Consider the following 115,343-nt stretch of genomic DNA (forward strand, 5'->3'; position numbering starts at 1 on the left):
AGTACCGGTTCCTGGACGCCATGAGCACCCGCCTGCCGGAACTCACCAAACACAGCGACCACGCACTGGTGGTGGGCGACCTCAACGTCGGCCACACCGAGCGTGACATCAAGAACTGGAAGGGCAACGTCAAGAAGGCTGGCTTCCTGCCCGAAGAACGCGCCTACTTTGACCGCTTCTTCGGTGAGGACATCGGCTGGAAAGATGTCCACCGGGGCCTGGCGGGCGACGTCGACGGCCCCTACACCTGGTGGTCACAGCGTGGCCAGGCGTTCGACAACGACACCGGTTGGCGCATTGATTACCACCTGGCAACCCCGGACCTCGCCGCTGCCGCCTTCTCGGCAGTCGTGGACCGGGCGCCCTCGTGGGACACACGCTTCTCTGACCATGCCCCGCTGGTAGTGGACTACCGGCTCTAGATCCTAAGGTTCCAACGAATGACCAGCTCAACCTCACACGGCCGCAAGCGGATCCTCTCCGGCGCCAAGCCCACGGCCGACTCCCTGCACCTGGGCAACTACATCGGCGCGGTCCGCAACTGGGTGGACATGCAATCCGCCTACGACGCCGTGTTCTTTATCCCCGATCTCCACGCCATCACCGTGGACTTCGATCCCGCGGAACTCAGCAACCGCACCCGCGTGGTGGCGGCCCAGTACATTGCTGCCGGCATCGACCCGGACAAGTGCATCTTCTTCGTCCAGTCCCATGTCCCGGAACATGCGCAGCTGGCGTGGGCGCTGAACTGCATCACGGGATTCGGCGAAGCCTCCCGCATGACCCAGTTCAAGGACAAGACCCAAAAGGCCGGCGCCGACGCCGCCACGCTGGGACTGTTCGCCTACCCCACTCTGATGGCTGCCGATATCCTGCTGTACCAGACCGACCTGGTACCGGTAGGGGAGGACCAGCGGCAGCACCTGGAGCTGACCCGGAACCTGGCCCAGCGCTTCAACACGCGCTTCGGCGAGACCTTCACCGTGCCCGAGGCCACTATCCTCAAGGCCAGCGCCAAGATCTACGACCTGCAGAACCCCACCGCCAAGATGTCGAAAACGGGGGAGTCGCCCAACGGGTCCATCCAGCTGCTGGAAGACCCAAAGCTCGCGGCGAAGCGGATCAAGTCAGCCGTCACCGACACCGGCACCGAGATCCGGTTTGACCTCGAGGAAAAGCCGGGCGTCTCCAACCTGCTGACCATCTATTCCTCCCTCACGGGCAAGTCCATAGCGGACCTTGAAGCCGAGTACCAGGGCAAGATGTACGGCCACCTGAAGGTTGACCTCGCCGAGGTGATGGTGGAGTTCATTACGCCGCTTCGGAACCGCACCAACGAGCTGATGGCCGACCCCGCCGAGCTGGACCGGCTCCTGGCCAAGGGTGCAGAGCGTGCCCGCGAAATCGCTTCCGTGACCCTCAGCCAGGTCTACGAACGGATGGGTTTCCTGCCGTCCCTGAGCCTGGCCGGAGTCCGCTAGAGCAATGCCTGCCGCCAGCACTGCCAGCGAAGGAATGAGCGTAGGCGTCATTCTGGGGTTCCCGCCTGCCATCGCCAAGGAACTGCAGCGTTGGCGTGCCTCGTTCGGGGATCCGATGGCCGGGGTGGTACCGGCCCACATCACCCTTGTCACCACCACCCTGACGGACGACTGGGAAGCCACCCGCGAACACGTCCGTAAGGTGGCGCGCAGCCAGTCCCCGTTTATGGTGACCATCTCCGGTACAGGCACGTTCCGGCCGGTCTCCCCGGTGGTGTACATCAACGTTGAAGAGGGCTTCGACGCGTGCGTTGACCTGCACCGGAAACTGCAGACCGGACCGCTCGAGCGGGAGCTGCCCTTCTCCTACCACCCGCACGTCACCATCGCCCATGATGTTGCCCCCGAGAGCCTCGACGAGGCCGAAACGGTGCTTGAAAGTTACCGGGCCACCTTCCCTGTGGTTAGCATGGGACTCTACGAGCACGATGCTGAAGGCATTTGGCAGCTACGGGAAGAGTTGGACTTTGGGACCGAAACTGACGACGACGGCGGGACCGGTGGCACCAAAACAGCAGCGGACGCCGGCGCAAACGGAGCCACCGCTCCCCACTGAGCACGCCCGCCTGAAGCTCGCCGTCATCCAGAAACGGATGGAGTGGGGCAAAGCCAGAAGGTCCGACGGCGGCCCGGTGGCCGGTCTGCTGGCCATGATGCAGTGGCTGCTCGCCAGGCTCAACGCTTTCCGGCCAATGCGCGCCTGGCAGCACTACACTCTCCAGCATGGCCCGCTCATGAGCGCCGGCATCGGCTTCAACATGTTTTTCTCCATCACGGGCCTCCTGGCCACGGGCTTCTCCATTGCCGGCCTGGTGCTCCGCGGCCAGCCTGCCCTGCTGGACACCATCATCAGCAGCGTGGCGCAAAGCGCTCCCGGCCTGCTGAAGGTCGACGGCGGAACGGGCCTGGTGGATCCCAAGGACCTGCTGAACCCGGACGGCCTCGGTTGGGCAGCGGTGATTGCTGCCGCGGTCACGGTGGTCACGTCCCTGGGCTGGATCGCCGGGCTCCGCGACGGCCTCCGCGGGGTGGTGGAACTGCCGCCGCTGAAGATCAACATCATCCTGCTGAAGCTGCGCGACGTCGGCACGCTGCTGCTTTTGGGCGTTGCCCTGGTGATCAGCGCCGGAGCGTCCCTGGTGTTCGGCACGGCCGCCGGCTGGGTCAGCGATTTCCTCCGGCTGGACCCTGCGGTGGCCGGTCCGCTGACCACGCTGATCAAGATCGGTGTGCCGCTGGTCCTGAGCTGGGTCACCGCCGTTGTGATGTTCCGCCTGGCCGGCGGGCTGAAGCTGTCGCGGCGGGCCCTGCTGGAGGGGACCGTCCTGGCCGCTGTGGGCACCACCATCCTGCAGGTGTTCAGCACCGAACTGCTGGCCGGCGCGGGCAGGAACCCGATCCTGGCGCCTTTCGCCATCATCATCGGGCTCCTGATCTGGTTCAACCTTGTCAGTCAGGTCTACCTGGTCGCGGCCGCCTGGTCAGCCGTCCGCGACGGGGACCTCAAGAGCGCTCCTGCCGGACACGAGAAGGGGCTGTGGGGTGCCCGGCACATCCAGCCGGGTAAAACGCCTGTGGAGCACCACAACGGCGCCGCGGTGGCTACTGCGGGGACTGTGCGGCGTCGAGGTACTGGTCGGCCCAGGCAGAAATGATGCGGGCGGCGCGCGCTGCCTGACCCTTGCCGGTCAGCAGGTGGTCGCTGCCTTCAAGGGACACGAAGTTCCGCGGGTGCCGGGCCGTCTGGAAGATGGTGCTGGCATTCTCGATTCCCACCGTGTTGTCGGTGGGGGAGTGCATCACCATCAGCGGCTTGTGCAGCTGGCGGATGCAGTCCGTGAGGTCCGCGTGCTCCAGGTCCTCGACAAAGTGCTTCCTGATCTCCACGCGCTTCCCGCCGAGGTCCACTTCGGCACTGCCTTCGCTGAGGATCTTGTCCAGCGCTGCATCGAACACGTGGGCCACATGCTTGGGGGAGAACGGGGCACCCACGGTTGCGACGGCGTCGAGCTCGGGGATCTGCCGCGCGGCCGAAAGCACTGCGGCACCGCCGAAGGAATGGCCCACCAGCAGGGAGATCGCCTTGCCCTGGGTACGCATGTACTCGGCGGCCTTCACCGTGTCCGCCACCTTGTGGCTGAACGAGCCCTCGGACCAGTGCCCGGCAGATTCACCCAGCCCCAGGTTGTCGAAGCGCAGCATGCCGATCCCGGTGTCTGCCAGGGCTTTGCACATCCGCGAGGCCGAGGGACTGTCCTTGCCCAGCGTGAAGCCGTGCGAAAACACGCCCCAGCCGCGCACCGGCCCTTCCGGAACGTCGATGATGCCGGAGAGCAATTCGCCGGTGGATCCTTCGAAGCTGACTTTTTCGGAGCGGGACATGGGGACCTTTTCGTTTGGTGCCGGTAGGTTGCCGTGAAACCACGGCGGCGCCCCCACCTGGAAGGTGAGAGGCGCCGTCGTCGTACTACTTGTGGTTCCGGTGGTTCTAGATCTTGCGGGAGAGGATTGCCTGCTTGACCTCGGCGATGGCCTGGGTCACCTGGATGCCGCGGGGGCATGCTTCGGAGCAGTTGAAGGTGGTGCGGCAGCGCCACACGCCTTCCTTGTCGTTCAGGATTTCCAGTCGCATGTCGCCGGCATCATCACGGGAATCGAAGATGAAGCGGTGGGCATTGACGATCGCGGCCGGGCCGAAGTACTGGCCATCGGTCCAGAACACGGGGCAGGAGGACGTGCACGCGGCGCACAGGATGCACTTGGTGGTGTCGTCAAAACGCTCACGGTCCTCGGCGGACTGCAGGCGTTCCTTGGTGGGCTCGTGGCCCTTGTTGATCAGGAACGGCATGACCTCGCGGAACGACTGGAAGAACGGCTCCATGTCCACAATCAGGTCCTTCTCCACCGGCAGGCCCTTGATGGGCTCAACGGTGATGGGCTTGGACGTGTCCAGGTCCTTCAGGAGGGTCTTGCAGGCAAGGCGGTTGCGGCCGTTGATGCGCATGGCATCGGAGCCGCAGACGCCGTGGGCGCAGGAGCGGCGGAAGGAAACGCTGCCGTCGATTTCCCACTTGACCTTGTGCAGGGCGTCCAGCACACGGTCGGTGCCGTACATGGTCACCTTGAAGTCATCCCAGGTGGCGTCCTCGGACACCTCAGGGTTGTAGCGGCGCACGCGCAGGGTGACGTCGAATGTGGGGATCTCTCCGCCGCCTCCGACGTGTGCGGGCAGTTCGATCTTTGAGGCTGGCTCAGCAAGTTCGGCGGACATCTTAGTACTTCCTCACCATCGGCTCGTAGCGGGTAAAGACAACCGGTTTGGTGGCGAGGCGGATACCGGCTGTAACTGCGGCATCTGCCGCCGCCGTTCCGTCGGCCGGGGCGTGGTCATCCTTGTACGCCATGGAGTGCTTCATGAATTTTTCGTCGTTGCGGTCCGGGAAGTCCTCGCGGAAGTGTCCGCCGCGGGACTCCTCACGGTGCAGTGCCGCCACGGTCATGACCTTGGCCAGTTCCAGCAGGAAGCCCAGTTCCACGGCTTCGAGCAGGTCCAGGTTGAACCGCTTGCCCTTGTCCTGGACGCTGATGTTCTTGTAGCGCGCCTCGAAGGACTCGATGTCCCGGAGGACCTGGTTCAGGGTGTCAGCCGTGCGGAACACCTGCATGTTGGCGTCCATGGTGTCCTGCAGGTCCTTACGGATCACGGCCACCTTTTCGTCGCCGGTGCCGTTGCGGGCAATGTTCAGCAGCTCGATGGTGTACGCCTCGGGGTCCTCGGGGAGGTCCACGAAGTCAGCCGTCTTGGCGTATTCGGCGGCGGCGACGCCGGCGCGCTTGCCGAACACGTTGATGTCCAGGAGCGAGTTGGTGCCCAGTCGGTTGGAGCCGTGGACCGACACGCAGGCAACTTCACCGGCAGCGTAGAGGCCCGGAACCACGGTGTCGTTGTCCTGCAGGACCTCGGTGGTGATGTTCGTGGGGATGCCGCCCATGGCGTAATGGGCCGTCGGGAAAACGGGGACGGGCTCCGTGTAGGGCTCCACACCGAGGTAGGTGCGGGCGAACTCCGTGATGTCCGGCAGTTTGGCGTCGATGTGCGCCGGCTCCAGGTGGGTCAGGTCCAGGAGGACGTAATCCTTGTTTGGACCACAGCCGCGGCCTTCGCGGACTTCGTTGGCCATGGAGCGGGCCACGATGTCACGGGGTGCCAGGTCCTTGATGGTGGGGGCGTAACGCTCCATAAAGCGCTCACCCTCGGAGTTACGCAGGATGGCGCCCTCACCGCGTGCTGCTTCGGACAGCAGGATGCCCAGGCCGGCAAGGCCTGTCGGGTGGAACTGGAAGAACTCCATATCCTCCAGGGGGATGCCGCGGCGGAACGCGATGCCCATGCCGTCACCGGTGAGGGTGTGTGCGTTGGACGTGGTCTTGAAGACCTTGCCGGCGCCGCCGGAAGCGAAGACCACGGACTTGGCCTGGAAGACGTGCAGTTCACCGGAGGCGAGGTCGTAGGACACAACGCCGGCAACACGCTTCTGCTTGTACGGCGTGCCGTCTTCGCGGACGGCGTCTTCCTCGACCGTCAGCAGGTCCAGGACGTAGTACTCGTTGTAGAACTCGACGTTGTGCTTGACGCAGTTCTGGTAGAGCGTCTGGAGGATCATGTGGCCGGTGCGGTCGGCGGCGTAGCAGGCGCGGCGGACCGGTGCCTTGCCGTGGTCGCGGGTGTGGCCACCGAAGCGGCGCTGGTCGATCCGGCCTTCAGGGGTGCGGTTGAACGGCAGGCCCATCTTCTCAAGGTCCAGCACGGCGTCGATGGCTTCCTTGGCCATGACCTCCGCTGCATCCTGGTCAACCAGGTAGTCGCCGCCCTTGACGGTGTCGAAGGTGTGCCATTCCCAGTTGTCTTCCTCGACGTTGGCAAGGGCCGCACACATGCCACCCTGCGCAGCACCTGTGTGCGAGCGGGTGGGGTAGAGCTTGGTCAGTACTGCTGTGCGCGCGCGCTGACCGGACTCGATCGCGGCGCGCATGCCAGCGCCACCGGCACCGACGATGACGACGTCGTACTTATGGACCTGCATACTTTGGCGCTCTTTCTCTCAAAATTCGCAATAAAACAACGGGCAGGCGTTACCCGCACCGCAAAACACGGTCCGCTGCCCGTAAGCAGCGGAGCATAGGTGGCCTAGGCGGGGCAGAAGCCGCCCGGCAGCGGGACACCGTCAACAACGGGGCACGGGTTGAAAGTGAAGATCACCAGGGTGCCAAGGACGATGATCACGGTGGTGGCCGCGTACAGCACGATCTTGAGCCAGAGACGCGTGGAATCCTTCTCGGCGTAGTCGTTGATGATGGTGCGGACGCCGTTGGTGCCGTGCAGCATGGCCAGCCACAGCATGGCCAGGTCCCAGACCTGCCAGAACGGGTCAGCCCACTTGCCGGCGACGAAACCGAAATCGATGGCGTGGATGCCCTCACCCACCAGGAGGTTGACAAAAAGGTGGCCGAAGATGAGGACTACCAGCACAATGCCGGACAGGCGCATGAACAGCCAGGCCAGCATTTCGAAGTTGCCCCGGCTGCTGCCGGTCCGGCGGTACTGGGGTGAAATCTTGCCGCTGCGCGGGCTGTCAATCGTTGCAGTCATGGCTTAGTGACCTCCAAGGGCAAGGGAAAGGTGGCGAATGGAGAAGCCGACCATCACAACTACCCACAGGGCCAGGACAGTCCACAGCATCTGGCGCTGGTACTTGGCGCCCTTCTTCCAGAAGTCGACGGCGATGATCCGCAGGCCGTTAAAGGCGTGGAAAACAATCGCGGCAACCAGGCCCGTTTCACCCAGGGCCATGAGGGGGTTCTTGTATGCGCCAATAACTGCGGTGTAAGCCTCAGGGGAAACACGCACCAATGAGGTGTCCAGCACATGGACCAACAAGAAGAAAAAGATCACTACACCGGTAATTCGGTGTCCTACCCAGGACCACATGCCTTCACGGCCGCGGTACAAGGTGCCAGCTGGTTTTGTCGGCACTGATAAACCTCCCTGCAACACAGCGGCGCTGGCATGAGATCCACGCGGGGGGAACGCCTGCTGCGAGAGCACTCGTAGCTCGAGCCTAAATCTAGGCTTCGCTCACAGCTTATTCAATTTAGGAACTCCTTGGTGACCCCGCAATGCCCGGATTTTGCTTTTAATTGAGACGAACACCACATGCAGCCGCCTGTGGAGGGGCCCGCGGACGCCCCCAAGCCCGGTGGTGGTGGGTGGTCGGCTAAAGTAGGCCTTGATGAGTACAGACAAAGTGACAAGCCCGGCATCACCCCTTGACCGTTTTATTGCGGTGATTCCGGCAGGCGGAGTGGGGACCCGCCTCTGGCCCCTGTCACGTGCAGCAGCTCCCAAATTCCTTCACGATCTCACTGGTTCAGGCAGTACGTTGCTGCGGGCCACCTACGACCGTCTCGAGCCCCTCGCGGGCCGCCGGGTCCTGGTTGTCACCGGGACGGCCCACCGCGCGGCAGTGTGCCGTCAGTTGCCTGAGATCCAGGACGCCGACCTCGTGCTCGAAAGCGAGCCCAAGGATTCCGGCGCCGCAATCGGACTGGCCGCCGCCATCCTGCATGAGCGGGATCCGGACACCATCATGGGTTCCTTCGCCGCGGACCAGGTGATCAGCCCGGACCACCTGTTCCACGCAGCGGTGCGGGAGGCCATCCATACGGCCGCAGCCGGCAAGATCGTGACCATCGGCATCAAGCCCACGCACCCGTCCACCGGCTTCGGTTATATCCGGGCCGGCCAGGAGCTGCATATCGAGGGTGCCCCCAGTGCGCAGGCAGTGGTGGAGTTTGTGGAGAAGCCGGACGAAGAAGTGGCCCAGCAGTACGTGGACAGTGGCGAGTACGTCTGGAACGCGGGGATGTTCGTGGCTCCGGTGGCCCTGATGCTCAAGCACCTGGAAGCCAACCAGCCCGAGCTGTTCAACGGCCTGCTCGAAATCGCCCGGGCGTGGGACACTCCGGACCGCGACGCCGTCACGGCCCGTGTCTGGCCTACGCTGCCTAAGATTGCCATCGACTATGCGGTGGCCGAACCTGCGGCGGCCGCCGGCGACGTCGCCGTGGTGCCGGGCACATTCGGCTGGGACGACGTCGGGGATTTCGCTTCCGTGGGCAGGCTCAACAGTGCGCGGGAAGTGGACGACGTCACGGTCATCGGTGAGGGCGCGCGTGTGTTCACGGAGAACGCCAGCGGTGTGGTGGTTTCCGACACCAAGCGCGTGATTGCCCTGATCGGTATTAAGGACGTGGTCATTGTGGACACCGGAGATGCCCTGCTGGTGACCACCAAGGAGCACGCCCAGCGGGTCAAGGGCGCTGTTGACGCGCTCAAGGCCAGCGGCGATACCGACGTCCTGTAGCCCCGTCCGTGGTGTCAAGGCGCGGCGCGGGCTGTAACGCTACGCCTCGATGACGCTATTTTGTGGACGCTCGCTAGAGTAAATGAGTGCGTAATTACACTACTGAAGCCGAGCCCACCGCATTGGTGCGGCCATGGCTGGAGCCGCTCCTGCCGGAACTGATCGATTTCCGCAGGGATCTCCATGCGCACCCGGAGCTCTCCTTCAAGGAATTCCGCACCACGGACAAGCTAGTTGAGCGCCTTGAGGCTGCAGGCCTGGCGCCGCGGCGGCTTGAGGGCACCGGCCTGACTGTGGACATCGGCGAAGGACCGATCGCCACGGCCCTGCGCGGCGACATCGACGCATTGCCGATCATCGAGGAAACCGGGCTGCCGTTTGCCTCAAAGAACCATGGCGTGACGCACGCCTGCGGTCATGATGTCCACACCGCCACGATGCTTGGCGTCGCTTTGGTCCTGCAGAACATGCATGAGGAGTCCCCGCTCGGCGGCACCGTCCGGATCATCTTCCAGCCCGCCGAGGAGACCATGCCCGGCGGTGCGCTGTCCTGCATCGAGCAGGGCGTCCTGGATGGCGTGCCGCGCATCTTCGCGCTGCACTGTGACCCGAGGATCGACGTCGGGCGCATCGGCACGCGCATCGGCGCCATTACGTCCGCGTCGGACACCATCAAGATCGAACTCACCGGACGCGGCGGCCACACGTCCCGGCCGCACCTGACAGAGGACCTGGTGTTCGCCCTGGCGCAGATCGCCGTGAATGTTCCGGCCGTGCTCTCCCGCCGGGTGGATGTCCGCAGCGGGGTATCCGTGGTGTGGGGCCAGATCAACGCCGGCTCGGCTCCCAACGCCATCCCCGGCACCGGCTACATGGCCGGCACCATGCGCTGCCTGGACCGCGACGCCTGGCACGATGCCGGCGAACTTCTGGATGAGGTGGTGCAGCAGGTCGCCGCACCCTATGGCGTGGACGTGCACCTGGAACACACCAGGGGAGTGCCGCCGGTGGTGAACTCCGAACACGAGACGGCGCTGATCGAGGCTGCAGCCCGCGCTGAACTCGGTGAGAGTGCTGTCACGCTCACGCCGCAGTCCATGGGCGGGGAGGACTTCGCGTGGTTCCTGGCCGAGCGGCCGGGTGCCATGATGCGCCTGGGCACCAAAACTCCCGGCGGCGAAGAATACGACCTGCACCGCGGTGACTACATCCTGGACGAGCGTGCGCTGGGCCTCGGCATCCAGGTCCTTACCGCCGCGGCCCTGCGGACCATCCGCGACCTCTGACCAACTCCGCCCCGAACGGACACCGCAGGCCCCGCCAAGGGCTCCAGGGTGTCCGTTCGTCGTTAAGAAGCCGCCTCCTTCTCCGCGCCAGGTCAGCGGCGGCATGCGGGATTAAGTTGTGCACAATTGAATTGTGCACTATTGTTGTTGCTATGACTGAAGCTCCCCGCCTGGACCGCCAAGTGTGCTTTGCGCTGTACTCAGCGTCACGGGCCGCTACGGCCGTCTACCGGCCCGTGCTCGAAGACCTCGGCCTGACATATCCGCAGTATCTGGTGATGCTGGTTCTCTGGGAATCGGAACCGAGGGGAGTCAAGGAACTCGGCGAAGAACTGGGGCTGGACTCCGGGACGCTGTCGCCGCTGCTCAAGCGCCTTGAGGCCATGGGGCTCGTCGAGCGCCGACGGTCCGGGGAAGATGAGCGCCGTGTTGTTGTTCATCTGACCCCCACGGGGCGGGCGCTTAGCACCAGGGCCGGCGCGATTCCCCAACGCCTGGCTGACGCCGCCGGACTATCAGGTGAGGAGCTGGAACAGCTCCGCACCACCCTGGAACGGCTCACCCAGGCCCTGCACCGGGCACACTGAACGGTTCCGCTGAGCACGCAAGTTTCCGTAAACCCATATCCAACAGGACGGACCCAACCCATGAAAACTCTCTACACTGCCGAGGCGCTGGCCTCCGGCGAAGGCCGCGACGGCAATGCACGCACCAATGACGGCAAGCTGGATGTGAGCCTGGCCAGCCCCGTTGAGCTGGGCGGCAACGGCAAAGGCACCAATCCGGAGCAGCTCTTCGCGGCCGGCTACGCGGCCTGTTTCCACTCGGCGCTCCGTCTCGTGGGGCGCAAAGAGGGCGCCGACCTGACTGACTCCGCCGTGGCAGCCAAAGTCCACCTCGGCGCCGTGGGCAACGGTTTCGGCCTTGCAGCAGAGCTGGAGATCGCGGTTCCGGCCCTGGATCTCGCCACCGCCGAGGCCCTTGTGGCCAAAGCACACCAGGTCTGCCCCTATTCCAACGCCACCCGCGGAAACATGACCGTAGACATCAAGATCCTGGAGTTCGCCGCATGAGCATCGCCACTGCACTTCCTACGTCCACCCGCGAAATCCGTCTGGCGTCCCGTCCGGCAGGGCGTCCGGTACCCGAAAACTTCCGCCTGGCAGAGTCGGCATTGCCGGAGCTTCAGGACGGCCAGATCCTGGTGCGCAACCTCTACATCTCCGTGGACCCCTACATGCGCGGCCGCATGAACGACGTCAAATCCTACTCGGCGCCGTTCGCGCTGGATGCAGCGCTCGACGGCGGTGCCGTAGGTGAGGTGATCGCGTCCCGGTCCGAAGCGCGGAAGGCGGGGGACGTCGTCGTCCATCAGCTCGGGTGGCGCGAATACGCGGTGCTGGACGCGGATGCCACAACGGTTGCCCGCACGGACCTCGCTCCGGCGTCGGCCTTCCTGGGTGCGCTGGGCATGACCGGCCTGACGGCCTATGCGGGCCTGCTCAAGGTTGGCGAGTTCAAGCCAGGCGATGCAGTGTTCGTCTCCGGGGCCGCCGGGGCTGTTGGTTCACTGGTTGGCCAGATCGCCAAGGCCATGGGCGCCTCCCGCGTTATCGGCAGTGCCGGGACGCCGGAGAAGGTGGCGCGGCTCCTGGAGCTGGGCTTCGACGCTGCCTTCAATTACCGCGACGCGCCTGTCCGCGACCAACTCAAAGCGGCCGCGGACGGCAAAGGCATTGACGTCTACTTCGACAACGTGGGCGGCGAACACCTGGAAGCTGCTTTGGCCGAGCTGAATGTTGGCGGGCATGTGGCCATGTGCGGCGCAATCGCCCAATACAACGCGACCGAGCCCACACCGGCTCCGCGGAACCTTATGCTTGCCATCGGCAAACAGCTGACGCTCCGCGGGTTCCTCGTGGGCGGCCAGCGCCAGCACCGCGCGGAATTTTTCGAGAAGATGTCTGCCTGGCTGGCAGACGGTTCGGTCCGCTATGACGAGACTGTGGTTGACGGTCTGGAGAACGCACCCCGGGCCTTTATGGACCTGCTCGACGGTGCGAACACAGGCAAGATGCTGGTCCGCCTCTAGCGGCAGGATGGCCGCCTGCGGGCGGCCATCTACTCGTTGGTAACAAATTCTCAACAATCTCCGGGAACCGGCGCCGATGTGGTAGCGGATGTGCTGCGGGCCACTAATGTGGGTCCTATCAGTGCGCTTCGGCGCAGTGCTGCGAAGCTATCAGTGAAAACAGAATTTCAGTGTAGAAACGGACACTCATTGAATTCGGGTCGTAGCGCCACTCTCTCCCTGGAGGAAATTTTGAAGAACACTCTGCGCGCAAAGTTCAAGCGTGGTTCACTGTTCGGCGTGGCCTCAGTGGGTGCTACGGCACTTCTGCTGACCGGCTGCGGCGCAGCACCTGAGACCGGCGGCACCGCCACTGAGGCGGCGAGCGACTACACCGGCTGCATCGTCTCTGACTCCGGTGGATTCGACGACCAGTCCTTCAACCAGTCCTCCTATGAAGGGCTCAAGAAGGCCGAGGCGGACCTCGGCATCAAGGTCAACCAGGTCGAGTCCAAAACAAACAATGATTTCGAGCCGAACCTCCGGGCCATGGTTGCGGCCAATTGCGACCTCACCCTGACCATTGGCTTCCTGCTGGGTGACGCCACCAAGGCCCAGGCCGCGGCCAACCCGGAGAGCCACTTCGCCATCGTGGACTTCGCCTACGACCCGCCCATCAGCAACGTCAAGCCCATCATCTATGACACCGCCCAGGCAGCCTTCCTGGCCGGGTATCTCGCTGCAGGCAGCACCAAGACCGGAACGGTGGCCACGTTTGGTGGCATCAAGATCCCCACCGTCACCATCTTTATGGACGGCTATGCCGACGGCGTGAAGTACTACAACGAGCAGAAGGGCACCAACGTGAAGGTCCTGGGCTGGGACAAAGCCTCCCAGGACGGCAGCTTCACCGGTGACTTCGAGAAGCAGGACGTGGGTAAGCAGCTGACCCAGAACTTCCTGGACCAGGGCGCGGACATCGTGATGCCCGTGGCCGGCCCGGTAGGCAAGGGCGCCGGCGCGGCCCTGAACGAAGCGAAGGCTGCCGGCAAGGACGTCAAGCTCATCTGGGTTGACTCCGATGGCTTCCTGACAGCTCCCGAATACAAGGACATCATGCTGTCCTCGGTCATGAAGCTCATGGGCGAGGCCGTGGAGACCGTGGTGAAGGAAGACAAGGAAGGCAAGTTCACCAATACGCCGTACGTCGGCACACTGGCGAACGAGGGCGTCCAGCTGGCACCGTTCCATGGCTTCGACTCCCAGGTCCCGGCTGAACTGAAGTCCGAGCTGGAACAGCTGAAGAAGGACATCGTGGACGGCAAGATCAAGGTCGAGTCTGCGGCAAGCCCCAAGGCGTAGCTCTCCCGCTGAGCGCCACCCCCGGATGGTCATCGACTGGCCGGGCGGTGGCGCTTTTCGTTGGAACGCATACCCCCAGCCCTACCGCCCACCCGGGACTGCAGGCACTAGGCTGTTGCTGCAGCCTCATATCCCGTCCGGTACGGATACGGACGCTTCGAGATTGGTCAGAGTTTTGAAACTTGAACTCAGAGGGATCACCAAACGCTTCGGCACCCTGCTCGCCAACGACCACATAGACGTGGTGGTTGAACCCGGACAGATCCACTGTCTGCTGGGCGAGAACGGGGCCGGCAAATCCACCCTGATGAACGTGCTGTACGGGCTGTACGAGCCCACCGAGGGCGAAATCCTCGTTGACGACAAACCTGTTTCCTTCCGCGGCCCCGGCGACGCCATGGCTGCAGGCATCGGCATGGTGCACCAGCACTTTATGCTCGTGCCGGTCTTCACCGTGGCCGAGAACGTGGCGCTTGGTGCTGAGGCAACCCGGGCCGGGGGCTTCCTCAACCTGGATGACACCCGCCGCAAAATCAAGGAAATCTCGGACCGCTACGGGTTCGACGTCGATCCGGACGCCCTTGTGGAGGACTTGCCGGTTGGCGTCCAGCAACGCGTGGAAATCATCAAGGCCCTGGTCCGCGACGCCAGGGTCCTTATTTTGGATGAGCCCACTGCCGTGCTGACGCCCCAGGAAACCGACGAACTGCTGGACATCATGCGCCAGCTCAAGTCCAACGGCACTTCGATTGTGTTCATCTCGCACAAACTGCGTGAAGTGAAAGCGGTCTCGGACACCATCACCGTGATCCGGCGCGGCAAGGTGGTGGGATCCGCCAGCCCCGGCGACTCCACCACGGCGCTGGCCTCCATGATGGTGGGCCGCGCCGTGAGCCTCACCCTCGACAAGGCCCCTGCCAAACCCCAGGAAAAGACCTTCCAGGTCAAGGACCTCACCGTCATCGCCCCCAACGGCCAGCACACCGTTGACGGCATCAGCTTCGATATTGCCCGTGGCGAGATCCTGGCCGTTGCGGGAGTCCAGGGCAACGGCCAGACCGAACTCACCGAAGCCATCCTCGGGCTGCAGGACCGCGTCCACGGCTCCATCCTTCTGGACAACGTGGAACTTGTTGGCCGCAGCGTGAAGGAGGTCCTGAACGCCGGCGTCGGCTTCGTCCCCGAAGACCGGTCCGTTGATGGTCTGATCGGCACGTTCTCCATTGCCGAAAACCTGGTGCTTGACAGATACGATCAGCCGCCCTTTGCCAAGGGCATCAGCATGAGCCCGGCGAAGGTCCTGGAGAATGCGAAATCCCGGATCGAAGAGTTCGATGTCCGGACACCCTCCGGCCTGCTGGCCGCAGGCACCCTGTCCGGCGGCAACCAGCAAAAGGTGGTCATGGCCAGGGAGCTGTCCCGGCCGCTGCGCCTTTTCATCGCCTCACAGCCCACCCGCGGCGTGGACGTCGGCTCCATCGAATTCCTGCACAAGCGGATCGTTGCTGAACGGGACCAAGGCACACCGGTCATGATCATCTCCACGGAACTGGATGAGGTCATGGAGCTCGCCGACCGGATCGCCGTGCTGTACAAGGGCAAACTGGTGGGCATTGTCCCGGCCGGCACCGGGCGTGATGTCCTGGGCCTGATGATGGCGGGTATCTCCGCGGAGGACGCCGCCGGCCCGGAGCACGCAGGTCCGGGCGCCGTACAGGCCGATATGCCTGCCACTGGCACAGCAGTTCCTACGCCCCCGGCCGACACGAACGCTGCCGCAGACCGTCGCGCAGCCTCCAGCCCCGAAGGAGGCGATCATGCCTGAAGAGCATCACCCTAAGCACGCCGACCAGCCCGCGAAGCCGCACGAACCGAGCGCGGCAGCAGAAGAGACCGCCGCTGTAGTGGCCGTGGATACGGCGGGCGGCGCCATCAGCCCGTCGGCAGTGCCCGCAACGGCCCAAAGCGGAAGGCTCCCCGGCGGACCTGACACGCTGATGCGGAAGATCTTCACCGGCAGCGGCATGGTCTCGGTCCTGGCCGTGCTGCTGGCGCTCATCCTCGGCGGGCTGCTGATTGCTGCTACGGACGAGCGGGTGGCAACCACCTCCGGGTATCTGTTCGCCCGCCCGGCCGATTTCCTTTCCGCCGTGTGGAACGCCGCTACCCGGTCCTACATTGCGCTGTTCCAGGGTTCTGTCTTCAACCCCCGGGGTTCCAGCCTGGCCGTTCAGTTCGCGCCGCTGATGGAAACACTCACTATCGCCACACCGCTCATCACAGCGGGCCTTGGCGTGGCCCTGGCCTTCCGGGCCGGCCTGTTCAACATCGGCGCCCAAGGCCAGATCATCATGGCCGGCATCCTGGCGGCCTGGGTCGGTTTCGCGCTGCACCTTCCGTTGGGACTGCACCTGCTGCTGGTCCTCGTGGCAGGCATCGTGGGCGGCGCCCTCTGGGGTGGCCTGGTGGGGCTCCTGAAAGCCCGGACAGGTGCCCATGAAGTCATCCTGACCATCATGTTCAACTACATCGCGCTCTATTTCCTGCGGTACCTGCTGAACACTCCGGCGTTCCAGCGTCCGGGGGAGTCCAACCCGATTTCGCCCATCCTGGACCCCACCGCTGTCTACCCCCAGATTTTCGGCTCCCAGTACCGCCTGCACCTGGGCTTTATTCTCGCTATCGCGGCCACCGTCCTGGTGTGGTGGCTGCTTAACCGCTCCACTGTGGGCTTTGAATTCCGGGCGGTGGGAGCCAACCCGAACGCCGCCCTGACCGCGGGAATCAACGTTTCCCGGTCCACCATCCTGGTCATGGCCATTGCCGGTGCGCTGGCAGGCATGTCCGGCGTTGCCCAGGTGGCGGGCACGGAAAAGGTCCTGACCGACGGTGTCGCGGCAACGTACGGGTTTGACGCCATTACGGTGGCACTCCTGGGACGTTCGACGCCGTGGGGCACCTTCGCCGCCGGCCTGCTGTTCGGTGCCTTCCGCGCCGGCGCCGTTCAGATGCAGATCCAGACGGGAACCCCCATCGACATCGTCCTGGTGGTCCAGTCGCTGATTGTCCTCTTTATTGCGGCCCCGCCGCTGGTGCGGGCAATCTTTGGGCTGAACCCCCGCCGCAAGAAGCCGGCCAAGGCTGGCAAATCCCAGCAGGCAGCAACCACCGGAGGTGCAGCATGAGCGCAACAGCAACATCGCCCCTGCCGGGACCGGGAACGCCCGGAACAGCGCCCGGGTCCGAGGTCCAGGCAACATCCGGAAAACCGGTGGTCTGGAAGACTCCCGTGATGCTCTCCGCACTCGGAATCGTCGCCTTCGTATTCTTCGGCCTGATGGCTTCGGACCAGACGGCAAAGTTTGGAATCTCCACCGGCGGTGATTTCTTCCAGCTCCCTGCAGTGGAAGTTCCTGCCATGGCGGGAGGCATTGTCCTCTCTGTACTGATGCTTGGACTCGCGGCCTATGCCGTGTACCTGAAGACAAAAAACCGGCCGGTTCCGGCCTGGCTGACCATCACCTTCACGGTATTGTTTGTGGCCGCCTTCCTCATCTGGGTGGTGGGCGGCGCCCGCACGCCGAGCATTTCACTGGCCGGGCTCATCGCCGGGTCGGTCACGCTGGCGGTTCCGCTGGTCTTCGGCTCGCTGTCCGGTGTGCTGTGCGAGAGGGTCGGCGTGGTCAACATCGCCATCGAAGGCCAGCTCCTGGGCGGTGCGTTCACCGCAGCGATCGTCGCCAGCGTCACGCAGAACCCCTTTGTTGGACTGCTCGCAGCCGCTGTTGCCGGTGCGGTGGTGTCCATGGTGCTGGCTGCATTCAGCATCAAGTACCTGGTCAACCAGATCATCGTGGGTGTGGTGCTCAACGTCCTCGTCTCCGGCCTGACGGGCTTCCTGTTCAGCACCGTGATGCAGGAGGACAAGGCCAGGTTCAACTCACCGCCGGGCCTGGAGATCGTCGAGATTCCCGTCCTTTCCAGCATTCCGATCCTCGGTCCCATCCTGTTCAAGCAGTCAGTGGTGGGGTACCTGATGTACGTCGCCGTGATCGTGGTGTGGGTGGGGCTGTTCAAGACCAAGTGGGGCCTCCGGGTGCGTGCCGTCGGCGAACACCCGCAGGCGGCCGACACCATGGGCATCAAGGTTAACGCCACCCGCTTCTGGAACGTGACCCTCGGCGGCGCCATTGCCGGCATCGGCGGATCGTTCTTCACCCTCGTGGCCATCGACAGCTTTACCAAGGAGATCTCCGGCGGACGTGGCTTCATCGCCCTGGCCGCCCTGATCTTCGGGCGGTGGAATCCGATCGGGGCGTTCTTCGCTGCCCTGCTGTTCGGGTTCGCTGACAACCTGCAGAGCATCGTGACCATCATCGGAACGCCCGTGCCCAGCCAGTTCATGGCCATGCTGCCGTACCTGGTGACAGTGCTCGCCGTCGCAGGGCTCGTGGGCAGGTCGCGGCCGCCGGCGGCCAGCGGCATACCGTACGTCAAGGGATGACGCGGGTGGACGCCGAAATCATCGACTGGGATGTGCTCAAGGCCGAGGCAACACGGGCCATGAAGAACGCCTACGCCCCGTATTCGAAGTTCCCGGTGGGGGCCGCGGCCTTCACCGCGGACGGACGGCTGGTGAGCGGCTGCAATGTGGAGAACGCCAGCTATGGCCTCACGCTTTGCGCCGAATGCGCTTTGGTGGGAAACCTGCACATGACCGGCGGCGGCCTTTTGCGTGCTTTTTACTGCGTAAATGCTGCCGGCAACGTGCTGATGCCGTGTGGCCGCTGCCGGCAGCTGCTGTATGAATTCCGCGCTCCGGGCATGGAGCTGATGACCACCCAAGGCATCAAATCGATGGACCAGGTGCTGCCCGACGCCTTTGGTCCCCAACATCTGGAGGGCTCCGGTGACACAGGCAACTGAGGCGTTCGACGCCGTCGACATTATCCGTATCAAGCGTGACCGCGGCGTCCTTAGCCCTGAGCAGATCGATTGGACCATCGACGCGTATACGCGCGGTGCCATCGCGGACGAGCAGATGGCTGCGCTGAACATGGCCATCCTGCTCAACGGCATGGACAGGGCGGAGATCTCCCGGTGGACAGCGGCCATGATCGCTTCGGGGGAACGGATGGACTTCAGCGCACTCCGGCGGCCCGACGGCGGCGTGAAGGCTACCAGCGACAAACACTCCACCGGGGGAGTGGGGGACAAGATCACCCTTCCCCTGGCACCGCTTGTGGCCGTATTCGGCGTGGCCGTCCCGCAGCTGTCCGGCCGGGGCCTTGGCCACACCGGCGGCACCCTGGACAAGCTTGAGTCGATTCCCGGCTGGCGGGCAGACCTGAGCAACGACGAGATGATGGCCCAGCTCCAGGATGTCGGCGCCGTGATCTGTGCTGCCGGGGCCGGACTGGCACCCGCGGACAAGAAGCTCTACGCCCTGCGGGATGTCACCGGCACGGTGGAGGCAATTCCGCTGATCGCCTCCTCCATCATGAGTAAAAAGATCGCCGAGGGCACAGGCTCCCTGGTCCTCGACGTCAAAGTGGGCAGCGGCGCGTTTATGAAGGATGAGGCACGCGCCCGGGAACTGGCTGAGACCATGGTGGCCCTGGGCAAGGACGCAGGCGTTAATACTGTGGCGCTCCTGACCAACATGAACACACCTCTCGGCCTGACAGCCGGAAACGCCATCGAGGTGGAGGAATCCGTGGAAGTCCTGGCCGGCGGCGGACCGGAAGACGTGGTGGAGCTGACCGTCCGCCTGGCCGAGGAGATGCTCGCCTGCGCCGGCGTCCGCGACGCCGATCCCCGCGCCGCGTTGCAGGACGGCCGGGCCATGGACGTGTGGAACCGTATGATCGGGGCCCAGGGCGGCGATCCGCGGGCCAAGCTGCCCGTGGCCAGGGAATCCGAGGTCATCCTGGCACCGGCCGACGGTGTCCTTGTGGAACTGGATGCCATGGCCGTCGGAGTGGCCGCATGGCGCCTGGGGGCCGGCCGGGCCCGCAAGGAGGACGCAGTGCAGCTAGGCGCGGGCGTCCGCCTGCACGCGAAGCCGGGGGCCATGGTCCGCGCCGGCGAACCGCTGATGACATTGCTCACCGACACCCCGGAGAAGTTCGCGCGCGCCAAGGAATCCCTGGAGCACGCGGTGACGATTGCTCCGGAGGGGGCCCGCCCGACACAGCAGCTCATCATCGACCGAATAGCATAGGAAGAATGCAGGCCATCAATGAATTCATCCTCGCTGCCGCCGGACAGCCGTGGGTGCTCCTGCTTGTACTGGCCTGCTGCCTGATCGACGGGTTCTTCCCGCCGATCCCCAGCGAATCCGTGGTGGTCGGCCTGGCCGCCGTGGCCGCCACGGCGGACGTCCCCAACCCCTGGCTGCTGATGCTCGTGGCGGGCCTGGGGGCGTTCTCCGGCGACAACATCGCCTACCTCATCGGACGCCGCGTGGGGACCAGGCGCTGGCACTGGATGCGGGGCCCCCGGATGCAGAGCGCGTTCCGCTGGGCCGGGCATGAATTGAGGAAGCGGCCGGCATCACTGATCCTCGTGGCGCGCTTCATCCCCATCGGGCGGGTGGCCGTTAATCTCACCGCCGGCGTAACCCGCTATCCGCATCTCCGCTTCGTGGGCCTGACGGTCCTCTCCGCCACCCTCTGGGCCTCCTATTCCGTGGGGATCGGACTTTTTTTCGGCCAGTGGTTTGAGAACAACCACTTCCTCGGCGCCGTCATCGCAATCATCTGTGCGGTGGGCCTGGGAATCGTCGTGGACCTGATTATCAACCGCGTCCGGGGCAAAGTTCCGGTTGTGGAGCGGCTGAAGGATCCTGACGCCCAGGGATGAGTTGCGGGCGTAGCGGGCGGCCTCCCGGGCATGGGACACTGAAGGGCGATTAACGTCACTTCCGGCAGCAGCATTTCGTCTAGGAGCAGCACCCGCGTGGAGTTTATTAATGAGGCCGTGCTCCATGCAGCGGGCCAGTGGTGGATCTACCCCGTCCTGCTGATGTTTTTCTTCATTGACGGCTTCGCCATGGTGGTTCCCAGCGAAACGCTGATTGTGGCCCTCGCAGCGTTCTCAAGGCATAGCGGGGAGCCCAATCTGTGGATCCTCGGCGCGACAGCCCTGGTAGGTGCCATCGCCGGAGACAATATGGCCTTTATGCTGGGCCGCAAGATCGGCTTGGAACGCTGGAAATGGATGCGCCGGCCCAAAATCCAGAAAGCCTTCGGCTGGGCACGGTACGAGCTGGACAAGCGCGGTGCCGTCCTGATCTTCACTGCGCGCTACATCCCGTGGGGCCGTGTTGCCGTTAACTATGTGGCCGGCAGCACCGGGTTCGGGCACCGCCGCTTCTTCCTTCTGGACGCTTTCGCCTGCCTCACCTGGGTTGGCTACTCCATCGGCATTGGCCTGCTCGCCAGCTCCTTCCCCTGGCTGCACCACAACCCCCTGCTGAGCGCTGGCATCGCCGTTGTGTTTGCGATCGTGCTCGGCATCCTGATCGACCACCTCCTGCGGATGTGGCACAAGCACCTGGCCCGCAAGGATGCGGAAACCGTGGACGAATGGCTCGACGGCGGACCGGAAGGTGCGCTGCCCGTCCCCGCCACGGGATCACCCCTCCTGGCGGCCGCACCGGCGGATGCCGAGCAGCACGGAAAGTAGCGGCTGGCATAAGCCGCCTGCCGACCCTAAGGTTGGAACGTGACTGAGCCTATTGTTGACGCTGCCCATGCCATCGATTTCGACCTGAAGAGCCTGCCCAAGGTTTCGCTTCACGACCACCTGGACGGTGGTCTGCGTCCCGCCACCATCATCGAACTGGCTGAGGCTGTTGGCCACACGCTCCCGTCCACTGATCCTGTGGCCCTTGGCCAGTGGTTCCGCGAATCCGCCGACTCCGGTTCGCTGGTCAGGTACCTGGAAACCTTCGACCACACCGTCGCCGTAATGCAGACCAAGGAAGGCCTGTTCCGCGTCGCCAAGGAATTTGTCGAGGACCTGGCGGACGACGGCGTGGTGTACGGCGAAGTGCGCTGGGCACCCGAGCAGCACCTCCAGAAGGGGCTCACCTTGGACGAGGCTGTTGAAGCAGTGCAGGAAGGCCTCGAAGCCGGCGTTGACGCCGTGGCCGAGGGCGGCCGCGAAATTCAGGTGGGCCAGCTGATCACCGCCATGCGCCACGCCGACCGCGGCCAGGAAATCGCCGAACTCGCCGTCCGCCACCGCAACCGGGGCGCTGTCGGGTTTGACATCGCCGGCGCCGAGGACGGCTTCCTGCCGTCCCGCTTCAAGGACGCCTTCACCTACCTGGCCCGGCACAACTTCCCCGCGACCGTCCACGCCGGCGAGGCCGCCGGACTCGAAAGCATCCAGTCCGCGCTGGTGGACGGCCGGGCCCTTCGGCTGGGCCACGGCGTCCGCATTGCCGAGGACATCCTGGTGGAGTTCGGCGACGACGATGACACGGACGGCTCCGAGGCAGGGGAAGACAGCATTGGCCTGGTAACCCTCGGCGATCTGTCCAGCTGGGTCCGGGACCGCGGCATCGCCTTGGAGATCTGCCCCTCCTCGAACCTCCAGACCGGTGCCATTGCCGGGTTCGGTGAAGGCATCGAGAGCCACCCCCTGGACATGCTTTACCAGCTGGGCTTCAACGTCACCATCAACACGGACAACCGGCTGATGAGCGGCGTCACCCTGACGGACGAATTCGAGCTCCTCGTGGAAACGTTCGACTACGACCTCGATGACCTGCTGGAGCTCACGCTGAATGCCGCCGAAGCCTCGTTCCTGCCGCTGGAGGAGAAGGAAGCGCTGGTGGAGTACATCAACGACACCTACGCCAACCTTGGCTGACGGGGTTCCCGTCGACAAGGCTCCCGTCGAGCGCCTTATAGAGGTTGTAGCCCGGCTGCGGGAGCACTGCCCCTGGATGGCGGCCCTCACCCATGCCTCGCTGGTGGAGTACCTCCTCGAGGAAGCCTATGAGGTGGCCGAGACCATCGAGACCGGCGCGGATGATGCCGAACTCCGCGGCGAACTGGGCGACGTGCTGCTCCAGGTGGTGCTGCACGCCCGGCTCGCTGAGGAGCGCGGCTCGTTTATGTTCGACGACGTCGCGCGCGGCATCAGCGCCAAGATGGTCCGCCGCAACCCGCACGTGTTCAGGCCTGACGGAACGCTTCAGGACTCTTTCCCGGCCACTGTTGAGGAGATCGTCCGGAAATGGGACGCGGTGAAGAGCTCGGAACGGCCCGAACGGCGGAGCCCCCTTGAAGGGATCCCGGATGCCCTCCCTGCCCTGGCGAAGGCGCAGAAGTTCCTGGACCGTGCCGAAAGATCCCCAACCGCCTCCTCCGCCGGCCAGCCCGGCCAGGAAACCCCGCGGTCGTGGGCCCATCCGCGGTCACCGGAGGGCCCCGACGCAGCTGAGGCCTTCGGGACAGAAGAAGACCTGGGCGACATGCTTCTCGCCGTCGTCGGTTCTGCGCGTGCGCAGGGGTTCGACGCCGAGCGGGCGCTGCGTGGCGCCATCCGGCGGCGGTTCGAGGCCCCATCATGACGTCCGGGTGACGGATAGGGTTCCGTAACGTCCGCCACTCTCGACTACGCTGGTCCCTGACGATGACGTCCCCGCGTTTCCGCTATTTTTCAGTGTTAGATCCACCAAAAATCGCCCACCAAGGAGCACATCCATGGCGCTTATCGATGCCATTCACGCCCGCGAAATCCTCGATTCCCGCGGCAACCCCACCGTAGAAGTTGAAGTACTGCTCTCCGACGGCCAGATCGGCCGCGCAGCAGTCCCCTCCGGCGCCTCCACCGGCGAGCACGAGGCTGTTGAGCTCCGTGACGGCGACAAGGGCCGGTACCTCGGCAAGGGCGTCCAGAAGGCAGTTGACGCTGTCATCGACCAGATCGCTCCTGCCCTGATCGGCTTTGACGCCACGGACCAGCGCAGCATCGACCAGGCCATGATCGACCTGGACGGCACGCCCAACAAGGGCAAGCTCGGCGCCAACGCCATCCTGGGCGTTTCCCTTGCCGTGGCCAACGCAGCCGCCGCGTCCGCGGACCTGCCCCTGTACAAGTACCTCGGCGGCCCCAACGCGCACGTCCTGCCCGTTCCGCTGATGAACATCCTCAACGGCGGTTCCCACGCGGACTCCGACGTCGACATCCAGGAATTCATGATCGTCCCGATCGGCGCGGAGACCTTCTCCGAAGGCCTGCGCTGGGGCGTTGAGGTTTACCACAACCTCAAGTCCGTCCTGCAGGCCAAGGGCCTCTCCACCGGCCTGGGCGACGAGGGCGGCTTCGCGCCGAACCTGCCGTCCAACCGCGCGGCGCTGGACCTGATCCAGGAAGCCATCACGAACGCCGGCTACACCCCGGGCAAGGACATCGCCCTGGCGCTGGACGTCGCCTCCTCCGAGTTCTTCAAGGACGGCGCCTACCAGTTCGAGGGCAAGGCACTGTCCGCCACCGAGATGAGCGCCTACTACGCCGAACTCGTTGCCGACTACCCGCTGGTGTCCATCGAAGACCCGCTGGACGAAAACGACTGGGAGGGCTGGAAGACCCTCACCGACACCATCGGTGACAAGGTCCAGCTGGTGGGCGATGACCTCTTCGTCACCAACCCGTCCATCCTGCAGCGCGGCATCGACACCAAGACGGCCAACTCCCTGCTGGTCAAGGTCAACCAGATCGGTTCGCTGACCGAAACCCTGGACGCCGTTTCCCTGGCCCAGCGTGCCGGCTTCACCACCATCACCTCGCACCGCTCCGGCGAAACCGAGGACACCACCATTGCTGACATCTCCGTTGCCACCAACGCGGGACAGATCAAGACCGGTGCCCCGGCCCGCTCCGAGCGCGTGGCCAAGTACAACCAGCTGCTGCGCATCGAAGAAGAACTCGACGACGCCGCACGCTACGCCGGCCGCAGCGCGTTCCCGCGTTTCAAGGGCTAGTAGCCGCGTAAACCACTGACCGGTGGCTATGGTTGAAAGACCATAGCCACCGGTTTTTGTTTCGGCCTGCTGCTGGCAGGGCACTTGTGCCAGCAGCAGCCATTTGTTTCAGCGCCAGAGTTGCGGTCCGGAGGCAGACCGCACGTTTCAGGAGTGTCATGGCTACCCGCCGTCCCAAAGTTCCCAAGGCCGCTTCCACGCGCAAGTCCGCATCGGACCACGCCGGGGAGGCAGCCGGCACGGCTGACATCATTCGCGCCGACTTTGGCGGGACGCAAAGCGGTGCGGGAATCGGCAGCGCCCACACCAAAGCCACGCCGCCGAGTGGGACCCCGGCCAAGGGCTCGAGGGGCGCGGCAGCCACCAGAGGCACACCGGCGAAAGACCCGCCCGCCGCCAAAGCCCGGGGGAGCGCTTCTGCCGGCGGAACCACAAAAGGCGGGGACGCGCAGGACCACGCCCAGCCAATACCCGCCAAGGCATTCTCCGGACGCATGCTGGCACTCGCTGTCGTCATGATTGCCATCACCATCATGCTCGCTCCCACCGTCAAGATCTTCTTCGACAAACGCGCCGAGCTCGCCGCCCTCAGCGACGATATCGCCGCCCGCCAGGTGGAGGGGGACAGGCTGCGCCAGCAGATCTCGCGCTGGCAGGATCCCAACTATGTGAAACAGCAGGCCCGCGACCGCATTAACATGGTTATGCCGGGCGAAACCGGCTACTGGGTCTTCGGCAGCGAACTGCCGGCCGGAACCGGCAGTAGCCAGAACGCCGCAGCAGCGCAAGACCCCGCCGATCTGCCGTGGGTGGATTCCCTGTGGGAGTCCGTCCGGCGCGCGGCCACAGACTGAACCACCAGAGGAAGGATGGCCGCGCCAGTGGAAGCACGTACGGCACCTGAGCCGGAGAAATCCTGCCAGCCATCAGCACATGATCTTGAAGTACTCAGCAGGCAACTGGGACGGCCGGTGCGCGATGTCGTCGAAATCCCGGCGCGTTGCGTATGCGGCAACCCTTTGGTGGCTGCCACCGCACCGCGGCTGGGGAACGGCACGCCTTTCCCCACCACGTTCTATCTGACCCACCCGGTGATCACCTCTGCAGTCTCGCGGCTTGAAGCTGCCGGGCTGATGAACGAGATGAATGAGCGGCTCACCGCGGATGAGCCGCTGGCCGCTGCCTACCGTGCCGCGCACGAGGACTACCTCGCCGCCCGGGCCGGCATCGGCGAGCGGGCGGGCATAGGGGCGGTCCCGGAAATCGACGGCATCTCCGCCGGAGGCATGCCCACGCGCGTCAAGTGCCTGCATGTACTGGTGGGGCACTCCCTGGCTGCCGGGCCAGGCGTGAACCCCCTGGGCGACGAAGCCATCGCCGGCATCAGCGAATGGTGGACGGCAGACCGCTGCTACTGCGCGGGCGCCTGGGACACTGCCGGGGAAGCACCCTCCCGGGACCTGAGCCGGCACGGACCGCAGGGCCTGCCGGACATCGTGGGCCGTCCCGCCCCGGTCCGCAGAACCGCCGGCGCGCCGGAAGCCGGTTCGTGACCCGCGTCGCCGCCATTGACTGCGGCACCAACTCCATCCGCCTGCTCATCGCCGATGTGGACCGCAGCAACGGGACGGCCAAACTGACCGACGTGGTCCGCGAAATGCGTGTTGTCCGGCTGGGCCAGGGCGTGGATGCCACAGGTGAGCTGGCCCCGGAGGCGCTGGAGCGCACGTTCGCGGCCACGGCCGACTACGCCGCGCTGATCCGCGAACACGGCGCGGAGTCTGTACGTTTTGTGGCCACCTCGGCCAGCAGGGATGCCCGCAACCGCCATGTTTTTGTGGACGGAATCCGGGACCTGCTGGGCGTCGAGCCGGAGGTCATTTCCGGCGACGAAGAGGCCGCCCTGTCCTTCGCAGGGGCAAGCAGCGTCCTGCCTATCCACGACGGCGATCAGGTCCTGGTGGTTGATCTCGGCGGCGGAAGCACTGAGTTCGTCCTCGGCACCCCCAACGGTGTCACAGCCGCCAAGTCGGTGGACATCGGCTGCGTCCGCCTGACGGAACGGCACCTGCACAGCGACCCGCCAACTGCGGAACAGATCGCCGCCGCAGAGGCCGACGTCGACGCCGCCATCACCCGCGCGGGGGTGGACGTTCCGCTGGAACGCGCCACCGCCGTCGTCGGCGTTGCAGGCTCCATTACCACCATTACAGCCCATGCCCTTCGCCTGCCGGAATACTCCCCGGCGGCGATCCATGGAGCTGAACTGCCGATTGCCACCATCACCGCAGCCGCCGCCGACCTCCTGGCCATGACCAGGGCAGAACGTGCCGGCCTGCCGTACATGCACCCGGGCAGGGTGGACGTGATGGGTGCCGGCGGGCTGGTGTGGGGCCGGATCCTGGAGCGGCTGCAGTCACTCAGCGCGGGGCGGATCGTCACAGCCACTGCCAGCGAACACGATATTCTTGATGGTATTGCCCTGAGCCTCAACTGATTCCGGGCATCAGCGCACCAACAGGGGGAGCCGCATGACCAGAGCAACAGCCCGGTTCCACCGGACCGCCTCGGCACTCCTGGCGATGGCCCTCGCAAGCGTCAGCCTGGCCGCCGGACTGGCGTTCGCGCCCGCCGCACAGGCCGACGAGGTACGGGATAAGCAGCACTGGCTGGCTGAGTCCGGAATCACCAAGGCCTGGGAGGTTTCCAAGGGTGCCGGCGTTAAGGTCGCAGTGATCGACAGCGGCGTGGACGCCGGACACCCCGACCTCAAGGGCGCTGTCACCGGGGGTTACGACGCCTCGGGCGCCGGCACGGCCAACGGACAGAAAATCCTTGGCATCAAACCCGAACACGGCACGCTGGTGGCCACCATGCTGGCGGGGCGCGGCCACCAGCCGGCCACCCCGTCGGCTTCACCGAGCCCGTCTGCCTCGCCCGTCGGCCCGGACGGCATTGTGGGGGTGGCACCGGAGGCGGAAATCCTGTCGGTCTCCACCTGGCTGGGTTCGGCCAATCCTGCAGGAAAGAACGATCAGGACCAGATTCCCGAGGCTGTCCGCTGGGCAGTGGACAACGGAGCCAGGGTCATCAACATCTCCCTGGGCAGCACCACTCCGCAGTGGCCCCAAAGCTGGGACGCGGCCTTCCTTTACGCCGAGCAAAAAGACGTTGTGATCGTTGCCGCGGCCGGAAACAGGATAGGCGGCAACCTGCAGGTGGGCGCGCCCGCCACCATTCCCGGCGTCCTGACAGTGGCCGGGCTGGACCGCAAGGGGGCGGCGAGCGTCGACTCATCCTCTCAGGGCATCAGCATCGGTGTGGCGGCGCCGGCGGAGAACCTCCTCGGCGGACTCCCCGGCGGCGGCTATGCCGAATGGGCGGGCACCTCCGGGGCGGCCCCCATCGTGGCCGGCGTTGCGGCCCTGATCAGGTCCAAGTGGCCCGACATGAGCGCCAAACAGGTCATCAACAGGATCGTCAGCACAGCCAAGGACGCCGGCCCTGCGGGAAAGGACCCGCTGTACGGCTTCGGTGTACTCAATGCCGAGGCTGCCCTGAAGGACACTGTCGCAGAAGCGGCAGTCAACCCGCTCGGCTCCATTTCCGACTGGATCCGGGTCCACCGGCGCGGGAACCTGGCCACCCCGGCCCCCGTCCCCAGCTCTGAAGTGGCGAGCGCCATCCCCACGCTGCCCGATCCCACGGTGCCCGTGGCGAAGGCGCCGTCCCAGCGGGACAGCGCCATAGGCGGCGCCGTCGTCATCGGTTCCGCCCTGCTGTTTGTGGCGGTCATCACCGCGGCCGCGTTCCAGCTGCGCAGAGCGGCCCGGGACCCCGGATTAGCGGGCGAAGACCCGGATACCGGAGTCGTCGATACGGTCGAATCCGGCGGCAAACGCAGTTAGTGAAGATTTTCACAAAGTGCTGTACTCTTAAATCATGGCAACCACCCCAGAGCTCCAGGACCGTCCCAGGGTACTCGTCGTCGGCGGCGGGTACGTCGGCCTGTACGTAGCACTCAAACTGCAGAAGAAGATCGCGAATGCCGGTGGCATCGTCACCCTCGTGGATCCACTGCCTTACATGACTTACCAGCCCTTCCTGCCCGAGGTTGCCGGCGGCAACATCGAGGCCCGCCACGCAGTGGTCTCCCACCGCCAGCACCTCAAGCAGACTGAACTTATCCAGGGCAGCGTCACCTCGATCGACCACGCCAACCGCACCGCCGTTGTGGCGCCCGCGGACGGCGGAGGGCACATCGAGATCCCTTACTTTGACATCGTGGTGGCCGCAGGCGCCATCACCCGCACCTTCCCCATCAAGGGACTCGCGGATAAGGGCATCGGCCTGAAAACCATCGAAGAGGCCGTAGCCCTGCGCAACAAGGTCCTCGAGCGGATCGAAGCTGCGTCCACCATCACGGACCCCGCCGCCCGCGCCAAGGCCCTGACCTTCGTTGTGGTGGGTGGCGGCTTCGCCGGCATCGAATGCATCACCGAAATGGAAGACCTGGCCCGCGCCGCGGTCAAGAACAACCCGCGCATCAAACAGGAGGAAGTCCGCTTCGTCCTGGTTGAGGCCATGGGCCGCATCATGCCCGAGGTCACCGCACCCCAGGCCGAATGGGTTGTGGAGCACCTCCGCAGCCGCGGCATCGAGGTCCTGCTGAACACCTCACTGGACAGCGCCGAAGGCAGCCTCAAGCTCATCAACCTCCCGGACAAGACCCTTGCCCAGGAATTCGAAGCGGACACGCTCGTCTGGACTGCCGGTGTACAGGCCAACCCGATGATCCGTTCCTCCGACTTCCCGCTGGAACCGCGCGGCCGCGTCCGCGTCCTGCCGGACCTTCGCATCGCCGGTGATGAAGGCATCATCGAGAACGCCTGGGCCGCCGGCGACATCGCCGCCGTGCCCGACCTCACGGGCAGCGGCCTGCCGGACGGCACCTGCGTCCCGAACGCCCAGCACGCCCTGCGCCAGGCCAAGCGCCTCGCCAAGAACCTTTGGGCTTCCCGCTGGGAGAAGCCGCTGAAGGACTACAAGCACAAGAACCTTGGTGCTGTGGCCGGCTTCGGCGAGTGGAAGGGTGTTGCCAACATCAGCCTCGTCGGCCGCATCGGCCTGAAGGGCCCGCTGGCATGGCTTGCACACCGCGGCTACCACGGCATGGCCATGCCCACGGTGGAGCGCAAGATCCGGGTCATCATGGGCTGGATCCTGGCGTTCTTTATGGGCCGCGACACCACCCAGCTCATCGACCTCGACAACCCGCGCGGCGCCTTCGTCGCTGCTGCCACCCCGGCGCCCAAGCCGGCAGCAGCCCCTGCCCCCGCGGCACCTGAGGTGTCAGCCGCAGCAGCGAAGCCGGGCTCCGCTGCTGCCACCAGCGTGGACCCCAAGCAGGCAGTCACTGCAGACGCCAAGTAGGTTAGCCGCACCTGGGACCTGAGTAGCGCACTCTCTTCTGTAACGCCCGACGGCGGCTGTCCCCTGCGAGGGACGGCCGCCGTTGGCGTCTCCCGGCTCTCTTCGTTTTAGGGCCCGTCTTCCTTTTAGACTGGCAGGATGACTGGCGAAACGAACCTCCAGGCCCTGCTCGCAACGCTGCATCCCGTGCTTCGGGACGGCGAATACGTCTACGTCCTGTGGCCGCACGGCAGGCCGCTGGAGCCGGGGATCCAGGCTGCGGTGCGTGAAGCCGAGGGCCTGACGGTGGTCCTGCCCCGGGCGACCGCGGACAGCCTGGGGCTGCCGTACGACTTTGTGGCAGCCTGGATCACCCTGGAAGTGCACTCTGAACTGGAGGCTGTTGGCCTGACTGCCGCTGTCGGGAAGGCCCTGACGGATGCCAGGATCAGCTGCAACGTGCTGGCAGGCTTCCACCATGATCATCTGCTGGTGCCGGTGGCCGACGCCCCGCGCGCACTCGAAGTCCTCCATGAAGTGTCGGCGGCAAGCCGGGACCAGCCACGGCCCGAGCTGGTGCTCCGGAACGAAACGGCAGCGGACAGGGACAAGATCCTCGCACTGACAGCCGAAGCATTCGCCATCTCTCCCGTCACCGGCCTGCCTGTGGAGGGGGAGCCGATTGAAGTCGAGGTACTTCGGCAACTCTTCGAATGCGCGGAATACCTTCCCGAATTCAGTGTCGTCGCCGTGCTTGATGAGGAAATAGTCGGCCACGTGATCAGCACCCGCGGCTGGGTGGGCGACTACGGGCTCCTGGGGCTCGGGCCCATCGGTGTTACGCCCAGGCTGCAGCGTCACGGGATCGGCAGCGCCCTCATGAACGAGACCATCGCCAGGGCGAATGCGGCGGGGGAGGGCGGCATAGCCCTCCTGGGCAGCCCGGAGTACTACCCGCGGTTTGGCTTTGTCCCGGCAGCATCGTTTGGCGTGCTGCCGCCGGAGGACTCCTGGGGCGAGCACTTCCAGTTGCTTCCGCTGGCGCTCTGGCCAGGCGGGGTTCACGGGACTTTCCGGTATGCCGCACCACTGGCAGGCTGAGGACGGGATACCATTGACCGGGCGCCCCAGTAGCCCAATTGGCAGAGGCAGCGGACTTAAAATCCGCGTGTTGTGGGTTCGAGTCCCACCTGGGGTACACATTTTCCTTTCGGCGCAGTGTTCTCCCCGTGACGCCCGCACGGGATCCAGCATCATCCGGACATGAACGGACCGCAGTTGTCTGTTGATTTCGCATATGCAACGACTGTTATGAGGATGTGACCTCAGTCACTTATATCCGCACCGTATATGCACTAGCTTGAAGTTAAATCAGGAACACCTGATCATCCGCATCAAAGGCCGTTCGCACCTTTCGATCCAGGAGATTGTCAATGATTTCACTCCCCCCGGCGGCACCACGCGTTGCCAAGCTAACCGCTCTCAGCGTAGGTGTCGCCCTGCTGGCCACTGCCTGTGGTGGTACCTCCACCCCGACGGCGACCACGACGACCAAGCCGGCAGGCCTGTCCTGCCCGGCTCCTTCGGAAGGACTGAAGGCGCCGGTGATCCCAGCGTCGGGAAACGTGCCGCCATCGTCAACCACCACTGACACCCCCCTCAAGATCGGCACGCTGCTGCCGACCACCGGCGCGCTGTCCTACCTCGGCCCGCCCGAGATTGCCGGCGTCAGCCTTGCTGTGAAGCAGATCAATGAGGCCGGCGGCGTCCTGGGCAAGCCCATCGAGGTCATCAACCGTGACTCCGGCGACACCACCACCGACGTTGCAACGCAGTCCGTGAACAACCTCCTGAGCGCGGGCGTCAGTGCCATCATCGGCGCTGCCTCCTCGGGTGTTTCCAAGACGGTCATCAACCAGATCACCGGTGCCGGCGTGGTCCAGTTCTCGCCCGCGAACACATCGGTGGACTTCACCAACTGGGATGACAAGGGCCTCTACTGGCGGACAGCCCCTTCAGACGTCCTGCAGGGCTCGGTGCTGGGCAACTACGCAGCCTCCTGCGGCGCCCAGACCATGGGCATGCTGGTGCTGAACGACTCCTACGGCACCGGGCTGAGCACCAAGCTCAAGGAATCCTTTGAGAAGGCCGGCGGCAAGATTGTTGCCGAAGAGCTGTTCAACGAAGGCGATTCGCAGTTCAGCACCCAGGTGGACAAGGTCATCGCCGCCAAGCCGGATGCCATCGCCGTTATCTCCTTTGTCCAGGGCAAGAGCATCATCCCGCTCCTGACCGGCAAGGGCATCAAGGCCGAACAGATCTTCATGGTGGACGGCAACACTGTCGACTACAGCAAGGATTTCGAACCCGGCACACTCACCAAGGCCCACGGCACCATTCCGGGCACCACAGCCGGTGAGGACTTCAAGAAGGAACTGCTGGCTGTTGACCCGGCCCTGAAGGACTTCATCTACGCCGGTGAGAGCTGGGACGCGGCCAACCTCATCGCCCTCGCGGCAGAAGCTGCCAAGAGCACCAAGGGTGTGGACATCGCCAAGCAGCTGCAGGCCGTCTCCAAGGACGGCGAGAAGTGCTTCAGCTTCGCCAGTTGCGTGACGCTGCTGCGGGCGGACAAGGACATTGACTACGATGGCCAGTCCGGTCCGGTAACCTTCGCGGACAGTGGTGACCCGTCTGAGGCAACCATCGGCGTTTACGAGTACAAGGAAGACAACACCATCGCCCTCGTAAAGGAAGAGTTCGGCAAGCTCTAAAGACCGACCCCTCGTGAGGCAAAGGAACCCCGCCCGGATTCATCCGGGCGGGGTTCCTTTGTGCGTGGGCTGTGTGGCTAGCCGACTTCGTCTGCGAGAGTGCCGAGGTACAGCTGGATGACTTTCGGATCCTTCATGAGTTCCCGGCCCGTGCCGGTGTACGCGTCCTTGCCCTGATCCAGGACGTAGCCGCGGTCACAGATCTGCAGGCAGCGCCGGGCGTTCTGTTCCACCATGATTACCGATACGCCGGCCCGGTTGATCTCATGGACGCGGAGGAACGTCTCATCCTGCTTGACGGGGGACAGCCCCGCGGAGGGCTCGTCCAGGAGCAGCACCGCCGGGTCCATCATGAGGGCCCGGCCCATCGCCACCATCTGCCGTTCGCCGCCGGAAAGGGAACCGGCCCGCTGGGCGCGGCGCTTCCCCAGTTCAGGGAAGAGGCTGGTCACGAAGTCGAACCGCTCGGCAAAGGCCTTTGGCCGCTGGTAGATGCCCATCTGCAGGTTTTCCTCGATGCTCAGGGCGGCGAACACGTTGTTGTTCTGGGGGACAAAACCCACGCCCTGGCTGACCAGCTTGTTGGCTTTGAGCCCGGTGATGTCCTTGCCCCGGACAACCACGGTCCCTGAATGAACTTTAACCAGCCCGAACATGGCTTTCAGCAGCGTCGATTTGCCGGCTCCGTTGGGACCGATGATCCCGATCAGCTCGCCCTTCCGGGCCTCGATGCTGCAGCCGTTGAGGATGTTCACGCCGGGAAGGTAGCCGGCCACCAGGTTCTTTACGGTGACTACGGCGTTGTCGGACTGTGCCGGATTCGCGGCGGGGGCTGCGCTGGTTGCGCTCATTTTCCGTCCCTCTCTTCCAGTCGGGCCACATTTTCCGGGGCGATGATCCCGGCGTTTTCTGTGCCGACGATCGATTCTTCATCCGCTTCGAGTTCGGCTTCGAGTTCCTTGATGCCTTCGGCGTCGCCCAGGTCGACGTCGTGATGGGCGCCAAGGTAGGCGTCAATGACGGCGGGATTCTTCATGACCTCGGTGGGCGGGCCTTCGGCGACAATCTTGCCTTCGGCCATCACCACAACCCAGTCGGCGATGTGCCGGACCATGTTCATGTCGTGTTCGACGAACAGGACCGTCATGCCTTCGGATTTGAGGTTCTTGATGTGGTCCAGCAGGGACTGGGTGAGGGCGGGATTCACGCCGGCCATGGGCTCGTCCAGCATCACGAGCTTTGGCCGGACCATCAGGGAACGTGCCATCTCCAGCAGCTTGCGCTGGCCTCCGGAGAGGGAAGCGGCGTAGTCATCCTTCTTGGCGTCGAGCTTGAATTTCTCCAGCAGGACATTGGCCTGCGCGGTGATTTCCTTCTCGCGGCCGCCCCACATGCCCTTGAACAGGGCCTTGGACAGCCGCTCGCCGGGCTGGTCCGCAGCGCCGAGGCGCATGTTCTCCATAACAGTGAGCTTGCCCATGACCTTGGTCAGCTGGAAGGTCCGCACCATGCCCAGCCTGGCGAGCTTGTAGGAGGAGACGCCGGCGATGCTGTGGCCTTCGAACTGCCATTTGCCGGAGTTGGGGCTGTCAAAACCCGTCAGCAGGTTGAATAGCGTGGTCTTGCCGGCGCCGTTGGGTCCAATGAGGGCGGTGATCTTGTGCCGCGGAATTTCGAGGTACTCCACATCCACGGCGTTGATGCCACCGAAGCTGCGGCTGATGTTCTCGGCCACAACGATCGGATCCCGCTTCCTGCAGCCGGGCCCTGTTTCGTCAGCTGCAATGGGCCGGGTGTCGGTCATGAAGTCGACGTTTTCCTGTTTTGATACTGCACTCTGCTCGCTCATGCGAATGCAAGCTCCTTCTTGTTACCGAAGACACCCTGGGGCCTGAAGATCATCAGCAGCATCAGTGCAATACCGACCAGGATGAACCGGAGTTGACCCGCCTGGACGGTGGACAGCCAGGTGATGATTCCCGATTCGATCAGTCCGCTGAGAATGCCCTGGGTCAGTGACAGCACCACCCAGAAGATCATGGCCCCAATGACAGGGCCCAGGACGGTGGCCATGCCGCCGAGCAGGAGGCAGGTCCACAGGAAGAACGTCAGCTCAGTGCCGTAGTTGGCCGGCTGGATGGCACCGCGGGGCAGGGTGAAGATCATTCCGGCCAGGGCGCCCAGGACGCCACCGATGATGAGCGCCTGCATCTTGTAGGCGTACACATTCTTGCCCAGTGACCGGACAGCGTTCTCGTCTTCCCGGATGCCCTTCAGGACCCGGCCCCAGGGGCTGCGCATGAGGAGCCAGATCAGGACGCCCGCCACGATCACCACGACCCACGCCACGATCCGGATGAAGAAGTCGCGGTTGTTCATGCCCAAGGGGTAATCCCCGGGCGGGAAGGGGTTCATGTCGAAGAACCCGCCTTCAAAGGCCGCGAGGCCGTTGGCCGAGCCGGTGACAGCCGTCCAGCCGTTGGTGGTGACCAGGTAGCGGACAATTTCGGCCGCAGCGATGGTCACGATGGCAAGGTAGTCGGCCCGCAGGCGGAGGGTGGGTATGCCGAGGATCAGCGCAAAAATTGCTGCTGCCACCACGGCGATGAGAAGGGCCAGGAAGAAGGGCGCCTTAAAGGTCAGCGTGGAGATGGCGAAACCATAGGCGCCCACGGCCATAAATCCCGCCTGGCCGAAGTTGAGCAGACCGGAGTAGCCGAAGTGCACCGCGAGGCCCAAAGCGGCCAGTGCATACGCGGCGGTAGTAGGGCTGATGAGTTCGCCGAAGGCGTTGGACAGAATAGCTGCAAAATCCATGATTGGTCCTTCCTATCCCACGCGCTCGCGGCGACCCAGGATGCCTTGCGGCCGGATCAGCAGGACGAGGATCATCACGCCCAGCGGGATGACGTATTTGAGGTCTGCCGGGGCACCGAAGACTGTGGTCAGTTCGGTGAAGATGCCCACCACGATGGAGCCGATGAGGGCACCGAAGACGGTCCCGAGGCCGCCCAGTGTGACGCCGGCGAAAATCAGGAGGAGAATCTGTGACCCCATGTTGAAGGAAACACCGGGACGGTAGTACGCCCACAGGATTCCACCCAGAGAGGCGAGGACGCCGCCCACAACCCACACAATGCGGATGACTGCGTCCACGTCGATGCCGGAGGCCGCGGCCAGCGCAGGGTTGTCGGCAACGGCCCGGGTGGCCTTGCCGAGCCGGGTCTTCATCAGGACCAGTCCCACCACCAGGATGACGACGGCACTGATGATGAGGGACCACAGGTTGTTCGGGGAAACGGAGATGGGGCCCAGCTGGATCTCGGCACTTTGCGCTCCCGGAAGCTGCTCGGTGGCTCCGCCGAAGTAGAACAGGATCACATAGCGGGCGGCGAGGGCCAGGCCGATGCTGACGATCATCATCGGGACGAGTCCGGTGCCGCGGCCCCGGAGCGGTTTCCACAGGCCGGCGTCCTGGACGTAGCCCACCAGTCCTCCGCCCAGCAGGGCAAGGATCAGGGTCAGCCAGAACGGCAGGCCCATGGCGTTGAAGGCGAAGACCAGGACGGCTCCAAGGGTGACCATTTCACCGTGCGCAAAGTTGGTCAGGCCCGTGGTGCCGAAGATCAGCGAGAGGCCTACTGCGGCCAGGGCGAGCAGCAGCCCAAAACTCAGGCCTGCAACCAGCCTGTTGGTCAGGTCCTGCGCGAAGTTGCCCTCCTGCACAACAATGCCTGCACCGAAAGTGAAGATGGTGGTTTGGTTTGAGGTCTGGCCGAAGGCGAGTTGCCGCGGGTTTTCCTGACCCTCCGCCAGTGCCACACCTTCCGGAAGCGTGGATTCATCCAGCTCCACTTCATAGGTGCCGGACTTCGGTACTCCGAGAGTCCAGGAGCCATTGGCGTTGGAGGTGGTGGAACCCTCAAATCCTTCACCGGAGACACTGATCTTTACGTCTGGAAGGGGTGCGCCCGCGTTACGCAGAAAACCGCTGATGCTGAATGGAGAGCTTGTGGCCGACGGGGATGGTGCCGGTGACGGGGAAGTGGCCAGTGACGCCGGAGCGACGACGAGCAGGATTGCCAGCACGGAGCCAAAGACGGCCCCTATGATTCTCAGCAATCCCGGCTGCCGCCGGTGCGGCGGGCCTTTGGGTGTACTTCTCAAATTGAAAAACCTCCACTTGGGGGGTGGCCAAGGTGCTCCCTTGCAACCGCTGCAAACGTCACGGGACGGATAGCGCTGGTGTGCAGGTTTTTGGGGCCTGATTGTGATATCCGTCACCGTGTGTGGCCTATGTTACAGCGCGTCAGGGCCAAATTTACGGCTCGGAGAAGCCCGTACGGTCGCGATCGCATAACAACTGCGGCAAGCCCATTGCGTCTTGGCAATGTGTTCGCCAAGAAACTTAAGGTGTTTGCTGGTATTCCTCAGCGGGGCAACAGAGGGGCTGCCGGGTCCGCCAGCCCCGGCAGCTCATCACGGTTGGGTTTCAGCCCTGCGCATGCGGGAACTTATCGGCGCGTAAATGCGTAGATATTGGTAGCGTGGCTAGTAGTCCACGACTCAACCCTTTACTTGGAGGACACCAGCAATGGCACTTGGCGGAAACCCGATCTTCAACGGAAAGAACTTCCGTGGAGCAACGCAGGCACCGCGTGTCCCGCAGGCGCCCTACGGTCAGGCCCAGTACGGCCAGCAGCCCTACGGACAGCAGTCGTTTGGCCGCGCACCCGGCCAGGTCATGGACGGCCAGGCCGGCTACGGCCAGCAGGGCATGACCAGCGAGCAGCTGCAGCAGATGTACAACCAGCCGGCCGCGGGCCCCGCGGACACCGGCCGGATGACCTATGACGACGTCATCGTCAAGACCACAGCCTGCCTTGGCGTGCTGCTGGCAGGCGCGGCTGTGACCCTGTTCGTCAGCATGAGCCTTGCCAGCATGCTGATGATCGTCGGCGCCCTGGGTGGATTTGTCCTTGCCCTGGTGAACACGTTCAAGAAGCAGCCTTCGCCGGCTCTGATCCTTGCCTACGCAGGGCTGGAAGGCCTGTTCCTCGGCGGGCTCACCCGCGTACTGGACCTCGCGTACCCGGGCGTGGGCCTGCAGGCTGTTATTGGCACCCTGTCCGTCTTCGCCGTGACCCTGCTGCTGTTCAAGAGCGGCAAGGTACGTGCCACGCCCAAGGCCATGAAGTTCTTTATGATCGCCTTGATCGGTTACGCCGTCTTCTCCCTGGTCAACCTCGTCATGATGATGACCGGCATGACCACGGAACCGTTCGGCCTGCGCAGCGGCATTATCGGCGTCGTCATTGGCATCCTCGCCATCGGCCTCGCCGCGTTCTCTCTGGTGATGGACTTCACCAGCATCGAAGCCGGCGTCCAGGCCGGTGCCCCGCAGCGCTTCTCCTGGACCGCAGCATTCGGCCTGACGGTCACCCTGGTGTGGCTCTACGTGGAAATCATCCGCGTCCTGGCCATTCTCCGCGGCGAGGACTAGCACCCGCGGCGGCGTCCGCCGTCGTCCGGTTCACATAATCGTCCGGTTCACATAACTGGAAGGGCTCCCACCCGTGCAGCACGCACGGATGGGAGCCCTTTTGGCGTGCCCGCCGGTTAGGAGATGCGCATCGCGCCGGCCGCAGGAGTCACCGTGAAAATCTCCGGGGCCGTGTAGCCGGCTTCCGCGAAAGCGCGTACGACGGCGGCGCGCACCTGCTGCTCGGCCGCCACCGGCGTGAGGGCGATTGCTGCGCCGCCGAAACCGCCGCCGGTCATCCGGGCGCCGATAGCGCCGTTGGCGCGGGAGGTGCTGACGGCCAGGTCCAGTTCCGGGCAGGAGATTTCGAAGTCGTCCCGCATGGAAACATGGCTGGCGTCGAGCAGCGGCCCGATGGCGGCGGGGCCGTCGCTGGCGAGGAGCCCGACCGTCTGCAGTACGCGCTCATCCTCGGTCACCACGTGGCGGACCCGCCGGTAGGTGACCTCATCCAGGAGGCCTTCGGCCCTCGCCAGGTCTGCAACCCGGACATCGCGGAGAGCCTTGACGCCGAGCAGCTCCGCGCCCAGCTCGCAGGAGGCGCGGCGGGACGCGTAGCCGCCGTCGGCATGGGAGTGGGACACCTTGGTGTCGATCACCAGCATCACCAGCCCGGCGGACTCGGCGTCGAAGGGCACCAGTTCGACGCTCTGGTCGCGGCAGTCCAGGAACACCGCGTGTCCTTTGGAGCCGCGGAGGGATGCGGACTGGTCCATGATGCCCGTGGGGGCGCCCACGAAGTCGTTCTCTGCCTGCTGCGTAGCGAGGACCATCTCCTCCGGTCCCAGCCCGGCTCCGGTCAGTTCGTTGAGGGCCGAGATGACGGCACACTCGATGGCGTGCGAGGACGAGAGCCCGGCGCCCAGCGGGACGGTGGAATCGAGCAGCAGGTCCAGGCCGGGGACGGTGATGCCGCGCTGCTGAAGGGCCCAGATCACACCGAGCGGATACTTCGTCCAGCCTTTCGCGGAGGCCGGCTCCAGGCTGCCGGTATCGGTCGTGAACATGCCCTGGTCGCCGTAGGTGGACAGCAGCCTGACCGTGGAGTCCGTCCGGACTGCCACGGCAACCCGCGCGGTCTTGTCGATCGCGAACGGGAGCACAAAGCCCTCGTTGTAATCGGTGTGTTCGCCGATGAGATTGACACGTCCCGGCGCCTGCCAGACGCCGTCGGGAAGCGTGCCGAACTCCCGCTCGAACCGCCCGGCAAGCTCCGCCGCGCTCATGCGTGTGCGCCTTCCGGCTGGGACCGGACGGGGGCAATGCTGCCTGCGGACGCGGGAACGGTCACTGCCCTCAGCCTTTCAGCCACGCTTTCCGGGGTGGTGTCGTTGATAAAGGCGCCCATGGCGGCCTCGGAGCCGGCCAGGTACTTGAGCTTGTCCGCTGCCCGGCGCGGGGACGTCAGCTGCAGGTGCAGATAACCGGCCGGGCGCAGCAGATCGTCCAGGGGGGCCTGGTGCCAGGCCGAGATGTACGGGGTGGGCGTGGGGTAGAACGCGTCGAGCCGCTTGAGCAGGTCCAGGTATACGTGGGCCAGTTCGTCCTTCTCTTCTCCGCTCAGCGCGGCGAGGTCGGGCACCTGGCGGTGGGGGACAAGGTGGATCTCCAGCGGCCACCGGGCGGCGAACGGCACATAGGCGCTGAAATTCTCTCCCTCCATGACCATCCGGCTCCCGTCTTCGCGTTCGGCCTGCAACAGTGATCCTGTCAGCGTCTGCCGGCCATCGGCCCCGTCATAGAATTTCCGGGCCGTCACGCCGAGGGTCTTAGCCCTCGGCGTGACGTAGGGGTACGCGTAGATCTGGCCATGGGGGTGGTGCAGTGTGACGCCGATATCGGCTCCCCGGTTCTCGAAGGGAAACACCTGGCGCACGCCGGGCAGTTTGCTGAGGGCCTCGGTGCGGTGTGCCCATGCCTCCATAACAGTCCGGGCCCGGGCCTCCGTCAGCCCGCTGAACGATCCCGTGTGCTCGGGGGTGAAGGACACCACCTCGCACCGACCGTAAGCGGGACCGGTGGTTCCCCAGGCAGGGGATGCCGGGATGTGCCCGACTGCCGGGCCCAGTGAAGGGAAGCGGTTTTCGAACACCACAACGTCGTAGTCCGGAGCCGGAATCTCGGACGGATTGTCCGCGGTGGTGGGGCAGATAGGGCACTGGTCGGCGGGCGGCAAGTGCGTCCGGCTCTGCCGGTGCGCGGCGACTGCCACCCATTCGTCCGTCAGCGCATCGAAGCGGACTTCGCCCGGCGCCCCCCGCTCGGGGAGCTCCCGGCGGTCGGTGGCGGCAGCTGCGGTGCGGACGGTGCCGGCGAGGGATCCGCCGTCGTCGAAATAGATGAGCTCCCGGCCGTCGGCGAGCCGGGTGCTGGTGATGCCTGTCATGACTGGGTCCTTTGACGTGGATGGTGTTTGCATCGATCATTTCACGTTTCGCTCAAAAAGGAATAGTTTCAAACAAAATGTAACAAGCAGAGTCCCGATGGCAGGACACACCAGGCCCCTGTACGGTGGTGCTCATGACTTTGAGCGCAACCCCGAACGCCAGTGTCCCGTCCGGATTCCAGACCTACGCCACCGGCCGGCAGTACGAACTCCGCAGGGATGATGCGCTGGCCGTCGTGACGGAGCTCGCGGCCGGCCTGCGGCTCTACACCCGGGCAGGGGTGCAGCTGACCGAAACCTATGGCGATGCCGAGATTTCGCCCGGCGCCGCCGGAATCACCCTTGCCCCCTGGGCGAACCGCGTGGAGGACGGGATCTGGTACCTGGACGGCAAGAAGCAGCAGCTGGACATTACCGAGGTCTCGCGGAACAACGCCAGCCATGGGCTGCTCCGCAACTCCGCCTACAGCCTCGTTGACGAGTCGCAGTATTCGGTGACCCTGGAGGCCACAGTGTTCCCCCAGCACGGTTATCCGTTCCTGGTGCGGCACCGGGTGCAGTACCTCCTGGCTGAGGATCTGGGTCTGGAGGTCCGCCAGACGCTGATCAACGATTCCGATGCGCCGGCACCGTTCGTTCTGGGGGCCCACCCTTACGTGCGGCTGGGTGACGCGGACATGGACGACCTCACGCTGACTGTCGCGGCGGGCACCCGGCTTGTAGCGGACGCCCGGCTGATCCCGCGGAGTTCGGAGCCAGTCAGCGGGGACAGTGACCTCCGTGCCGGCCGGCGGGTGGGGGACCTTGACGTGGACGTCGCACTGACGGATCTTGCGTTCGACGGCGGTTCGGCCCGCCACACCCTCAGCGCGCCCGACGGCCGCAGCGTGACCCTGTGGCAGGACGAGTCGTGCAGTTACGTCCATGTCTTCGTGACAACCCAGTTCCCGGGCAGGCCCAAAGCCGTGGCCCTTGAACCCATGACCGGTCCGGCAAACGCCTTCAACTCGGGTGACGGACTGCGATGGCTCCCGGCGGGCGAATCGTTCACCATGACCTGGGGGATCGATGCTAATCTGCGCGATGCCGGGTAGCCGTTTCGCATAAGGCCCATGCCTGCGGAAGTATTAGGCTATGACGCCAGCCGAGGACGCCAATCCATCCACTTCAACCCCGGGCCTGCAGGCACCGGACCCGGTCCGGCCTGCTGAAACGCCCCGTGCTGAATCGCGTGCGCCCCGCATCAAGGCGGACCGGGAGCTTGAGCAGGACATCCCGTACGGGGTCCGTATTGCAGCCTCGTGGGCGTGGCGGATCGGGCTCATCCTGGTGGTGGGGGGAGCGTTGATCTGGCTGCTGAGCCGGATCAGCTTCCTGATCATTCCCGTGATGGTGGCAGCGCTTCTGGCCGGGCTGCTCAGCCCCGTGGTGCGCTGGCTGCGGAGCAAGCGGCTGCCCAACGGCGCCGCGGTAGCCATTACGGTAGTCGGATTCCTTGGCCTGATCGCCGGTGCCCTCGCCCTCGTCGGGCGCCAGTTGGTCTCAGGGTTCGGTGAGCTCTGGTCTCAGGCGCTGGCCGGCGTGAAGCAGGTCCAGGACTGGCTGGCCGACGGGCCGCTGCACCTGACGGCGGACCAGATCGACCAATACCTCAAAGAAGGCACAGCTGCCCTGCAGGAGAACAGCAGCAGTATCCTCAGCGGGGCACTGTCCTTTGGCAGCACTGCAGGCCACTTCGCGGCCGGGCTGGTGCTGGCCCTTTTCATCCTGATTTTTTTCCTGCTCGAGGGCGACAGGATCTGGGCATTCATTGTGCGGCTGCTGCCGAAGAAGGCGCGCGCAGCCACGTTCGGCGCCGGGCGCAAGGGCTGGGCGTCCATGGTCAGCTATGCACGGATCCAGATGTTTGTGGCATTTGTCGACGCCGTGGGCATTGGCGTCGGAGCGGCGATCATCGGTGTCCCGCTGGCGCTGCCACTGAGCGTGCTCGTGTTTATTGGCTCCTTTATTCCGGTGGTGGGTGCCCTGGTGACCGGTGCCATCGCCGTTCTTCTGGCGCTGGTGGCCAACGGCCCGATCAACGCCCTCATCATGCTGGCTATCGTGCTCCTGGTCCAGCAACTGGAGAGCCACATCCTGCAGCCCCTGGTGATGGGCAAGGCCGTATCCCTGCATCCGGTGGCGGTCATCCTCAGTGTGGCGGCAGGTTCATATCTGGCGGGTATTCCCGGGGCGCTGTTTTCCGTGCCCATTCTCGCCGTAGCAAACTCCGCAATTCGCTACATCGCTGCCAGAACGTGGGAACATGAACAAGTGCTGGTAACCCCCGAGGGGCCGGTGACGCTTGGCCCGGATACTGATGGCACCATCAGGGAAGTCCGGTTGCCGGGCGGCAGGTCCATCCGTGGCAAGGACGCCGCAGCCAGCACAGACGCATCCAATCCGGAGGGCCAGGCCTGACCCGTGGGCCGTCCGCCGGAGCCCCATCCACCCAAGGAGAACAGTCCGTGAACACCGTCGAAACCCTTCCCGTCACGCTGGACGATGTCCTGGAGGCGCAGAAGCTGCTCGAGGGGATTATTACGCGGACACCGGTGGAATCCTCGCGGGCCCTCGGCAGCATGGTGGGCGGCGAGGTCTATTTCAAGTGCGAAAACCTGCAGCGGGCCGGTTCCTTCAAGGTCCGCGGTGCCTACGTCCGGATGGCAAGGCTCTCGCCTGAGGAGAAGAAGCGCGGCGTGGTTGCCGCCTCGGCCGGCAACCATGCGCAGGGCGTTGCGGTGGCGGCCAAGGCCCTTGGCATCAAGGCCCGGATCTACATGCCGCTCGGTGTGGCGCTTCCCAAACTGGCCGCCACCCGCAGCCACGGCGCCGAGGTGGTCCTCCACGGCCACAATGTGGATGAGGCCCTCGCCGAGGCGCAGCGCTACGCGGACGAGTCCGGAATGGTTTTTGTCCACCCCTTCGACAATGTTGATGTGGTGTCAGGGCAGGGAACCGTAGGACTGGAGATCCTTGAGCAGATCCCCAACGTGGACACCATCCTGATGGGCGTGGGCGGCGGCGGGCTGTTGGCAGGCGTCGCTGTTGCCATCAAAGCCCGGGCGCGGGAACTGGGCCGTGAAATCAGGATCATCGGCGTCCAGGCCGAAAATGCGGCCGCCTATCCGCCGTCGCTTGCCGCCGACGCCTTGGTTCCGCTGAAGAAAGTCTCCACCATGGCGGACGGCATCGCCGTGGGCCGACCCGGCCAGTTGCCGTTCAGCATCATCCGTGAACTCGTGGATGACGTGGTCACTGTCAGCGAGGACTCCTTGGCGCGTGCGCTGATCTTCCTGCTGGAACGGGCAAAGATGGTGGTGGAGCCGGCAGGCGCCGTGGGGGTCGCGGCCCTGATGGACGGGAAGATCGAAAACCCCGGTACGACGGCCGTGATCCTGTCCGGCGGCAACATCGATCCGATGCTTATGCTCAAGGTCATCCAGCGGGGCCTGTCGGCCGCGGGCCGCTACATGACGGTCCGGATGATGCTCGATGACCGGCCGGGTTCGCTGGCGACCATCGCCCGGATCATTGCCGAGAATGATGCCAACGTCACAGGGCTGGACCATACGCGGGTGGGCGGGTCCATCAGCATGGGCGATGTCTCCATTACCGTGAACCTTGAAACCAAGGGCCATGAACATTGCGAACAGGTTCTCGGCGCGCTCCGCGCCGAGGGTTTTCAGCCGATTGTGGTGCATTAGGAGCAGCCATGCTGGATGCGATAGGGGACGGCCGGCCGGGGAGCAGGGAAAGCACAGCGTCGCGCGCCAAAGGCGGGCTGCTGGTGTCCGGCGGGTTTGTGGTCCTGCTCTTCGTGATCGAAGTGGTCAACATGCTGACCCTGCACGCCCTGAACAGGACATTCGGGCTACGGCCGAGGTCCGCGGACGGGCTCCTGGACATTTTCACGTTTCCGCTGCTTCACGCCAACCTGAACCATCTGCTGTCCAACGCCCTGCCACTGGTCATCTTCGGATTCCTGGTGTTCCTTTCCGGCCTGAGGGTCTTCCTGACGGCTTTGGCGTTCAGCTGGCTGGGCTCGGGGCTGACCGTCTGGCTGATCGGCGACGGCGGGATCACCGTGGGAGCGTCCGGGCTGGTTTTTGGATTGTTCGCCTTCCTCCTGGTCCGTGGCTTCTTCAACCACAGCTGGCGGCAGATTCTCCTCGCCGTTGTGCTGTTTATGGTTTACGGCAGCATCCTGTTGGGAGTGCTGCCCATCATGGGTGGCCTCATCTCCTGGCAGGCCCACTTGGGCGGGGCGGTGGGCGGAGTGGCTGCTGCCCTGTTGTTGCGCCCCAAATACACCAAAACGCCGGTCCCCTGACGGGGGCCGGCGTTGTGGGTTAAGCGGTGAGCGCTGGGCGTCAGCCTGCGTAAGGCTTGGCGGAGAGAATTTCCACCGTGATGTCCTTGCCGTTCGGCGCAGTGTAGCTGAGCGTCTCGCCCTCTTTGTGGCCGACGATTGCGGCGCCGAGGGGTGACTTCTCGCTGAAGACATTCAGATCCGTGTCACCGGCGATTTCGCGCGAACCCAGCAGGAACGTCTCTTCGTCCCCGGCGATCCTGGCAACGACGAGCATGCCGGCCTCGACAATCCCGTCATCGGCCGGGGCTTCCCCGACGTGGGCATCACGCAGAAGCGCCGTCAGCTGGCGGATCCGGGCTTCAATCTTGCCCTGCTCTTCTTTGGCCGCATGGTAGCCGCCATTTTCCTTGAGGTCGCCCTCCTGCCGGGCGGATTCAATCTTCTGGACAATCTCCGCGCGGCCAGCGACGGAAAGGTGGTCCAGCTCTGCCTTCAGGCGGTCAAAAGCTTCCTGGGTGAGCCAGGCTGCAGGCGCGCTGTTGGTGGTAGACACGGACTTCTCCTAATGGTCATACATGCAAAAGACCCCGCCACGCGGCCACTTGTGGAACTCAGTAACCAGCTCAGCGGGGTAAAGGGTATTGATTCATTGTAGTCAATACTGTGGAGATAACCCAACGGGGAAGCGGTGCAGATCACATGCCGTTACTTCGTGCTACCTGGAACCCAGCAGCTGTCCACCACTCCGGAAACGGCCAGCGACTCCGTCCGCACGCTCACGCGCTGCGTAACAGTCCGGCCGCCGTCGGCAGTGTTGTCCGCCTCTCCCGGCGGGATGTCCACGACTTTCCAACCCACCACGGCAAACTTAGAGTCCAGGGCTTTCAGCGCACATTTGACGGCCGAACCCGGGTCCCTGGTGACGGTGAAATCGATCTCGGCCTGGGTGGCGTCGACGGTGCTGTAGCCGATGTCCTTAAACGTCACAGCGGAGACGGCGTTGGATGTGGAGACCCAGGCCATAAAACCCACGCCGACAGCCAGTGCTGCCACGGCGATGCCGCGCTTGGCCGCTCGCGGAAGGGGCTGCTTTTTACTGCCATAACGATTGGCTAGGCTAGTGTCTGCAGGCGGGGACGCGGCGGGTTGATCCTCGGTAGTCACCGGTCCAGTTTAGTTCGGATCGGGACGCTGCTTGTTCCTGGATCATCAAAGCCCGCCCGGGCAACGACAGGCAGCCCGGTTCCGCGCCAACACCGTTCCACCAGGCAGCCAGTTAAGTCGAGCAGCCAGCTACGTCCAGTTAGCCAGTTACGTCCAGTTAGCCAGTTACGTCCAGCAACACGTTAAGTTCGGCAGCCCGTTCGGCCTGTGGCCGCGGCGGCTGCCTCAAAAGAATCAGGAGCCGTCCCCCCATGACAGCGTCCACTCATACACCGGCTCCGCTCCGGCTGCTCGCCGTTCACGCGCACCCGGATGACGAGTCCAGCAAGGGCGCGGCCACCATGGCAATGTACGCGGCCGCCGGCGTCGATGTCATGGTGGCCACCTGCACCGACGGATCCCGCGGCGATATCCAGAACCCTGCGGTGGAAGGTGCAGCCCACCCCAAACGGGACATGGCCGGAGCGCGGCGGCTTGAAATGGAGCAGGCGGCGAAGATCCTTGGCATCACGCAGCGCTGGCTCGGCTTCACGGACTCAGGCCTGCCCGAAGGCGACCCGCTGCCGCCCTTGCCGGCCCGATCGTTCGCCGTCCAGCCGCTGCACCGCGCCGCAGCACCCCTGGTCCGGCTGGTGCGGAGCTTCAAGCCGCACGTGATCATCAGCTATGACGAAAACGGGGGATATCCGCACCCTGACCACATCATGGCCCACCGGGTTGCCGTGGAAGCCTTCGCGGCTGCCGGTGATCCAGAACGCTATCCGGGCGCCGGCCCCGCCTGGGAACCCAGCAAGCTCTACTACGACCGCGCATTCAACCCGGCCCGGTTCCGGGCCCTGCATTTCGCCCTCGAGGAAGCCGGACTGCAGTCCCCGTATGCCGAGCGGCTTGCCGCCTGGCTTGAAACAGACGCCGAAGGCCACACGCCGCCGCCGGGCGGACACCCCACCACCACGCAGATCGACTGCGGTGACTTTTTTGAGGTTCGCGACGACGCTCTCCGCGCGCACTGCACCCAGGTGGATCCGCTGGGGTTCTTCTTCGCGGTTTCTGCTGAGATGCAGCGCCGGGTGTGGCCGTGGGAAGACTACTCGCTGATTGAGTCCCGCGTTCCCGCATCTTTTCCGGAGAAGGACCTCTTCGCCGGGCTAAGATAGAAACGGCCGATTGTTCTATGCCGTGTAGAAATTATGCCGTGTAGAAATGCAGTGGGATGATCCGGGTCCGGCGGACCCGGATGCGGAAACCGTGCGTCGGCTGCCCACCAGTTTCCATAGAAGGTTAAACGTGCATCACTTGCTCCTCGTCCTGTCCGCTACGCCCTCGCCCGTGCCCACGCCCGGCCTGCGTGAGGGTATTACCGAGGACCAGATCACGCCCGGCCTGTGGGGCTTCATCATGACTGCCTTTTTTGTCCTGGCCACCACGCTGCTCATCGTGGACATGGTTCGGCGTATCCGCCGCGTCCGGTACCGGGCGCAGGTTGAAGAGGAACGCCAGGCAGCCGCTGCCGCCGCCGACATTGAAGCCGACGAGGTCCGGCATCCGGCGGAGGACGGCCGGCACAGCATCCAGGACGGCTCGGACACCAACCGGCCGGGCACCAAGGACTAGAAGGGGCCGGGAACCAGCGTTCCACCGGTCCCTCCGCAGACTGTGCACGCACCACTTCCGTAGACTGGGATGGTCGGCAACATTCCCTGCAGCGAGTGACCAGAGGTGCGCGGATGAACAGTGAGCGCCAGAGCCCTCCCGCCGGGGAGCGGGCGGCCGTAGGTGCCGCCAACGTCCTGGGCGCGGAACCGTCCGCCTACCTCCGTCAGCACGCGGACAACCCGGTCCACTGGCAGCCGTTCGGGGATAAGGCATTCGCCGCGGCCGCCGCCCGCGATGTCCCGGTGTTCCTGTCGATCGGCTACGCGGCCTGCCACTGGTGCCACGTGATGGCGCATGAGTCGTTCGAGGATCAGGAAACCGCCGACTACCTGAACGCGCACTTTGTTGCCATCAAGGTGGACCGGGAAGAACGCCCCGACGTGGATGCCGCGTACATGGCGGCCACCCAGGCCATCACCGGCGAGGGCGGCTGGCCGATGTCCGTCTTCCTCACCCCGGACGGCCGGGCCTTCCACGCCGGCACCTACTTCCCGCCCCGCCCCATGCCGGGCCGGCCATCCTTCCGGCAGGTGCTCGAAGCCGTCTGGGAAGCGTGGCTGGAGCGGCGCGACGCTGTGGAAGAGAATGCCGCCGCTCTTGCCCGGAACCTGGGCGACGCCCAGCTCGCGGCGGCGGTCCCGGTTGCCGGTCCGCCGCCTCTGCTTGACCCCGGGCTGCTTCCCGCGGCCGTAGCCTCCCTGGCCCGCTCCGAGGACATGACCGACGGCGGCTTTGGCGCCGCCCCGAAATTCCCGCCGTCGGCGGTGCTCGAGTTCCTCATCAGGCACGCAGCAGTCCCCTCGGACACCGCAGACGCTGCCCGGGACATGGCGGGCCGGACGCTGGCGGCCATGGCACGATCGGCGTTGTTTGACCAGCTGGACGGGGGCTTCGCCCGGTACTCGGTAACCCGGGACTGGTCCGTCCCGCACTTTGAAAAGATGCTGTACGACAATGTCCAGCTGCTTCGCATTTACGTGCACTGGATACGCCTGGGCGGCAATGAGGTGTTCCCGGTGGCGGAAGCTGCCGACGTGGCCGCCCGGACCGGGGTATGGCTGCTGGAGTCCCTTGGGCTCGGCCCGAGCCGCGACGGGAACGGCAACGGCAACGGCGCGCCGAGGGTGGAGGCGCTCGCATCGTCTCTCGACGCCGATTCGGTGGTGAACGGCGAACACCACGAAGGCGCCAGCTACCTGTGGACCGTCGAAGGCCTGCAGGAAGTGCTGGGGACTGCTGACGGGGAAGCTGTTGCCCGGCTGATGAATGTGGGTGGCGAAGGTACCGTGTCCGCGCACGGCTCCCCGCTGCACCCCGCACGGCGCGTGGAGGGCGCCGCCGCGGGGCTGTGGATGAGGGCCCGGCCCGCGCTCCTGGCCGCGCGGAAGCAGCGGCCGCAGCCGGCCCGTGACGACAAGGTAGTGGCGGGCTGGAACGGGCTCGCGGTGGCCGCCCTCGCAGAGGCCGGAGCGGTGCTGGACAGGGAAGACTTCGTCGCCGGGGCCGAGTCGATTGCGGCGTACCTCGAACGTGTCCACTGGCACGCGGGAAGTTCAGTGCTGCTCCGCGTTTCGCATACAGGAACCGCGCGGGGGATTGAAGGGCTGCTCGAGGATTACGCCTTCTGCGCTGACGGCCTGTTTGCCCTCTACTCCGTGACTGGCCGGCAGCGGTGGTACCGCTTCGCCGAGGAGCTGGTGCAGGCTGCCGGCAGCCGGTTTGTGGTGGCCGGCCGCCTGGTGGACACGGCCGGGGGAGACGGCCGGGTCCGGGCCGCCCAGGGTGGCCAGACGGGCCTGGACCCGTTCGACAACGCCACGCCCAGCGGCGCGTCGGCCTTTGCCGGTGCCCTGCTCAGCTACGCTGCGCTCTCCGGATCCGCGGAACACCGCTCGCTCGCCGCCCAGGTACTCGCGCTTTTACCGCCGTTGGCGGAACGCGCGCCGCGGGTGGCGGGCTGGCTCCTGGCGACCGCCCAGGCTGCCCTCGCGGGCCCGGTGGAGGCCGCCGTTGTGGGAGCTCGAGGTCCTGCAAGGACCGCACTGCACCGTGAACTCCTGAACTCCGCCAGTCCCGGCCTGGTGGTGGCTGTGGAGGACGACGACGGACCGGGAGTGCCGCCGTCGGCCGGTCCTCCCCGGGGGGAGCCCGTCCCGCTGCTGGCAGGCAGGCCGGCGGGTCCCGACGGATCACCGTTAGCGTATCTGTGCCGGAACATGGTGTGTGAACGTCCTGTGTCCACGCCGGAGGAGCTGCGGCAGCGGCTCCTGGTGATGACAGGGGAGGACCCCGTCAGCTGAGGACGGCGATAAGGATCGCCGCGAAGTGCGCGCCGAACGCAAGGACCGTCAGGGCGTGGAAAAGTTCGTGGAAGCCGAAGTGCTCATAGCTGAAGTTGGGCTTCTTGAGCGCATAGAACACGGCACCGGTGATGTAGAGGACGCCGCCAACGCAGATCAGGACCGCGGCCGGCAGGCTGGCCGCAAAGAACTCCGGCATGTAGAAAAGTGATCCGCAGCCCAGGGCGATGTAGATGGGCACGTACAGCCAGCGCGGGGCCTCCGTCCACAGCAGCCGGAAGAGGACGCCCAGAATTGCGCCGGACCAGATGACCCATAGCAGCAGGACGGCCTTGGGCCGCTCCAGCAGGGACCATGCCAGGGGTGTGTAGCTCCCGGCGATCACCAGCATGATGTTGGTGTGGTCCAGGCGCTTGAGGACCATCTTTACGCCGGGGGACCAGTTGCCCCGGTGATAAATGGCGCTGATGCCAAAGAGGAGGACCCCGGTGGCGGCGTAGATGGCCGAAGTGATCTTGCGGTCGGTGGTCGGGGCGACGGCTACGAGGATGATGCCGGCCGCGAGGGCGAGCGGGGCAGCCACCGTGTGGATCCAGCCACGCCACTTGGGTTTGATCATCAGGAGTTCGGCCAGCCGGACCGCGGCGTCGTCCACCGGACTCTGGCCGCCGTCCGGTCCGGGTGCGCGGCCGCCGTCGGGGGTCTGGCTTTTCATGCCTCCAGAATATCCTTCGGCGCAGTAAGTTACTCGCAGGTAACACGATGTGACGGTTGATGCGCCGGTCTCCGGCGCGTCCGGACCCCCTGCGGACGGTAGCCTAGGATGTGCAATGCCGTCGGACAGTATGGGAAGTCAGGTGAGTCTCCTCGTGGAGTTGGGCGGGTTCCTTTATGGCTTCTACGAGAGGCGACTGCTCCGCGAGCTGGCCGGGGGACGCATTCCCAAACACATCGGCGTGATGGTGGACGGTAACCGCCGGTGGGCCAAGCAGTTCAACGCGCCCACCAGCCAGGGCCACCAGGCCGGCGCGGACAAGATTCACGAGTTCCTCGGCTGGTGCCAGGAACTCGGCGTCAAAGTCGTCACGCTGTACATGCTGTCCACGGACAACATGAGCCGCTCCAGTGAAGAGCTGGACCTTCTGATGGGCATCATCGCCAACACCCTGGACCGGCTCGACGAGGACGCCGACATTTCAGTGAATGCGATGGGCGCCCCCGAGTTGCTCCCCGATTATCTGGCGGACCGGCTCAACAAGCTGACGGCCCGGACACCGGTTCATGAAAAGATCCATGTCAACGTTGCGGTGGGGTATGGCGGGCGCCGTGAGATCGTCGACGCCGTCCGGGAGCTGCTGCACGACGCCGTCGCCAAGGGCTCGGACATCGCCGCGCTCGCGGACAACCTTTCCGTGGACGATATCTCCCGCTTCCTCTACACCCGGGGCCAGCCCGACCCGGACCTGGTGATCAGGACCTCCGGTGAGCAGAGGCTCTCCGGGTTCCTGATGTGGCAGAGCGCCTACAGCGAGTTCTACTTCTGCGAGGCCCTGTGGCCGGCGTTCCGGAAGGTGGACTTCCTGCGCGCCCTGCGGGACTACGCCGGCAGGCAGCGGCGCTTCGGCACCTGAGCATCGCTGCTCGTGAGGGCGGCACCCGGGCGGGTTCCCGCCGTCGTCCGCGTTCATCTGGAATTCACAAACCGGCAACAGGAATCGCCGATCGCAGATTCGTGAAATTACTGGCGGTGGATTTACGTTGTAATCATCAGCAGGCAAAACCGCCGGCTGTTCGGGGAGGCCAGTACATGGAGCGAACTTTCGCACCGGTTGTATGGGAGGCCGCGTCCGGCCTCCAGGCCGAACCGCCTCACCAATAACACATCCGGGCATGTGCCCGGGGCTGGAGTCGATGTGGCTACTTCTGAACACCTGCCCGAGGTTACCTCCGAGGGACAGAAAGCTACCTCTCGCACCACGCGAGCCACCTCAAAAACCGGTGCAGTCAACAAAACTGCGGCCGGTTTTGCCGTCTCCGGAAGGGAAGCCACCATCAGCAGCTTCGTCATTGACACCTCTGTGCTGCTCTCTGATCCGCGCGCGCTGCTGCGCTTCGCCGAGCACGAAGTTATTGTTCCCATCGTTGTGATCACCGAACTTGAGGGGAAGCGGCACGACCCCGAGCTGGGCTACTTTGCCCGCAAGGCCCTCCGGTTGCTCGATGACCTCCGGGTGAAACATGGCGGCCTCAGCCATCCGATTCCCATCGGGGACGACGGCGGCACCCTGATGGTGGAGCTGAACCATGTTTCCGCTGAGGTGCTTCCGCTGGGGTTCCGCAGCGGTGACAATGACAGCCGCATCCTCGCCGTAGCCAAGAACCTGGCCAACGAGGGCCGGAACGTCACCGTGGTGTCGAAGGACCTGCCCATGCGGGTCAAGGCCTCCGCGATGGGCCTCACGGCCGACGAATACCGCAACGAGCTGGTGAAGGATTCGGGCTGGACGGGCATCGCCGAGGTGGAAGCGACCGAGGACGAGGTCAACACCCTCTACGGGCACGAGCCGGTCTTCATCCCGGCAGCCGCGGAAATGCCGGTCAATACGGGCCTGGTCATCCTCTCCAACCGGGGCTCGGCCCTGGGTAAGGTAGGCGCCGACAAGCAGGTCCGGCTGGTCAAGGGAGACCGCGACGTCTTCGGTCTGCACGGACGCTCGGCCGAACAGCGTCTGGCCATCGACCTGCTGATGGATCCCGCCGTCGGCATCGTTTCCATCGGCGGACGGGCAGGCACGGGCAAATCAGCTCTGGCCCTGTGCGCGGGCCTGGAAGCGGTGCTGGAGCGCCGCGAACACCGTAAGGTGATCGTCTTCCGGCCGCTCTACGCCGTGGGCGGCCAGGAACTCGGCTACCTGCCCGGCTCAGAGTCCGAAAAGATGAACCCCTGGGCGCAGGCGGTCTTCGACACCCTTGGCGCCCTGGTCAGCCAGGAAGTGGTGGAAGAAGTCATGGACCGCGGCATGCTCGAAGTGATGCCCCTGACCCACATCCGCGGACGCTCGCTGCACGACGCCTTCGTGATCGTCGACGAAGCCCAGTCACTGGAGAAGAACGTCCTGCTCACCGTGATGAGCCGCATCGGCCAGAACTCAAAGATCGTCCTGACCCACGACGTTGCCCAGCGCGACAACCTCCGGGTCGGCCGGCACGACGGGATCGCCGCCGTCGTCGAAACCCTGAAAGGACATCCTCTCTTTGGTCACATCACCCTGACCCGCTCCGAACGCTCACCGATCGCAGCCCTGGTCACGGAACTGCTGGAGGGCGCCGAGATCTAGCTCAGCGCCAAGGGCCGTGGCTCCGTTCGTCGGGCCACGGCCCGGCACACGTTAAGCGCCGAGAGACGCCGCTGCGGCTTCGTGGCCTTCGACCTTGAGGGTCCAGTCGGGGCGCTTGAACGTTGCCGGGGTGAGGCGGACTTTCTGGACGTCGACGGCTTTGCCGCCCCAGGACGTGCGCGTGGTGCCGTTGAGTTCGTAGCCGAGGGAGCGGGAGACGCCCAGGGAGGCGGCGTTCCAGGCGGCGGCTTCCGATTCTGCGACCTCGGCGCCGAGCCGGTCGAAGGCGTACAGCGCGACGGCGGCGCGCATTTCCTTGCCGAGCCCCCGGCCGTGGACGGACTGCTTGAGCCAGGATCCGGTGCTGACAGTTTTGAGGATGGCGAACTCCTTGGCACCAATGTCCTGGCAGCCGATGAACTGGCCTTCGTGCCAGATGCCCAGGAGAAGGGTCCAGTCCGCAGGGGTGGCTTGGCCGCGGCAGCGCCAGTACCACTGCGCCATGTTGCTGCCGAGTGTTTCCGCTGGAAGTTCCGTCCACGGGTTGCTGAAGGGGTTCCGCCCGGGATCATGGATGCCACTGGCTGCCGCTGCGACGGCGGCGGGAATGTCGTCGTCGGTGATAGGCCGGAGCACCAGCCGGGGTGTGGTCAGGGTGAGGCCGAAAACCGGCCAGAGTGAAGTCAGCGGGGTCATCAGGGAAGCGTAGCGGACCGCCGGAGCGGCCTGCATGTCAACGGCGCAGGTTAGGCGCGGATATCCCAACTGATGTGGCGCCGGACGTCCGTGAGGTTCATGGACTCCGCCAGGAAGAGATCGTCCAGCATGTACTCGTCGACCGCGATGATTCGAAGCCAGTGTCCGTAATCCGACGTTTCGGATTCCAGAGACTGGCTTGCCACACACACGGCCGTCTCCAGGTCGATCCTCACCCGGTTCCTGCCGGGCTGGCACAGCGGTGCTGCAGAATCAGCGGGGCGGTAGGAGACGGTTGTGTTGACAAGAGCCTCGAGTGCCGGCCGTCCCTCGTGCTCGACCCGCCGGACTTCGCTTATTTCCAGCGGGTTGCTGCCGGGAAATTCCAGGGGGACGGGAGCGTTGCCCGCCAGCTCCACGGGATCGAGTGCAGCCGAAAAGCGGCCGTTTCCGAAGCCCGGTTCGCCGTACGCCGCCTCGGGGCGGCGCCTGACCAGCCCGCCGTCGTCGTAAACGGGCGCCACCAACTGCGGGGGAAGCAGCCACGACTTCCGTGTGGCGCTGATGTAGAGCCCGTCCTTCGAATCGTTGATTCCAGTGGTGCTGTGGAGGACCAGTCCGTCCGAGGTTTCCAGGCGGAGGGCGCCCGGCCTGCGCAGCCACGCGCGAACCAGCGGCGCGTCGGCGTCGGGGGCATCGGTAAATGGTTCGTCCCGGTATTCGAAGCGAAGGCTCTGCCATTTCCAGGGTGAAGACCTGCAAAGATTCCGGAACACCGTGGTCAGGTCCGCGGCCGGTTTGCCGCTGTCCGGATCCGGCCGGCGCCTGGTGTCCCATGTCGACATATCCACAGTGTACGCGTGGGTGCCGCCGCATGGACGGGCGGAATCCAGTAGCATCCGAGGGGTGATCCGACGACTGGACGAACTCTTGGATGTGGCCCCGCTGGCCTTCTGGCTGGTCCTGGCAGCGTGCCTCTATTTTGTCGTGATGGCTGCCCGGCTGACCGTCATCGACGTACGCCACCACCTGTTGCCCAACCGGATCGTTTTCCCGTCCTACGCTGTGGCTGGAGTGCTGCTCGTGACGGCCGCTATCGTCCTCGCTGTGGCCGGTTCCGGGACCCAAGGGGCGGCACTTGAGGGTGGGGCGGAGATCCTGGGCGTGCCCGCACTGCGCATACTCGGCGGGGGAGCGGTCCTCTGGGTCTTCTATTTTGTCCTGCGGCTGGTCTATCCGCCTGGAATGGGATTCGGTGACGTGAAACTGGCCGGTGTTCTGGGGATGTATCTGGGATACCTTGGCTGGGGCCACGTCTTTGCCGGCACCTTTGCAGCCTTCCTGCTGGGTGGACTGTGGTCCATTGCCCTGCTTGCGGCACGGCGCGGCACCCTGAAGTCGTCCATACCTTTCGGCCCTTTTATGCTCGCCGGTGCGGCCGCTGCCATGTTGCTGCCCGCCTGAGGCGTGCATTTTTGCCGGGTTATCCACATAGGCTTTTATCCGCACCCTAATTCTCAGTGCCCCGCAGGATGATGGGGGTATGGAAAGCGCGACGGCGGACGAGGTGTTGGAACCCATCACGGCCTCCACCGTCCCCGCCGCAGTCCGTCCAGATCACGGCGGAGCCGGCGGCGACGAATCCGGGGATGAGGTACTTTTCCCGTCAGATCCTTTACACCGGCGGAAGGACCGTTGCCTGGAACGGTTGGCCGGGATTGCACGGCTGGAGGCCCGGACCGCGGCGGAAAAGGTTCAGGTCATCGCGGAATTAGTCGAAGTCTCCACGGCGTTGGACCCGCCGGCGCAGTCGCCGCAGGAGGCCGCCGCACAGGAAATGGCGTTGGTGGCGGAGGTCGCGTGCGCCCTCACGGTCGGCGAACGGACCGCTTCAACCCTGCTGGCCGAATCGCACACCCTCACCGCTGACTTACCGTTGACCCTCGCCGCCCTGCAGGCCGGGGCAATTTCGTGGCAGCACGCGCGGGTCATGGTGGACGAGGCCACCAACCTTGACCCCTCCGCTGCGAAGGCTCTGGAAGCGCACTTCCTGGACCCCGACGCACCTAACCCTGCCCGTGGCCCCGCCGGGGAACTTGTTCCCTCCCGGTTCCGGCACAAGGCCCGGATCTGGCGGGAACGCCACCACCCGGTCAGCATCGAAAAACGCCATACCCGCTCCGTCGCGGACCGGCGCCTGGAATACCGCCCGGACCGGGACGGCATGGCCTGGCTCTCCGCGTACCTGCCCGCTGACCGGGCCGCCGGGATCTGGAACCGGGCCACAGCCGCGGCCCGGGCGTTGCAGGGCCCGGACGAGGACCGCACCCTGACCCAGATGCGTGCCGATGTCGCCGCCACCCTGCTCCTCGGCGGGGCCGCTGACGATCCCCACGCAGGTGTCCCGTCGCCGCGGGCGCAGGTCCTGATTACCGTGCCCGTCATGTCCCTCCTTGGCGCCACGGACGAACCCGCCATGCTGGACGGGCATGGGCCGATTCCGGTCACCATGGCACGCAGGCTTATTGCCGATGGTGCCGAGTCGTTCCATCGCGTCCTCATCGACCCCCGGGACGGTGCGCCGTTGGAGATCGGGCGGACCAGTTACCGGGTCACCAAAGCCCAACGCCAATGGCTTCGCATGCGCGACGGGAAGTGCCCGTTCCCGGGTTGCAGCAACCCTTCCCTGGACAATGAAGCGGACCATCTTCTCGCGTGGGCCAACGGGGGAACTACCGGCATCAGCAACCTTGCCCAGCCCTGCCCGAAGCACCACAAGCTGCGGCACAGCACCGGCTGGACACCCGGCCCGGCTACCGCGGATCACCCTCCAGGCTGGATCTCACCCACCGGCAGACGCTACGCGAGCGAACGGCCCGACTGGGAACCGCCACATCTGCCGGACGAGTGGATCGCGGACCTTCAGCCGGGCCTTGTCGAAGCAGCGCCACGCCCGGATCCCTAATACGAGGTGTTCTCTGGAGGGCGGATATTGGGCTCGCCGAACATCCAGGCCGGGCGGCCGGACGCGAACAGGGGCGCCGCAACCCCCAAGATCGCGGCGCCCTGCGGGTCAGGCGCCCCTGCGGCTGAGTTGGTACTGCGTGAAACGGGGAGTCAGCTGCCTGCTCCGGTAAACCGGTCAACCTCCTGAGGTCTACCTCCTCCGGTCTACTTCCTCCGGTCTACCTCCTCCGGTCACCGAGGCTGGGAAACCAGTTCGCCGTGGTCGTCCTGTGTAACCTCAGAGCCGGGGCCGGCAGAAGCATCGGGAGTTCCTTTGTGCCCGGGAGCAGAAACCGTCTCAGACTTCCCGGTTAGCATGGCCAGATGCTCTGCCTCCAGCCGGTCGGCTTCCTCTCCGCCCACAGCTTCACCGCGGGCCACCATGCCGGCAGTGTCGGACAGGGGAATCTGCTTGAGGGTGATGGCAAGCAACAGGGCGACGGCGATGAACGGAATAAGGTACCAGAACACCGGCGCCAAGGATTCGGCGTAGGCATTGACCACGGCGTCCCGCAGCTGGTCCGGCAGTTGGCTCAGAGCCTGCGGATCCAGCGAACTGGTGGACTGAGCAGCCTGCTCCGATGACGCCCCGGCACCTGTGAAAGCGCTGGTCAGGGACTCCGAAAGCCTGTTGGTGAAAATGGCACCAAAGACTGCAACGCCCATGGCCGCACCCACTTCACGGAAGTAGTTGTTGGTGCTTGTGGCGGTGCCGATCTGGTCCGCCGGAACGGAGTTCTGCACCACGAGGACCACCACCTGCATGATCAGGCCCAGGCCGGCTCCGAAGATGAACAGTTGGATGCAGATGACCCAAATGGGTGTGGCGGCGGTCAGAGTGGTCATCCAGAGCATGGCGGCCATGGTGAAGGCTGATCCGAGGATGGGGAACATTTTGTACCTGCCGGTTTTGGAGATCCGGATTCCCGAGTAGATGGACGTGCCCATCAGGCCCACCATCATCGGAAGCATCAACAGGCCGGACTCCGCGGCGGAGGTGCCGGACGACATCTGCAGGAACGTGGGGACAAAGGCGATGGCGGAGAACATGCCCAGGCCCAGCGTGAACCCGATGGCCGTGGCATTAACGAAGATCCGGTTCTTGAAAAGGCTCAAGGGAATGATGGGATCCTCGGCGCGGCGCTCCACCATAACGAAGGCGGCGGCCGTGACGATGAGCCCGGCGCCGAATGCCCAGGTGAGCGGTGAATCCCAGCCCTCGTCCTTCTTGCCGCCGAAGTCGGTGAAGAAGATCAGGCAGGTTGTAGCGGCGGACAGGAGCACTACGCCCAGGATGTCGATCCGCTTTTCAGCCTTCTTGTTCGGCAGCGTCAGCGTGAACCACGCAATGGCAAACGCAGCGATGCCGATCGGGATATTGATGTAGAACGCCCATTCCCAGGTCATGTGGTCCACAAAGAAGCCGCCGAGCAGCGGGCCTGCCACGGCCGAGAGGCCGAAGACGGCTCCCAGCGGGCCCATGTACTTGCCGCGGTCCTTTGCGGGAACAATGTCGGCGATGATGGCCTGCGAGAGGATCATCAGGCCGCCGCCGCCCAGGCCCTGGACGGCGCGGAAGATGACGAAGCCCCAGAAATCGGTGGCCAGGGCGCAGCCCACGGAGGCCAGGGTGAACAGGGCGATGGCGACCAGGAAGAGATTCCGCCTGCCCAGGACATCGCCGAACTTGCCGTAGATAGGCATGACGATCGTGGTGGCCAAAAGGTAGGCGGTGGTGATCCATGCCTGGTGCTCCACACCGCCGAGCTTGCCCACAATGGTGGGCATGGCGGTGGAGACGATGGTCTGGTCAAGGCTGGAGAGCAGCATGCCGGCGATCAGCGCCGAGAAGATGATCCAGATCCTTTTCTGGGTCAAAAGCAGCGGTGCGGCCGCCGTTTTGGAACTGACGGGGGTGCTCATGGGCGTCCTTCTGAGGGTGCTGGTTTGTCAAAATGCTGGGAGAAGAGTTGGCTGGCGGCTGAGAAGTTTTCCATCAGCAGCACGGCGTAAGGGCGGGTGTTGCCGTCGGAGAAGTAGGCCATGCTGCTTTTCCGGGCGATAGTGCCCAGCAAGGCAACAGCCATCTGCACAACGGGGTGGTCAGGGGACACGCCCTCACGGCGGGCCACGTCGCGGGCGAACTGCGCTTCCCGTTCCTCGGTGGCACCAATGATGCGGAGCATGAGCTGAGGTTCTTTTTTGATCACTCCGATCAGCTGACGGGTTTCCTCCTCCGAGGCCGCCATATTTTCGGAGAGTTTCAGCGAGAGCCCGATCAGGTCCTGCAACAGGGTGGGGGAGATCTCACCGGACGCGGACGGTGCGCCGCCGGCGATGAAGACCTCGATCACGTCCTGGGGTATTTCGTCGTCCACATGGCCCAGGATGGCGTCTTCCTTCGTGGGGAAGTAATTGAAGAACGTGCGGCGGGAGATTGCTGCCAGTTCGCAGACCTCCTCCACGGTGTAGCCGTTCAGGCCGCGCTCCGCTGTCAGTTTCCGGGCGACGGCGGTTATCGCGGCCCGCGTGGCGGCGCGCTTACGCTCCCGCAGACCGCCTTCGATTTCTGCACTTTCATTCACAGAGTAAACTTTTGCACTAAATCAGAAATAGTGCAAACTTACGTCTGCATCCGGAAGAGGGCGAATCAACACCGGGACCCTTGCCGGGCGCCGCGGCCTTAACGCAAAACGGCCCCCCACCTTCGCGATGAAGGTAGGAGGCCGCCGTCGTAATTAAGGAGCCGGTGGGAACTATGCCTTGTGCGGCGGGCGCGTCATGGACATAACGTCCAGCGCGGTGTCCAGCTGCTCTTCGGTGAGTTCGCCGCGCTCCAGGAAGCCCATGGCCACCACGGTCTCGCGAATGGTCAGGCCCTCAGCCACAGCCTTCTTGGCGATCTTGGCTGCGTTCTCGTAGCCGATGTGCTTGTTCAGCGGTGTGACGATGGACGGTGAGGCTTCTGCCAGGAAGCGGGCGCGCTCCACGTTGGCGGTGATTCCGTCGATCATCTTGTCGGCCATGACGCGGCTGGTGTTGGCCAGCAGGCGCACGGATTCGAGCAGGTTGGCGGCCATGACGGGGATGCCGACGTTCAGTTCGAAGGCGCCGTTGGTGCCGGACCAGGCAATGGCGGTGTCGTTGCCGATGACCTGGGCGCAGACCATGATGGATGCCTCACAGATGACGGGGTTGACCTTGCCCGGCATGATCGAGGAACCGGGCTGCAGATCCGGGATGGCGATTTCGCCGAGGCCGGTGTTGGGGCCGGAGCCCATCCAGCGGAGGTCGTTGTTGATCTTCATAAAGGAGATCGCGATGTTGCGCAGCTGGCTGGAGGCCTCGATGAGGCCGTCGCGGTTGGCCTGGGCCTCGAAGTGGTCGCGGGCCTCGGTGAGGGGGAGCCCGGTGTCGGTGGCCAGCAGTTCGATGACGCGCTCCGGGAAGCCGGCAGGAGTGTTGATACCGGTGCCCACTGCCGTGCCGCCGAGCGGTACCTCGGCAACGCGGGGGAGTGAGGCGTTGATGCGCTCGATGCCGTAGCGCACCTGGGCTGCGTAGCCGCCAAATTCCTGGCCGAGCGTCACCGGGGTGGCGTCCATCAGGTGGGTACGGCCGGACTTGACGACGTCCTTGAACTCAACAGCCTTGCGCTCCAGCGACTCGGCCAGGTAGCCGAGGGCCGGGATGAGGTCGTTGATCAGGGCGGACGTCGCGGCCACGTGGACCGAGGTGGGAAAAACGTCGTTGGACGACTGGGAGGCGTTGACGTGGTCGTTCGGGTGGACAACCTTGTCACTTCCGGCGGCCTTGAGTGCGCGGGTGGCGAGCTCGGCGATGACCTCGTTCGTGTTCATGTTCGAGGAGGTGCCGGAGCCGGTCTGGAAGACGTCGATGGGGAAGTCGCCGTCGTACTTGCCGGCAGCAACCTCATCGGCGGCCTCTGCAATTGCCTTGGCCAGCTCGCCGTCGAGCACTCCAAGTTCTGCGTTGGCCTGGGCAGCCGCCTTCTTGACCCGGGCGAGGGCTTCGATGTGCGCGCGTTCCAGCGTCTTGCCGGAGATGGGGAAGTTCTCAACTGCACGCTGCGTCTGTGCACGGTACAGGGCGTTCACGGGGACGCGGACTTCGCCCATCGTGTCGTGTTCAATGCGGAATTCTTCAGTGGAAGTCATGGGGCTAGCTTAGGACGATGTGCGCCCGGGGCTAAAACCGTGAACCGCATTGCTACGGGGCCCGGTCAGGGGCTGGCTTAGATCTCGCCGATCCCCGAAACCACGTTCGCCCGGCCCTCGGCGAGGCTGTAGGACAAGCCGATCACTGCGGCGCGGCCGTCCTCGATTGCGGCGGAAATCACACGCGAGCTGTCCACGAGGCGCTGGGATGTCTGCTTGACGTGCTCCACCACCATGTCGTTGACCTCATGTTCGTCGTTGCGCAGGGATGTCAGGACCGAGGGGGTAATGCGCTCCACGAGGTCCCGGATGAAGCCTGCCGGCATCTGCCCGGTTTCGACAGCATCCTTTGTGGCGCTCACCGCACCGCAGCTGTCGTGCCCAAGGATGGCGATCAGCGGCACGCCCAGCACGCTGACGCTGTACTCGAGGGAGCCGAGGACAGCGTCGTCAATCACCTGGCCGGCGGTGCGCACCACAAAGGCGTCACCCAGCCCCAGGTCGAAGATGATTTCCGCGGCGAGCCGTGAGTCGGAGCAGCCGAAGATCACAGCAAAGGGATGCTGGTTCTCGACAAGCGAGGAGCGGCGGGACGCGTCCTGGTTCGGGTGCGACGATTCGCCGGCAACGAAGCGTTCGTTGCCTTCGCGCATGCGGCGCCAGGCGAGGGCAGGTGTCAGGTATGTGGCCACTGGCCTACCTTACGGCGCCGGGCTGGCTGACGGTGAAACCGTTACGGCCGGGTTGCTGTCCATGGATCTCACGACGGCGTCTGCCAGGACAGCGAACTCGTCCAGTTGCGCGGTGCCTGTAAGGACAACGGTGGTTCCGCGGTAGTCCAGGATCATGCTCTTCTCGCCTTTTCCGGCGTCACGGAGTTCCCAGGCCTGTCCGCCGGCGTCGCGGGTTCCTGTGACCGGCGCGCTCTTGGTCTGCTGCAGAAGCCACGTGGGGTTGGACTGCCGGGTCTGGATCAGCCCGATGAAGGAGTCCTTCGGGGTGATGTAGCCCACCTCCCACATGGGAACGCCACTGTCGCTTCCGGACTCCCAACGGGCGTAATTTGGCCGGTAGGCGTTTGCGGTGTCGGGCGCGGCGGGTGTGAATCCTGCCACATCGGCGGCGTTCCGGGCTGACGCGCTGACGTCGATGTCCGGGCGGAAGCCGTCGCTCTTGGGGAGCGGGTTCATCAGGACAATGGGCAGGAAAGCGGCAATGCTGACAAGAAGGGCAATGATCATGCCGATCACCGACGCATTGGCGCGCTTGGCGGCGGCAGCCGGGATAACGGGCTTTACGGGAGGGTAATCACCGTTCGGCGCGTCGTGCCTGTCGGGCCCGGAGTCCGAGGGGTCTTGTCCGGCGTTGGTCTTTTCCTGCATTTCACTCACCCCTCTATAGTCGCGCATGCACAGGCCCAACTCACATTCGGCCTTGTGGACCGGTGAGACGGTCCATGTTGCGGGCGGACGTCATGGCGGCGCCCTCGGCTGGCGCCGCGACTATGATCAGTAGCAGAGGAATCATCGCTCGGCTGAATCCGGCTGAACGGGTCCAATGATCGCCACTCGAAGAAGAGGTTCACGTGCCAGCAACGCCTATGACCCAGCAGTACTCCACGCTCTCCCCCTCACTTGCTGTGGGTATTGACGAGCCGGACCGCAACCTTGCCCTTGAGCTCGTCCGCGTCACCGAAGCCGCAGCCATCGCCGGCGGCCACTGGGTCGGTTTCGGCGACAAGAACAAGGCTGACGGCGCCGCTGTCGACGCCATGCGCTCCTTCCTCCACACCGTCCACTTCAACGGCGTTGTGGTCATCGGCGAGGGCGAAAAAGACGAAGCCCCCATGCTGTTCAACGGCGAGCACGTCGGCGACGGCACCGGTCCCGAGTGCGACGTCGCCGTGGACCCGATCGACGGCACGCGCCTCACCGCCCTGGGCATCAACAACGCCCTCGCGGTACTCGCAGTGGCTGAACGCGGCTCCATGTTCGATCCCTCCGCCGTGTTCTACATGGAAAAGCTCGTCACGGGCCCGGAAGCTGCCGACATGGTCGATCTGCGGCTCCCGGTGAAGCAGAACCTGCACCTGATCGCCAAGGCGAAGGGCGTGAAGGTCAACCAGCTCAACGTCATGATCCTGGACCGCGACCGTCACCGTCCGCTGGTCGAGGAGATCCGCGAAGCCGGTGCCCGCACCAAGTTCATCATGGACGGCGACGTCGCCGGCGCCATTGCCGCAGCCCGCTCCGGCACCGGCGTTGACGCCCTCATGGGTATCGGCGGCACGCCTGAAGGCATCGTTGCCGCCTGCGCCATCAAGTCCCTCGGCGGCGTCATCCAGGGCCGGCTGTGGCCCACCAGCGACGACGAGAAGCAGAAGGCCATCGACGCCGGCCACGACCTGGACCGCGTGCTGTCCACCAACGACCTCGTGTCCAGCGACAACTGCTACTTCGCGGCCACGGGCATCACCGACGGCGACCTCCTCAAGGGTGTGCGCTACTCCAAGGACAAGGTCCTGACCCAGTCCATCGTGATGCGCTCCAAGTCCGGCACCATCCGCTTTGTCGACGGCGAGCACCAGGCCAGCAAGTGGGAAGGCTACGCCCGCAAGAACTAGTTCCGGGCATAGCGGAACAACGCCACACCGCTCCGGCGGTGTGGCGTTTTTCGTGCCTGTGCCACGGTGTGCCGGCATCCGGGGGCAGCCGCCGCAGGGCCGGGCACACCAAGGCGTTGGTATAGGGTTGAATTCATGAGTCTTGCCGTTATGCCCTGTACTGACCGCGCCGTCTGGGACGGATACGTTGACCAATTTCAGGGCCATCCGCAGCAACTGTGGGGCTGGGGTGAGACCAAGGGGATGCATGGCTGGTCCGTGGACCGGGTCCTGGTCACCGACGACGAAAACATCCTCGGCTGCGCCCAGTTGCTGATCCGCAAGCTGCCGTTCCCGTTCCGGGCACTCGTGTACGTGCCGCGCGGCCCCATGTGCTCCGCCGACCACGCCACCGCCGTCCTGGAACAGCTAGCAGCGCATGCTTCCAGCCGCCACCGGGGCGTTGCGCTGAGCATCGAGCCTGACTGGGACGCCGAGTCCGCCTTCGCCCCGGCGGTGGCCGCCGCCGGCTTCACCCCGTCCAGCAACACCGTGCTGATCCCCCGGACCCTCATCCTCGACCTGGCCAAGAGCGACGATGAACTCATGGCAGAGATGTCCAAGTCCACACGTGCCAACATCCGCAAAGCCATGCGCAGCGAGGTGGAGTTCCGGAAGGTGCAGACCCCGGCGGAACTGGAACAGGTACTGGGCATCTACCACGAGACGGCGGACCGGGCCGGGTTCGGAATCCACGAGGACCAGTATTACCGCGACATCTTCGCCAACCTGGGCGAGGGGTCACCTATTATCGGAGCCTTCGACGGCGGGCAGCTGCTGGCGTTCGTCTGGCTGTCCCGAAGCGGGGCCACGGCGTTTGAGCTCTACGGCGGCGTCTCAGCCGAGGGGCAGAAGCAGCGCGTGAACTACGGCGTGAAGTGGGCCGCGCTGCAGGCCATGCGCGAGGACGGCTGCGCGCGCTACGACTTCAACGGCCTGCTGAATGACGGCATCTCGGACTTCAAGAAACAGTTCGCCAAGCATGAGAACTTGCTGATGGGCACGTGGGAGAAGCCGCTGTCACCCCTTTACCCCGTGTACGCCCGGGCAATGCCGGCCGCCCGCAAGGGGCTGCAGGCAGCGCGAAAGGCCCTGCCGGCAGCCCGGAGGGGGCTACAGAATGCCCTGCCGGCAGCTCGGAAGGCCCTGCCCGCGGCACGGTCGTTCCTGGGACGGGTCACACAGCGCTAGGCGCCTTTGCCGGCCCCGGTGGTGACCGCGAAAGCAACGGCTGCCTCCGAGGCGCCCGCCACCGGATGCGCGTTGACCGGAGCCTCGGAGGCGGCCAGGAATGCGCTCCCGCCGCGGGCCAGCTTCAGGTCACCCTTGGGGGAGTCCAGGTACACGGCGCCCGAGACCACAAGCACAACGGCGGCCCCTGACTGGGCGATCGGGACCGGTGCGGCGCCGGGGGCCAGCTCGATCCGCTGAAGCTGGAATTCCCGGAACGGCGGGCGGTAGAGTTCCTGACCCAGCGCGGAAAATTCCGGGGTGAGCATCGGCACTGCCACCGACGTGAAGTCGACGGTGCGCAGGAGCTCGGGCACGTCAATGAACTTGGGTGTCAGTCCGCCCCGGAGCACGTTGTCGGAGGAGGCCATGACTTCCACTCCCAGCCCCGAGAGGTAGGCGTGCACTTTGCCCTCGGGCAGGTAGACGGCCTCGCCGGGAGCGAGGGAGATGCGGTTGAGAAGCAGCGAGATCAGGACGCCAGGATCACCCGGGTACTGCTCGTTCAGGCTGACCACCGTGGACAGCTCCGCTTGGTACGGTGCCAGCGGGGCGCCGGAGGCCAAGGCAGCAGCCACCATGGCCGTGGCCTCGGAGACTTTTTCGCCGCCGTTGATCAGCCGTTCAAAGGCGTTCCGGAGGCCGACGCCTTCGTTGGGTGAACCAAGGTCGTCCAGCAACTCGTTGAGCAGAGCCGGCACGTCGCCTTCCACGGGGTCGAAACAACCGGCCACGTGCAGCAGGATCTGCCGTGTGGCCGCCGGCGCACGGAATCCGCACAGTGACTCAAACGGCGTCAGCGCAAGGATCATCTCCGGCTTGTGGTTGTCATCACGGTAATTCCGGTTGGCCGCATCCTGGGCGATACCGGCAGCGTTCTCGCGCGCGAAGCCCTCCTTGGCCTGCTCAATGCTGGGATGAACCTGAAGCGACAGCGGCTGGGCGGCGGCAAGGAGTTTTGTGAGGAACGGCAGCCGCGGCCCAAACTCCGCCAAGGATTCACTGCCCAGGAAATGCTCCGGATCGGAGGAGATCAACGCGTCCAGTGGTGCTTCGGAGCCGTCAGGACGGCGGGCCTTTGACGGGGCGCCGGGGTGTGCACCGATCCACAGCTCGGCTTCCGGGCCGCCGGACCCGGGGCGTCCCAGCAGGCCTGCGATGGCTGTCCTGGAGCCCCAGGCATAGTCGCGAAGGGCGTTTTCAAGTTCGTACACAGCCGGGGTCCATTCCTTTGTATTCAGTCAGGTAAGAGTTCGGTGGGGCGGAGTGGGGCAGCATGCCTACATGGGCGCACATTGGCCGTTGGTGGCCACGAGTTCACGGATAGCTTCCTCATTACCCGCAAGCTTGAGCTCGGTCAGCAGCTCCTCGGTGATCGGCTCGCCGTCGGGCGTTGTAGTCACCGGGGTGAAGTCCGGCGACGGCGCCGGGGTTTGCTGCCCGGGCACGCCTGCGCGAAGGCCCGCAACAGGCCGCAGCGGCCCGGACGCCTGCGGGTGGCCGCCCGCAGCTGATGCCTGCACGATCCCGTCGCCGGTCACACGGTCATCCATCACGCCGTCCTGCGGTGCGGCGGCCTGCGGGCCGGAGGCTGACGCCAGGAGCTGGTCCACCCTGGTGTGGATGACGTCGAAGTCAGGCACCGTCGAGAAGGACGCGTCGAAGTCGGGCGGGCCGATGGTCAGCCGCTTGGCTTCCTGGCCCTTGGCCTTAATGGCGAGGTCCAGGAAGCTGCCGAGCTGGGACGACGAGATGTTGGAATCCACCACTTTGGTGCCTGCGCTGGCGATGTCCTCGAACTTGGACAGCAGCGTCGCCGGGTCGAGCTGCTTCAGCATGGCCTGCTGGACGCACTGCTGACGCTGGATCCGGGCGTAATCGTCGACGTACTCGCGGGACCGTCCGTACCAGAGTGCCTGGTCGCCGTCGAGCGTTTGTTCACCGGCGGGAATCCAGCCCAGGGGCATGCCATGAGTACGCGTCACTTCGTCGAAGTAGCCGCTCATCGGAACCCAGCCGCCGGCCTTGATCCTGATACCGCCCATAGCGTCAATGAGTTTGGCGAAGCCCTCCATGTCCACCAGGACGTAGGCCTGGACGGTCAGGCCCAGGGTCCCTGAGACTGCTTCCAGGGTCGCCTGCGCACCGGGGTCTGCGACGCCGGGGTAGAGGTCAGCGTGCTCATTCGTCACTTCGGTGTTGATGGCATTGATCAGGCACTCATCGCCGCAGTCGTAGCCGTCAGGGTAGATCTCCCGCATGGGCGAGCCTTCGCTGAACTGGGCGTTCTGCAGGTTGCGCGGGACAGAGATGATGGCGGTCTGGCCGGTCTTGGCGTCCACGCTGAGCACGGAAAGGCTGTCCGGGCGGCGGCCGGTGCGGTCGTCGCCCGCATCACCGCCCATCATCAGGAAGTTGTACCGGCCCTCCACGGGGTCGATCGACGGTCCGGCCGAGAAAATATTGCCAATGGCGTTGCGCCCCACGTTCAGCAGGTAGGCCGCGTAACCCAGTGTCCCGCTGCTGAGGACCAGGGCAAGTACGAGGGAAATCACGACGGCGGGACGCGCCCCCGGTGCCAGCAGGACCGGGCGGATCAGTCGCAGGGTGTTGATAAAGAGGAACGCCCACCACAGTGCCAGGGCAACCAGAACCACGATGATGACCAGCGAGGCGTAGGGGTTGGTGATGATGCTGATCAGGAGCGTTCGGTTGAAGACCAGAAGCAGCACGGCCACCACCAGCAGCGCCCATACGCCCAGGGTTACCCGGAGGGCGGTGCGGCCGAGTTTGCGGTCGCCGGCCACAATCTGCGCACTGCCGGGCACCAGAAGTGTCATCAGCAGCAGGACAAAGGCCCGCTTGGTCCGGACGGGGGACGAGGCGCCGGACGGATACCGAACGGGGTCCGTCATGGCCGTGCCGGTGGCGGGGTGCTGAACGCTTCGGGACATATTCCGGTACCCTAGCGGCTGCCCCGGAGAACGCCATTGCCGTCAGCGAAGACTTCACTGACTTTCTGCCTGAGGCTGGCTCCCTTGCGCGTGGCGGCGTCGTTGAGTTCCTGGGCGAAGTCCACAAGGTCCGCGCGGAGTGATGCCGCCAGCCCGTCCGTGCCGGAAGCCAGGATGCGGACAGCAAGCAGGCCGGCATTTCGCGCACCGGCGATGGACACGGTGGCTACCGGAACGCCTGCCGGCATCTGGACGATGGACAGCAGGGAATCCATGCCATCGAGGGTCTTCAGCGGCACCGGAACACCAATGACGGGCAGGGGAGTGACACTGGCGAGCATGCCGGGCAGGTGGGCTGCTCCGCCTGCGCCTGCGATGATCACGCGCAGCCCGCGTTCATGGGCGGTCTGGCCGTACCGGATCATCTCGGTGGGCATCCGGTGCGCGGAGACCACATCTGCTTCAAAAGGTATGCCGAATTCAGCCAGCGCGTCGGCTGCGGCCTCCATGACCGGCCAATCGGAATCTGAACCCATGACCAGCCCAACGATGGGGCCGGTGCCGGTGCCGGTGCCGGTGCCGGTGCCGGTGTGGCCGGGTCCGGGCGTAGTTTCGGTGCTCATGCGTTCTCCTCGGAAATCCGTGCTGGTCCTTCGGCCGGAACCCGGCCGTCGCGGATGGTGTCAGCCACGCGGGTGGCGCGCTGCCGGACCGAGTCCACGTCGCCGGTGGCGTCCCCCACCAGGTTGACGTGGCCAATCTTTCGGCCGGGGCGGACTGACTTGCCGTAGCAGTGAACCTTGGCAGCAGGCTCGAGTGCGAGGGCAGCCGGATAGGCGGAGAACAGGTCCTGGTTATCGCCGCCGAGGAAGTTCTTCATCACCACCACCGGGCCAAGAACGTCGGTGGCACCCAGGGGCAGGTTAAGGACTGCCCGCAAATGCTGCTCGAATTGGCTGGTGACGGAACCGTCCTGCGTCCAGTGGCCGGTGTTGTGCGGCCGCATGGCAAGTTCGTTGATCAGGAAGCCGGTGCCGGTTCCGGGAGTTTCGAAAAGCTCCGCGGCCATGACGCCGGTCACTCCCAGTTCGTGGGCGATCCGCAGGGCAGCGTCTTCGGCGGCCGCAGCCACCTCCAGGGGAAGGCCAAGTGCGGGCGCAATAACTTCATCGCAGACGCCGTCCACCTGGATGGTGTGGACCACTGGCCAGGCCCTCGCTTCACCACCGGGAGTCCGTGCCACCAGGGCCGACAGCTCGCGGCTGAAATCAACCTTGGCTTCGACGAGCAGAGGGTTCATGGCCTCAAACCACTCGGCGGCTTCGGCGGCATCCTCGGCGGAGTCGATGATCCGGACGCCCTTTCCGTCGTACCCGCCGCGGGGCATTTTGAGGACCACCGGCCAGCCGGTCCTGTCGCCGAAGCTCACCAGCCCGGCAACGTCGGAAACAGCTGCCCACGCCGGATTCGGGAGACCCAGGCTGTCGATGGCGGCCCGCATTACCAGTTTGTCCTGCGCGTTGACCAGGGCATCGGGACCCGGCTGGACGTTCACGCCGGCAGCCAGGAGCTCACGCAGGTGGTCCGTGGGGACATGCTCGTGGTCGAACGTCATAACATCCAGGCCGTCCGCGAAGTCGAGGAGGGTTTGGAGGTCTTTGTAGTCACCGACCGGTGACGTGGAGACTGCTGAAACGGCCGAAACATCCTCGGCTTCAGCCAGGACACGCAGTTCAAAACCAAGGGCGGTGGCGGCTGGGGCCATCATGCGCGCGAGCTGGCCGCCGCCAACCACGCCGATTACTGGAAAAGTCACATGTGCCAGCCTACAGAAAAGCTCGCGGTATCCCGGCTTTCGGGCCGCCACGGGGCCCGGAAGCAGGTAATGCGGCCGTCGCGTGACCGGGCGGGAGGGGGCGGTTCGCGGTTTTGGGGGCTAAAATGGCCTCTGGCCGTGTGGCCCACAGAACGGACGGCCATGGAGGGTCATGATTAACTCACTCGCAGATCGTATCCGGGGGCTAGCCTCGCTGTTTTGGCGCGAGGTAGCCAAATTCGGTGCCGTCGGCGGAGTGGCTTTCGTGATCGACAACGGCCTGACGTACTACCTGATGCACGGCCCGATGACGGACAGTGAAGCCAAAGCGCGCTTCGTCGGGGCAAGCATTGCGACTGTTTTCTCATGGATCGCCAACCGGCTGTGGACGTTCCGGCATCGGCGGCAGGCCAACGTGCTGCGCGAATTCCTGATGTTCATTCTCATCAACGGTATCGGGATCGGGATTTCCACCGGTTTCACTGCCCTGGCGAAGTATTCATTCAACGTCACCGACAAAAACATGCTGTTTGCCGCCGGGGTTGTCGGCATCCTGGTCGCAACGGTGGTCCGCTTCTTCGCCTACCGCTTCCTTGTGTTCAATCAGGAACTGGACCAGGAGCCGGAGTTCTCCCACGACCACGAAATCATCGAACTGCACCATCATGAGAAGGCATCGGCTGCGGCCGTGCAGAGCGCGGACCTCCCGGAGAAGGATGCTCCGGACGCCACGCGGCAGCCGTAGCCGGGCGCTGACCCGGGCACTGAGCCGGGCAGCCTCGCAGGCCGGGGTGCGTCCTCTGCAGGGCTACTTTCCCTGGACGCGTTCTGCGGCGAGGAGCTGATCCGTCAGCTGCACGTCGGCGTGGGCCAGGACCACGGAGCCGCCGTTCTGCCAGGCGCCCAGGGAGTTGGCCAGGGCTGCTTCCAGTCCATCTGATGCCGGTACCAGCAGCCTGACTCCTTCATCGTGCTGAGCGGCGAAGCCGGTCAGCAGGCCTTCATGAAGGTGCCGTTGGCCGTCGCTGCCCGCAATGGCGCAGCCCGACGCCGACGGATCCGAATGTGCCATGAAGACATCACCGTGGGAACGCACCTCGGCGGCATAATCGATCACTCCGGCAGGGAGGTCCCCGGGCCACCGCATTGCCAGCGCCGGCAACGCGACGGCGATTACGGCGTCGTACGTTCCCGTTACATTTCCGGGCTTGTCGGTGACGAGCAGGTCCGCCTCGCTCCCGTTAAGGACGGTCTCCATGCCAATCTGCCAGGCAGCCAGGGCCCAGATCAATGATTTCCAGTGCGCGGGGAGATCAAGGCCGAGGCGCATGCCTGGTTCGGCGTCGAGCTCGTCCTGCAGCAGGTTGCCTGTCTTAGCCACCCAGTTGTCCAGGACACGGCCGGAGAGCTCCACCCGCTCGGAGTCGGGGCCGTACCAGGTAAGGCGGGGCGATGTGGAGTGGCCGGAACGAAGGGTGGTCATCAGGTCGATCGCCGGGATGCTCATGGCACTATCTTGCCACGCGGGATACGCGGTTACCGGGGGCGCGGGGAAGCTGCGTGACCGGGCAGGATGCGGCCCGCAGGCACTCGTCGGCCTGTGATGTTACTCACATTGTTTTGTCATCTCATTTGTCTTATTGGCTTCGGCCCTGTATTTTCTGCCGGTATTCCTTAGGCGCAGGGGCTTCCGGGGACGACTGGCCGCAGTGAGGCCTCCGCCGTGCCGGACTGCAGAAAAATTTCCGGGCGTGGCGTGACGGCGTTTCGCCCGAAAGGTTGATTATTATCCCGTCGGCGGCTTGACTCACTGCTAGTTACACACGTGTAATTAGATATCGAAAGCGACTGCATAAATCCCGGCACACAACCGAGTGTCAAAGGGATCCAGCAGTGGCTGAAAACATTCAGGAGGGTCGCCGTGGGGCAAGCAGAGCGTATCCATGAAGATGCCGTCGCCGGCCAGGCAACGGCTAAATACCGCGCACGGGGCGTACCGAGCGACTGGTATGTGGATCCCGCCGATCCTGACGCCGCAGACCGTTACAACCGGGACGTCAAAGACCCCCGCCAGGACCAGGCCACGGCATTCCTGGCGGCACACGAGGCGCTCCTTGACGGCGGGCACGACCCGGATGATGACCATCTGGACCCGCCCATGGAACTGCGCACTTCCGGGCCGGAGACCACTCAGCCGGTGTGGATCGGCTTGCCGTTCAGGCAGGATTTTGACGACGAAGGCGAACTAGGCTGGCAGACTGATGCCTTGTGTGCCCAGACTGATCCGGAAGCCTTTTTCCCGGAGAAGGGCGGATCGACCCGCGACGCGAAGAAAGTCTGCGGAGCATGCAATGTGCGCTCACAGTGCCTCGAATACGCGCTGGCGAACGACGAACGGTTTGGTATTTGGGGTGGCCTTTCCGAGCGTGAACGCCGGCGGCTAAGGAAGCGAGCAATCTAATTCTTCAGGAAGTACATGTCACTGCCGTTGTGGTGTCCCACAACGGCAGTGACTATCTACCCAGAACCCTGGCCGCCCTGGCGGACCAGACCAGGCCCGTCGATTCAGTTATAGGGGTGGACACAGGCTCGCGTGACGACTCCTTGGCCCTGCTGGAGCGGGCCCTGGGAGCCGGGAACGTCCTCAGCTTTCCCCACGGCAGGAGCGGCATGGGGGGTGCCGTACGCGCCGGACTCAGTGCACGGTCGCCCTGGGAAGGCCAGTCCAGCCGCGCAGCGGAGTGGATCTGGCTGCTTCACGATGACGCAGCCCCCGCCCCGGAGGCGCTGGCTGAACTCCTCGGTGCCGTGGAACGCGCACCATCGGTGACGGTCGCCGGCTGCAAGCAATTGGACTGGCACTCCGGACGCCGACTGATCGACGTCGGGCTGTCCACCAGCCGGTGGGCCGAGCGCCTCACCATGATTGACGCCGACGAGCTCGACCAGGGCCAGTACAACGGCCGTACGGACACTTTCGCAGTGAACTCAGCGGGCATGCTGGTCCGGCGCGATATCTGGGAACACCTTCAAGGGTTCGACCCCGCACTTCCCGGCACGGGTGATGACGTCGACTTTTGCTGGCGCAACCGCCTCGCCGGGCACCGCGTAGTGGTTGTTCCCACTGCGCGGATGTTCCATGTGGCCCACCGCCCCCATGCCCAAGGCAACCCCTCGGCCGCCCGCAAGGCGCAGGTCCACCTTCGGCTCAAGCACGCACCGCTCTGGAAGGTTCCCATCCATGCTGTGGGCGCCCTGCTGGGCAGTATCTTCAAGCTCGTCCTGAGCATCGCGGTCAAGGACCCGGGACACGGATTCTCCCAGCTCGTAGCGACGATCGCTGCACTGGGCCGGCCGGCCGCTGTGGCAAAATCCCGGCGGACGGCAGCCAGTACCCGCCGGATCAGGCGTTCGGTCATCAAGAAGCTGCAGACGCCCCGGCGTGACGTCTGGAACCACCGGCGTTCCCTGATGGAGGCCCTCGGTGCAGACAGGTCCACAGCCGACGGCCTGCTGCACGACCCCCTCGCGGACCAGCCCACCGGCGACTCCACCGATGACTTCGCAGCACTGACCACCACCGAACGCGGTTGGGTGGGCGCTGGTGCACTCGCCGCCATCTTCATCGCGGCCGCAGCTTCCGTGACCGCCCTCAGCGGGTTGTTCCGTGCCGAGGCCGTCTCCGGCGGCGGCCTGATACCTGTGTCCGCCACCCTGGGCGAAATCTGGCACCATGCATCCAGCTGGTGGATCAGCCTGGGTGCGGGGCTTCCCGGCAAGGGAGACCCGTTCGGTTACGTGCTGTGGATCCTTGGCGTGTCGGGCGGCGGAGATGCCAACGCGGCCATGTCCTGGCTGCTCCTGCTCGCCGCGCCACTGTCCGGCCTGACAGCCTGGTTTGCCGCCGGCGGTGTGACCACCAGGCGCCGCTTCCGCTTTGCTGCCGCACTGTTCTGGGCTGCCGCTCCGGCGTTGCAGGTGGCCCTCAATCAGGGCCGTGCCGGTGCACTGGTGGCCCACATCATGATCCCGTTGCTGGTCCTGGCCCTCCTGCGCGCCGCGGGATCCGCCGTTGGCCACGGGCGGTTTATCCTTCCGGCCCCGGGTGAGCGACGGTTTACCGAGAAGCCGCCGACGCATCCGGGCGTCAACGGAACACCGTCCTGGACCGCTGCTGCCGCGGCGGGCCTGGCCCTGGCTGTTGTTGCCGCAGCTGCACCCTCGCTGCTGATCCCCGCCGTGGTGCTTATCGTGCTCTGCGGCCTGATGCTGGGACGCCGCGGACGCACAGTCTGGTGGGCCCTGCTGCCCAGTGTGGCCCTCTTCCTTCCCTTTGGACTTTCCGTCATCGACAGGCCGCGGGCGCTCCTCGCCGATCCCGGCGTGCCGCTGGCATTCGAAGCGGCCCCCCTGTGGCAGCAAATCCTGGGCCAGCCCCTGCTGTTCGCACCCGGGGGTGGCCTGTCCGGGCTTCCCTTCTTTAGCGGTGGGGTCATCCCATGGGCACTCGTTCTGGCGCTTCTGGTTGCGGTTCCGGTCCTGGCGCTTGCCGTGGCGGCACTTTTCCTGCCAGGCAAACGCAGCCGGACTGCGCGTGCGCTGTGGGTGGCGGCGCTGGTGGTCCTGGTTGGGGGCTGGCTGGCCGGGCACGTCGCCACCGGCGTCCTTGGAGACGCCCTGGTCACACCGTTCACCGGTCCGGCTGTCTCGGCCGCAGGGTTCGCACTCCTGGCAGCGGCGCTGATCGGCGCCGAGCGGCTGCTTGATGCCGCGGACCGTTCCATGTCGTCGCGCGTCCGGCAAAATGTGATGCTGCGGTCCGCGGTAGCCCTGGGCATGGTGTTGCTGCTGGCAGGCCCCTTGGCCGGCATGGCGGCCTGGTCGGCGCAGAACGTCCTCCGGCCGGCCGCTGCGGCGCAACCGGCCGACGGTTCGGCCGGCCCGCCGCTCGGCACCCCCCGGCTCGTGGAGGCCGGCAACGCCCGCACGCTTCCGGCAACGGCGATCGACCGCGGCACCGGGCCTGAACAGTCACGGACGCTGCTGATCAGTACCAAGGAGAACGGCACCTTTGACGCAGCCCTGATGCGCGGTGCCGGAACAACCCTGGACAGCCTTTCCACCATTGCCGCCGCCCGGAACATCATGGGCGCACCAGGCCAGGAGACAGTCCGGGACGATGACGATGTCACCGCCTCCATCCGCAGCGTTGTGGCCACTCTTGTGGCCGGGCAGGGCGTGGACCCGCGGCCGCTGCTCGAACGCCTGGGTGCCGGATTTGTGGTGCTCCGCTCGGCAGATACCGCCGCCCAGATCACTGCCAGCCGGATGGACGCCGTGCCGGGCCTCGTTGCCGTCGGCCAGACGGATGTTGGCTGGCTGTGGCGGATCACGCCGCTGAACCAGCCTGCGCTCCAGCCTGCTGATGTTGCCCACCGGGTGCGGATTGTGGACCCGGCCGGCGCCACGGTGGCGCTCGTGGCCTCCAAGTACGACGACGTCGACACCACCATTGCGGAAGGGCCGGAGGGCCGGCTTGTGGTGCTCGCGGAGCGGCCGGATCCGGGATGGAGCGCCTGGTATGACGGCCGGAAGCTCACCGCCACGACCTCGGGCTCGGCCCAGGCCTTTACGTTGCCCGCGTCGGCGGGCCAGTTGACCATCCGCTACGACGCCCCGTGGGCACTGTGGGCCGGCATCGCGCAGGCAACGGTGTTCGGACTCACGCTGATGCTCGCCATTCCCATCCCCGCGCGCCGGCCCAACACGGGACTGTCCCGGGACGAGGGATCATTGCGTAAGGAACACCAGAATGCATAAGGACGCTGCCCAGCCCGGACCGGCCGGGTCAGAAACGCCTGCCGCCGGCCCGGAAATGCCTTTGGCACGCACGGGCGCTCCGGCAGCCACAAAACCCGCCGCGGATACGCGTCCTGGGGCGGATCCGCGCACTGCACCCGGCTCCGGTGCGGAAGCGGACACGCCAGCCAAGACGACAGCTGCGATAGCCGCGCCGCCTGCCGGCCGCAAGACCCCTGCCAGGGAACTGCTGGCCGGCCTGGTTTCTGCGGTGGCCATTGTTGCGGCGGCAGGAGGCATCGTCGCGGCTGCGTCCTTTGCCCCCCAACCGGCCGGCAGCCGCAGCATTCCTGCTGTCCTGGCCTCCGTTCCGGCGGGCGCCAGCGTGGGGGTATGTCCGGGACCGGCCCGCCTGCTCGAAGGGACGGAAGCGGGTACGGACCCGCAGTTCAGTCCGGAATCAGCGACGGCCAGGAGCGTCGTCACCGGCGCCGTCCTCAGCGCCCCCGGCGGTGTCCTTCCGGGAAGCGCGCTGTCCGCGCTCAACGGTACGCCCGCCGTCGAAATCGCCAAGGGTGGCGGCCAACCCGGCCAGGAATCCGGCCCCCAGGATGTAAAGGCCGGTGTGCTCAACGGGCACAATGTGGACGGCGCCACCGTCCTGGGCGCCGAGGCCCTGGAAGGCCAGCAGCCCTCCGCGGCCGGTGTTGTGAAATACACGGCCACCGACGGTGACCTCCAGGGTTCCGCGGCAGCCAACTGCCAGCCGCCTGCCAACGACCTGTGGCTCAGCGGTGCCAGCACCACGGTGGGCCGCAGCTCCGTCCTGGTCCTGAGCAATGCCTCCAGTACGCCGGCCACGGTCAGCCTGGAGCTCTTTGGGAATAAGGGGCAGATCCAGGCTCCCGGCAGCCGGGGCCTCCTCGTCGCGCCGGGGACGACCCGCTCCGTTGTCCTTGCCGGCCTGGCGCCGGGGGAGGCGCAGCTGAGCGTGCACGTCCGCAGCGCCGGCGGTCCCGTGGCCGCCGCCATTCAGCAAAGTGTGCTCCGTGGGCTGACGCCCGGCGGTGTGGACTTCATTGGGCCTGGAGCTGCTCCTGCCGCGAGGCAGGTCCTGACCGGAATCGACATCCAGGACGCCGGCGGAATCGCTGCCGTGACCGGCACCGGCGGCTTCGACGACGCCGGACCGGCATTGGCCATCACCGTCCCCGGTCCGTCGGACGCAGTAGTGGAAGTCAAGCTCTTCGGCCGGGATGGGCAAAAGGCCCTGCCCGGCGGCGGTGTTGTGACTGCCAAGGCCGCCGCGGTCACAGAGATTTCGCTGGCCGGTGTCCCGGCCGGCCACTACACCGTGTCCACCAGTTCGGACGTGTCATTTGTGGCCTCGGCACGGGTCACCCGCGGGGTCAGCAGCGACAAGGCCTCCGATGTTGCGTGGGCGGCTTCCGGTACCAGGCTGGGGAGCCAGCACGTCGTCCCGGTGCCGAAGGGGGGAGACAGGACCCTGGTCTTCGGCGTATTGGAGAACCGGGCAACGATCTCCTACAGCCCCGTCACAGCGGACGGCAGGATCCGGCCGGCGGCAACGGCCGATGTCGCGGGCGGCACCACCACGTCGATCAAACTTCCCGAACAGGTGGATGGTTCAGAAGTCGTGGCGTACGTCGTCGCAGCATCAGGGGACGCTGCCTACGGCGCGTTGCTCCTGCAGCAGGAAGGCCGCGAGGATATTTCAACGTTGGCCTTTATGCCGGCAGCGTCAGGACAGGAAAAGGTAGCCGTCACCCTGCGCTACTGAGAGTGCGCGGCGGGTCCGGCCAGGTGCAAATAGCCGGGCCTCAGTTGCCGGGTTCAGTACCTGCGGCGGTAGACCGGATCGAGCGTTTCCGGTGCCACACCGAGCATTTCGGCGGTGTGTTCCACAACAACATCGTGAACGAGGTCCTGCAGCTCCTCCCGGCTACCGCAGCCCTGCTCCACCACCCGGCGGTACAGCGTGATGACCGGGCCTTCCTCCTCCGTGGCGGGAGTGTAGGAGCCCATGGGAGGTGGTGCGGAATTGGCCACCAACTGCTCGAGCTCCGGCGGTATCTCGTCGACGGCGAAGCGTACGCCGTCCAGCGTCTTGCCCCAGATGTCGTGCAGCCGCTGCGCCGAGTCAAGCACCATGTCATCAAAGCGGTCGGATCGTGTCCGGTACCCGGGGTGTGTGGGCAGCACCAGCTCACCCCGGAGGCCGCGGCCGTGGCGGTTCCTGCGGCGCGTCGCGAAGCTTCGGCCCGGTGAAGCCGGTCCCGTTTCGCCGATGCGGGCGTCCGGGTCAGCCAAACGGACCGTAAAAGCGGAATCATGGTTCGATGACTGCATACATTGACTGTAAACCCGGCCGCAGATTTACGCGACACCACCCGGTGAAACGCATCAGGACGCGGCGGCAGCGGCCGCAAATACCCGGAAAAGTCCGTGCGACGGAGTAGTCTGTGATGTCGTGGGAGCTATCCGTGAGTGTTCAAGATCAGCCTGCCGTCAGTCAGCGGTAGCTACTTTGACGTACGTCTATGCCGACTCCACCGCAGTCCTGGGTCCGCTTGCCACCTACGCTGAGCCGCATTGTTACGATTTGTGCGAGCAGCATGCCGGCTCGCTGACGGTTCCACGTGGCTGGGAAGTACTTCGCCTGGCCATGCCCGCCAACCCGCAACAGCCTGGCCCCGACGACCTCCTGGCACTTGCCAACGCGGTCCGGGAAGCGGCGGCGTTGCCCCCTAAGCTGCAGACAACGCAGGCCCAGCGGGCTTCCCATTCGGCGCTGGAGGCGCCTGCCCCGGCGGAAGGCACCCGCCGCGGTCACCTCCGTGTCCTGCGCGAACCTTCCTGACCGGGGCCGTTGCTGACTGCCGTACGCCCGGCCGCCTGCGTCCCCGAACCGTCGGGATACTCATCTGGCGGTAGGCTGGAACCTGCTAATCAGTCAGCCACCGGCGCGAATACGCGCCCTTCCGGGAGCATCAACCATGGCAAAGCTCGACCCTGACCTGTTGTCCGTCCTGCGCTGTCCCGTGACCGGCTCGCCGCTGGTCCAGGAAGGCGACGAGCTTGTATCGACGGCGGCAGGAGATTCCGGCGTGAAGCTCCGCTACCCGATCCAGGACGGGATCCCGCTGCTGCTGCCCCCGGAACTTCTGCAGGCCGCCAACGCAGCCGGCTCCGACCAGCACGATTCGGTGGCTCCGCCTGCCGACGGCACGCGCCCGGCCGGTGCAGCCTAGGCAATTCCGCCAGGCCCCTGCCGTTAGCGGCCGGACCTCACCGGGAGCTTGCCAGCGCAGTTGCCATTCACCACATAACTTCTACGCAGACGCTTTAGCGTCGTTGCCGACATCGGACAGAGCAAAGGAATCCCATGACATTTGACTACAAGGTTGCCGACATTTCGCTGGCCGAAGCCGGCCGCCACCAGATCCGCCTTGCCGAACACGAGATGCCCGGGTTGATGTCCCTCCGCAAGGAGTTTGGCGCCAGCCAGCCGCTGAAGGGTGCGCGGATCGCCGGTTCCCTCCACATGACGGTGCAGACCGCCGTCCTGATCGAGACCCTCACCGCGCTCGGCGCCGAGGTCCGCTGGGCCTCCTGCAACATCTTCTCCACCCAGGACGAAGCCGCCGCCGCCGTGGTGGTGGGCAACGGTACAGTTGAGGACCCGCAGGGCGTGCCGGTGTTTGCCTGGAAGGGCGAAACCCTCGAAGAGTACTGGTGGACGGCCCAGCAGATCCTCACCTGGCCCGGCGCGGATGCTGCTCCGGAGCTGGGCCCGAACCTGATCCTGGATGACGGCGGCGACGCCACCATGCTGGTTCACAAGGGTGTTGACTTCGAGGCAGCCGGTTCTGTGCCGGCAGCAGCCGAGGACGAATCCGAAGAAGGCAGGATCTTCCTGGACGTTCTTCGTGCGTCCCTGCAGGAGGACCCGCAGCGGTGGACCCGCATCGGTTCCCACCTGCGCGGCGTCACCGAGGAAACCACCACCGGTGTGCACCGCCTCTACCAGCTGGCTGAGCAGGGCAAACTGCTGTTCCCGGCCATCAACGTCAACGACTCGGTCACCAAGAGCAAATTCGACAATAAGTACGGTATCCGCCATTCCCTGCCGGACGGCATAAACCGGGCCACAGACGTCCTGATGGGCGGCAAGGTGGCGGTTGTCTGCGGTTACGGCGACGTCGGGAAGGGTGCTGCAGAAGCCTTCCGCGGCCAGGGCTCCCGTGTGATTGTCACCGAAATCGACCCCATTTGCGCACTGCAGGCAGCGATGGACGGCTACCAGGTTGCCAGGCTGGAGTCCGTGCTGGGTGAAGGCCACATCTTCATCACCACCACCGGGAACAAGGACGTCATCATGGCCGAGCACATGGCCGGCATGCGTGACAAGGCCATCGTGGGCAACATCGGCCACTTCGACAACGAAATCGACATGGCCGGCCTGGCCCGCATCCCCGGAGTCAAGAAGGTGGAAATCAAACCCCAGGTGCACGAGTGGGTGTTTGACCAGGGCACGGACGCCGAGAAGTCCATCATCGTCCTGTCCGAGGGGCGCCTGTTGAACCTGGGCAACGCCACCGGCCACCCTTCCTTCGTCATGAGCAACTCCTTCGCGAACCAGACCATCGCGCAGATCGAACTGTGGACCAAGCGGGACCAGCCCGAAGGCGACCGCGAATACAACAACCAGGTCTATGTCCTGCCCAAGATCCTCGACGAAAAGGTGGCCAGGCTGCACCTGGGCGCACTGGATGTCGAGCTGACGGAATTGTCCAAGGAACAGGCCGAGTACCTGGACCTCGACGTCGCAGGCCCGTACAAGCCCGAGCATTATCGTTACTGAGGTGTGACTCCCCGGGCGCGGACCGCGCCCGGGGTTGTTACCTTCAACCATTAAGATCGGACTATGGAGCCTGAAGTAAAGCCACGCCGTATGTCGACCGCCAAGAAGATTCTCGTTGTGGCAGCCGTCTGCGCCTTTGCTGCTGCAGGCGGTGTTTTTGCGGCGGTTGCGCCCGGCTTCGCGCGCGGGGCGCTGGAGTCGGAAGCAGCATCCGCCGTCCGCTCGGCTCCGGGCCTGGCCTCGCCGGTGGTGGCTCCCGTGAAAGTGGACATCACCCCCGCGGACGCCGCCAAACAGGTGAACCCTGCAACCCCGGTTTCAGTCACAGTGGGTAATGGCAGGATTGAGAGCGTCACCCTCACCAGCACCTCCGGTGAGGCGGTCGAGGGCGCGTTCGCGGCTGATGGCAGCAGCTGGACTGCCACGGCCCCGCTGAAGTTCAACACAGAGTACAGCTACACCTATGTGGTCACGGACAGCGCGGGACGCGAAACAACGGCCACGCAGTCGTTCAATACCGTGTCCAGCACGCATGAAGCCGATGCCGCCATCTATCCTCTGGACGGTATGAAGGTAGGTGTGGGGCAGCCCCTGCAGGTTGTCTTCAGTGAGCCCGTGCTCAACCGGGAGGCGGTGGAGAAGGCCATCACCATTACCTCCAGTGCCGGCCAGGCGGGGGCCTTCCACTGGTTCAGCGACACCATGGTCCGCTACCGTCCCGAAGCCTTCTGGGCTGCCAACTCCACCGTCACCATGGACATGAAGCTCTTCGGCGTGGACCTCGGCAACGGCCAGATCGCCAACTTCAACAAGAAGGCGAACATCCGTTTCGGCGACAAGAAGGTGGCCATCGCCGATGCCGCCGCGCACACGTTTACCCTCAGCGTCAATGACCAGGTAGTCAAAACCCTCCCGGTCAGCATGGGGGACAAACGCTTCCCGTCGGCCCGGGGCTACGCGGTGCTGATGGAAAAGAACCGCTACGACCACTTCCGGGCCGCCAGCATCGGGCTCAAGCCCGGCGACCCCGCCTACTACGGCAACGTGGACGTGGAGTACGCCATCCGCCTGACACTCAGCGGCGCCTACATCCACCAGGCACTCGAGTCCGCCTACCCGTTCATCGGAAACACGAACGTCTCCCACGGCTGTATTGGCTTCGCTCCCGACGGCGCCGCCTGGGTCTTTGACAACATGACCACCGGCGACGTCGTTCAAATCATCAACACAGAGGGCGACTACGCGGCCGTCGACGACGGCTACGGGGACTGGAACATCCCTTGGGCCGAGTATGACAACTAGGCCGGTAGGCTCAAGACCAGACACATCGCGCTGCCCGGACCAGAGCCGGCAACGCGGACCTCAACGGAAGTGACGCTGCTGTGAACGACAATTCGCCGACCCCTGCCAAACGCTCGGAGCCGCAGCCGGATCCGGTCCTCGACACCTCATCCGACTCGGACGAACCCGCTTTTTCCTGGATGACGGGTCAACCCGAAAGTCGCGCGGACCGGAAGGCCGCGGAGGCCGCCGCCGAACCTTCCGGGGCGGAGACTTCCGCTGCGGAGCCTGCCAACGCTGAGGCATCCAGCCCTGCATCTTCCAGCCCCGACAGCGCCAGCCACGAACGTTCCACCGCTCAACGTTCTACCGCCGAACCCACCGCCGTGGAACGCGCCGTTGCCGGGCGCCGCGGAGGAGCCGAACGGTCTGGATCCGATTCTGCTGAAACCCAGCGCGCCGCCGTCGGGTCTTCAGGGGCCAGGACCGGGAAGGAAGCTCCCCTCACCGGCGCAGCCCGGCACGAGGCAGCTCCCTTCCATGAACCGCTCCCGACGTCCGCGCTTCAGGTCCGCCCGCCGCAGGACGAAGTGGAGCGCCGCAATGCCGAGCGCGAGAGTGCCGCCAACGCCAAACCTGTTGCGCCGCGTATCTGGCAAGTCCTCCTGGCGCTTTTCTACCCCGTCATTCTCCTGGTGCTCGCCGTGCGCGCCGTGACTAGCCCGCTGTTCCTCTGGGTCGAATACAACAGGCCTGGTTTTCCCGGTGACGGGTACGGCTTCAGCACCGAGGACCGTATGACGTACGGCTCCTACACCGTGGACTACCTCAGCAACTGGGCGGGCCCGCGGTATCTCGGTGACCTCGTCAACCGAAGCGGTGACAGCCTGTTCAAGGACGGCGAAGTCAGCCACATGGCGGACGTGAAGCTCGTTATCCTTTCCGCCTTCGGGGCGGGGGCGCTCCTGATAGTGCTCAGTATCGTGGCCATCGCCTACCTGCGCCGCAAGAGCACGGGTGGCGTGCGCCGGGGCCTGTTCGCCGGATCCATCATTTCCCTGGCCATCATCCTGGCTCTCGCGGCTCTGGCTGTGCTGGGCTGGCAGCAGTTCTTCACCGAATTCCACCGCCTCTTCTTTGCAAGCGGTTCGTGGACCTTCGCCTTGGAAGACACCCTGATCCGGCTCTTCCCCGGTCAGTTCTGGATTGATGCCGGGATCGTGATCGCCGGGCTGGTGCTTCTGGCCTCACTGGTGACCCTGATCCTCACCTGGCCCACACGCCGCCGCCGCGGGCTCGCCAAGGTTGAGAAGGATGCCCCCGGCGTTCCCGCCTAGCTGCCGTACAGCCCGGCGATCTCCGCTTCAAAATCATTGACGACGGCGGCCCTCTTGAGTTTGAGGGAGGGCGTCAGGTGGCCTGATTCTTCCGTCAGTGCTGCGGCCAGGACAGTGAATTTCCGGACGGCCTCAGCATGGGAAACCAGCGTATTCGCCTGGTCCACGGCCGTTTGAATGGACTGCCGAACGCGGGGATCCCGGGCGGCTTCGGGCAGGGACAGGAGCGGCATCTTGTTTTCCTGGCACCAGTTTTCGAGTCCGGCAGGATCCAGGCTGATGAGGGCGGCAACAAACGGCTTCCCGTCGCCCACCACGACCGCATGGTCAACCAGTTGGTGGGCTCGGATTTTCTCCTCAAGCGGACCCGGCGCCACGTTCTTCCCCCCGGCGGTGACGATCAGGTCCTTCTTGCGGCCGGTGATGGTCAGGAAGCCTTCCGGGTCCAGTTCGCCTAGATCCCCGGTGCGGAAAAACCCGTCCACGAAGGCTTCCGCGTTGGCGGCGTCGTTGGCGTGGTATCCCTTGAACACGCCGATGCCTTTCACCAGCACCTCGCCGTCCTCCGCCACCCGGATGGTGGTTCCCGGCAGGGGGATGCCCACGCTTCCCACCCGGGTGCGGGTTAGAGTGTTGGCTGTGCAGGGTGCGGTGGTCTCGGTGAGGCCGTAACCCTCAAGGACCGGTATGCCGGCACCACGGAAGAAGTGCGCGTCGTCGGGTGCCAGTGGGCTGGCCCCGCAAACCATATGCTGCACCCGGCCGCCGAAAAGCTGGCGGATTCTGGAGTACACCAGCCGGTCAAAGAGGGCATGCCTCAGCCGCGACGTGATGCCCGGCCCGTTTCCTTGGCCGCGGGCGGCGCTGTCCTGTTCGGTGGAATAGCGGATGGCGACAGCGGTTGCCGCAGCGAAAATCCTGGATTTACCGGCCACGGCAGCTTTGTGCGCGGCGCCTGCCCGGACCTTCTCGAAAATCCGGGGCACCGCGAGGAGGAAGGTCGGTCTGAACGTGCCCAGAGCCTCCAGCAACGCCGCGGAACTGTTGACATGGCCGAGCGTGGCGCCGGCATGGAGGCACGAAACCTGGACTGCACGGGCAAGCACATGGGCCAGTGGCAGGAACATCAAGGTGCGGGCATGGGGTTGCTTCAGGATCTCCGGCAGGAAAGCCACCACGTTGACGGCCACGAGAGCAAAATTGCCATGGGTGATTTCGCACCCCTTGGGGCGGCCGGTGGTACCCGAGGTGTAGACGAGGGACGCGACGTCGTCCAGTCCGGCGGCCGAGCGGTGGCGTTCCAGTTCGGCGTCCGTCACGCCCGTGCCGGCGGCGGAGAGGCTGGCGAGGTCCGGGGCATCGCCGTCGTAATCCATCCTGACTACGCTGACCAGCCGGTCCCGCAGGAGCGTCGAGCCTTCCACTACACGGGCAATCATGGCCACCTTCTCGCGGTCCTCGGCGAACACATGCCGGGCACCGGCGTCGTGCAGGATCCACTCCACCTGACTGGGCGGCGACGTCTCATAGATCGGCACTGTCACGCCGCCGGCGAACCAGACGGCGAAGTCCACCAGCGTCCACTCATAGCGCGTAGCGGACATCACTGCCACGCTGTCTCCCGGCTCAAGGCCGCCGGCAATGAGCCCCTTGGCCAGGGCGCAGACATCCTGGAGGAATTTGTGCGCCGGAACGTCGGTCCAGCCGTTGGGACCCTTGCGGGCGTAGAGCGGGTGGGCGGTGTTGGCGGCTTCCTGCTGGAGCAGGAGATCGGTGACATTGCTGTCCGGCTCCAGCTCCACCAGGAGTTCAGTGCTTGCTTCTCGCACGGGGGTGTCTCCGTTCCGCTGCCTTCCCGCGGCGTTCAAAGGTCTGATGCAATCCTGCCTTAGATCCAGGACGGCATCCACATCCTGATGCGCCATTCCTGGTACGGGATGGTCTCCGCAGTCCATAACGGGTAGAAAAATGCGGACAGCAGGACCGCCGCAGCTACAAAAAGCGCAACGAGGTAAAGGCCCGACCGCCGGCGCCAGAGCGGCTCGGTTTCCCGGCCCAGGACCAGGCCAAGGCAATAGACCAGGGCGAGGATCAGGAAGGGCTCAAAAGAGACGGCGTAAAAGAAGAACATGGTGCGCTCCGGGTACAGGAACCACGGCAGGTACCCGGCCCCCACACCGGCCAGGATCGCCCCGGCGCGCCAGTCACGGCGTCCGGCCCACCAAAAGAGCAGGACCACCAGGGAGATTGCCGCACTCCACCAGATCACGGGGTTTCCCACGGAGAGGATGGCCGAGGCGCAGCGGGCTGCCTCGCACTCCAGGGTTTCCGGTCCCGGCTGCTGGTAGTAGAACGACGTCGGCCGGCCCATCACCAGCCAGCTCCAGGCACTGGCCTCATACGGGTGTTCCGAGCCCAGGCCCTGATGGAACTTGTAGGCCTCGAGATGGTAGTGCGCCAGCGAGCGGAGCGAGTCAGGCACCCAGCCCCACGTAGAGGAGGGGTTGTCCTGCGCCCAGCGGCGGAAGTAGGCGTCCCCGGAACGGAACCAGCCGGTCCATGTGGCGGTGTAAACCAGGGCAGCGACGGGAACCATACTGGCAAAGGCCGGCAGGCCGTCCTTGATGATTCCGCCGCTGATCCAGCCCCGGATGCCCGCCACCCGGCGCGCGTGCAGGTCCCAGAGGACCGTCAGGAGGCCGAAGACGGCAAGGAAGAACAGGCCGGACCACTTTGTCCCCACGGCCAGCCCCATGCATACGCCGGCGGTGACGCGCCACCAGCGGATCCCCAGCCACGGTCCCGCGAGCAGCTGGCGCCCGGACGGACGTCCCGCCGTCGACGCCGCCGCCAGCCGTGCGAGCCGCGCCGCGAGGCGCCGCCGCCCGTCGTCGCGGTCCAGGAGCAGGGCGCCAAAGGCGGCCAGGAGCCAGAACATCAAAAAGATGTCCAGCAGCGAGGTCCGTGACATCACCAGATGATGGCCGTCGACGGCGAGCAGCAGGCCTGCTGCGGCCGCCAGGGGCAGGGACCGGAACAGCTTGAGGGCGATCAGCGTCAGGAGCAGAATGGACAGGGTGCCCGTCAGGGCCGCGCCGAACCGCCAGCCGAAGGGATTATCCGAGCCGAATAGCCACATGCCCCCCGCGATCATCCATTTGCCCACCGGGGGATGAACCACGTATTCCGGGCTGTCCAGGAGGATGGCCGGGTTGCCTGCATTGAAGGAATCGTTGGCCTTGTCCGGCCACTGGCGCTCATAGCCGCTGACCAGGTAGGAATAGGCGTCTTTGACGTAGTAGGTTTCGTCGAAAACCAGGCTGGGAGGGCTGTCCAGACGGACGAAACGCAGGATGCCGCCGATCACGGAGGTCACAACAGGAACCAGCCAGAACCAGAACTGCAGCGACGGCGGGTAGTGGCGCCAGCTGCGGACGTTGCCGATGAGCCGCTCGCGCAGGGCTGCCGCGGAGAACGCCTCCGCCGGGCGGGCAATCCAGGGGCGGCCGGTCGGGGGAACATGTTCTCTGGCCTCGGCAGGCCGCATCCAGGTCTGCGTCACGTGCCCCATGCTACCTTTTGACGCTTACGCCACCTGCCGGCAGTAGGCTGGTGGGGTGGACCCTAACCCCAGCACCTTTGCCGATTCCAGCCCTGCCGAACCTTCGATTGTGGCTGAGGCGGGGCCGGAGACCGGTGATGACGTCGCAGCAGGAACGGCCGCATCAGGTGCGGTGGCAGCAGGGCCCGGCCGGATCGTCCTGGCGGCCACGCCCATCGGAAACACCGGAGACGCGTCGGCCCGCCTCATCGAACTGCTCGGCACGGCGGACATCGTCGCTGCCGAGGACACCAGGCGCCTGCACCGCCTGGTCCAAAGTCTCGGCGTCACTGTGGCAGGCAGGGTTATCAGCTACCACGAGCACAATGAAGCCACGAAGACAGCGGAGCTGCTGGAGCAGGTCCGTGCGGGCAAAACCCTTGTTATGGTCACCGACGCAGGCATGCCCGCCGTGTCGGACCCGGGCTTCCGGCTGGTGGAGGGTGCTGTAACAGCCGGACTCACAGTGACTGCGGTGCCGGGGCCCTCGGCCGTGTTGACCGCTTTGGCCCTCTCCGGCCTCCCTACGGACCGCTTCTGCTTTGAGGGTTTCCTTCCCCGGAAGGCGGGTGAACGCGCGTCCCGGCTGGCGGACCTCTCCGCCGAGCGGCGCACTATGGTGTTTTTTGAAGCCCCGCACCGCCTGGAGTCCATGCTGCGGGCGCTCCGCGAGCGTTTCGGCGCGGAGCGGCGGATCGCTGTCTGCCGTGAACTGACCAAGACCTACGAGGAAGTCATTCGCGGAACGGTGGGGGAGCTGCTGCTCTGGGCGGAAAACAACGAGGTCCGCGGCGAGATAGCGGTTGTGGTGGGCGGTGCTCCCGAGAAGGCTCCGGGCGCCCCGGAAGACCACGTTGCCGCCGTGAACGAACTGATGGCCCAGGGGATCCGGCTCAAGGAAGCGGTGGCTGCCGTTGCGGAGGACGTCCGGGTGAGTAAGCGCGAGCTGTATTCGGCGGTGCTCGCAGCGCGCTGATGGCAGCGCTGATGTTTGCGCGGCGCGGGGTTGAACAGGGAGTGACCAGGCTTCGCCGCAGGGCATGATGGCAGGTCAGCCCACGCCTGTGCAACTGCACAACCTGGCTTCGGACGCGTGGTGCATCCGGGCGTAGACCGTCGGTTCGGCCCGGCAGTACTGTGAAGGAAATCAGCCAGGGCACGGCCGCTACAGCCCCGTGGTCCTGGGAACGTACTTTACTGACGAGGGAGTCATTGTGACTGTCACTGCCCACACAACTGTTACTGCGGAACGTGAGAGCGGGCTGCTGGCTTCGGTCCCCAGAGGCTTGCTGATCAATGGCGAATGGCGGCCGGCCGCGTCGGGAAAGACGTTCGACGTCGAGGATCCCGCCACCGGAAAGGTGCTGGTGAGCATTGCCGACGCCGGCCCGGAGGATGCCATTGCTGCCCTGGATGCTGCCGCGGCGGCCCAGGAGTCCTGGGCCAAGGTCCCGCCGCGGGAGCGCGGTGAGATCCTGCGCCGGGCCTTTGACCTGGTGACGGAGCGGGCCGAGGATTTTGCCCTGCTCATGACGCTGGAGATGGGGAAGCCGCTCGCCGAGGCCCGGGGCGAGGTCACCTACGGGTCGGAGTTCCTGCGCTGGTTCTCCGAGGAGGCCGTGCGCGCGTTTGGCCGGTATTCCGTATCTCCTGACGGGAAGTCCCGGCTGCTGGTGACGAAGAAGCCGGTGGGCCCGTGCCTGTTGATCACACCCTGGAACTTCCCGCTGGCCATGGCCACCCGCAAGATCGCTCCGGCTGTCGCCGCGGGCTGCACCATGGTGCTGAAGTCTGCGAACCTGACGCCGCTGACCTCGCAGCTCTTCGCTGCGGTCATGATGGAAGCAGGGCTGCCCGCCGGTGTCCTGAACGTCATTCCCACGTCCACGGCCGGTGCCACCACGGGCCCGCTGATCAAGGACCAGCGCCTGCGCAAGCTGTCCTTCACCGGATCCACCGAGGTTGGCCGCCGCCTCCTCGCCGATGCCTCCGAAACCGTGCTGCGGACCTCGATGGAACTCGGCGGCAACGCCCCGTTCGTGGTGTTCGAGGACGCCGACCTGGACGCCGCCGTCGCCGGGGCCATGCTGGCCAAGCTGCGGAACATGGGCGAGGCCTGCACCGCAGCCAACCGGTTCATCGTGCATGAATCGGTGGCGGATGAGTTCGCAGAGAAGTTCGCTGCGAAGATGCGGGAGATGACCACCGCCCGGGGCACTGAGCCCGAATCCAAGGTGGGCCCGCTGATCGATGCAAAGAGCCGGGACAAGGTCCACGAACTCGTCACCGACGCCGTGGCGTCGGGCGCGAAGGCCGTCCTGGGTGGTGCGGCAGCAGAGGGCCCCGGCTACTTCTACCAGCCCACCATTCTCACCGGCGTCACCGAAGGCACCCGGATCCTGTCCGAGGAAATCTTCGGCCCCGTCGCGCCGATCATCACCTTCGGCACCGAGGACGAAGCCGTACGCCTTGCCAACAACACCGAATACGGGCTTGTGGCCTACGTCTTCACCAGGGACCTGAACCGCGGCATCCGGATGGGCGAACGACTGGAGACCGGCATGGTGGGCCTGAATGCCGGCGTCATTTCCAATGCCGCCGCACCTTTCGGCGGCGTCAAGCAGTCCGGACTGGGGCGCGAGGGCGGACTTGAAGGGATCGAGGAGTACCTCTACACCCAGTACATCGGCATCGCGGACCCCTACGCAGGCTGACCGGACCCGGCAGCAGCCCGCTAGCCGCGTCGGGGCCGCACGAAGCCGTCGCGCACTCTCGACCAGGAGCGCGCGGCGGCTTTTGCCGTGCGGCGGGCGAGCCTGCCGGCTGCCTGGAAGGGCGCTGCCAGCAACGCGGCCCACCGGCCCAGGACCGACGCCGGGAGCCAGGTGGCGCGCAACCGCCCCGGAAGCGATGCATTCTCCTGCAGCGACTGCTGCACGGCAGCGATGCGGGGCGCAACGGGCCCGGCCTTCCGCACGCCGGTCACGGGGCGGCCTGCCGGGAGGCCAGCGGGTGCGGGGTTGGCGGCGGGACGGTCGGCGGGCGGGCCGTAGTGGCGGCGTTCGAAGTCGGAAGTCAGCGAGCGGACAGCCTGGTGTGCGGCGTCGTCCAGCCCGCCCGTCCCGCCGAGCACAGACGAGTTCCGGAGCCGCGCCGAGTACGCCCTCGGCGTTTCGCTGGGCTCCGGCGGCAATCCGTAGTCGGTGCCAAGATCGCGGAGTTCAGCCCATGCGAGTGGAACCGAAGCATCTGTGCCCGGAGCGTCCCTGCCCGGATCCGCGCCACGGAGCCGCCGGGCGCGGATCCCTGTCCGGACCAGCCGCGGCGACGCGACGAGGAGCAGGACAAGCAGGACGAGTGCTGTCCCCGCCAGCCACGGCAGGAGAAGCTGCCCCGCGTCGTTGCCGCCACCAGGACCCGGAAGGGGTGCCGGTGTGGCGCTCGGAGCCGGGACGGGCGCCGTGGATTCGGACAGCAGGTCGTCGTTGTTTTCGATGAGGTCGGGGGAGCCCGGGCTCACCGGCTCGGTGGCGTAATCGGGGACCACGCCGCGTGATGGCGTGGGCTCGAACGGCACCCAGCCCAATCCCTGGAAGTAGAGTTCCGGCCACGCGTGCGCGTCACGGGCGTCCACCTCGTACTCGGGCAGCGCACCCTGGCCAGCGAGGGACACCGTCTCGCCGGTGGACCGGCCGGGCGCGTAGCCCACGGCGATGCGGCTGGGGATTCCCTCCAGCCTGGCCATGACGGCCATGGCAGAGGAATAGTGGATACAGTAGCCGCTCTTCTGGCTCAGGAAATCGGCCAGCACCGAAAGCCCGTTCCCGTCATAGCCGCCCTGGACCGGAGACTGCAGTGAGTAGGTGAACTCCCCTGAACGAAGGTACTTCTGGATGGCCATCGCCTTGGCGTAGGCGTTATCGCCGGAAGCAGTCACGGCATCAGCGGTGCTGCGGACGATGTCCGGAACGCCGCCGGGAATCCTGGTGAAGTCGTCTGGAATTCCCCGCACTTCCCGGGACGACTGCTGGAGCATGGTGGCGGTGAGCTTCGGCACTGAGGATGCCACAATGTACTGCTGGCCGCGGGAGCTGGTGTTTCCTCCCTTGACCGCGAGCGTTGCAGGGTCCCACGTCCAGGAGCCGTTGAGCCCGCGGATTGTTTCCGGGGCATAGGGCAGCGGCAGGTACTGGCTGGTGAAACTGCCGGTGTCCACCGCGGTCACTTGGCGCACCTGTTCGTCCGCCGTGATTTCGTAGCCCGGCTGGATCTGTCCCGCCACCGGCCGGCGCTCGCCGTCCCGGTCATCGGGCCCCCAGGTTTCGCCGTCGAAATTGTCCACTGTCACGGTCCGCAGATAGACCGGTGCGGACGCGTTGGTGGCGTAGGTGATGCGACCTGTTCCGGCGGGCGCCCGGAGGCTGTTTCCCAGCGTGATCATGGGATTCAGGCCCGTTGCGTTGCCCCACGGGTTCAGCCGCGAGCCCTGGGGAAACGTTCCGTGGTCGAAGCCCGGGATGGCCAGCGGAACTGCCAGGGTGGCCACCAGGGCAACGGTTCCGGTCAACACGGCCCGGCGCAGGTTGCCGGGCGTCCGGCCGCTGTCAGCGGACGTCCGGGCATCAGGGGCAAACCATTGGCTGCAGGCCAGAATCAGCAAGTATCCCGCTACCGCGGTGCTGAAGCCCCACACCCCTACGCTTTGCGGTTTCACCATTGCCGGGACCACCAGGATGGCCAGCAGGCCCAGCCCGGTTGTGGCCGGCATCCCCAGCGGCACGGCGAGGGCATCAATGAGGATGACGGTCAGGCCAAGGACGGCGCAGGTGACCATAACAATGCCGGCGTTGGGGGCCACCGGGGCCGTCTCGGCCAGTACAGTCTCACTGGCCCTGCGGAGGAACCTGTCCAGTTCAGCCATGGTTGCGCCGGAGGGAATGAACCCGGCGATGCCCGTGCTCCGGAAGAAGGTCAGGGTGAGGATGGCGATCAGGGATGCGAAGCCGCCGGCAGCAACCAGCAGGGGCTGGGCGCGGAGGGCACGAAGTGCCGCAAGTGTCAGGCAGACCACCACTACCGTGGTCAGGACCGGCAGGTACCAGGCCCAGCCACGCAGCACGCCGTTGAGGGACAACGCAGCCCCGGCCACCGACAGGGCGACAGCCCCGGCCATGGCCCACGGGTACGGTCCCGCCCTGTTCCGTGCAGGAGCCTGTCCGGTGCCCCCCGGGGAGGTTGAAGCGGGCCGCGGGTCGCGGGGGGTGCTGCGTTCCGGGGCGAGCGTCATCGTCCCACCCCCGCCCCGCGGCGTACGTCGGCTGCAGCGGTGGCCGGCGCAGCTCCGCCCTCGTCAAAGTGGCTCCAGGCCACAGGAACGGGCACCGAAGCCTGCACGGCAACGGCCCGCCAGCCGCCCCGGCGGAGGGCCTCCAGCGCTTCTTCGGAATCTGCGGGCCTGTCGCACACCATGATGGCGAAGGCGTTTGCCCCGTACCCGGCGGCGGGAGCCAGAGCTTTGGCTTCGGCCGTGGAAATCCTGCCGAGCAGGGCAATGATGGGTCCGCGCATCCGATGGGCTGAGAGCTTGTCCATCAGGTAGTCGTCGAAAACGTCCGGACCGGAGTCCTGGCTGCCGTGCTCCCGCGCGGCGGACCCTTCCCTGGCCCCATGCCGTTCCCGCACGCCGTGATGCGCGCCGGACAGGTGGATGGCGGCCAGGCTCTCGGCGATGGATTGCAGCCCTGACGCCCCGGTGTACTCCTCTGTCTCCGGCTCCGGTGCGGAGGGGGATCGGAGGAAGGCCGGTTCGCCGCGGGGGTCCAGGAGGCGCAGCGCATAGTTCCGTTCCGCGAGGTGAGTGCAGACGGAGATCGCTGCCACCACAGCCCACTCAAACGTACTGCTGACCACGTCGTCGCTGTCCCGGGCCGCCGTCCCCCCGTGACCGGAGCCGGAGCTAGCCGGGAAGGCCACGAACCGCTGGTCCAGGATGACAGTGGCTTCCGGCGTCGTGACCGATTCTTCCTGCCGCACCATCAGCTCACCGTGGCGGGCCGTTGCCGCCCAGTGGACCCGCCGCATGGGGTCTCCCGGCCGGTATTCGCGGGTCATCACATCATCGTCGCTGGGGTTGGCCCGGATACGAGTGGCGGTGATGCCATCGTTGCCGCGGGCGCCGGCGAGCCCCGTCACCGGGAGGTCGACGGCGGCAGGAGTGACTGTGAGGATGTCGCCGTCGTCGATGGCCTGGCGGTGCAGCGACAGGCCGAACGGATCAGTGAACTCTGCTGTCACCGGGCCGATCAGGTACTGCCCCCGTCTGCTGGAACGCAGGTGGTATTCGTATCGGCTGGTCCCGCCCGTGGCCGAGCGTGCCGGAAAACGGAAGGCGGGGGACTGCCCGAACTTCGGCGGCAGCTTTTCCTCCATGATCGCCCGTCCGCCGCCCGCGCCGCTTCGGGCAACCGCCAGCCGGACGGTTGTGGGTGCGGAGGTCTCCACCGGTGTGGGGTTGAACTCGCGGTACACCTGGAAGCGGGGCCTCACGAGCCTGATCCCGGCCAGGGCAACCAGGGGAAGGACGATCAGCAGGACACTGAGGCTCAGGAGGTCCCGGCGTCCCATGATCTGCGCTGCCAGCAGGGAAACCGCCCCCGCAGCCAGGAGCCCCCAGCCGCGCTGGCTGAAGAGGTGCCGGGGAACCCGGTCAAGGAGCGCCACGGAACGGCCCCGCCTAGTGGTTCCGCCGTAACCCGGCCTGCGGGACGGAAGACCGGGCCGGAGTGTTGACAGGCTCCTGGTTCACGGGGAGCCGGGACAGGATTCCCCGGATGACGCTGTGCGGAGTCTCCCCGGCGCCGGCAGCTTTGCGGTCCAGGATGATGCGGTGGGCCAGCACGGACTCCGCCACACCCACCACGTCGTCGGGCAGCACGAAGTCACGGCCGTCCAGGGCTGCCGTCGCTTTGGCGGCCCGGAGCAGCTGAAGCATGGAGCGGGGACTGGCGCCCAGCCGGAGCAGGGGACTTTCGCGCGTGGCCCGGCCCACGGAGACCGTGTATTCCTTCACCGCCTGGGAAACGTAGACCTGCTGCACGGTGGCGATCATGGCCGCGACGTCCGCCGCGGTGACCACGGCAGATACCCTGGCCAGCGGCGAGGTTGCCTGGTGGGTCTCGAGCATTTCGATCTCGGATTCCTTGTCCGGGTAGCCCATGGAGATCCTGGCCATAAAGCGGTCACGCTGGGCCTCCGGCAGGGGGTACGTCCCTTCCATCTCGATCGGGTTCTGGGTGGCCACCACCATAAAAGGCTCATCAAGCCTGTACGAATCTCCGTCTACCGTGACCTGGTGTTCCTCCATGCATTCCAGGAGCGCCGACTGGGTCTTGGCGGAGGCACGGTTGATCTCGTCACCGATGACAATGTTGGCGAAGACGGCGCCCGGGCGGAACTCGAAGAGGCGCGTCGACTGGTTGTAGATCGAGACGCCTGTGACATCGGAGGGCAGCAGGTCAGGGGTGAACTGGATCCGGCTGACCGTGCAGTCAATGGTCCGGGCGAGGCTCTTGGCCAGCAGCGTCTTGCCGACGCCGGGGACGTCTTCAAGCAGGAGGTGACCTTGCGCGAGCAAGACCGTCAGGGCCAGCCGGGCGGCGTCGGATTTTCCGTCGATGACGGTGTTGATGGAGTCCAGGATCCTGCGGCTGGCGGCGTGGAATGACGCCGCGTCCATGGCGGTTGTCCGGTGTCCGTTGAGCTGGCCCACGTGCTCCGAGACGGCGGTGAAGATCCGGCCGGCGGGGGTCACCTCGTTGACGGCGGTGCGGCGGTGGGGGTCCATCTGCAACCTTTCAGCCCGGGGATCACCTGGGACGGGACAGCCGGCCTGCCTTCGCCCGGCGGTGGGCGTTCGCATCTGTTCGTACCAGACTACTAACACAACTGCCCGCGCTGACAGAGAGTTCCTGTAATTCTGCGGGCATTCGGCGACGCTAGGCTGGAAGGATGTGCAATTCGCTGATTCCCGCCGCTTACCGCGCTGCCGGTGCGGAAGCCGAAGCTTCTTCCGGCCGGCAGAAGCGGCCGAATTACCCGCCGGCACCGGAACCGCTGCCGGTCCCCGTGATGGACAACCACACACACTTCGATTTCCCCAACGGCGATAGCCCGGTAGCGATCGGCGAGGCGCTGGATGCCGCCCAGGCTGTTGGCGTGCAGGGGGCGGTCCAGGTGGGTACCGATCTCGAGTCCTCCCGCTTCGCCGTCCAGGCAGTCGATCTGGACACCAGGCTCCTGGGGGCTGTGGCGCTCCACCCCAACGACGCCCCGGAGTACGCGCAACGCGGAGAGCTGGAGGAGGCGCTGGCGGAGATTGAGCGGCTTGCCGCGCATCCGCGAATCCGTGCCATCGGCGAAACGGGCCTGGATTTCTTCCGCACCGAGGGGGAGGGCCTTGCTCACCAGCGCTATTCGTTCCGCCGGCATATCGAGATTGCCAAACGGCTGAACCTCACCCTCCAGATCCACGACCGGGACGCGCACGACGACGTGGTGCAGGTCCTGCGCGAAGAGGGGGCTCCGGAGCGGGTGGTGTTCCACTGCTTCTCCGGTGACGGGGAGCTGGCCAGGATCTGCAACACGGCGGGCTGGAACATGTCGTTCGCCGGAACGCTGACCTTCAAGAACGCCGCGAACCTCCGGGCTGCGCTCGCCGTGGCTGACCCGGCGCTTGTGCTGGTTGAAACCGATGCTCCGTTCCTGACACCCCATCCCCACCGGGGCCGTCCCAACGCCAGTTACATGGTCCCGTACACCGTCCGGGCCATGGCCGAATTGACAGGTACGGACCTCGCGGAGCTCTGCACCACAATCGCCGAAAATACCGTGCGGGCATACGGATCCTGGGACTGACCCGGACCCTCTCCAAGGCATTCCCGGCCATACTTCGTATGCAAGTTTCTTGGCCGCTTTATAACGCTACGGTTACAGTGGGTAACTATTAGCCGGGGTCGGGGAAGGCCTTCGGATAATTTCACTTCACTCTCGGCAGGAAATGGACGAGCTTCACTGCCTCCTGCCTGCAGAGCGAAGTGTGGCGGCGCAACGATGCCCGGAGCTGTCCCCAGGGTCATGCGCCGGCTATTTCACTGCGTTTTTCCCCGTGCCCGGAAGGATCTAAAGTTACGGGCAATCGTGGTCAAGCTCTTCACAACGGACGGCAAGTTCAGTTTTATCAAGATCGGCACCCAACTCGTGGTGCTCTGTGCGCTCGTCGTAGGCCTCGTAGCCTTCGTGGGAAATAACAAAACCGTTACCCTCAACGTCGACGGCAAAGTGACCACTGTCCAGTCCTTCGGCGGCACCGTGGGCCAGGTCGTCAAAAGCGCAAACGTGGAACTGAAAGCCGCCGACCGCGTCTCGCCCTCGGCTGACGTCAAAGTGGAGAACGGCACGGTCATCAACGTCAACATGGCCAAGGCCGTAAAGGTCAGCCTGGACGGTGCGGAGAAAACCGTCAGCACCACGGCTCCGGATGTCGCGGGCCTCGTCACTGAACTCGGAGTGGCCAGCGCCTCCTCGGTTTCCGTACCCAAGGAAGCCCAGCTCGCAGTCGCAGGCTCCTTCGTCTCCATTTCCACCCCCAAGAACATCAGTATTGTTGCTGACGGCAAGGTCTCCACGGCCACCACAACGGCGGGGACCGTCGCGCAGGTGCTCGAAGATGCCGGCATCACCCTCGGCGTCGACGACCGGACGTCCCAGCCCGGCAACGCACATGTGGTGAACAACATGGTTGTCAAGGTCTCCCGCGTGGACACCAGCCAGACCGCCGCCACCAGCGAAGACGTCGCTTTCGAGGTCCTCAAAACGGAAAGCGCCGAACTGCTCAAGGGCGAGACGGAAGTCACCCAGGCCGGCGTCGCCGGAAAGGTCGACAAGACCTTCAAGCTGGTTCTCGTGGACGGCCGCGAGGCCTCACGGACGCTGGTTTCCGAATCCGTTTCTGTCCAGCCCGTGACCGAGAAGGTCACCATTGGCACCAAAGCCAAGCCGGTCGCCGCAGCACCCGCCGCAGCACCTGCGGGAACCAACACCGGCGCCGCGGCTCCGGCAATGATGAACGAAGCCATGTGGGACAAGATCGCGCAGTGCGAGTCCACTGGTAACTGGTCCATCAACTCCGGCAACGGATACTACGGCGGCCTCCAGTTCGACATCCGGACCTGGATCGGCGCGGGCGGCGGAGCGTACGCCCCGAACGCCAGCCTTGCCACCAAAGCCCAGCAGATCGACATCGCCAACCGCGTTTATGCACAGCGTGGCCTGCAGCCGTGGGGCTGTGGCTGGGCCGCTACCAGCTAGCCACCCGCCAGGCACCTGTCTGTGCCGGCGGCAGCTGACCACAGCCGCCAGATCCGCAGGCATCAGTGGCCGGCCCCGGGACACCCGGGGCCGGCCACTGACGTTAACCCGTGATGTCTTTCGCGCAAACAGCCCTCCCCGGGCAACAGTCATGGCCGGAAAGTCGCAGGACCGGCGATGAAACGGGCGGTCGGATAAGGCCGCCGCGATAGGATGCCTAAGTGACTGAACCGACTGCCGCCGCGCCCGCACCCCTCTTCGGCGCCTCCGACATCCGCCGGCTGGCAGAGGAAATTGGCATCCGGCCCACTAAGACACTTGGCCAGAACTTCGTCATCGACGGCAACACCATCCGCCGGATTGTCTCAGTGGCCCGTATCGGATCCGATGAAACGGTGCTGGAAGTGGGGCCCGGCCTAGGTTCGCTCACGCTGGGCCTGCTGGATGCGGCGAAGGCGGTGGTCGCCGTCGAAATCGATCCGGTCCTGGCAGCGAAGCTGCCCGACACCGTACGCTCCTGGCGGCCGGAAGCAGCGGACAACTTCCACCTCGTTCAAGCCGACGCCATGAGGGTGACCTCCCTCCCGGTTGAGCCCACCGCGCTGGTAGCAAACCTTCCCTACAACGTTGCCGTTCCGGTGGTCCTCCACCTGCTCCAGCATTTCCCGAGCCTGCAGCACGGGCTCGTGATGGTCCAGGACGAAGTGGCCGACAGGCTGGCCGCCGGCCCGGGGTCAAAGACCTACGGCGTACCGTCCGTCAAAGCGGCCTGGTACAGCAGCATGCGCAAAGCCGGGGTCATCGGCATGAACGTCTTTTGGCCTGCACCGAAGATCCACTCCGGCCTTGTGGCTTTTACCCGCCGGGAAGCGCCCGTCACAACAGCTACCCGCGAGCAGGTGTTCGCCGTTATTGATGCCGCGTTCGCCCAGCGCCGCAAGACGCTGCGTGCCGCACTGGCAGGCTGGGCCGGCGGAGCGTCCGAGGCCGAACGCTGCCTCGTTGCCGCCGGTGTGGACCCCACGGCCCGGGGCGAAGTGATCGACATCCACGCGTTTGCCCGGATAGCGGAAGCCCGCGAGGCCACGGCATGAGGGCATCCGCCGGCCGGTTTTCCGCAAGGACGGTCCGGGTAAAGGCGCCCGGCAAAGTCAACGTTTCCCTGGATGTGGGACCATTGCGGCCCGACGGCTACCACTCCGTGGCCAGCGTCTACCTCGCGGTGTCACTCTATGAGGAAGTTTCAGCCACCAGCACGCAGACGCCGGGAATCACCCTCAGCATCAGTCCGGAGAGCACGCTCGACCTGGACGATGTGGACATCCCGCTGGACGAAAACAACCTGGCGTACAAAGCCGCGGCCATGATGGCTGATGTCTCAGAACATGCCACCGGCGTCCACCTGGAGATCACCAAGCGCGTCCCCGTGGCCGGCGGGATGGGCGGCGGATCGGCTGATGCCGCCGCCACCCTCCTGGCCTGCGACGCACTCTGGAACAGCGGGCTGTCAAGGGACGAACTGGCACACATCGCCGCTGACCTGGGTGCCGACGTCCCGTTTTCCCTCCTCGGCGGTACGGCCGTCGGACTCGGCGTGGGGGATGAACTCTCGCCGGCGCTCGTCAAGGCCCGGACGGACTGGGTCCTTGTGGCCGCAGACTACGGCCTGCCAACCCCGGAGGTCTTCCGCACGTTGGACCGGCTCCGGGACGCGGAAGGCCTCGAAGCGGCAGAGCCCACGGCCGTTGACCCCAGGATCCTGCAGGCGCTCCGCGGCGGTGATGCCGTGGCCCTCAGCCGGGTACTCGTCAACGACCTCCAGCGGGCGTCCATTGATCTTGCCCCCAAGCTCCGCCATACGCTGGGACGGGGCGAAGCGCTCGGCGCCCTGGCCGGGATCGTCTCCGGTTCCGGACCCACGGTGGCACTGTTGGCCCGCAGTCCGGCCGCAGCCGACAACCTGGCCGAGGACCTGCGGCACTACGGCATGACGGCGTTCCCTGTGCACGGCCCCGTGCATGGCGCCCGCATCATGTCCGATACCCTCCTTTAAGCGACCGTTTCTTTACCCAGCAGCAGAAAGCAGTCCCCTTTGGCACACCTTCTTGGCGGCGAGAACCTCACGGTTTCGTACGCAACGCGCACCGTCCTGGACGGCATCACCCTTGGACTCGAGGAGGGTGACCGGATCGGCATGGTGGGCCGGAACGGTGACGGCAAGTCAACGCTCATGCGCCTGCTGGCCATGCGGTCTACCCCCGACTCCGGCCGGGTGACCAAGCGCAGCGAAGTCAACATCGGCTACCTGGACCAAAGCGACGTGCTCGACGGCGACCTGACCGTCGGTGCCGCGATCGTCGGGGATCAGGCCGATTACGAATGGGCTCGCAACCCCCAGATCCGCGAAGTCATGGGCGGCCTGGTGTCCGACGTCGACTGGCACGCCAATGTCCACGCCCTTTCGGGCGGGCAGAAACGGCGCGTGGCGCTGGCCAAGCTCCTCATCGAGGACCATGACGTGATCATGCTCGATGAGCCCACGAACCACCTCGACGTCGAAGGCGTCGCGTGGCTGTCGCGGCACCTGAAGACCCGCTGGCGCCCCAACCAGGGCGCGTTCCTGGTGGTCACCCACGACCGCTGGTTCCTCGACGAAGTCTGCACCAAGACCTGGGAAATCCACGACGGCATCATGGACCCGTTCGACGGCGGGTACGCCGCCTACGTGCTCGCACGCGCCGAACGGGACCGCGCGGCGAACGTGATGGAAAGCAAACGCCAGCAACTCGTCAAGAAGGAGCTCGCCTGGCTGCGCCGGGGCGCCCCGGCACGCACGGCCAAACCCAAATTCCGCATCGAGGCCGCCAACGCCCTGATCGCCGACGTCCCCGAACCCCGTGACTCGACGGCCCTGAGCAAGATGGCAACCGCCCGGCTCGGCAAGGACGTCCTGGACCTCGAGAACGTATCGCTCGACTTCCTCGGGGGCGACGCCGGCCAAAAGCTGTTCGACAACATCACCCTGCGGCTCGCCCCGGGGGAGCGGCTCGGCCTGGTGGGCGTCAACGGCGCCGGCAAGACCACCTTGCTGAAGCTCCTGAACGGCGAGATCCAGCCGAGCTCCGGCAAGGTCAAGCGCGGCAAGACCGTGGTCACCGCGGTGCTCACCCAGGAAGTCAAAGAGCTCGACGACGTCTCCGACCTGCGCGTCATCGAGGTCATCGAACGCGAGAAACGGTCCTTCAACGTGGGCGGCAAGGAATTCACGGCCGGCCAGCTGGTGGAGCAGCTTGGCTTCACCAACGAAAAGCAATGGACGCCGGTCAAGGACCTCTCCGGCGGTGAGCGCCGCCGCCTCCAGCTGCTGCGCCTGCTGGTGGGCGAACCCAACGTCCTGATGCTCGATGAGCCCACCAACGACCTCGACACCGATACCCTCGCCGCCGTCGAAGACGTCCTGGACGGTTGGCCCGGAACCCTCGTTGTGGTCAGCCACGACCGCTACCTGCTGGAGCGCGTTACCGACCACCAGATGGCGCTCCTGGGCGACGGCAAGATCCGCGCCCTGCCGCGCGGTGTGGACCAGTACCTCGAGCTCCGCGAATCCGCCCTCGCCGGCTCCACCATCACCGGCGGCGGTAACCCCGTGACGGGCGCGAGCGGCAGCGCCACACCGGCCGCCACGGGCTCCTCCGAGGCCGAAAAGCGCGACGCCCGCAAGGCCAAGAACCGCATCGAACGCCAGATGGGCAAACTCGAGCAGGCCGAAAAGAAGATCCACGACCAAATGGTCAAGAGCACGGCCGGCTCCGACTTCGACGCCCTGGCAGAGCAAAACAAGAAGCTCAAGGACCTCGCCGGAGAACGCGAAGCCCTCGAACTTGAGTGGCTCGAAGCCCTGGAAGTCCTCGGCGAGTAAGTACGCAACCACTCAGCCTTCCCCGCGCAGCTCCGGGTCCTTCTGAAGGCCGGTGAGGCCGTTCCAGGCGAGGTTGACCAGGTGGGCGGCAACGGTCTGCTTGTCGGGCTGGCGGCTGTCCTGCCACCACTGGCCGGTCATGGCAACCATGCCGACGAGCATCTGGGCGTACATGGCGCCGTCATCGGCGCTGAGGCCGCGGCGGTCGAATTCGTCGGACAGGATGTGTTCCACGCGGGCGGTGACGTGGGACAGGAGGGTCGAGAACGCGCCTTCCGGCTGGGACGGGGGAGCGTCGCGCATCAGGATGCGGAAGCCCTCGGTGTGGTCTTCGATGTAGGTGAGGAGGGCCAGGGCTGCGCGTTCAACGAGGACACGCGGTTTGGCTTCCTCGGTCAGGGCAGCCGTGATGGCGTCCAGGAGAATGTGGAACTCACAATCCACCACCTGCGTGTACATGCCTTCTTTGGAGCCGAAGTGCTCGTAGATGACGGGTTTGGAAACGCCTGCGCAGGCCGCAATTTCCTCGATTGTGGTTCCGTCGAGTCCGCGTGCGGCGAACAGGCCACGTCCGACGTCGATCAGCTGGCGGCGCCGCTGGACGCTGGTCATCCGTGTCCGGGGTGGGTTGTTACTCACATTTCCATCATGCCCCAGGGCCGGTCACCGGCGCCGTTGAAACGGCCGGATCGGGTGCCGGGCGGGCGGCGTGGACGCCACGATTACTGCTCATGTCGCGGGCTGCCCTGAACCCATGGCAAAATAACTACTTGTGCCTTGGCCTTGCGCCGGTGGCATGGTCCGCCCTGGTGTAATGGCAGCACCCCGGCCTTTGGAGCCGTGGAGTATAGGTTCGAATCCTATGGGCGGAACTGCTGCGCCAAGAGCGTCCAGTAGTATGAACTCGGTGCCCCGCCAGGCCTACGGCAGGACAGGCACCGCGCCCAGCGCCACGCGCAACGAAGCAAGGAGAACCCGTACGTGATCCCCGAGAATACCGGCCCAGCCGCCGTCATAGTTCTGGCAGCAGGCGCCGGTACGCGGATGAAATCCCGTACCCCCAAGATCCTGCATGAGATCGGCGGCCGCTCGATGGTGGGCCACGCCCTCCTCGCGGCCCGCAGCATCAACCCCGGCCGGTTGGCCCTGGTAGTCCGCCATGAGCGCGACCTGGTCGCCGGCCACCTGAACGGGCTCGACCCTGAGGCCCTCATCGTGGACCAGGACGACATTCCCGGCACCGGACGTGCCGTGGAGGTCGCACTGGAAGCCCTCGATGCCCAGGAGAAGCTCGAAGGCACCGTCGTGGTCACCTACGGCGATGTGCCCCTCCTCACGGGGAGCCTTTTGGCAGACCTGGTGGCCACCCACGAACGCGAAGGCAACGCCGTCACGGTGCTCACCGCGCTGCTCGACGACGCCACGGGCTACGGCCGCATCCTCCGCGGCGAAGACGGCTCCGTCACCGGCATCCGCGAACACAAGGACTCCACCGAAGCCGAACGCCTGGTCCGCGAAGTCAACTCCGGCATTTACGCCTTCGACGCCGCAGTCCTTCGCGACGCGCTGGTTCACGTCACCACGGACAACTCGCAGGGCGAAAAGTACCTCACCGACGTGGTGGGCCTCGCCCGCCAGTCGGGCGGCCGGGTTGCCGCCGTCGTCACCGAAGACCGCTGGCAGGTGGAGGGCGCCAATGACCGCGTGCAGCTTGCAGCCCTCGGCGCTGAACTTAACCGCCGGACAGTTGAAGCGTGGATGCGGGCCGGAGTCACCGTTGTTGACCCCGCCACCACCTGGATCGACTCCACGGTCACCTTGGACGAGGATGTCCGTATCCTTCCCAACACGCAGCTGCACGGCACCACCACCGTGGCGAGGGACGCCGTCGTCGGCCCCGACTCCACCCTGACGGATGTCCGCATCAGTGAGGGCGCCAAGGTGACCCGCACACACGGCTCCGGCGCTGTCATCGGCGCGGGAGCCTCCGTCGGCCCCTTTACCTACCTGCGGCCCGGCACTGTGCTCGGCGACACGGGCAAAATCGGTGCGTTCTACGAAACCAAAAACGTCACGATCGGCCGCGGCTCCAAGCTGTCCCACCTCGGCTACGCCGGAGACGCCGAAATCGGCGAGGACACCAATATCGGTTGTGGAAACATCACAGCCAATTACGACGGCGAGAAGAAGCACCGCACGGTGATCGGCTCGGGTGTCCGTACAGGTTCCAACACAGTGTTTGTTGCACCGGTCACCGTGGGGGACGGTGCCTACAGTGGCGCCGGCGCGGTGATCCGCAAGGACGTCCCGGCCGGGGCGCTCGTCCTGTCTGTCGCTGCCCAGCGCAATACCGAGGGCTGGGTTGTTGCCAACCGCCCCGGCTCGCGCTCGGCAGAACTGGCCCAGGCAGCCATGTCAGACTCCTCAAATACCCCAGCATCAACAGAAGAGGGCAAGTAATAATGAGCGAAATTACCGCACACGGCGAGAAGAAGCTGGTGCTTGCCGCCGGGCGGGCGCATCCCGAGCTGGCGCGGGAAATCGCCAAAGAGCTGGGGACCGAACTGCTCCCCATTGATGCCTACGACTTTGCCAACGGGGAAATCTACGTCCGCGCCGGCGAAAGCGTCCGGGGTACCGATGCCTTTGTCATCCAGGCCCACCCGGCGCCGCTGAACAACCACCTGATGGAACAGCTGATCATGATCGATTCGCTGAAGCGGGCATCCGCGAAGCGCATCACGGTGGTCTCGCCTTTCTACCCGTACGCACGGCAGGACAAAAAGGGCCGCGGCCGCGAACCCATTTCCGCCCGGCTGGTGGCAGATCTCTATAAGACTGCCGGCGCCGACCGCATCATGAGCGTTGACCTGCACACCTCGCAGATCCAGGGCTTCTTCGACGGCCCGGTGGACCACCTGATGGCCATCCCCCTCCTGGCGGACTACATCCGGACCCGGGTGTCCGCCGATAACGTCACCGTGGTGTCGCCGGATACCGGCCGCGTCCGCGTCGCCGAGCAGTGGGCCGAGCGCCTGGGCGGGGCGCCGCTGGCGTTTGTGCACAAGAGCCGTGACCTCACCGTTCCCAACCAGGCTGTGTCCAAAACCGTGGTGGGCCAGATCGAGGGCAGGACCTGCGTCCTGATCGATGACATGATCGACACCGGCGGCACCATTTCCGGCGCCGTCCAGGTCCTGAAGAACGCCGGGGCGAAGGACGTCATCATCGCTGCGACCCACGCTGTGTTCTCCGAGCCCGCCGCGCAGCGGCTGGCTGAATCGGGAGCCCGCGAAGTGGTCGTCACCAACACGTTGCCCCTCGGCGCCCACCAGCACTTCCCGCAGCTCACGGTGCTGTCCATCGCGCCGTTGATTGCCCGCGCCATCCACGAAGTGTTCGACGACGGTTCGGTCACCAGCCTGTTCGACGGCAACGCCTGACCCTGATACTTGAGCCTGTCGAATTCGGCAGGCCGGCCAGCGCCGGTTTCAGTAATGGGGACCGGCGCTGGTAAGCTTCTTCACGATACCTTGGCGAGGGAGATCAGTCTCCGTTATCGACTGGGTCTGCATCTCCCTTCGGAAGGGCGCCACATACGGCCGCCCGGCGTTGAAGGTCGTACCAGACCTCCGCCCTTGCTGAACACCATTTATTCTTCCGAGGAGATACACATGTCTGAGCAGAAGCTCGCAGCAGAAGTACGCACCGAATTCGGCAAGGGCTTTGCCCGCCGCGCGCGCATGGCCAACCTGATCCCCGCCGTTATCTACGGCCACGGCGCCGAGCCGATCCACATCACCCTTCCGGCCAAGGCCACCACGCTGGCAGTCCGCACCGCCAACGCCCTGCTGTCCCTGGACGTCAACGGCGAAGAGCACCTGGCCCTGGTCAAGGACGTCCAGCGCGACCCCATCAAGCAGATCATCGAGCACATCGACCTGCTGACCGTCATCAAGGGCGAGAAGGTCACCGTGGACATCCCCGTCCACGTTGTTGGCGAGCTTGCTCCGGGCAACGTCTTCAACCAGGAACTGACCGTCATCTCCCTCGAGGCTGAGGCAACCCACCTGCCCACCGCCGTCGAGGTGAACATCGAAGGCCGCACCGCCGGACAGCACATCCACGCTTCCGACCTGGTTCTGCCGAAGGGCGCCACCCTGCTGGCCGACGCCGACGCACTGGTTGTCAACATCTCCGAGGCCACCGAGGTTTCTGACGAAGAGGCCCAGGCTTCCACTGAAGCCGCAGCCGAGTAATACGGCACAGTAGTCTTCGTGGCCGGGCCCTCCTGGGGTCCGGCCACAGCCATGTCCGGACCACCTTAGGATTGAACAATGACTGACACCTGGCTGATCGTTGGGCTCGGAAACCCCGGGGCCGAATACAGGGGCAACAGGCACAACGTCGGCCAGATGGTTCTGGACGAACTCGCGGGCCGCCTGGGCGGGAACTTTAAAATCCACAAAGCCCGGGCCCAGGTCCTCGAGGGGCGGCTGGGGATTGGCGGTCCCCGCGTGGTGCTGGCCAAGCCGCTGACCTACATGAACGTTTCCGGCGGACCGGTGGCCGGCCTGGCAAATTTCTATGGCATCGGACCGGACCACGTGGTGGCTGTCCATGATGAGATCGACATCCCGTTTAACACGGTAAAGCTGAAATGCGGTGGTGGCGAGGGCGGCCATAACGGACTCAGGGACATCTCCAAGGCAATCGGCACGAAGGACTATCTCAGGGTTCGCGTGGGCGTGGGACGCCCGCCGGGCCGGATGGATACAGCGGATTATGTCTTAAAGGATTTTGGCACCGCCGAACGCAAAGACGTCCCGTTTTTGTTGGATGAGGCCGCTGATGCCGTGGAGATGCTGGTCAGGGAGGGGTTGACCGCCACCCAGCAGAAATTCCACCCCGCAAAAACAGACGTGTAGTAATAGGACTAAAAATGCGGTTTCCCTGTTCACCGTTCGTTGCCAAGGGGTAGTCTTCTTCCTAAGCGGGGGAGCGATGGGGCTTGTTCCCGCTTTAGGGGATGTAGGGGATAAGTTCATGTCAATTGAGCCACTCAGCTGGGGACGTGGGTCACCGCGAAACGACCTTGAGCTGCGGACAGAAGCCGGCGGTACGTCCGAGCCGCAGCGCTGGTCCGTGCCTGCCCGCAGCGCCAACCTTGAAGCCGTCCGTAACGCCATGACCAGCCCCGACTCCCTCGGCGTGGTAGTTACCGGCGGACGCGGTGTTGGAAAATCATCCCTGGCACGGACGGCCGTGTCCGAGCTTGGCCCGGATGTCTGGACGCTGCAATTGCGGTGCGGGTCCACAACCGGTGACACCCCGTACGGATGTCTGGCCTTCCTGCTGGCACGCCTTCCCCAGGCCTACATGGGTTCCCCAACCGCCATTCTGCGGGGCATAACTTCGCTGATCCGCAGTGACGCCGCCGGGCGCCAGTGTGTTATCACCCTGGACACCGCCGGCAGCATCGATGACATGAGCGCCGGCGTGCTGCTCAACATCCTCCTCACGGGCACTGCGCGCATCGTTGCCGTGGCGCCCAGGATCAGCGACCTTCCAGCAGACTTCCATTGGCTGCTCACCGATCGCCGCCTGACTGAGGTGAGGCTGGATAACCTCAACGAGCTGCAGACCCGCCAGGTTCTGCTTTCGCTGCTGGGGCACCGCGTCTCCGCCTCCCTCGTCAGCACCTTTCACACCATGGTGGGCGGAAATCCGCTGCTGCTCAAAGCGCTCGTGGCGGAGCAGCAGCAGTCCGGGAACCTTGTCCTGTCGGATTCGGTCTGGACCCTGCGGGACAAAGTAGTGCTTGACGGAGCGGCGAGCCTTGAGGACATCGTGCGGTCACGCTGGTCCCGGCAGTCTCCCCAGGAGCGCGAAGTCATCGAAATGCTGTCCTGCGCACGGAGCGTGGAGCTGTCCAGGCTGACCGCTGTCTACGGTGCCGGCATCATTGCGGACATGGAAGATGCCGGCCTGCTTGAGATCGATGACTCGGAAAACCGTTGGGTGTCACTCCGGGAAATGTACCTCGGCGACGTCGTCCGGTCCTGGCTGAGCATCACCCGGCGCCGGGAACTGCGGAGCCTGCTCCTGGACGGCCAGGTGCAGGACCCCTCCACCATGACCATCGACGAGCTCATGGCCTTCGCCGCCCTGACCCACGAATGCGAGGCCGAGCTGAGTCCGCCCATGGCGCTGGCTGCAGCCGAAGCCGCCGTCCAGGTCTTTGACCCCCGCTTTGCCCTCAAATACGCCGAGTCGCTGAAACGCACTGACCCGGAATGGGTGCCCGGCCAGCGGCAGAAAGCCGCCGCCTACTTGCTGCTGGACCTCCCCGGGCAGGCCATGGCGGCCCTGGATGACATCTCACAGCCACAGCTGGACACCCTGGAGGCCGACGAATACGCCCAGGTCATTGCAGCCAAATCGCAGGTGATGGTTTGGCTCCCCGAACACGCCCACAGGGTGCCGGCACTGCTGCAGACTGCGCGGGAACGGCTTGGCGCCGAGCCAGGCATCGCAAAGGGCTGGCCCGATCCGCTGGCCGTAGCGGCCAACCGGATCAGCCTCTGCGAATTCGAATATCAGGCCTTTGTGGGCGACTACGCCGCCGCCATCCCGGCCTTGGAAGCCGCCGCCGACCCCGCGCAGAACCCCGATACCTGGTTCCGGATGAACTCAGCCCTGATCCTTATGAGCGCCCTCTCCATGACGGGCCGCGAAATGGACGCCCTGAGCCTGATGCGGCAGCTGGGCGGGCAGATTTCCGACGCCGGCGAGATTGTGGGCCTGCGGGAAAAGTTCACCGGAAGGGCATTCAACGTCCTCCTGACCGCCGGGCAGTGGCGCCGCTGCATCGATCTCCTGAGTCCTCCTCCGGGGCGTGACATCCACCAGCTTCCCTACCGGAGTGCCGCCGCTGAACTGGCAGCGGGCATCGCCTACGCGTACGCCGGGAGGGGTGCGGTAGCACTTGATTCACTGCTTTCAGCCGCAGCCCAGCTGGAGCTGAGGCCGGCCCAGGGCATCCGCCGGGCAGCCTACGCAGCGGTTGCCTTCGCGTATGCCCAGATTGGCAACGCCGGGCAGTCCCGGAAATACCTGGACAAGTTGCAGCGGACCGGGGGCGCCGCAGATCATGCCACGCAAAACATCACGGAGTTCTGCGCTGACATGGCCGGCCGGTGGCTCGGCGACGTCGATGCGGTCACCCGGTTGAAGGAGTCGGCGCGGCGCGACATCGCGGCCGGCAGGTACACGCTTGCCTGGATCAGCCTGCTTGGAGCAACAGTCCACGGTACGGAAGCTGACTTCCGCCTGCTCGAAGAAGTGGCCGGCCACCGCCAAGGCCCTCTAGCGGAAATCTCGCGGCTCATTGCCATCGGGAGCAGGACCCGGGATGCCAAAATTCTTCTCGCCGGCGGAGAGCTTGCCGCCACACTTGAGCTGGACGCCGTTGAGGCCCGCTGCATGGCACTTGCCGTTGACTCCGCACGCCAGGCCGGAGACCCGGCCTCAGCCAGGACCGCCCAGGCCCGGCTTGACGTCCTTGCAGCCACCGTGGCCAGCCTGCCAATCGTGCCGAGCAGCGGCAGCCCCCTCCTGACGAGCAGGGAGCGGCAGATCGCGCGGCTGGCCGGCCGTGGCGCGTCCAACCGCGATATTGCGCTGGACATGGGCGTTTCCGTCCGCACTGTGGAGGGCCACCTTTACCAGGTCTTCACAAAACTGGGAGTAACCTCCAGGGGTGATCTGACTGGACTCGTCTAACGGATACTCACCGAAACCCGGAACCGCACACCGTCCGCTGACAGGCCGTCGGCAGCCGCTGGACCGGATCTGCAACATCATCCGGACCCGCACCAGCCAGGCCGTGTTCCTGATGGCGGGCCCGGGCATTGGCAAGAGCACCCTGATCGAGGCCATTACCGAGCGTCTGTCCGCCGAGATGATCGTTGTCCAGATCCACGGAAGCTCGGCGCTGTCGCGCGTTCCCTTCGGTATCCTGGCGCCCTACACGGCGGAGTTGACCGCAGAAGACTCGGTGTCACCCGTGGCTGTCCTGAGGTCGGTCTGGAGCTACTTCGAGAAGCTCAAAGCAGGCAAAAACACCCCTCTGCTGCTCATGATGGATGACGCCCACCATCTGGATGAGGCGACCGCCGGAATCGTGGCAGACATGATTTCCGCGGGCTGGGCCAGTGTGGTCGCAGCAGGCAGGCCGCGGCCCGGGCTGCCGCAGGCCCTCGCACAGCTCTGGTACGACGGCCTGGCCGATCGCGTGGATCTGCGTCCTCTGAACCGGGAACAGATTGAGGAAGTCCTCGCCCATGCCCTGGACGGCACCGTTCCGGCCGGAACCGTTGACACCATCTGGAACGCTTCCGGGGGTAACCCGCGAATTCTCGATGCCCTGCTCCACGACGCCGCCGAGGGCGGCCAGCTCGCAAAGCGGAACGGAATCTGGATGCTGCTGGGGCCCTTGCCGGCCGATGGGCCCAGGCTCTCCAACGTTGTGGTGAAGGACATGCTTCGCCGCACCCCGGAGGAACAGGAGGCCCTGAAGCTGATTTCCCTTGCCGGGCCGGTGAGCCGCAAGGTCATTGAGGACATCAGCGGTGCAGAAGTTGTGCGGTCCCTGCTGGACCAGCAAATGGTAGTGGAGAGCCAGGGCAGCCCCGCTGATCTTCGGATTTGGAATGCCCTGTTCGGTGATGCCCTCCGGCTGACCATCTCGGTGTCGCGGAGCCTGCAGCTCCGGGAAAGGATCCAAGGGCACCTGGGCAGTTCACCCACCGGTTCCGAGGGCAAGCTGAGGGCTGTTGAATGGGCGCTCGAATGCGGGCTGAAGACACCCGAGCCCGAGCTCCTCGAGGCAGCACACACTGCCCTCGACCACTTCAGGAGCCGGAGCAGCCGGACCATGGCAGCCAAAGTAGTGAGCCCTGCCCTCGTGCCGCAGGCGCACGCCATCCATGCGAGGGCTCTCTACAATGAAGGCGACTTCACCGGCGCGGCAAAGCTCCTTGATGGCTGCTGGCTGGAACTGGGAAGCGGCGCCGGGGCCGCACCTGTCCTGATGCTCAGGGCTCTGGCCCACCAGGCCCTGGGAACACCGCTGGCAGTGTTCGCAGCCGAGTCCCGGGAATCGCTCGGCGGCTTTGGTGCCAAAGACTGTGCTGAAACCCGGAACGACGATGCTCCCCAGGATGACTCCGATGCTGATGCCCGCCCCGGCACGGCCTGGCAGGAGCAGCTGCTGCGCCTCCTGGAGCTCGGGGAAGCCGGTAACTGCGAAGGTTTGGATCGTGAGGTGCAGGACCTCCGGATCCGGACTCCCGGGAGCACCACTGATGACGCACTGCGGGCGGTCGGGGGTGCCTTGCTGGCTCAGTCCCTCGCTGCGTCCGGGCGGGCCGTCCAAGGCCTGGATGCCGCGCTGAAGGCAGCCGCGGAGCTTCCGGCTCTGGAAGGTGGAGTCTTCTTTTTCAACGAATACGTGCTGGGCCGCCTGGTTGCCGGCCACCTAGCCACGGGGGACTGGGAATCAGCGGAACGGGAACTGGCGGACTACGCTACAGAACACCCGAGGGCCGCAGCTGCCTTTGGCGGCAGCCTTGAGGTTCTCCGCGGCTATTCACTGCTGCGCCAGGGGCGGATAGAACGGGCCTATCAAACATTGCTGCCGGCCGTGGAGACGCTCAGGCTCAGCGATCCACTGCAGTTTTTCCGTTTTGGCTCCTCGCTGGCATTTTATGTGGCCTCTAGGCTGGGCGATGCCGCCCAGTCCAGCCGGCTTGAGCTGGACTACAAGGATGCGGCCCAGGGTTCGGCGGTCCAGGAGCTCCTGGCCACGGCCTATGCGGCCGCGGGGTCGGAATACGTCGCCCGTGACGGGAAAGGCCTGGCAGCCCTCCACACCCTGGCAACCATCCCGGAGGTATCTGCCAGGTCGGGCACGCTCCTGGAACTTTTGTCCCTCTGCTGGGACTTGGGCGATCATTCCGTCATCCCCCTCGTTCACTCCCTGGCCGGGAACGTCGAAGGCCGGTGGGCGGCGGCCATGCTCACTCTGGCGGAGCACTGGGAGTCCGGGGACGCTGATTCCCTCATGGAGACGGCAGCAAAGCTGGAAACCGAGGGATTCGTCAACGTGGCACGGGAAGCCTACGCGCGGGCCAGCTCTGTCCTGGAGAGCGCCGGCGAACGCCGTCGTTCCCGCCAGGCAGTCGCCCTGCGGGAGAAATGCGACCATGAACTGGGGGAGCGGTTCCGCGAGGGCCGGTTCATCGCCGCAGCACCCACGGTGCACCTCACCCGGCGTGAACAGGACATTGTGGAACTGGCTGTCCAGGGCCTCACCGACCGGGAGATCGCCCAGCGGCTGATGGTATCCGTGCGGACGGTGGAGGGCCATTTGTACCGTACCTACGTGAAGCTCGGGGTGCGGAGCAGGGACGAGCTGTCCACTGCCCTGGCCCACTAGCCAGCCTCCAGCTCATCCTGAGCGGCAGGGCTGACGGTACCCTTGCCATTTCCTGCGCAGTGCTGCCCCGGAACGGCGCAGTACCGCCCCACAACGCCTCTTGACGGCGCCATGCCCTTCTGCCGCCCAGGCCTTGGCCGGCCTGACCCCAGGGGGAGGCGACCGGGATACGCGTATCACTTCGGGCGTACCCCGTAGTCGGGCCGTCGAAGTAGAGTACTGCCTACTCGTGCCGCCGGTGTCCGCATGGGATTAACTTGAAGAGGCAGAAAGAAGCGGCCGCAAAGGTCCGCTAACCCAGCCAAACAGACTTTCCAGGTCTTGTCTCACTAGTGATTTTCCGGCCCGTGGGCCGGAACGAGACTGGGCCGGCGACGTCAGAGTCTTCTGAGACCGAGGCTCTCCCCCCAGCCGTCGCCGGCCCTCCTATCCGCGGGTGAAGCCCGGAGCAACTGTGGCGGACGCCCCCGGCGGCCGCCACAGAGGTGTTGTGGGACAATTGAATGTCAATCTGTTGGCATCTCAAGGAGTTCACTTTGGCCTTAGTTTCAACGCCCGCCACGCTGGAACGTGCCGTTCCTGCCATGGACAACGCCGAGGTTCTCCGAATCAGGAATGATTTCCCCATACTCAACCAGCTGGTGAACGGGCAACCGCTGGTGTATCTGGATTCGGGCGCCACATCCCAGAATCCGCTCAGCGTCATCGAGGCCGAGCAGGAGTTCTACGAACAGCGCAACGCCGCCGTGCACCGCGGCGCACACCACCTTGCCGTGGAGGCCACCGAGGTCTTCGAAGATGCCCGCCAGACCGTCGCGGACTTCATCGGCGCGGACTATGAAGAGACGGTGTGGACGTCCAACGCCACCGAAGGCCTGAACCTTGTCAGCTACGCGCTGTCCAATGCCACGCTGTGGGCTGCCCAAGGGCGCGGTGACAACCGGCTGAAGGAACTCGCCGTTGGACCGGGGGACCAGATTGTGGTCACCGAAATGGAGCACCACGCCAACCTCATCCCGTGGCAGGAACTGGCTTTCCGCACCGGGGCAACTTTGCGTTATATCCCCATCGACGACGCCGGATCGCTTCGGCTGGACATGGCCGCTGAAATCCTCGGGAGCAGGACCAAGGTGCTGGCCTTCACGCACGCGTCCAATGTCCTGGGCACCATCAACCCTGTGAAAGAACTGGTGGCCCTAGGGCGGGCGGCGGGAGCGCTGGTGGTCCTGGACGCCTGCCAGAGTGCGCCCCACCTGCCCCTGAACGTCAAGGAACTCGACGTCGACTTCGCCGTGTTCTCCGGCCACAAGATGCTGGCGCCCACCGGAATCGGTGTGCTGTACGGCAAGCAGGCCCTCCTGGATACGCTGCCGCCTTTTCTGACCGGCGGATCCATGATCACCACCGTCACAATGGAACGGGCAGAATACCTGCCCGCGCCGCAGCGCTTCGAGGCCGGCACCCAGCGCATCTCCCAGGCAGTCGCCCTGGCCTCGGCTGCGAGCTACCTCACCGAAACCGGCCTGGCCCGGGTTCACCGCTGGGAATCAGAACTGGGCCAGCGCATGGTGGCCGGGCTGGAGGCCATTCCGGGAATCCGCGTTCTGGGGCCGGCGGCAGGCCAGGACAGGATTGGCCTTGCCGCGTTCGACGTCGACGGTGTGCACGCGCACGACGTCGGGCAGTTCCTGGATTCTCGCGGAATCGCCGTCCGGGTGGGGCACCACTGCGCCCAACCGCTTCACCGCCGCCTGGGCCTGACGGCCACTACCAGGGCGAGCGCTTACCTGTACAACACTACCGACGACGTCGACGCCTTCCTCGAAGCAGTCGCCGGCGTCCGTTCCTACTTCCGCGTCTGACGCGGGCACCGAAGGTATACACATGAGCCTTGACCAGCTGTATCAGCAGATCATTCTTGACCACTCCAAAGCCCGGCACGGCAGTGGCCTGGCCGGCATCGACGCCCCGGCAGGGGCGTCCACTGGCCAGTCACACCAGCTGAACCCTGTCTGCGGGGACGAAGTCACCCTCCGGGTAGCCGTGGAAGACGGTAAAGTGGCGCAGATTTCCTGGGACGGAGCGGGGTGTTCCATCTCAATGGCCTCGGCCTCGGTCCTCAGTGAACTCGGTGAGGGGCTGACCGTGGACGAACTCCACGCGATCATTGGCAATTTCCGCGAAGTATTGCGCTCGCGCGGGAAGATCCATGCTGATCCCGAGATCCTGGGTGACGCTGCCGCGTTCGAGGGTGTGGCGCGCTATGCGGCACGCGTGAAATGCGCCATGATCTCGTGGGTAGCGGCCGAGGACGCGCTCAACCAGGCGGCTTAGCCCGGCACTCATCAGCCAGGCAGCTTAAACAGACAGGCGCCTCCTCTGCCAGCGGCAGGGGAGGCGCCCGCGTTAAGCCCTAGCCCAGCAGGCCTAGAACGCCGATCACCGCGGTGGCAGCCCCCAGCACCATGGAGATGCTGACGAGGACGACGTGGACCGTAAGGAACTTTGTGGCTTTGCCGTGGGAATCGCGCGCCCGGGGATCTTTCATGACCCGGCGCAGGAACTGCGGCCAGACCACCAGCGACCAGACGCCGGCGATGATCAGCAGTAAGGCTGCGAAGAGGGGAAGCTGCATCGGGCTCAGTGGCTTTCGAGCCAGGCCTGGGCCCGCTGCGACTGGATGTTCAGGGCCTTGGCCACCATGGGCTCGGCCGCCTCGGCGATCTTGCTGCCCAGGAACGGCACGGAGGAGGTCACATTCCCTTCAAGCTCTACCCGGGTGCTGCCGCCCTCGGCAACGAGCCGCTGGACTGCGGTTACGTCGAGGGGAGCGCCGGCTATTTTCAGCGTGATGTTGCTCTGCCGGGATCCGTCCGCGGCCGGGGCATCCCAGTTTTCAACCTGGGTCACCGTGAGGTTCTCGCCTACGAACTTGCGGGCGATCTCCGGCAGGCGGGAGGTGGGGAGGGTGCGGACCGAGGTGGTGCTGAAGGCGCCGGCAATGTCGCCGTCAACGGCGAAGGACTCCAGCGTGCCGCCAACGTATTCGCTGGTGTGCCGCTGGAAGTCCTCGTTAATAAAGACAGCAGCGACGCTGTCGACGGCATGCGGAAGGGTGGTGGTTGCACTCAGTGCCATGGATCCTCCAGTGATACGGGGTCAGTACGCTTTTTGCTCCCCACATCCTACGGGGAGCCCGGCGTGATTCCAGAACCGGCCTCCGCACGCTCGGCTTCTACCAACTTCTGCGCGGCAGTTGTGATGTTGCGTGCCATCGCCGGAAAAATGAGGCTGTGGAAGGGCAGGACAGCGAGCCAGTAGAGCCTGCCGCTGAGTCCTTTGGGGAAGAAGATGGCACGCTGCCGGTAGCGGCTCCCGCCGCCGTCGGGCTCCACGGACAGCTCAAGCCACGCCCGTCCGGGCGCACGCATCTCGGCCCGCAGGCGGAGCAGTTTCCCGCGGTCAATCCGCTCAACGCGCCACCAGTCCACCACCTCGCC

General features: G+C 65.4%; 101 protein-coding genes and 2 tRNA genes (2 of these 103 cut by a window edge). 67 read left to right on the forward strand and 36 right to left on the reverse strand.

Annotated elements, in window-relative coordinates; translation table 11 throughout:
• The 4 genes in view from IDT60_RS05365 to IDT60_RS05380 are tightly spaced (at most 37 nt apart) and all read left to right on the forward strand, a layout consistent with a single transcriptional unit that may run on beyond the window.
• A protein-coding gene (locus IDT60_RS05365; RefSeq protein WP_191081177.1) for an exodeoxyribonuclease III crosses the window boundary here: on the forward strand, window positions 1-422 show its 3' portion. It extends 412 nt beyond the left edge of the window; 422 of the gene's 834 nt are visible here — the last part of the coding sequence; its start codon lies beyond the left edge, outside the window; it ends in the stop codon at window positions 420-422.
• A gap of 18 nt (window positions 423-440) precedes the next feature.
• Window positions 441-1,481: a tryptophan--tRNA ligase gene (trpS, locus tag IDT60_RS05370; protein WP_191081178.1), complete on the forward strand. Its 1,041-nt coding sequence runs from the start codon at window positions 441-443 to the stop codon at window positions 1,479-1,481.
• Between the two features lie 4 nt (window positions 1,482-1,485).
• On the forward strand, window positions 1,486-2,097 hold the full coding sequence (locus IDT60_RS05375) for a 2'-5' RNA ligase family protein (protein WP_191081179.1): 612 nt from the start codon (window positions 1,486-1,488) through the stop codon (window positions 2,095-2,097).
• A gap of 37 nt (window positions 2,098-2,134) precedes the next feature.
• Complete coding sequence (locus tag IDT60_RS05380) at window positions 2,135-3,196, forward strand: YihY/virulence factor BrkB family protein (RefSeq protein ID WP_191081837.1); 1,062 nt, start codon at window positions 2,135-2,137, stop codon at window positions 3,194-3,196.
• Here IDT60_RS05380 and IDT60_RS05385 read toward each other — a convergent pair.
• From IDT60_RS05385 to sdhC, 5 genes are all read right to left on the reverse strand, one after another.
• Window positions 3,144-3,923, reverse strand: coding sequence for a S9 family peptidase (locus IDT60_RS05385; RefSeq protein WP_191081180.1), 780 nt, complete (start codon window positions 3,921-3,923; stop codon window positions 3,144-3,146). The two genes, IDT60_RS05380 and IDT60_RS05385, sit on opposite strands and share 53 nt — an antisense overlap.
• Before the next feature lie 106 nt (window positions 3,924-4,029).
• The gene (locus tag IDT60_RS05390) at window positions 4,030-4,812 is read right to left on the reverse strand and encodes a succinate dehydrogenase iron-sulfur subunit (RefSeq protein ID WP_164201553.1); all 783 of its coding nucleotides are present in this window, start codon (window positions 4,810-4,812) and stop codon (window positions 4,030-4,032) included.
• A gap of 1 nt (window position 4,813) precedes the next feature.
• Window positions 4,814-6,625 (reverse strand): succinate dehydrogenase flavoprotein subunit, encoded by a 1,812-nt coding sequence (gene sdhA / locus IDT60_RS05395; RefSeq protein ID WP_191081181.1) that lies wholly within the window; start codon window positions 6,623-6,625, stop codon window positions 4,814-4,816.
• Between the two features lie 104 nt (window positions 6,626-6,729).
• Window positions 6,730-7,191, reverse strand: a complete 462-nt coding sequence (locus IDT60_RS05400) for a succinate dehydrogenase hydrophobic membrane anchor subunit (protein ID WP_191081182.1) — start codon at window positions 7,189-7,191, stop codon at window positions 6,730-6,732.
• A gap of 3 nt (window positions 7,192-7,194) precedes the next feature.
• A complete protein-coding gene (gene sdhC, locus IDT60_RS05405) occupies window positions 7,195-7,575 on the reverse strand; it encodes a succinate dehydrogenase, cytochrome b556 subunit (RefSeq protein ID WP_082576094.1) in 381 nt (126 codons plus the stop codon).
• Between the two features lie 256 nt (window positions 7,576-7,831).
• On the opposite strand from sdhC, the gene IDT60_RS05410 reads away from it, so the two are divergent.
• The 24 genes from IDT60_RS05410 to IDT60_RS05520 all read left to right on the forward strand — a co-directional run bounded on the left by IDT60_RS05410 (window position 7,832) and on the right by IDT60_RS05520 (window position 32,873).
• Window positions 7,832-8,965: a mannose-1-phosphate guanylyltransferase gene (locus IDT60_RS05410; protein ID WP_164201548.1), complete on the forward strand. Its 1,134-nt coding sequence runs from the start codon at window positions 7,832-7,834 to the stop codon at window positions 8,963-8,965.
• A gap of 86 nt (window positions 8,966-9,051) precedes the next feature.
• Window positions 9,052-10,251, forward strand: coding sequence for an amidohydrolase (locus tag IDT60_RS05415; protein WP_191081183.1), 1,200 nt, complete (start codon window positions 9,052-9,054; stop codon window positions 10,249-10,251).
• Between the two features lie 152 nt (window positions 10,252-10,403).
• Complete coding sequence (locus tag IDT60_RS05420; RefSeq protein WP_191081184.1) at window positions 10,404-10,838, forward strand: MarR family winged helix-turn-helix transcriptional regulator; 435 nt, start codon at window positions 10,404-10,406, stop codon at window positions 10,836-10,838.
• Between the two features lie 60 nt (window positions 10,839-10,898).
• On the forward strand, window positions 10,899-11,324 hold the full coding sequence (locus IDT60_RS05425) for an organic hydroperoxide resistance protein (protein WP_164201541.1): 426 nt from the start codon (window positions 10,899-10,901) through the stop codon (window positions 11,322-11,324).
• Window positions 11,321-12,343: an NADP-dependent oxidoreductase gene (locus IDT60_RS05430; RefSeq protein WP_191081185.1), complete on the forward strand. Its 1,023-nt coding sequence runs from the start codon at window positions 11,321-11,323 to the stop codon at window positions 12,341-12,343. Before IDT60_RS05425 ends, IDT60_RS05430 begins: the two co-directional genes overlap by 4 nt.
• Window positions 12,344-12,574: 231 nt before the next feature.
• Window positions 12,575-13,684 (forward strand): BMP family protein, encoded by a 1,110-nt coding sequence (locus IDT60_RS05435; RefSeq protein WP_191081186.1) that lies wholly within the window; start codon window positions 12,575-12,577, stop codon window positions 13,682-13,684.
• Between the two features lie 175 nt (window positions 13,685-13,859).
• Window positions 13,860-15,509 carry an ABC transporter ATP-binding protein gene (locus IDT60_RS05440; protein WP_223883896.1) on the forward strand — a complete coding sequence of 550 codons (1,650 nt, stop codon included), beginning with the start codon at window positions 13,860-13,862 and terminating at the stop codon, window positions 15,507-15,509.
• The gene (locus tag IDT60_RS05445) at window positions 15,502-16,869 is read left to right on the forward strand and encodes an ABC transporter permease (protein WP_191081187.1); all 1,368 of its coding nucleotides are present in this window, start codon (window positions 15,502-15,504) and stop codon (window positions 16,867-16,869) included. Before IDT60_RS05440 ends, IDT60_RS05445 begins: the two co-directional genes overlap by 8 nt.
• Complete coding sequence (locus IDT60_RS05450; protein WP_191081188.1) at window positions 16,866-18,188, forward strand: ABC transporter permease; 1,323 nt, start codon at window positions 16,866-16,868, stop codon at window positions 18,186-18,188. The genes IDT60_RS05445 and IDT60_RS05450 overlap by 4 nt, the downstream gene beginning before the upstream one ends.
• Window positions 18,185-18,610: a cytidine deaminase gene (locus tag IDT60_RS05455; RefSeq protein ID WP_191081189.1), complete on the forward strand. Its 426-nt coding sequence runs from the start codon at window positions 18,185-18,187 to the stop codon at window positions 18,608-18,610. The genes IDT60_RS05450 and IDT60_RS05455 overlap by 4 nt, the downstream gene beginning before the upstream one ends.
• Complete coding sequence (locus tag IDT60_RS05460; protein WP_191081190.1) at window positions 18,594-19,907, forward strand: thymidine phosphorylase; 1,314 nt, start codon at window positions 18,594-18,596, stop codon at window positions 19,905-19,907. The genes IDT60_RS05455 and IDT60_RS05460 overlap by 17 nt, the downstream gene beginning before the upstream one ends.
• A 5-nt stretch (window positions 19,908-19,912) precedes the next feature.
• A complete protein-coding gene (locus IDT60_RS05465; RefSeq protein ID WP_191081191.1) occupies window positions 19,913-20,548 on the forward strand; it encodes a DedA family protein in 636 nt (211 codons plus the stop codon).
• 96 nt (window positions 20,549-20,644) lie between these two features.
• Window positions 20,645-21,373 carry a DedA family protein gene (locus tag IDT60_RS05470; protein ID WP_164201524.1) on the forward strand — a complete coding sequence of 243 codons (729 nt, stop codon included), beginning with the start codon at window positions 20,645-20,647 and terminating at the stop codon, window positions 21,371-21,373.
• 39 nt (window positions 21,374-21,412) lie between these two features.
• Window positions 21,413-22,567: an adenosine deaminase gene (locus tag IDT60_RS05475; protein WP_191081192.1), complete on the forward strand. Its 1,155-nt coding sequence runs from the start codon at window positions 21,413-21,415 to the stop codon at window positions 22,565-22,567.
• A gap of 76 nt (window positions 22,568-22,643) precedes the next feature.
• A complete protein-coding gene (locus IDT60_RS05480; protein WP_191081838.1) occupies window positions 22,644-23,273 on the forward strand; it encodes a MazG nucleotide pyrophosphohydrolase domain-containing protein in 630 nt (209 codons plus the stop codon).
• 133 nt (window positions 23,274-23,406) lie between these two features.
• The gene (gene eno / locus IDT60_RS05485) at window positions 23,407-24,687 is read left to right on the forward strand and encodes a phosphopyruvate hydratase (RefSeq protein WP_164201520.1); all 1,281 of its coding nucleotides are present in this window, start codon (window positions 23,407-23,409) and stop codon (window positions 24,685-24,687) included.
• A 158-nt stretch (window positions 24,688-24,845) separates the two neighbouring features.
• Window positions 24,846-25,541 (forward strand): septum formation initiator family protein, encoded by a 696-nt coding sequence (locus tag IDT60_RS05490; protein ID WP_191081193.1) that lies wholly within the window; start codon window positions 24,846-24,848, stop codon window positions 25,539-25,541.
• A 15-nt stretch (window positions 25,542-25,556) separates the two neighbouring features.
• The gene (locus IDT60_RS23185; RefSeq protein ID WP_223883897.1) at window positions 25,557-26,240 is read left to right on the forward strand and encodes a DUF501 domain-containing protein; all 684 of its coding nucleotides are present in this window, start codon (window positions 25,557-25,559) and stop codon (window positions 26,238-26,240) included.
• Window positions 26,237-27,184 carry a Ppx/GppA phosphatase family protein gene (locus IDT60_RS05495; RefSeq protein WP_223883898.1) on the forward strand — a complete coding sequence of 316 codons (948 nt, stop codon included), beginning with the start codon at window positions 26,237-26,239 and terminating at the stop codon, window positions 27,182-27,184. The genes IDT60_RS23185 and IDT60_RS05495 overlap by 4 nt, the downstream gene beginning before the upstream one ends.
• 34 nt (window positions 27,185-27,218) lie before the next feature.
• Window positions 27,219-28,595 carry a S8 family serine peptidase gene (locus IDT60_RS05500; protein WP_191081195.1) on the forward strand — a complete coding sequence of 459 codons (1,377 nt, stop codon included), beginning with the start codon at window positions 27,219-27,221 and terminating at the stop codon, window positions 28,593-28,595.
• Between the two features lie 34 nt (window positions 28,596-28,629).
• The gene (locus IDT60_RS05505) at window positions 28,630-30,120 is read left to right on the forward strand and encodes an NAD(P)/FAD-dependent oxidoreductase (protein WP_191081196.1); all 1,491 of its coding nucleotides are present in this window, start codon (window positions 28,630-28,632) and stop codon (window positions 30,118-30,120) included.
• Between the two features lie 138 nt (window positions 30,121-30,258).
• Window positions 30,259-31,200 (forward strand): N-acetyltransferase, encoded by a 942-nt coding sequence (locus IDT60_RS05510; RefSeq protein ID WP_164201509.1) that lies wholly within the window; start codon window positions 30,259-30,261, stop codon window positions 31,198-31,200.
• A 23-nt stretch (window positions 31,201-31,223) separates the two neighbouring features.
• Window positions 31,224-31,297 (forward strand) — tRNA-Leu (locus IDT60_RS05515).
• A gap of 235 nt (window positions 31,298-31,532) precedes the next feature.
• The gene (locus IDT60_RS05520) at window positions 31,533-32,873 is read left to right on the forward strand and encodes an ABC transporter substrate-binding protein (protein ID WP_164201506.1); all 1,341 of its coding nucleotides are present in this window, start codon (window positions 31,533-31,535) and stop codon (window positions 32,871-32,873) included.
• A 77-nt stretch (window positions 32,874-32,950) separates the two neighbouring features.
• Here IDT60_RS05520 and IDT60_RS05525 read toward each other — a convergent pair whose 3' ends face one another.
• Genes IDT60_RS05525 through IDT60_RS05540 form a run of 4 tightly spaced genes read right to left on the reverse strand, consistent with a single transcriptional unit; the run spans window position 32,951 to window position 37,040 of the window.
• Complete coding sequence (locus IDT60_RS05525; protein ID WP_164201504.1) at window positions 32,951-33,724, reverse strand: ABC transporter ATP-binding protein; 774 nt, start codon at window positions 33,722-33,724, stop codon at window positions 32,951-32,953.
• Complete coding sequence (locus tag IDT60_RS05530; RefSeq protein WP_191081197.1) at window positions 33,721-34,722, reverse strand: ABC transporter ATP-binding protein; 1,002 nt, start codon at window positions 34,720-34,722, stop codon at window positions 33,721-33,723. Before IDT60_RS05530 ends, IDT60_RS05525 begins: the two co-directional genes overlap by 4 nt.
• Window positions 34,719-35,690, reverse strand: coding sequence for a branched-chain amino acid ABC transporter permease (locus IDT60_RS05535; RefSeq protein WP_164201502.1), 972 nt, complete (start codon window positions 35,688-35,690; stop codon window positions 34,719-34,721). The genes IDT60_RS05530 and IDT60_RS05535 overlap by 4 nt, the downstream gene beginning before the upstream one ends.
• 12 nt (window positions 35,691-35,702) lie before the next feature.
• Window positions 35,703-37,040, reverse strand: a complete 1,338-nt coding sequence (locus tag IDT60_RS05540; protein ID WP_370590722.1) for a branched-chain amino acid ABC transporter permease — start codon at window positions 37,038-37,040, stop codon at window positions 35,703-35,705.
• 427 nt (window positions 37,041-37,467) lie between these two features.
• Between IDT60_RS05540 and IDT60_RS05545 the strand changes: the two genes are divergently transcribed.
• Window positions 37,468-38,376, forward strand: coding sequence for a Bax inhibitor-1/YccA family protein (locus tag IDT60_RS05545; protein WP_164201501.1), 909 nt, complete (start codon window positions 37,468-37,470; stop codon window positions 38,374-38,376).
• 116 nt (window positions 38,377-38,492) lie between these two features.
• Here IDT60_RS05545 and galK read toward each other — a convergent pair whose 3' ends face one another.
• Together galK and galT are read right to left on the reverse strand one after the other, a co-directional pair.
• A complete protein-coding gene (galK, locus tag IDT60_RS05550) occupies window positions 38,493-39,641 on the reverse strand; it encodes a galactokinase (RefSeq protein ID WP_191081198.1) in 1,149 nt (382 codons plus the stop codon).
• Complete coding sequence (galT, locus tag IDT60_RS05555) at window positions 39,638-40,801, reverse strand: galactose-1-phosphate uridylyltransferase (RefSeq protein ID WP_191081199.1); 1,164 nt, start codon at window positions 40,799-40,801, stop codon at window positions 39,638-39,640. The genes galK and galT overlap by 4 nt, the downstream gene beginning before the upstream one ends.
• A gap of 134 nt (window positions 40,802-40,935) precedes the next feature.
• Here galT and IDT60_RS05560 point away from each other — a divergent pair, with 134 nt between their 5' ends.
• The 4 genes from IDT60_RS05560 to IDT60_RS05575 are packed head-to-tail and all read left to right on the forward strand — an operon-like array spanning window position 40,936 to window position 45,173.
• A complete protein-coding gene (locus tag IDT60_RS05560) occupies window positions 40,936-41,895 on the forward strand; it encodes an aldose 1-epimerase family protein (protein WP_191081200.1) in 960 nt (319 codons plus the stop codon).
• A gap of 40 nt (window positions 41,896-41,935) precedes the next feature.
• Window positions 41,936-43,261 (forward strand): AI-2E family transporter, encoded by a 1,326-nt coding sequence (locus IDT60_RS05565; RefSeq protein WP_191081201.1) that lies wholly within the window; start codon window positions 41,936-41,938, stop codon window positions 43,259-43,261.
• 47 nt (window positions 43,262-43,308) lie between these two features.
• Window positions 43,309-44,547 (forward strand): threonine ammonia-lyase, encoded by a 1,239-nt coding sequence (gene ilvA / locus IDT60_RS05570; RefSeq protein WP_164201496.1) that lies wholly within the window; start codon window positions 43,309-43,311, stop codon window positions 44,545-44,547.
• 8 nt (window positions 44,548-44,555) lie between these two features.
• Entirely contained in the window at window positions 44,556-45,173 is a 618-nt protein-coding gene (locus tag IDT60_RS05575; protein WP_191081202.1) for a rhomboid family intramembrane serine protease, read from the forward strand.
• A gap of 40 nt (window positions 45,174-45,213) precedes the next feature.
• On the opposite strand, the gene greA is transcribed toward IDT60_RS05575, so the two are convergent.
• Window positions 45,214-45,708, reverse strand: coding sequence for a transcription elongation factor GreA (greA, locus tag IDT60_RS05580; RefSeq protein ID WP_191081203.1), 495 nt, complete (start codon window positions 45,706-45,708; stop codon window positions 45,214-45,216).
• 152 nt (window positions 45,709-45,860) lie between these two features.
• On the reverse strand, window positions 45,861-46,319 hold the full coding sequence (locus IDT60_RS05585) for a DUF4307 domain-containing protein (RefSeq protein WP_191081204.1): 459 nt from the start codon (window positions 46,317-46,319) through the stop codon (window positions 45,861-45,863).
• A 251-nt stretch (window positions 46,320-46,570) separates the two neighbouring features.
• Here IDT60_RS05585 and mca point away from each other — a divergent pair, with 251 nt between their 5' ends.
• The 3 genes from mca (at window position 46,571) to IDT60_RS05600 (ending at window position 50,275) form a co-directional block, all read left to right on the forward strand.
• Window positions 46,571-47,476 (forward strand): mycothiol conjugate amidase Mca, encoded by a 906-nt coding sequence (gene mca / locus IDT60_RS05590; protein ID WP_191081205.1) that lies wholly within the window; start codon window positions 46,571-46,573, stop codon window positions 47,474-47,476.
• Between the two features lie 130 nt (window positions 47,477-47,606).
• The gene (locus IDT60_RS05595) at window positions 47,607-47,933 is read left to right on the forward strand and encodes a hypothetical protein (protein WP_191081206.1); all 327 of its coding nucleotides are present in this window, start codon (window positions 47,607-47,609) and stop codon (window positions 47,931-47,933) included.
• 113 nt (window positions 47,934-48,046) lie between these two features.
• Window positions 48,047-50,275, forward strand: coding sequence for a thioredoxin domain-containing protein (locus IDT60_RS05600; protein ID WP_191081207.1), 2,229 nt, complete (start codon window positions 48,047-48,049; stop codon window positions 50,273-50,275).
• Here IDT60_RS05600 and IDT60_RS05605 read toward each other — a convergent pair.
• On the reverse strand, window positions 50,268-50,909 hold the full coding sequence (locus IDT60_RS05605; RefSeq protein ID WP_370590735.1) for a hemolysin III family protein: 642 nt from the start codon (window positions 50,907-50,909) through the stop codon (window positions 50,268-50,270). The two genes, IDT60_RS05600 and IDT60_RS05605, sit on opposite strands and share 8 nt — an antisense overlap.
• 235 nt (window positions 50,910-51,144) lie before the next feature.
• Between IDT60_RS05605 and IDT60_RS05610 the strand changes: the two genes are divergently transcribed.
• Both IDT60_RS05610 and IDT60_RS05615 read left to right on the forward strand, forming a co-directional pair.
• Window positions 51,145-51,906, forward strand: a complete 762-nt coding sequence (locus IDT60_RS05610) for an isoprenyl transferase (RefSeq protein WP_164206350.1) — start codon at window positions 51,145-51,147, stop codon at window positions 51,904-51,906.
• 282 nt (window positions 51,907-52,188) lie between these two features.
• Complete coding sequence (locus IDT60_RS05615; RefSeq protein WP_164201485.1) at window positions 52,189-53,613, forward strand: PhoH family protein; 1,425 nt, start codon at window positions 52,189-52,191, stop codon at window positions 53,611-53,613.
• Between the two features lie 51 nt (window positions 53,614-53,664).
• Here IDT60_RS05615 and IDT60_RS05620 read toward each other — a convergent pair whose 3' ends face one another.
• Both IDT60_RS05620 and IDT60_RS05625 read right to left on the reverse strand, forming a co-directional pair.
• A complete protein-coding gene (locus IDT60_RS05620) occupies window positions 53,665-54,309 on the reverse strand; it encodes a GNAT family N-acetyltransferase (protein ID WP_191081209.1) in 645 nt (214 codons plus the stop codon).
• Between the two features lie 50 nt (window positions 54,310-54,359).
• Window positions 54,360-55,154: a hypothetical protein gene (locus IDT60_RS05625; protein ID WP_191081210.1), complete on the reverse strand. Its 795-nt coding sequence runs from the start codon at window positions 55,152-55,154 to the stop codon at window positions 54,360-54,362.
• Between the two features lie 61 nt (window positions 55,155-55,215).
• Between IDT60_RS05625 and IDT60_RS05630 the strand changes: the two genes are divergently transcribed.
• Together IDT60_RS05630 and IDT60_RS05635 are read left to right on the forward strand one after the other, a co-directional pair.
• Window positions 55,216-55,773, forward strand: a complete 558-nt coding sequence (locus tag IDT60_RS05630; RefSeq protein ID WP_164201481.1) for an A24 family peptidase — start codon at window positions 55,216-55,218, stop codon at window positions 55,771-55,773.
• A 79-nt stretch (window positions 55,774-55,852) separates the two neighbouring features.
• Window positions 55,853-57,274, forward strand: coding sequence for an HNH endonuclease signature motif containing protein (locus IDT60_RS05635; protein WP_191081211.1), 1,422 nt, complete (start codon window positions 55,853-55,855; stop codon window positions 57,272-57,274).
• 233 nt (window positions 57,275-57,507) lie between these two features.
• Here IDT60_RS05635 and IDT60_RS05640 read toward each other — a convergent pair whose 3' ends face one another.
• From IDT60_RS05640 to IDT60_RS05660, 5 genes are all read right to left on the reverse strand, one after another.
• Entirely contained in the window at window positions 57,508-59,238 is a 1,731-nt protein-coding gene (locus tag IDT60_RS05640) for an MDR family MFS transporter (RefSeq protein WP_191081212.1), read from the reverse strand.
• A complete protein-coding gene (locus IDT60_RS05645) occupies window positions 59,235-59,900 on the reverse strand; it encodes a TetR family transcriptional regulator (RefSeq protein WP_191081213.1) in 666 nt (221 codons plus the stop codon). The genes IDT60_RS05640 and IDT60_RS05645 overlap by 4 nt, the downstream gene beginning before the upstream one ends.
• Window positions 59,901-60,071: 171 nt before the next feature.
• Window positions 60,072-61,493, reverse strand: a complete 1,422-nt coding sequence (locus tag IDT60_RS05650) for a class II fumarate hydratase (RefSeq protein ID WP_164201475.1) — start codon at window positions 61,491-61,493, stop codon at window positions 60,072-60,074.
• Between the two features lie 77 nt (window positions 61,494-61,570).
• On the reverse strand, window positions 61,571-62,185 hold the full coding sequence (locus tag IDT60_RS05655; RefSeq protein WP_164201473.1) for a carbonic anhydrase: 615 nt from the start codon (window positions 62,183-62,185) through the stop codon (window positions 61,571-61,573).
• A 9-nt stretch (window positions 62,186-62,194) separates the two neighbouring features.
• Complete coding sequence (locus tag IDT60_RS05660) at window positions 62,195-62,875, reverse strand: DUF4245 domain-containing protein (RefSeq protein WP_191081840.1); 681 nt, start codon at window positions 62,873-62,875, stop codon at window positions 62,195-62,197.
• Between the two features lie 218 nt (window positions 62,876-63,093).
• On the opposite strand from IDT60_RS05660, the gene glpX reads away from it, so the two are divergent.
• On the forward strand, window positions 63,094-64,116 hold the full coding sequence (glpX, locus tag IDT60_RS05665) for a class II fructose-bisphosphatase (RefSeq protein WP_191081841.1): 1,023 nt from the start codon (window positions 63,094-63,096) through the stop codon (window positions 64,114-64,116).
• 135 nt (window positions 64,117-64,251) lie between these two features.
• Window positions 64,252-65,346, forward strand: coding sequence for a peptidoglycan bridge formation glycyltransferase FemA/FemB family protein (locus tag IDT60_RS05670; RefSeq protein WP_191081214.1), 1,095 nt, complete (start codon window positions 64,252-64,254; stop codon window positions 65,344-65,346).
• Here IDT60_RS05670 and manA read toward each other — a convergent pair.
• From manA to IDT60_RS05690, 4 genes are all read right to left on the reverse strand, one after another.
• Complete coding sequence (gene manA, locus IDT60_RS05675; RefSeq protein WP_191081215.1) at window positions 65,343-66,599, reverse strand: mannose-6-phosphate isomerase, class I; 1,257 nt, start codon at window positions 66,597-66,599, stop codon at window positions 65,343-65,345. The genes IDT60_RS05670 and manA overlap by 4 nt on opposite strands.
• Window positions 66,600-66,665: 66 nt before the next feature.
• Window positions 66,666-68,339, reverse strand: coding sequence for an LCP family protein (locus IDT60_RS05680; RefSeq protein WP_191081216.1), 1,674 nt, complete (start codon window positions 68,337-68,339; stop codon window positions 66,666-66,668).
• Between the two features lie 11 nt (window positions 68,340-68,350).
• Window positions 68,351-68,962 (reverse strand): 5-(carboxyamino)imidazole ribonucleotide mutase, encoded by a 612-nt coding sequence (gene purE / locus IDT60_RS05685; protein ID WP_370590723.1) that lies wholly within the window; start codon window positions 68,960-68,962, stop codon window positions 68,351-68,353.
• Window positions 68,959-70,155 (reverse strand): 5-(carboxyamino)imidazole ribonucleotide synthase, encoded by a 1,197-nt coding sequence (locus IDT60_RS05690; RefSeq protein ID WP_191081217.1) that lies wholly within the window; start codon window positions 70,153-70,155, stop codon window positions 68,959-68,961. Before IDT60_RS05690 ends, purE begins: the two co-directional genes overlap by 4 nt.
• Before the next feature lie 172 nt (window positions 70,156-70,327).
• Between IDT60_RS05690 and IDT60_RS05695 the strand changes: the two genes are divergently transcribed.
• Window positions 70,328-70,900, forward strand: coding sequence for a GtrA family protein (locus tag IDT60_RS05695; protein WP_164201459.1), 573 nt, complete (start codon window positions 70,328-70,330; stop codon window positions 70,898-70,900).
• A 63-nt stretch (window positions 70,901-70,963) separates the two neighbouring features.
• Here the strand turns inward: IDT60_RS05695 and IDT60_RS05700 are convergent, their stop codons facing one another.
• A complete protein-coding gene (locus tag IDT60_RS05700) occupies window positions 70,964-71,662 on the reverse strand; it encodes a TIGR03089 family protein (RefSeq protein WP_164201457.1) in 699 nt (232 codons plus the stop codon).
• A gap of 414 nt (window positions 71,663-72,076) precedes the next feature.
• Here IDT60_RS05700 and IDT60_RS23375 point away from each other — a divergent pair, with 414 nt between their 5' ends.
• Genes IDT60_RS23375 through IDT60_RS05715 form a run of 3 tightly spaced genes read left to right on the forward strand, consistent with a single transcriptional unit; the run spans window position 72,077 to window position 77,755 of the window.
• The gene (locus IDT60_RS23375; RefSeq protein ID WP_255527074.1) at window positions 72,077-72,616 is read left to right on the forward strand and encodes a WhiB family transcriptional regulator; all 540 of its coding nucleotides are present in this window, start codon (window positions 72,077-72,079) and stop codon (window positions 72,614-72,616) included.
• Between the two features lie 29 nt (window positions 72,617-72,645).
• Entirely contained in the window at window positions 72,646-75,975 is a 3,330-nt protein-coding gene (locus tag IDT60_RS05710) for a glycosyltransferase family 2 protein (protein ID WP_191081218.1), read from the forward strand.
• A 55-nt stretch (window positions 75,976-76,030) separates the two neighbouring features.
• Complete coding sequence (locus IDT60_RS05715) at window positions 76,031-77,755, forward strand: DUF5719 family protein (RefSeq protein WP_370590736.1); 1,725 nt, start codon at window positions 76,031-76,033, stop codon at window positions 77,753-77,755.
• Window positions 77,756-77,808: 53 nt separating this feature from the next.
• Here IDT60_RS05715 and IDT60_RS05720 read toward each other — a convergent pair whose 3' ends face one another.
• A complete protein-coding gene (locus IDT60_RS05720) occupies window positions 77,809-78,324 on the reverse strand; it encodes a metallopeptidase family protein (RefSeq protein ID WP_191081219.1) in 516 nt (171 codons plus the stop codon).
• A 121-nt stretch (window positions 78,325-78,445) separates the two neighbouring features.
• Here IDT60_RS05720 and IDT60_RS05725 point away from each other — a divergent pair, with 121 nt between their 5' ends.
• The 5 genes from IDT60_RS05725 to IDT60_RS05745 all read left to right on the forward strand — a co-directional run bounded on the left by IDT60_RS05725 (window position 78,446) and on the right by IDT60_RS05745 (window position 83,457).
• Window positions 78,446-78,835, forward strand: a complete 390-nt coding sequence (locus tag IDT60_RS05725) for a DUF3499 domain-containing protein (RefSeq protein WP_191081220.1) — start codon at window positions 78,446-78,448, stop codon at window positions 78,833-78,835.
• 136 nt (window positions 78,836-78,971) lie between these two features.
• Window positions 78,972-79,226 carry a Trm112 family protein gene (locus IDT60_RS05730; protein WP_164201448.1) on the forward strand — a complete coding sequence of 85 codons (255 nt, stop codon included), beginning with the start codon at window positions 78,972-78,974 and terminating at the stop codon, window positions 79,224-79,226.
• Between the two features lie 134 nt (window positions 79,227-79,360).
• Window positions 79,361-80,839 (forward strand): adenosylhomocysteinase, encoded by a 1,479-nt coding sequence (gene ahcY, locus IDT60_RS05735; RefSeq protein WP_191081221.1) that lies wholly within the window; start codon window positions 79,361-79,363, stop codon window positions 80,837-80,839.
• A gap of 63 nt (window positions 80,840-80,902) precedes the next feature.
• Entirely contained in the window at window positions 80,903-82,141 is a 1,239-nt protein-coding gene (locus IDT60_RS05740; protein WP_191081222.1) for an Ig-like domain-containing protein, read from the forward strand.
• 80 nt (window positions 82,142-82,221) lie between these two features.
• The gene (locus tag IDT60_RS05745) at window positions 82,222-83,457 is read left to right on the forward strand and encodes a TIGR01906 family membrane protein (protein ID WP_191081223.1); all 1,236 of its coding nucleotides are present in this window, start codon (window positions 82,222-82,224) and stop codon (window positions 83,455-83,457) included.
• On the opposite strand, the gene IDT60_RS05750 is transcribed toward IDT60_RS05745, so the two are convergent.
• Together IDT60_RS05750 and IDT60_RS05755 are read right to left on the reverse strand one after the other, a co-directional pair.
• Window positions 83,454-85,286 carry a long-chain fatty acid--CoA ligase gene (locus IDT60_RS05750; protein WP_191081224.1) on the reverse strand — a complete coding sequence of 611 codons (1,833 nt, stop codon included), beginning with the start codon at window positions 85,284-85,286 and terminating at the stop codon, window positions 83,454-83,456. The genes IDT60_RS05745 and IDT60_RS05750 overlap by 4 nt on opposite strands.
• A 59-nt stretch (window positions 85,287-85,345) precedes the next feature.
• Complete coding sequence (locus IDT60_RS05755; protein ID WP_191081225.1) at window positions 85,346-87,028, reverse strand: dolichyl-phosphate-mannose--protein mannosyltransferase; 1,683 nt, start codon at window positions 87,026-87,028, stop codon at window positions 85,346-85,348.
• Window positions 87,029-87,074: 46 nt separating this feature from the next.
• On the opposite strand from IDT60_RS05755, the gene rsmI reads away from it, so the two are divergent.
• Window positions 87,075-88,034, forward strand: a complete 960-nt coding sequence (gene rsmI / locus IDT60_RS05760) for a 16S rRNA (cytidine(1402)-2'-O)-methyltransferase (RefSeq protein WP_370590724.1) — start codon at window positions 87,075-87,077, stop codon at window positions 88,032-88,034.
• A 238-nt stretch (window positions 88,035-88,272) separates the two neighbouring features.
• Complete coding sequence (locus IDT60_RS05765) at window positions 88,273-89,772, forward strand: NAD-dependent succinate-semialdehyde dehydrogenase (protein ID WP_191081226.1); 1,500 nt, start codon at window positions 88,273-88,275, stop codon at window positions 89,770-89,772.
• Between the two features lie 20 nt (window positions 89,773-89,792).
• Here the strand turns inward: IDT60_RS05765 and IDT60_RS05770 are convergent, their stop codons facing one another.
• From IDT60_RS05770 to IDT60_RS05780, 3 genes are read right to left on the reverse strand one after another with little or no spacing between them, the layout of a single operon-like run.
• Complete coding sequence (locus tag IDT60_RS05770; RefSeq protein WP_191081227.1) at window positions 89,793-92,345, reverse strand: DUF3488 and transglutaminase-like domain-containing protein; 2,553 nt, start codon at window positions 92,343-92,345, stop codon at window positions 89,793-89,795.
• Window positions 92,342-93,778 (reverse strand): DUF58 domain-containing protein, encoded by a 1,437-nt coding sequence (locus tag IDT60_RS05775; protein ID WP_191081228.1) that lies wholly within the window; start codon window positions 93,776-93,778, stop codon window positions 92,342-92,344. The genes IDT60_RS05770 and IDT60_RS05775 overlap by 4 nt, the downstream gene beginning before the upstream one ends.
• A gap of 13 nt (window positions 93,779-93,791) precedes the next feature.
• Window positions 93,792-94,901 carry a MoxR family ATPase gene (locus IDT60_RS05780; RefSeq protein WP_191081229.1) on the reverse strand — a complete coding sequence of 370 codons (1,110 nt, stop codon included), beginning with the start codon at window positions 94,899-94,901 and terminating at the stop codon, window positions 93,792-93,794.
• 164 nt (window positions 94,902-95,065) lie between these two features.
• On the opposite strand from IDT60_RS05780, the gene IDT60_RS05785 reads away from it, so the two are divergent.
• From IDT60_RS05785 to IDT60_RS05805, 5 genes are all read left to right on the forward strand, one after another.
• A complete protein-coding gene (locus tag IDT60_RS05785) occupies window positions 95,066-95,971 on the forward strand; it encodes a TatD family hydrolase (RefSeq protein WP_191081230.1) in 906 nt (301 codons plus the stop codon).
• A gap of 282 nt (window positions 95,972-96,253) precedes the next feature.
• Window positions 96,254-97,423, forward strand: coding sequence for a resuscitation-promoting factor (locus IDT60_RS05790; RefSeq protein ID WP_191081231.1), 1,170 nt, complete (start codon window positions 96,254-96,256; stop codon window positions 97,421-97,423).
• A gap of 221 nt (window positions 97,424-97,644) precedes the next feature.
• The gene (rsmA, locus tag IDT60_RS05795) at window positions 97,645-98,517 is read left to right on the forward strand and encodes a 16S rRNA (adenine(1518)-N(6)/adenine(1519)-N(6))-dimethyltransferase RsmA (RefSeq protein ID WP_191081232.1); all 873 of its coding nucleotides are present in this window, start codon (window positions 97,645-97,647) and stop codon (window positions 98,515-98,517) included.
• Window positions 98,514-99,476: a 4-(cytidine 5'-diphospho)-2-C-methyl-D-erythritol kinase gene (locus tag IDT60_RS05800; protein ID WP_191081233.1), complete on the forward strand. Its 963-nt coding sequence runs from the start codon at window positions 98,514-98,516 to the stop codon at window positions 99,474-99,476. Before rsmA ends, IDT60_RS05800 begins: the two co-directional genes overlap by 4 nt.
• 39 nt (window positions 99,477-99,515) lie before the next feature.
• The gene (locus tag IDT60_RS05805) at window positions 99,516-101,342 is read left to right on the forward strand and encodes an ABC-F family ATP-binding cassette domain-containing protein (protein WP_191081234.1); all 1,827 of its coding nucleotides are present in this window, start codon (window positions 99,516-99,518) and stop codon (window positions 101,340-101,342) included.
• Between the two features lie 12 nt (window positions 101,343-101,354).
• Here the strand turns inward: IDT60_RS05805 and IDT60_RS05810 are convergent, their stop codons facing one another.
• Window positions 101,355-101,981 carry a TetR/AcrR family transcriptional regulator gene (locus tag IDT60_RS05810; RefSeq protein ID WP_191081235.1) on the reverse strand — a complete coding sequence of 209 codons (627 nt, stop codon included), beginning with the start codon at window positions 101,979-101,981 and terminating at the stop codon, window positions 101,355-101,357.
• A gap of 161 nt (window positions 101,982-102,142) precedes the next feature.
• Here IDT60_RS05810 and IDT60_RS05815 point away from each other — a divergent pair.
• From IDT60_RS05815 to sufU, 9 genes are all read left to right on the forward strand, one after another.
• Window positions 102,143-102,214: transfer RNA gene (locus IDT60_RS05815), tRNA-Gln, on the forward strand.
• A 109-nt stretch (window positions 102,215-102,323) separates the two neighbouring features.
• Window positions 102,324-103,802 (forward strand): bifunctional UDP-N-acetylglucosamine diphosphorylase/glucosamine-1-phosphate N-acetyltransferase GlmU, encoded by a 1,479-nt coding sequence (glmU, locus tag IDT60_RS05820; RefSeq protein WP_191081236.1) that lies wholly within the window; start codon window positions 102,324-102,326, stop codon window positions 103,800-103,802.
• Window positions 103,803-103,804: 2 nt separating this feature from the next.
• Window positions 103,805-104,785 carry a ribose-phosphate diphosphokinase gene (locus tag IDT60_RS05825; protein WP_164201414.1) on the forward strand — a complete coding sequence of 327 codons (981 nt, stop codon included), beginning with the start codon at window positions 103,805-103,807 and terminating at the stop codon, window positions 104,783-104,785.
• 231 nt (window positions 104,786-105,016) lie between these two features.
• Window positions 105,017-105,601, forward strand: coding sequence for a 50S ribosomal protein L25/general stress protein Ctc (locus IDT60_RS05830; RefSeq protein WP_164201412.1), 585 nt, complete (start codon window positions 105,017-105,019; stop codon window positions 105,599-105,601).
• 78 nt (window positions 105,602-105,679) lie between these two features.
• Window positions 105,680-106,270: an aminoacyl-tRNA hydrolase gene (gene pth, locus IDT60_RS05835; protein WP_164201410.1), complete on the forward strand. Its 591-nt coding sequence runs from the start codon at window positions 105,680-105,682 to the stop codon at window positions 106,268-106,270.
• Window positions 106,271-106,388: 118 nt separating this feature from the next.
• Window positions 106,389-109,127, forward strand: a complete 2,739-nt coding sequence (locus tag IDT60_RS05840) for a LuxR family transcriptional regulator (protein ID WP_191081237.1) — start codon at window positions 106,389-106,391, stop codon at window positions 109,125-109,127.
• 37 nt (window positions 109,128-109,164) lie between these two features.
• Entirely contained in the window at window positions 109,165-111,843 is a 2,679-nt protein-coding gene (locus IDT60_RS05845; protein ID WP_370590737.1) for a LuxR C-terminal-related transcriptional regulator, read from the forward strand.
• Window positions 111,844-112,379: 536 nt separating this feature from the next.
• Window positions 112,380-113,705 (forward strand): cysteine desulfurase, encoded by a 1,326-nt coding sequence (locus IDT60_RS05850; protein ID WP_191081238.1) that lies wholly within the window; start codon window positions 112,380-112,382, stop codon window positions 113,703-113,705.
• Between the two features lie 22 nt (window positions 113,706-113,727).
• The gene (gene sufU, locus IDT60_RS05855) at window positions 113,728-114,177 is read left to right on the forward strand and encodes a Fe-S cluster assembly sulfur transfer protein SufU (RefSeq protein WP_191081239.1); all 450 of its coding nucleotides are present in this window, start codon (window positions 113,728-113,730) and stop codon (window positions 114,175-114,177) included.
• 79 nt (window positions 114,178-114,256) lie between these two features.
• On the opposite strand, the gene IDT60_RS05860 is transcribed toward sufU, so the two are convergent.
• The 3 genes in view from IDT60_RS05860 to IDT60_RS05870 are tightly spaced (at most 47 nt apart) and all read right to left on the reverse strand, a layout consistent with a single transcriptional unit that may run on beyond the window.
• Window positions 114,257-114,478: an SCO4848 family membrane protein gene (locus IDT60_RS05860; protein ID WP_164201401.1), complete on the reverse strand. Its 222-nt coding sequence runs from the start codon at window positions 114,476-114,478 to the stop codon at window positions 114,257-114,259.
• A gap of 5 nt (window positions 114,479-114,483) precedes the next feature.
• A complete protein-coding gene (locus tag IDT60_RS05865; protein ID WP_164201400.1) occupies window positions 114,484-114,981 on the reverse strand; it encodes a DUF2505 domain-containing protein in 498 nt (165 codons plus the stop codon).
• Between the two features lie 47 nt (window positions 114,982-115,028).
• Window positions 115,029-115,343, reverse strand: partial view of an SDR family oxidoreductase gene (locus IDT60_RS05870; RefSeq protein ID WP_164201398.1) — the 3' portion only. The gene runs 1,197 nt beyond the window's last position; the window shows 315 of its 1,512 coding nt (coding positions 1,198-1,512); its start codon lies beyond the right edge, outside the window — the gene reads right to left on this strand; its stop codon occupies window positions 115,029-115,031.

The organism is Pseudarthrobacter sp. BIM B-2242, from assembly GCF_014764445.1.
Classification (GTDB): domain Bacteria; phylum Actinomycetota; class Actinomycetes; order Actinomycetales; family Micrococcaceae; genus Arthrobacter; species Arthrobacter luteus_A.

Coding starts and splice junctions, on each gene's coding strand:
- mca (WP_191081205.1), top strand. CDS start 46,571: ATGACAGCGTCCACTCATACACCGGCTCCGCTCCGGCTGCTCGCCGTT.
- IDT60_RS05770 (WP_191081227.1), bottom strand. CDS start 92,345: ATGACGCTCGCCCCGGAACGCAGCACCCCCCGCGACCCGCGGCCCGCT.
- trpS (WP_191081178.1), top strand. CDS start 441: ATGACCAGCTCAACCTCACACGGCCGCAAGCGGATCCTCTCCGGCGCC.
- IDT60_RS05520 (WP_164201506.1), top strand. CDS start 31,533: ATGATTTCACTCCCCCCGGCGGCACCACGCGTTGCCAAGCTAACCGCT.
- glpX (WP_191081841.1), top strand. CDS start 63,094: ATGACCCAGCAGTACTCCACGCTCTCCCCCTCACTTGCTGTGGGTATT.
- IDT60_RS05505 (WP_191081196.1), top strand. CDS start 28,630: ATGGCAACCACCCCAGAGCTCCAGGACCGTCCCAGGGTACTCGTCGTC.
- IDT60_RS05680 (WP_191081216.1), bottom strand. CDS start 68,339: ATGTCCCGAAGCGTTCAGCACCCCGCCACCGGCACGGCCATGACGGAC.
- IDT60_RS05420 (WP_191081184.1), top strand. CDS start 10,404: ATGACTGAAGCTCCCCGCCTGGACCGCCAAGTGTGCTTTGCGCTGTAC.
- IDT60_RS05640 (WP_191081212.1), bottom strand. CDS start 59,238: ATGAGCACCCCCGTCAGTTCCAAAACGGCGGCCGCACCGCTGCTTTTG.
- sufU (WP_191081239.1), top strand. CDS start 113,728: ATGAGCCTTGACCAGCTGTATCAGCAGATCATTCTTGACCACTCCAAA.
- IDT60_RS05530 (WP_191081197.1), bottom strand. CDS start 34,722: ATGAGCGAGCAGAGTGCAGTATCAAAACAGGAAAACGTCGACTTCATG.
- IDT60_RS05840 (WP_191081237.1), top strand. CDS start 106,389: ATGTCAATTGAGCCACTCAGCTGGGGACGTGGGTCACCGCGAAACGAC.
- IDT60_RS05565 (WP_191081201.1), top strand. CDS start 41,936: ATGACGCCAGCCGAGGACGCCAATCCATCCACTTCAACCCCGGGCCTG.
- IDT60_RS05430 (WP_191081185.1), top strand. CDS start 11,321: ATGAGCATCGCCACTGCACTTCCTACGTCCACCCGCGAAATCCGTCTG.
- IDT60_RS05620 (WP_191081209.1), bottom strand. CDS start 54,309: ATGACCCCGCTGACTTCACTCTGGCCGGTTTTCGGCCTCACCCTGACC.
- IDT60_RS05465 (WP_191081191.1), top strand. CDS start 19,913: ATGCAGGCCATCAATGAATTCATCCTCGCTGCCGCCGGACAGCCGTGG.
- IDT60_RS05695 (WP_164201459.1), top strand. CDS start 70,328: ATGATTAACTCACTCGCAGATCGTATCCGGGGGCTAGCCTCGCTGTTT.
- IDT60_RS05740 (WP_191081222.1), top strand. CDS start 80,903: ATGGAGCCTGAAGTAAAGCCACGCCGTATGTCGACCGCCAAGAAGATT.
- pth (WP_164201410.1), top strand. CDS start 105,680: ATGACTGACACCTGGCTGATCGTTGGGCTCGGAAACCCCGGGGCCGAA.
- IDT60_RS05490 (WP_191081193.1), top strand. CDS start 24,846: ATGGCTACCCGCCGTCCCAAAGTTCCCAAGGCCGCTTCCACGCGCAAG.
- IDT60_RS05600 (WP_191081207.1), top strand. CDS start 48,047: ATGAACAGTGAGCGCCAGAGCCCTCCCGCCGGGGAGCGGGCGGCCGTA.
- ahcY (WP_191081221.1), top strand. CDS start 79,361: ATGACATTTGACTACAAGGTTGCCGACATTTCGCTGGCCGAAGCCGGC.
- IDT60_RS05525 (WP_164201504.1), bottom strand. CDS start 33,724: ATGAGCGCAACCAGCGCAGCCCCCGCCGCGAATCCGGCACAGTCCGAC.
- galK (WP_191081198.1), bottom strand. CDS start 39,641: ATGAGCGCGGCGGAGCTTGCCGGGCGGTTCGAGCGGGAGTTCGGCACG.
- IDT60_RS05575 (WP_191081202.1), top strand. CDS start 44,556: ATGCTGGATGCGATAGGGGACGGCCGGCCGGGGAGCAGGGAAAGCACA.
- IDT60_RS05715 (WP_370590736.1), top strand. CDS start 76,031: ATGCCTTTGGCACGCACGGGCGCTCCGGCAGCCACAAAACCCGCCGCG.
- IDT60_RS05535 (WP_164201502.1), bottom strand. CDS start 35,690: ATGGATTTTGCAGCTATTCTGTCCAACGCCTTCGGCGAACTCATCAGC.
- IDT60_RS05625 (WP_191081210.1), bottom strand. CDS start 55,154: ATGTCGACATGGGACACCAGGCGCCGGCCGGATCCGGACAGCGGCAAA.
- IDT60_RS05545 (WP_164201501.1), top strand. CDS start 37,468: ATGGCACTTGGCGGAAACCCGATCTTCAACGGAAAGAACTTCCGTGGA.
- IDT60_RS23185 (WP_223883897.1), top strand. CDS start 25,557: ATGGCCGCGCCAGTGGAAGCACGTACGGCACCTGAGCCGGAGAAATCC.
- IDT60_RS05445 (WP_191081187.1), top strand. CDS start 15,502: ATGCCTGAAGAGCATCACCCTAAGCACGCCGACCAGCCCGCGAAGCCG.
- IDT60_RS05375 (WP_191081179.1), top strand. CDS start 1,486: ATGCCTGCCGCCAGCACTGCCAGCGAAGGAATGAGCGTAGGCGTCATT.
- IDT60_RS05410 (WP_164201548.1), top strand. CDS start 7,832: ATGAGTACAGACAAAGTGACAAGCCCGGCATCACCCCTTGACCGTTTT.
- galT (WP_191081199.1), bottom strand. CDS start 40,801: ATGACAGGCATCACCAGCACCCGGCTCGCCGACGGCCGGGAGCTCATC.
- IDT60_RS05720 (WP_191081219.1), bottom strand. CDS start 78,324: ATGCAGTCATCGAACCATGATTCCGCTTTTACGGTCCGTTTGGCTGAC.
- IDT60_RS05450 (WP_191081188.1), top strand. CDS start 16,866: ATGAGCGCAACAGCAACATCGCCCCTGCCGGGACCGGGAACGCCCGGA.
- IDT60_RS05700 (WP_164201457.1), bottom strand. CDS start 71,662: ATGAGCATCCCGGCGATCGACCTGATGACCACCCTTCGTTCCGGCCAC.
- IDT60_RS05390 (WP_164201553.1), bottom strand. CDS start 4,812: ATGTCCGCCGAACTTGCTGAGCCAGCCTCAAAGATCGAACTGCCCGCA.
- IDT60_RS05560 (WP_191081200.1), top strand. CDS start 40,936: ATGACTTTGAGCGCAACCCCGAACGCCAGTGTCCCGTCCGGATTCCAG.
- IDT60_RS05865 (WP_164201400.1), bottom strand. CDS start 114,981: ATGGCACTGAGTGCAACCACCACCCTTCCGCATGCCGTCGACAGCGTC.
- purE (WP_370590723.1), bottom strand. CDS start 68,962: ATGAGCACCGAAACTACGCCCGGACCCGGCCACACCGGCACCGGCACC.
- IDT60_RS05400 (WP_191081182.1), bottom strand. CDS start 7,191: ATGACTGCAACGATTGACAGCCCGCGCAGCGGCAAGATTTCACCCCAG.
- IDT60_RS05380 (WP_191081837.1), top strand. CDS start 2,135: ATGGAGTGGGGCAAAGCCAGAAGGTCCGACGGCGGCCCGGTGGCCGGT.
- IDT60_RS05385 (WP_191081180.1), bottom strand. CDS start 3,923: ATGTCCCGCTCCGAAAAAGTCAGCTTCGAAGGATCCACCGGCGAATTG.
- IDT60_RS05800 (WP_191081233.1), top strand. CDS start 98,514: ATGAGGGCATCCGCCGGCCGGTTTTCCGCAAGGACGGTCCGGGTAAAG.
- IDT60_RS05500 (WP_191081195.1), top strand. CDS start 27,219: ATGACCAGAGCAACAGCCCGGTTCCACCGGACCGCCTCGGCACTCCTG.
- IDT60_RS05780 (WP_191081229.1), bottom strand. CDS start 94,901: ATGGACCCCCACCGCCGCACCGCCGTCAACGAGGTGACCCCCGCCGGC.
- IDT60_RS05755 (WP_191081225.1), bottom strand. CDS start 87,028: ATGGGGCACGTGACGCAGACCTGGATGCGGCCTGCCGAGGCCAGAGAA.
- IDT60_RS05635 (WP_191081211.1), top strand. CDS start 55,853: ATGGAAAGCGCGACGGCGGACGAGGTGTTGGAACCCATCACGGCCTCC.
- IDT60_RS05785 (WP_191081230.1), top strand. CDS start 95,066: ATGTGCAATTCGCTGATTCCCGCCGCTTACCGCGCTGCCGGTGCGGAA.
- IDT60_RS05455 (WP_191081189.1), top strand. CDS start 18,185: ATGACGCGGGTGGACGCCGAAATCATCGACTGGGATGTGCTCAAGGCC.
- eno (WP_164201520.1), top strand. CDS start 23,407: ATGGCGCTTATCGATGCCATTCACGCCCGCGAAATCCTCGATTCCCGC.
- sdhA (WP_191081181.1), bottom strand. CDS start 6,625: ATGCAGGTCCATAAGTACGACGTCGTCATCGTCGGTGCCGGTGGCGCT.
- IDT60_RS05510 (WP_164201509.1), top strand. CDS start 30,259: ATGACTGGCGAAACGAACCTCCAGGCCCTGCTCGCAACGCTGCATCCC.
- IDT60_RS05670 (WP_191081214.1), top strand. CDS start 64,252: ATGAGTCTTGCCGTTATGCCCTGTACTGACCGCGCCGTCTGGGACGGA.
- IDT60_RS05480 (WP_191081838.1), top strand. CDS start 22,644: ATGGCGGCCCTCACCCATGCCTCGCTGGTGGAGTACCTCCTCGAGGAA.
- IDT60_RS05660 (WP_191081840.1), bottom strand. CDS start 62,875: ATGCAGGAAAAGACCAACGCCGGACAAGACCCCTCGGACTCCGGGCCC.
- IDT60_RS05825 (WP_164201414.1), top strand. CDS start 103,805: ATGAGCGAAATTACCGCACACGGCGAGAAGAAGCTGGTGCTTGCCGCC.
- IDT60_RS05730 (WP_164201448.1), top strand. CDS start 78,972: ATGGCAAAGCTCGACCCTGACCTGTTGTCCGTCCTGCGCTGTCCCGTG.
- IDT60_RS05860 (WP_164201401.1), bottom strand. CDS start 114,478: ATGCAGCTTCCCCTCTTCGCAGCCTTACTGCTGATCATCGCCGGCGTC.
- IDT60_RS05425 (WP_164201541.1), top strand. CDS start 10,899: ATGAAAACTCTCTACACTGCCGAGGCGCTGGCCTCCGGCGAAGGCCGC.
- IDT60_RS05830 (WP_164201412.1), top strand. CDS start 105,017: ATGTCTGAGCAGAAGCTCGCAGCAGAAGTACGCACCGAATTCGGCAAG.
- IDT60_RS05650 (WP_164201475.1), bottom strand. CDS start 61,493: ATGACTTCCACTGAAGAATTCCGCATTGAACACGACACGATGGGCGAA.